Consider the following 115343-nt stretch of genomic DNA (forward strand, 5'->3'; position numbering starts at 1 on the left):
CCGCGAGTTAGCCCGTCTCCCCCTCCCTCGTCCGATTAATCCGATAAGGCCGGGCGGGGCGTCACTGGTTTTGCCCACTTTTGCCGAAACAAAAGGACCTCGGCTGCCGGGCCGAAACCCGGCATCTATCGTTTTTTAGGAGTCGGCAGGAATTTTTTCTAAGACTTTTTGAAAAAGGCGCTCCACCCGCTCACTGGAAAAGACGACTTTATAGGGCCTATACACAGGCAAAGCCGTACCTGCCGAGCGTGAGTATTCAGCAATTCCATCATGGCAAGAGTGAAACGGCACCCGCAGATGCGGATCCGAGAGAAGCCCAATCAGGGTTGAAACGCATTTCGGAATTGGGTACCCGTGACTTGCCAAATTTGTATATGGTGATAATATACAGGAACCCTTGACTCACCATGATTGACTGGACGCCAATAATCGGTTTTGACTGGGATGAGGGCAATGCTCGCAAGAGTGCCGACAAGCATGACGTCAGTCAGCCCGAGGCTGAGCAAGCATTTCTTAACAGGCCTTTACTGGTATCACCTGATACACTGCACAGCCAACAAGAGCCCCGCTATCATGCGCTAGGGACAACCGACAACAAGCGGCGGCTTCACCTGACCTTTACTGTACGATCGAGTACTACCGGTAAGTTAATTCGGATTATTTCAGCGCGTGACATGCACCGCAAAGAGAGGACCAAATATGAACAATCGAAAAAAAATTCCTGAGTTCAAAAGCGAAGCTGAAGAACGTGCGTTCTGGGAAAGTCATGACTCCACGGAGTATATAAACTGGGATAAGGCTCAGACTGCCTCTTTCCCAAATCTGAAGCTGTCAACAAAAACCATTTCGCTTCGGCTTCCCGAGGGACTGCTGGATCGTATAAAAATTGAGGCGAACAAGCGCGATGTGCCGTACCAATCTCTTATCAAAACCTGGCTGTCGGAAGATGTGAAAACCCGCTAACTACGGTCCGCTCGGGTTTTCGATGGGATGAGGTCTCCGGACCGAATCCGCCTCGTGTTCAACACCTACGACACCCTCTGCTGACTTCTGCATGCCCATTTGCCGAAAGAAAATGACTTCGTCTGCCGGAACGAACCCCGGCAACATGGAACATCACGCCGACACCAACTCTGCAACTAGACCGACGAGGTAACAATTGAGATTGCTCCGCTGGTCCGACGCCTGCCGCCCGTCCTAGATCGGACGCTCTTCTAGCTGGCGGGCTTGTCCGAGCCCTGCGAGTTAGCCCGTCTCCCCCTGCTTCGCGTCTGATCAATCCAATTCGGCCGGGCGGGGCGTCACTGGTTTTGCCCACTTTGGCCGAAACAAAAGTGGGTCGGCGGCCTGGCCGAAACCCGGCAACACGGGACATCACCCGACACCAACTCAGCAAATAAAAGGAAGGGTTGAGGTGCGAGATTGCTCCGCTGGTCCGACGCCTGCCGGCTGGCCCACGGGAGGACGCTCTCATGAGTTGGCGGGCCTTGTTTGAGCGGAGCGAGTTGGTCCGCCCTCCTAAGACTGGCGTCCGTCCCCTGCATGAGGCCAGACGGGGCGTCACTGGTTTTGCCCACTTTTGCCGAAACAAAAGTGGGTCGGCCGCCGGGCCGACACCCGGCAAACCTTCCAAAAACTGCAAGGCCGACGAACGAAGAGAAAAATAATTAAAAGACTCTACCTCCCCTAGCCCCGCCTTACAAAGGCGGGGAATCTGCAAAGAAAAGATTGCCCTCTTAAGACCGTAGCTATGACCAAGGGTTGAAGCTTCCGGTTGATTCTTCTTGGCCAACGATGCGGGGATATCCCCGCATCCACTCATTCGTCCCCGCAATCCTCGCAAATCAAGCAACGCCACATCACGCCTAAACCATTGTTTCACAACAACTTTCCTAATCAATCGTCATGGCAAGCCCCTTGCGATAGGACGGTTTCAACAATCGCATTCGCAACCGGAAAGGAGGTGAACATTCACAGGTGCCAAAGGGCGGATATTCAAATGAGTCCGCGAAACAAGATGACCGGACATGCCAACAACGACTAAACGATTACACAAGGAGACAGCCATGAACGTAAAGATTTCTCAATCACCCGCATCACAGCCTCACACGGAGACCCCAGCCCCTGAGCCCCAAGCCAGTCCATCGGACACCAAGGAGATTATTTATCTGGCCTCCGGGTTACTCGTCCTGGTCTTGGGGATAGGCGGCCTCTTAATGTATTCCGAGGAAACGCCCCTACCTGCGACCGCTTCTCAGGGAATGGATAAGACCCAAATAGCGAGTGCATTTAACTCCTCCGACCAGCAACCCGCTTCTGACGAACCCCTGGCATTGAGCCAGGCTCTGGCTGAAGTGCCAGTGACCAATTCGGTCATCCCGATCACCGGAACGGTTGTGAGCCAGCCCATGGAAGAGACGAATGTCTATTTTGCGTTTAACGAATGGACCTTGTCCGATGAGGCAAAGGACCGCCTTAAAACCCGAATGGAGAACAGACCGGAGGGATGGACCGGCACCCTCCGCATCGTAGGACATACCGACGCCCAGGGGCCGGATGCCTACAACCGTGCATTAGGACTCAAGCGGGCCCAGTCCGTTAAAACCTTTTTAATGTCTCTTGGCGTGGCTGAGGGTGACCTCCAGGTGGACACGTTGGGGAAAGACGGATCGATCTGTCAGGAAGAAACCCCGGAATGTTTTGAACAAAACCGGCGGGCCCATGTGGCGTTACTTCCTGCCTCACCATCAGAAGGAGAAGATCTCCAACTGTCGATGACTCCTGCCGACACGGACAGCCCGGCGGGTGAAGAATTGGCCCTGACTACTGACGAATCGCCCATCGTCCCATCGGACACTGAGCTCTCCGTGCAGGAGGACGTTCAAGAGGAATCGGTCTCTTCCGATCCACTCCTCACTGTCGAGTCCCTTCCCTGAAACTCTTACCCCGGGTTGGCTCACCATGCTGTGGGTCGGCCCGGGCCCGCCCTGACTGACAATGTGCGCCAACACCTTTTACGACCATAAAGGAGCCGGTATGAATTTCTGGAAGCAACTTCTTCTGCCTCTTGCCTTTTGGCTCACCGGCAGTGTGGTGGATTGCCTGGGCCTTCCTCCCGTGTCCGCTCAACCATTGGAACCCGACGTCACGGCACCCTCTCAACAGGCCGGACCGGACATATCACATGGCTTGTCGATTCGCCCCATGTCGGGAGGACCCATTCTCCCCGCCCCCACCGTCTCCACCCATGTCACCACGACCATCAGCGGGCTGATCGTCCGCACCACCGTCTCGCAAACCTTTCACAATCCCAGTTCCGAATGGGCCGAGGGCATCTATGTCTTTCCGTTACCCGAGCAGGCGGCCGTCGATCACCTGCGCATGCGGATCGGCGAGCGGGTGATTGAAGGAATCATTCAAGAACGGGCCGAAGCCAGGAAAACATTTGAACAGGCCAAGCGCAAGGGACAACGCGCCAGCCTGCTGGAGCAGGAACGACCCAATGTGTTTACCGCATCCGTCGCGAATCTCGCGCCGGGTGAACCCATCATCGTGGAGATTGAATATCAGGATACGGTCCGGTACGACCAGGGCCGGTTTTCTCTCCGGTTTCCGATGGTGGTCGGGCCACGTTATATCCCGGGCGCGCCCCTTTCTATGGTCGAAGCGCAATCACAGACGACCGGCCTGGGATGGGCCGTCAATACCGATCAGGTTCCCGATGCGTCACGGATCACGCCGCCGGTACAACATCCCGGTGAAGGCCTTCTCAATCCCCTCACCTTGCAGATCGATCTGGCACCCGGTTTTCTGCTTGATCGCGTGGAGTCCCCGACTCACCCCATTCAGGTTGAAACCCATTCCAACGGACGCCTGAACATTACCTTGGCCGACCCTTCCACGTTTGCCGATCGCGACTTCGAATTGGCCTGGACTCCGCACGCTTCGCATGAAGCCCAAACACAACTGTTTCTAGAAGAACAGGACGGAGAAACTTACGGTCTGGTGTTTTTTCTTCCGCCACAACTCATCGAAACCGAACCGGGTGGCCTGAGCCGTGAAGTCATCTTCGTGATCGACACCTCAGGTTCCATGGCCGGTGCGTCGCTCGTGCAAGCCAAAGCCGCACTGAAACTGGCCGTGTCGCGGCTGACTCCCAGGGATCGATTCAACATCATTCAGTTCAATTCCATCACGAAACAATTATTTCCACTGGCCGTGCCGGCTGACACCCGTTCGATTCAACGCGCGGTGTCGTATGTGAACAGCCTTCAAGCTGAGGGCGGGACGGAAATGCTTCCGGCTGTGGTTCAAGCATTGTCTCATCAAAAAGAAGAACAGACTTCTCTCAGGCAGGTGATCTTTATCACCGACGGGCTGATCGGGAATGAAGAGGAATTCTTCTCAACCCTTCACCGCCTCCTCGGGCAGACCCGCTTGTTTACCGTCGGCATCGGCTCCGCTCCCAACGGGCATTTTATGCGCAAGGCCGCTCAACACGGGCGGGGCACCTTTACCTACATCGGCACCGCGCAGGAGGTGCAGGACACGATGCATCGCCTGTTTGTCAAATTGGAACAACCCGCCTTTCTCAATCTCGCGCTGGAAGGTTTCCCCGATGGGGCATGGGATCTCCTTCCGGCTCCACTGCCGGATGTCTATGCGGGAGAACCGCTCATGGCAGCGTTTCGAACGACGACTCCTCCCGCCCATCTGACCATTTCCGGCACGCACGGAACCGTTCCCTGGAAAAGGGTACTGCCGTTTGCGTCAGGAGTTTCCCGGTCTGGCATCACCGTGCATTGGGCCAGGCAAAAAATATCCCAGCTCATGGATCAACAGGCTTCATCAGCCCAAACTGGCCAATCCGAACCGCAAACGGAAATTCGACAGACTGTCATCGACGTGGCCATTCAACATCATCTGGTCAGCCGCTACACCAGTCTGATTGCCGTAGAAACCACCCCTGCTCGTCCTGAACAACACCCGCTCCACTCCCATGCGATGAAAACCAACCTCCCTCATGGCATGCAGTACGAGGCGATATTCGGCTGGCCACAAACCGCCACACCGTCCACCCTCTATCTTCTAATAGGCATGTTCATGGTCTGGATAGGATGGGTATGGACGCGACAACATGCCGCACGAAGGTGACACGTCGCATGGGTCGGATGTTGACCGGCGTGTTGTTGGTTCTGGGAGTCTGGTTAATCGGACAGGGGCTGTGGATTCCCGTGAAGGCCATTGCCGCTCAATGGCTTTTGCAACAGGCCTGGACGCAGACTCTTACGACACAACAGCCCGCCAGGCCTTGGCCGTGGGCAGATACCTGGCCGGTCGGACGCTTGCTCGTTCCACGATACGGCATCGATCAGATTATCCTGGCCGATGCCAGCGGGCGATCATTAGCCTTCGGGCCTGGGCAGTTTTCTGGAAGTCTGCAGGCGGATGAACCCGGTGCCATCATGATAAGCGGACATCGCGATACGCACTTTCAGTTTTTACAACATCTTCAGAAAGAGGATCTCATCCATGTGGAATGGCCGACTGGTCATCGAACGTCCTATACCGTTCAGGAACTTACCGTGGTGGATAGCCGCCACACCCGCCTTGCCAATCATCCGGATTCAGACGCATTGATCTTGACGACCTGTTATCCCTTTGATGCGATCCTCCCTGGCGGGCCACTGAGGTATGTGGTGAGAGCAGAAAAATTCCAGCGGTTATGAATGACAGTCGTGTAGGAAAATGCACAGTTCAGTCTCACAACCCAATAGGAAGCATTGCATGAAAGACATGCAGGAGTGGCAAGCTTAGGGCCTGTGCTTCAGCACATGACGAACGGGAAGAACGGCGCGGAAAATATGTCTTACATGTCTGATCAATGAACTCACAGCCAGCGTCTGACGTGCCTTTTATACTGCACATAGGCCTCGCCAAACTTTTTTTCGAGATACGCCTCTTCGCGTGCAATGACCAAGTGATAGAGCAACAAGGCTGCAGGGATCACGCTGAAAACCATCCACCAACTATGCAAAATCATGCCGATACCGACACACGCCACACACAACGCCAGATAAATCGGATTGCGTGAGACGGCAAAACATCCGGTCGTGATGATCCTGGTGGTTGGCTTCCATGGCTCGATGTGTGTGTTAAAGCGCCGGAATGACCATGAAGAGGTGCCGATGATCAAGAGTGAAATCGCGACCAGAGTATAACCGGCAAACACTAAAGCCGGCGAATGCGCAATCCTTAAGGGGATCAGGTGGTTGAGAGCATAGGCCAGAAGCAGAACGCCGAGAACCATGAGTGGCGGCGGCACCCTGACCGCCGCACCTTTTTTGTCAGGCTCTGGATTCATCTCAGGCGAGAGCCGAGGTCGCACAGGGTGACGGCATGATTGCCTGATGAATTGCGGTGTTGGCTGGAGACGATTTTCGCGTTGGCCTGCGGGAGGATGCCACTTTTGGTTGAGAGTACATCCTTGTCTTTATTGTTTGATGAATATCCGGTGAGGAGGAGCGGACACAGACACAAGGCATGCGGTTGATACATCGGGTCCTCCTCATATGCGCCGGGTGTGGAATATGAAGGCGTCATCCGGTGCCGGTGCACTTCCTGCCAAATAATGCGGGAGGCTATCGTGCCTGGAAGCCCGCTACTGCGTCGGGAGCGTCGCGACAGCCGTTTGCGATCTCGTTCGTCTGTATCGTTTGGTTGAAGACCCACTCGATTTTTCCTGCCCTGGACGCTCAAACCCCATGATTCCTCATAACCACCCCTTCCGCTTAAAATACCAATAGGGAGCGATTCCGGATAACACCATGGCGCACAGGGCCAGAGGATATCCCCACCACCAATGCAATTCCGGCATCACCTCGAAATTCATCCCGTAGATGCTGGCAATCAAGGTCGGGGGCAGAAACACGACAGCGGCAATGGAAAAGATTTTGATAATTTGATTTTGTTCGATATTAATGAGCCCCATGGCGGCATTCATTAAAAAATTGACCTTTTCAAACAGGAAGGCGTTATGCGGCAGAAGGGACTCGATATCACGTAAAATTTCGCGAATCCAATCGCGTACCGTCTCATCTCCCCTTCCCCGCCGAAGGAGGAAGGCTAAGGCGCGTTGGGTATCCATCAAACACAGCCGCACCTTTCCATTCCCATCTTCCTCCCTGGTCAGCGAATCGATCGCTCCCTGCAGATTTCGGCTTTCTTTGGCCAATACCGTTTGACTGATGGTTTCCAAAGCCAGATGCGTAGCTTCCAACTGGTCGGCCAGTTGTTCAATTTTCAGTTCAAACAACGCCAGGAGAACCGACAATGGATCCCGGATCAGATCCAATTCATGTCGGGCTCTTCGCCGCATCAGTCGAAACAATGGAATGGGATGATCGTGCAAGGTAATGATGCAATTGTCTTTGATCGTAAAGGCTACCGCCCTCGTGGTGGCACGATGATCTTCTTCCTGAAAAAAGAATGAATAGATATGGAGGCTATCCTCTCCTTCATTGACACGGGCACTGGCTTCAATTTCCCGGACCTCTTTGCTGGTGGGCAATGGTTGTTCGTACAGAGTCTCAATGACTTGCCGTTCGTCGTCCGTCGGGGCGGTGAGATCGATCCACATGGCCACCTGAAGGGTATTGGAAAGCTCAGAGACGGGCAAAGACTGAAACTTCCCATCATGTAAGGCATACGCGTTGATCAATGGTCGATCCTCTCTTGTTCGCGAGATCGAAAAGAGTATGCCTTCATTGAGATTTTTCCTCCGATCCCCGGCTTGGTACCACCAGGACCCCGCAAAATTATTGCCGGAGTGACCGCCTCATCAGAGCCACATCCGGATTAAATAAGGATCAAAATGCCGGTTTTACATCAACGGGATTCGATGAAGCAAGCGATGCACCCGTGGGTAACCGTCTTGTGTCACGCGGCTAAAACGAGGCGATTTTTTCCCGGTGAAAAAGAGCCAAGGGGACCGGGAGAACAGCCAGCATTTCTCTATTCCGGCAAGAACTAGGAATAGATCAAAGGAGTAGGATAGTTCAAACCCTGCTGACGGGAGCCGGTCTTCTGATCGACCGATGAAGTGTCCCCAGGGCCTTAATGCACCAATCCCGGGATTGGCCCTACCTCAACAAGCGGGGGAGTGGGTTCCTGATAGGAGTTGAGGTACGCATGATGATCATGCATCGTGGCCCCTTCCGGAAGCAGGTCGTATAATGGGCCGAGTTTTCCACGAATTTTTCTCGCATAAAATTTCGGCAATTCCACTGTTTCCCCTTCCAGAAAATTTCGGACCGACACATTCGTATCCAGTAATCCCCGGATCTTCGTGTGGTATTTGATCCGGCCGAACCCTTCACTCGACACCGACCGGATGAAATTAAACCATTTGGGAATCCATCCACGATTCAACATCATCCGCTTGGCAATCATCGGCCAGGAAAACGCATGCCGGGACAAACCCACGACATGATCATAAAATTCCGGCCAGGCATAATGTTTAGGACGCACATTCATCGCATGGTTATTGTCAAGAAAATGAAAAGGAAAGGGCAGCACCCGTCCGTCCCGTTGCAATTCCCGATTAAAAGGAGCTGCCTGGCCAAATGCCGTGAGCAGAGAAAAGGCGGGAAAGGCTCCGGGAGCTAAATCTAAAAATTGCTTGGTGAGGTCAAACGGTTCAGGTCCCTGGTCGGAATCCAGGCCCAACACAAAATTCACCTGAACATAGGGGATATACCGCAGGATCAAATTGATATGATCGGCCACCTGCTTTACTTTTTCTTGCCCTCTGTGACGACCGGTCCGGGACTTGTCCCCCATGTCATACCACGACTCAATCCCCGGCAAAATGGCCTTGAATCCATTCTGCTTTAATCGTTTCAGGTGGGGCTCGGCCAGGAGCGACAGGGTGCTTTCTGCAATGAAGTCAATACTATCGGGTGGAATCGCCGTTTCAATGGCATTCATATATTCCTGAAACCGCACCCCGAAATTCGGGTCGTGCCAGGCCACAATCGGTCGTTTCAACTTCGTCCGCAGAAATTTAAGATCCTCGCTGATCTGATCAAACGACAAGGGCTGATAGTCCACAGTGGCATCCACACAAAACCCGCAGGTATAGGGACACCCCATGCTGCCGATCATCGGCACGACTTTAAATGACGTGGGCGCCTTGGCGATGGTCGGCTCAATAAATTTCCAGCGCTCCTTCGCTCCAGGCAATGCGGTCGGTTGCCGGGCTGCTGCAAGCTGAGCTCCCAGGGGACGATGCTGCGCACAATCCGCCAGAATATCCTGAATGAGGGTCTTGTCGGTAAAGCCCACGACATAGTCGAAATACTTAGCCGCATCCTGCGGATAACTTCGCGCATGAGGCCCGCCCAATACTGTCACGGCCCCGCGAGCGCGAAACATCTGACTGATGGCATAGGCTGTTAACGCCGATCGGGTAAACGCCCCGATGAACACAATATCCGTCTCATCCAATAATTCGTGTTGGAGATCTTCGCGGCCGGTGTAACACACGAAGCGCACCTGATGGCCTAATTCTTCGCACCACACCCCCACGACCTGGGGCATGATGCTCGCCAGATTTTGATTCATCACCCTGGCATAGAGGGAATTCGTGGGACCTTTGGTGACTAGATCCAATATTGTCACCCGACGTGGGCGCATAGACAACCTCCTAAAATGGGATACCCGAAAATTTGGTGGAGGGGAAAAAAGAGGAATCTCCTGAAGCTGCCTCACCGTAGAGGAAAACCTGGATTAGGTCAAGGATAACCAGTTGCATTAGGACCGATCTTCCTGTACGGTTTTGTAAGAATCGACCGTCTCGCAGGATCCAAGCCATTCTCCGGCTGTTCTGGCCGGTGTCGTAGCCTAAACCTCCTCAGACCGGCCTCGATACGCAACCTCAGCATAGAACAATGTCGTTCGTGCTTCGTCTGGTTGTGCCCAACAAAGGAACTGACTGTCATGCCGAATCAAAAACGCCGAAAAGACCTTCGAAATGTCGCCATCATCGCTCATGTCGATCATGGCAAAACAACGTTAGTGGATGCCCTGCTCAGGCAAACCGGCGCGCATGTATTCAAAGAAGGCGAAGCCGTCATTATGGATTCCAATCCATTGGAAAAAGAGCGTGGCATTACCATTTTTTCGAAAAATGCTTCCCTCCTCTATAAAGATACCCGCATCAATCTCGTCGATACGCCGGGCCATGCCGACTTTGGGAGTGAAGTCGAGCGCATTCTACGCATGGTGGACGGAGTGCTCCTGCTTGTGGATGCCTTTGATGGCCCGATGCCCCAAACCAAGTTCGTCCTGAAAAAATCGCTGGAATTGCATTTGAAACCCATCGTCGTAATTAACAAGATCGATCGCCCCAACGCCCGTCCTGAAGAAATCGTGAATCAAACCTTTGATTTGTTTTGTGAACTGAACGCGACCGACGAACAGTTAGATTTCCCCATTGTGTACGCATCCGGAAAAGAGGGAAAGTCCACGCTGGACATGAGTGATCCCCCCGTTGACATGAAGCCCTTATTGGACACGATCATTCACCGGGTCCTGCCGCCCGTGGCTGATCCGGAACAACCCTTTCAAATGCTCGTGACTATGTTGGAATACGACTCCTACATCGGTCGTGTGGCGGTGGGACGGATTGTCCATGGGATGATTGAAGTCGGCAATCAGATCGTCGCCGTGAAACGGGATGGCACCATTTCCCGCGGAAAGGTCACCAAACTGCTCGCGTATCAGGGACTCACCCGGATCGAAACCGATTCCGCTCAAGCCGGAGATATCATTTCCCTGGCCGGCCATCAGGATGTTCGGGTGGGAGAAACTTTAGCTTCTCCTCAAAACCCGACAGCCTTACCGACCGTCAACGTGGATGAACCCACGATTTCCATGAACTTCTCTCATAATACCAGCCCTTTGGCTGGAAAAGACGGGGGGCGTTTTCTCACGTCGCGACACATTCGTGAGCGCCTGGCTCACGAAGCCATGATGAATGTGGGGATTAAAGTGGAGGAGGCCGACGGTGGCGAGCGATTTACGGTCTCAGGACGCGGCGAACTCCATTTATCCATTTTAATCGAAACCATGCGTCGGGAAGGGTTTGAATTAGAAGTCTCCCCGCCCAAAGTCATTTACAAAGAAATGGACGGCGAAATTCTGGAACCTGTCGAACTTGTGGTCATTGAGGTGGACCCGGGTTATCAGGGTGCGGTCATCGAAGCGCTGGGTGCGCGGAAAGCCGAAATGAAGGACCTGCGTATCAGTGCAGTGGGCACCGTCCGCATGGAATTCCACATTGCGTCGCGTGCCCTTTTGGGATTTCGCAGTGAATTATTGAGGATGACCAGAGGCAGCGGGGTCATGTCCCAGATTTTCCATGAATACCAACCCTTTAAAGGAGAGATTCCTCATCGTTCGGCTGGAGTCCTCATTTCTCATGGTCCTGGACAGGCCGTTGCCTATGGCCTCTGGGGACTTCAAGATCGTGGCGAAATTTTCCTTCATCCTGGAGACGATATTTATGAGGGCATGCTGGTTGGGGTCAACAACAAAGGCAATGACCTGGTGGTGAATGCCATCCGCGAGAAAAAACTCACTAATATTCGAGCCTCTGGAACCGACGAAGCCATTCACCTCATTCCCCCGCGGGAAATGACCCTGGAATTCGCATTGGAATTCATCGAAGATGATGAACTGGTCGAAGTGACTCCTAAGAATGTGCGCTTGCGAAAGCGCTACCTCACCGACAACGAGCGCCGATCCGCCCGTAACCTGTCCAAGAAGGCTCAATAACTTTTGCCTCCGTAACTTTTGATCTGCTTTTTGGCCTTGCCATCACTCAACCGTGGCGGCAAGGCCCATGGCCATTCCCTCCAAACCGACCCGCATGCCTTGTGCAAAACATAACCTTCGGCTGGCTCAAGTACCCTTTGCCCAGAGTTGATTGAAGGCATCACCTTCCAGGGCTTTCTCAACAATGCTTAAAGAAATTGCTCACGAAAGGTTGGAGAAAAGTCCGGTTGCCCCTTCTTATTTTTAAATTGACCGGCTCAAGTGTTTATCAGCCAACTCTCTGCCTTATCCGCAATAAGATTTTGACCCCTTAGGCGTTTTCCCCTCTTAAGTACTTTCCTCTTTCATCATTTTTACGTATAATTCAGGCCTACCGTCCAGACGGGAAAAAGCCTTGCAGACAAGGCCTAACACCCGATAGCAGTCCATCCCATTGTGGAGCAGGCATGAACAACAATTTTTTCAAAGGACATGGCTTGGGCAATGACTATATTGCTCTCGACCCAGCCAAAATGTCTTTTAAATTAACACCGCGGACCATCCGGGCTCTCTGCGATCGGCATTGGGGAGTGGGAAGTGACGGCATTCTGGCGCTCGGGCCTTCGAAAAAAGCCGACTTCGGACTGCGCATATACAATCCTGACGGGAGTGAAGCGGAGAAATCCGGCAATGGATTGCGGATTTTCGGATGCTATCTGTACCACACCAAGCATACGAGGAAAAAACACTTTACCGTTGAAACCAAGGGCGGATTGGTTGAGATTCATTTGGAAATTAACGGTCATGGATACGTGAATGGGGCCACTGTCGACATGGGACGAGCCTCGTTTCAACCCATTGCTCTCCCCTGCACCTTACGGGTGCCTGAGTTGATTCAACAGCCCGTAAAGGCCGCAGGCCAGTCTCTCCGGTTTACCGGGGTCAGCGTCGGAAACCCGCATTGCGTAGTGTATAAGAAACAGGAAGAGCAATGGACCCGACAGGACCTTCTTGAAATCGGGCCGGAACTGGAAAACCATATTATTTTCCCGAAACGAACCAATGTCCAACTGGCCGTTCCGACCGGGCCTCGGACCATTTCTATTCTGATTTGGGAACGGGGTGCGGGAGAAACACAGGCCTCGGGCTCCTCCGCCTGTGCGGCGGCATGTGCCGGAGTACGGTTAGGATTGGTTAAAAGCCCGGTAAGCGTGAAGGCCCCTGGAGGAACATTAGATATTACCGTTGATCCTCAGTACAACATCACGATGAAAGGGCCCGTCACCGAGGTCGCCAGAGGGGAAATCAGCCAAGCCTTCATAGACGGCCTGCGGTAGATTCGATATTCATTTCCTACTCCCCGACTTGCCCTCGGACTTGCCCATCCAGCCCGTTGGGATTATCTGTGGGATTCTCCCAGATATGCCATGACATTCCGTAGATACCGCTAGAATCACTCTCACTTCCAGAAGGGCATGGAGGTCCCAGATTTTCCATCTCGAACCCTCCTTAACAATTCGTCTTTCGACTTTTTCGGTACTGTCTCCCAGGCGGGTTCAGCGGGCCAAGGTGAGAGACTATCAGACTATCCGCCATCGAACCATCTCCCAGACCTTTCGCACCATTGCCATTCAGATAATAGCCCAAGGACCGATACACGCTTTTGCCCTCCTCTGCGTAACCTTTGGAATCATCCCCTCAACACGATTTCTCCCGATAATCTAATACAAATCTTCAAGATTCAACCGGAAAACGAACATTTCCCTACTCTGCTGAGTTAAGCAGGCCTACTCTGGTAACTTTGGAAACTCAAACGGAATTGGTTCGCCGGTCAATGCTTTCAGAAAGGCAACAAGATCGGCTTTCTCTTGCGGCGCCAAGCCCAGTGGTTTCATCAACGGACTTAACTGAGGATTCGGATTCCCGCCTTTATCGAAAAAGTCGATCACCTCTTCTAATGTTTTAAAAGCGCCATCATGCATATATGGGGCGGTTTCCGTAATGCTTCGAAGCGTGGGAGTTTTGAATGCTCCTTTATCGTGTTCTCGAAGCGTCACATAATACCGCCCCAAATCCTCTTCCATCGGTCCCACTTGCGGCACACCGAGGTTGTGGAAACGATTATCCGTAAAATTAGAATCATTGTGACACAGGATGCACCGGCCTTTTCCTTTAAAGAGGGCCATCCCCCGTTGAGCATCTTCTCCCATGGCTTGTTGATCACCTAAGACAAACTTATCGAAGGCCGAATTGGTGGAGATGATGGTCCGTTCATAGGCAGCGATCGCTTCCGCGATTCCCTGCAAACTCACTCCGGTTCCAAATACTTTCTGGAACTCTTCCTTATAACCGTTTATCTTGGCAATTTTGGGAACGACAGTTTCATGAGTCTCCGCCATTTCAACGGGATTATGAATAGGACCAATGGCCTGTTCTTCCAAAGAGCCGGCTCGACCATCCCAAAATTGAAAGGGGTTAAAGGCGGTGTTATACACTGTAGGCGACTGCCGCCCTCCACGCTTCCCGCCCACGCCGACGGAGGTTTGGTTGGGATCGGCAAAGCCCGCAACAGGGTTATGACAAAACGCACAAGAGATCGCGTTGTTCTTGGATAAGCGTCCATCAAAATACAGCTGTTTACCCAGGGACAGTTTGGCGGCATAATTCAAATTGGTGGACGGCACAGGAACCGCCGTCGGGAGTGGACCAATGTCGGGAACGGTATGACCATCAATCGTGATCATTCCCACTGTTGAATCAGATCTCGCTTCACTTCCTATTCCAGTGGAAGTCAGGCTCAATCCTACCAGAATTGTGCAAAATACTGTGGTCAGTACCCTTTTGATGGCTGCCTTCATTCCGTCTTTCCCTCCTGATCAGTTTGATGACGTTCCCGATGAATAGAACTACTTATCCGATACTTTAGTGTACCCCGAATGTCTATAAAATAAAAAGACAATTGCTGCCTCAATACTTAAGAGAGAGATGCATCCCCTGGTCTTTTCGGATAAGTTCCAATTCAACAATGCAGCATTCTTGAGAACCTCTGATTTACCATTTAACCTCCAATTAATTTTGCATGAAGACCCACACCTATCCTATTGATGCCATAATTCCCCAGCTGCAACAGACACTCAGGCGACACCCAATCGTCCTTCTCACCGCTCAGCCGGGTGCCGGAAAAACCACACAGATTCCGCTGGCCCTTCTCAAAGAGGCGTGGCTGACAAAAACCATCATCATGCTGGAGCCCAGACGGCTAGCCGCGCGTGCCGCCGCGCGCCGGATGTCCGATCTCCTGGGAGAAACCGTTGGCACCACCGTTGGATATCGGACACGGTTGGATACCAAAATCAGCCCGAACACAAAACTGGAAGTGGTCACCGAAGGCATTCTCACAAGATTGCTTCAACACGATCCATCATTACAGAACTATGGCCTGGTCATCTTTGATGAATTCCATGAACGCAGCCTGCAAGCCGACCTGGGTTTGGCCTTATGCCTGGAATCCCGGAAGGTATTTCGAGAGGACCTCAGGCTGCTGATCATGTCGGCCACACTCGACAGTGCGACCATTTCGAAAAAATTGAGACAGGCTCCAGTGCTCACCTGCGAAGGCAAGATGTTTCCCGTCGAAACCCGCTACGTCGGGAGGCCGGAGGGAAAGAGTTTCGCCATGCAGGTGGCCCATACCATTCATCGTCTGCTGAAAACCGAACAGGGCAACCTCCTGGTGTTTCTTCCGGGAGCGGGAGAAATCCGTCAAGTGGAACGACTCCTGGCAGACCTGCCTCTTGGCCCACAGACGCGCATCGCTCCGCTCTATGGGGATCTATCGCCCCTGGCCCAGGACCAGGCTATTCTTCCACCGCCTGCCGGATGGCGCAAAGTGGTCCTATCCACGAATATTGCCGAATCCAGTCTCACCATCGAAGGCATTCGTCTCGTCATCGATACCGGGCTCATGCGTGTACCACGGTTTGATTCACGCAGCGGTATGAGCCGGCTTGCCACCCTTACCGTCTCCCAACAATCGGCAGAACAACGTCGCGGACGGGCGGGACGCCTGGAACCCGGTCTCTGTATACGGTTCTGGACTGAGACCGAGCAGCGGACCCTCATCCCCCGAACCACACCGGAAATTCTTGATGCCGACCTCACCTCGCTCGTGCTGGAGTTGTCTCAGTGGGGAAACCACGATCCACAGGAATTACTCTGGCTCGATCCTCCTCCTTCCGGAGCCATCGCTCAGGCACGACAGCTCCTTCACTCCCTTGGCGCATGTGATATTCAAGGCCATATCACCGATCATGGCCGGGCGATGGCCGATCTCACCATGCACCCGCGACTCGCGCATATGGTCCTGAAGGGAAAGACGCTGGGAGTGGGAGCCTTAGCATGCGATCTCGCCGCAGTCTTAAGCGAACGAAACTTGTTCAAAGGATCATTCGCACAAGAGCATGCCGATCTGCGCACCCGATTTGACATGCTCTATGGTCGTACCCCTATTCAAAGAAACACCGGGGCTCTGGAAAGGGGAATCATTCAACGCATTCGCCAGGCTTCTCTGTCATGGCAACGGACACTGCAGATCACCACTCCTCACCATGTCCCCAAACAACAGATTGATCAGGTAGGGGTACTCCTGGCGCTGGCCTACCCCGACCGGATTGCGCAACGACAAGCAGATGGAGACAGACGATACCGCCTGGCCAACGGGCGGAGCGCAAAATTTCCCCACCCGGTTACGCTGGAACATGAAGAGTGGCTCGTGATCGCAGAGCTTAACGGTGCCCCGGCAACGGCAGTTATCTCTATGGCTGCCCCGATTTCACGTGAAGATTTAATTTCCCACTGCGGGGATCTCATACAGTCAACGGATTCTGTAATGTGGGATGGCTCAACGAAAGCGGTCAGATCCATCCGGCAACGACGACTCGGAGAACTCATTCTTGATGAGGGCCGCCTTTCCGATCCCGATCCTGATCTGGTCTTGACCGCGCTTCTCGACGGCCTTCGAAGCACAGGTCTCTCCTGTTTACCCTGGAACCCCACACTCAGAAACTGGCAGGCGCGGGTCCAGTTTCTGCGTCGCGCCACGGAACCGGCATCCGCTTGGCCGGATGTCTCGGACGACACACTCCTTCAGACATTGAATCAGTGGCTGGGGCCTTTTCTCAGCAATCTCTCCAGCCTCAATCAGCTGAACCGGATCGACCTTTCCTGGCCACTTCAGGCACTCCTTTCTCCGGAACAACGGCGCACGCTCGACACTCTGGCGCCCACCCATGTCACTGTGCCATCAGGATCGCACATTCCCTTGGATTATCTGTCAGGCGAAATTCCCGTTCTGGCTGTCCGTCTTCAGGAATTATTCGGACAATGCGACACGCCCCGTCTGGTCAACGGGAGAGTCCCTGTCCTCATTCATCTGCTCTCTCCGGCCAGACGCCCCGTTCAGGTCACCCAGGACCTCATCAGTTTTTGGCAAACCGGTTACACGGAAGTCAAAAAAGAATTGAAGGGCCGCTACCCCAAACACTTCTGGCCCGATGACCCCCTCCAGGCCCCGCCTACTCGCGGCATCAAAAAACGATAATTCATTTTGAGAGGTTGCACCCATGAATGTGGCAGGCCAATCCGATCAAGAAATATTAGCCATCGCCACCATGAACAATATCATGGAAGGATCAACCGCAATTGACCATGCTACACATACGAAAGATTTTTCAGAACGGCTAAAGTAAACCGTCACCAAAAAACATTTGGATGTGCTTTACAGGCTTTACCAAGCTGAATCGGAAAATTTTCCAAGAAGGGAAGGGATTGCAAACGTTCGTGGTCCTTCTTGGGGCACCATCCTTCGAAAAAGATTTTTCATTCATAGATTTGAAGGCTAGGGTCATGTCCCTGCACAAGGCTTGGCCGCAGACCTACCTTCAAGGTTACTCGAACTCATTGAGATTCCAAGTGGATTTCAGGTAACTCAATCTGAATGTATCCCTTTTCAAAAACTCAGGAACCCGTTTAGGGACATACCTGATTACCAACGGACGCTCTCCTCCTTTGGGTTCAAAATTCTCACCAAGCCTTTTCCCTTTCAACATTTAAGGGGGAACGTCCTGACTCTCTTGCTATTCTTATGGAGAATTTTTAAGGTAAGCTTGAAGAATGATTTCTTCTATAGGCTTTTTTATTTTCGACCTAAGGAGCCGGCCTCATGCTATCAAAATTCGCTTCTCCTCATATCCTGGTGACGGCGGGTTGGGTCCTGGGGAGCTTTTTTCTGGGATGCTCCAGCGTGGAACTCACCAAGATCCCCAAAAAACCCCTGCCTTTCCATCCGCCTCCACTGATTGAATTACCATTGGAATTACCACCGGAAGGCGGTCCACGACGCCCTGTCGATGCCATGTCCCCCACGACCTTATCCGGGCCGGGACCGGAGATTATCATTGTCGAATCCAACCAGCCTGCCTTACGTGCCATAGCAGAACGCGATCCGGCCGTGAAGACCGAATTGGGCGAGCGTTTTACCTTTATTAATTCCGAGGAAGTCCCTGCCGACCAATGCTCGGTCACGCTGCAGCAAGACGCCGCGGGCAACTCTCGAACGACAGAACGGGGATCGGCTTCCGATGTCTCCGCATATCGGCTAACCTATTACAGTTACACCCACAATGTGGCCGTGCACGTCTGCATGGAAAATGACCGAATGTCTTCTGTCCAGCGCGATCCGCGTAAAGGTTACCAGCCCGAAGAAGCTGAAGAAGAAATCGCCACGGCCATTGAGCTGGCCAGAGTAGATCAACGAATTGCCCAGGAAGTTCAACATCTGCACGGACATGCCATTCTGACTTCCCCTGAAGAATACCGGTATTTCTGGGTGAGCGATGAAGCGGGGTTCGGGGACCGGGTGTTTTGGGTCACATTTTCTGAAACGCCGGAGAGCTTGGCCCTCTACTTTGCCCGAGTTGACCTCACTTCTCAGACCGTCTTAGAGGCAGGCAAGGAGGCAGGACCCCAATGACTATAGCCAAACAAGGAGTGCGTCGCATGGCATCATTTCGATATTTTCTCGCCAGTGTCGCATTGATCAGTGCTCTGCTAGTCAGCCCCGCCTTGGCCGATTGGGAATCCAAACCGTTTACCTGGGGCCCGTGGGACTTATACCTGGAGATGAAAGATGCGGCTGGCCTCGGGCTACGCAATGTGTCCTATCAAGGCAACCAAATTTTAGGTAAAGCCGATCTGCCGGTGATCCGGGTCAAGTATGTTCGAGAGTGGCCGGCCTGGCATCCCTTCAGTTGGTTTGGCCTGGGGCGATCCAGTGGCCGATGCGGACCATTCGAGGACCGGATCAGCCCTCCGCGCCTCAAAAAAAACCCTAACTGCGATGGGAAAAAGCTCTGTCAGGTCGAGCATACCATCCAAGGCGTCAAGTGGTTGGAATTAGGTGTGTATGCCAAAATCGGTCAATACCATCTGTATCAGGCCTGGTATTTGAGCGAAGACGGTCGCCTGTATCCAAGCGTTCAGAGCTGGAATCTCTCCTGTAATACCGACCATGAACACCATGCCTACTGGCGACTGGACTTCGATATTGGTGGATCCGATCAGGATCAGGTCTTTGTCCTGGACCGGAATTCTGTGAAAGACAAGGGTTGGGGACCGGGGTGGGAAAAATATTTGGTGGAGGAGGATGACAAGAAGCCTGATACCAACAGCCAGGATCGCGTCTGGTTTGTGCGCGATTACCCAACCGGGCAGGGTGTCTGGGTTATTCCAGGTCCCTTTGATGGGGAATCGAATAAGTTTTCAGATCGCGATGTCTCGATTCGAAAATTTTACCGGGATGAAGATGCCGGCTGGCCATTCGGCGCACGTGGAGATTTGGAATTTAAAAGTGATGAAAGCGTTCAAGAGACCAATGTGGTCTTTTGGTATGTAGCCCATCTTCCTCATAAGGCAGCGGAAGGGGACCGACCAATGCGTTACTGGATGGGGCCACTTCTTCAGGTCCATCAGGCAACTCCATAACACAACTTGAGACAGTCTTCAGTAAAAACTCTGCCGGCAATGAAAAAGCGTAATTCCCTTCGCCTAAGGCTTTACCGATAATAGATTTCTAAGGAGATCATGACCAATACTTGCTCAGCCCCCATACGCTGATCCGATATGAGCATTCGGAATATCGCATGGAGGAAGGGCATGAGAAGTATCAAACCCTAGACAAGGGGCATTCCCTCCACCGTCATTTGAGAGAACCTATCCAAGAAGGCCCCAACGCTCCAAATGAATTCGATCCCCGCCACATGACCATAGGGATTTCACAGCCTCCTCAACTATTTTCTATTTGAGTGCCCAAAATCCTGGTACGATTGGAATTGTTAGTTTTCCTTCCGTGCAGCATCGCCTTTTTCAGGAAAGGTTTGCTATGGTGACCCACTCATGCAGAACAACCGGCATCAACTGGATAGTTCTTTTTGCTTCATTTCTCTAGCTTTACGAGTAAGGAACCTCATGTTATGAAATTATTTTCCGGCATCCTAAGCAGACGAACCTTTGCTCTCCTCACCTGGGCTTCAATTGTCCTATCGGGTGGGCTGGGATTGGCAGAGCCCGGAATTGATGGCTTCCGGGAATTAAAATTTGGCATGACGGAGCAAGAAGTATCCGCCTTACCAGCCTGCAGCAACTCAAAGGAATGTCTCTATGAACTTACCGATAAAAATCGATATATTGAACTGACCTATTTGCCCGACGAGGTCTCAGATACGACTGAACCAACCGGAAAACTGGCAAAGATTACCATCGATATGGGGCTATATAGAGATGAATGGTACCAGCAGTTACAAATGATTCTTGGAGCGAGTTATCCCCTCACGCAGGATCTCACTGAAGCGACCAAGCAATCGTTTCTTGCCGGACAAATCAATGAGCTGAATTCAGGGTTTGAAGATGGGCAGGTGGTACTGAAGGTCGTGCGCCGCCCGTTCGGAAACCTGGAGTTAAAGGTCGTGTATCAAAATCCTGCCCTTGCGAAAGCATTTATTCAACAGAGACAAGGCGCGACCACTTCCTCCAAATAATTTTCACTGATAGGCCATATTTGACCTAGCCTTGATGGTTGAGCCATTTACTCCCTTAGCTCACCCTCCCTTTATGGCGAGGGTTAGGACGCTTGTTTGGGTACCGAAGCCATTTTGGCTATCAACAGGCGAGGCCGGAGATTTGCCTCTTGCACAAAGAATGAAGTGGGCAGGGTCACCACTCCCGCCTTCCGTTGCCCATGCATCAACTTCCGCCAACAGCGCCGGCACAGATCATGATCCTTCAACGAGACAGCCCTTCCTAATTTACTGGAATGGGGATTTCGTCTGGGAGAAACAAAGACCTTCACCTCACTCCCACATTTGGCACAACAGGTCGCACCAGCAGCACTGCTCTTTGATGCCCGCTGAGTCACCAGACCAATACTTTCAGCCATATATTTTCGTTTTGGATTCCACGCATGTTCATGTGACGTGACGGATTCGGGAATATCCCATCTCAGCATTCGTCTCATGGCCCCCTCCTTGATAAGAATGGTCGGTCGATCAGTAACTCTTACACTGAGCAAGGGATATGCCTGGTATCACACTTGAAAGCCTGAGAGGAGAAAACCGTATGGAAACAAAAGATAAGAGACTTAAGAACCAGAAGACGAGGCTCAGGAAGATAGGCAGGTTATGCAGTGGACGGGCATATTTTTCCTGTTTGAAGTCACCGGAATTTTGACACCTGTTGCAACCTTTGACAAAGGGAATGAGAGCAGAAATATTCAACACCCATGAGGAGGTCGGTCAATGAACGAGGCCGGCAAAGGCCAAAACATCCCACGGATTCATCCAGGACAAACACTCGCCCCCACTGAGGTGGGAAATCCTTTTTACCTGACCGGATCACACTCTTTCCGGTGCCGCTTCATTTAAAATCAGCCAATAGAGCCCCAGGTTTTGAACCGCTTGAGAAAATTCTTGAAAGTCCACTGGCTTGCGAACATAACTATTGGCTCCAAGTTGATAACTTTTCACGATGTCCTGCTCTTCCTTCGACGACGTGAGCACAACCACCGGAAGAAACTTCGTCCGTTCATCAGCCCGTAACCGTCGAAGCACTTCCAGCCCATCAATCTTGGGAAGCTTGAGATCCAGCAGGATAATTTGAGGCATCTGGGTTAAATCACGACCGGCATGCGCTCCGGTTCCAAATAAATATTCCAACGCTTCCACGCCATCCCGCGCCACCACGACTTCATTTTTTATATTGTTCTTCTTGAGCGCCCGCATCGTCAACTCTTCATCATCAGGATGATCTTCCACTAACAGGATTGCTTTGTTGGTCATCATCTTCTCCTCCTCCGGTTGTCTTACAACGTAAAATGAAAGGTCGCGCCTTTGCCCACCACTCCTTCTGCCCAAATTTGACCGCCATGCCGTTGAATAATTCGATGCACCGTCGCCAACCCCACGCCCACACCCGGAAATTCTGTATAGGCATGAAGCCGTTGAAACGCGCCGAAGAGTTTATGCACATAGGTCATATCAAAACCTGCCCCGTTGTCGGAGACAAAGTAGGCTGCCTGCCCTTTGTATTGTCCATAACCGAACTCGATACGGGGATGGGGTTGTTGCTGGGTAAACTTCCACGCGTTGCCGATTAAATTTTCTAAAACGGCCCGAAGCAATTGCGGGTCGGCGGTGGCGAATACATTATCAGCCACAATACATTCTATCTGCCGGTCAGGGTCCATTTTTTGAAAGTCTTCAAGAACAGCCCGGACGACAGCACTCATATCAAAGCTCTGGGTATGGATTTCAGCCCGTGTCAACCTGGCCAGATTGAGCATGGCATCGATAAGCTTGGACATTCGTTGACTGGCCGTCCGCACCCTCCGCAAATAATTTCGCCCTGACTCATCAAGTTTTTCATCATAATCTTCCAACACAGCCTGGCTAAACCCATCGATCCCCCGCAGCGGCGCGCGTAAATCATGGGAGACCGAATAACTAAACGCCTCAAGTTCTTTATTACTCGCCTCAAGTTGCGCGGAGCGCTGGACCAACTGGGAATTGAGCTTGCGTATATCCTCCTCTGCCCGCTTCCGCTCCGCCACCTCCCGAATGAGTTCGGCATTTGATGCAGCCAACTTCGCCGTTCGCTCCTGGACTCGCTTTTCCAGATTATCTTTCGCCTTCCGAAGAGTATCTTCAGCCAAGAGTCGATCATGAATTTCCAATTCCAGATGTTTGTTGGCACTTTGGAGGGCGCCGGTTCGATCGCGAACCTGCTCTTCCAATTCACTTGCCACCCGCCCAAGCTTTAACACCACTAATCCGAATCCTCCCATCCAAATGACGACTAACATCCCCATCAACCCATAAGTCCCTTGCCAACTCATACCCATGATCGTCTCCAACGAATCCACGGGATACACGACCTCCAGCAAGCCGCCCACTTCTCCGATCTGCCAATCACGCTTGGGACTATCCGGATGTCTGTTATGACACTCCACACATTCCTTCTGCATTCGATCGGCCTTCACGAAACGGAGAGACTCACGCCCATCGACTTGCTCAAACCGATAAAATGGCTCATTCGTATCAGAATGTTGCGTGAAAAATTTCCACGCCTCTTCCTGGAAGCCATCAAGGAGTCCTCCTGGTTTCTTACCGGGGTAAAACGGATAGGGACTCAGTAACTCCAGTCGTTCCCCTTTTCGCCCAGCGACCAATCGATTACCCAGGTCCCGACTGAGAGCCGCAGGGAGAGGAATTTCGCCTTGATGGTCCCGATACTCTATCGAGGCATCGATGCCCTGGTTGTGGAGGCGTTGAACAACTTCGACGGTGTACCATATCCGCATCTCATTCAGCGCTCTGGTATAAATTTCGGATCCCCGAAAGGCCATGGCCGTCACCATTTGGGTTTTCAATTGGGAAATATGCAAATAAATTACGATGAGACAGAGCCCAAAAAGCAGGGTTAATACCAAAATCGTATGCCGATGTAGGAGCTCCATGGCGCCCAGGACCCTGTTCACACAGGAGTCCCATAGTCCCAAGGTCGACAACGGCGATTCTTTACGAGACGTCAACTCAGATACCGACAATGGTCCTTCCTATCCTCAATGGGGGCTTTTCCAATCACTTCTCTCTTCGATGGCGGTCCTCTGACTTACGCTATCGGATCCTTACCGGCAAAATTGAGCATTCCTTCCATAAGAGGGCACCTCATCCCCATGGCCCGGAAGACTTTGGCTTGTGATCGTTCTGGATGGGCGTACGCCTGAATCCGACTCCCAATGTGCTCCCACTATTCAGAAGATGATGGGTACCCATCCGGTCAAATAAATTTGCGGGCCCTCAAGAAGGAAAGGAGGGGGAGCACAGCAGAGACTACCATGAAGGCGTGTATTCCTCGGCAGGAGGGTGGGCTTTGCTCAATACGGACTATTCCTCCAGGCTGGGTTGTACACTCACACAGGAGCTTGATTTTGTAAGGCGACAGCCATCAAGTTTTCTTCCGACTCTGGTACCTTTTCAGTGTCAATGTCATCCGCCATCGTGGGTTCCAATTCCTGATCCTCGTCATACGTTTGCCGCACATCCAGAATTTCAATGTCTAATTGCGCTTCCGGATACAATCGTCGCAAGTCCCATTCCGTAATCCATCCACGAACATACTCGCGCATCCGGGTACTGGATAATTTCTCTACAGCTGAAACGGGTGGCGGTGTCCAACTATAGGCCGATCCATGAAGCGCCCTAAGCCGCTCATATAGCGCATCGACCATTGATTCATAGGGACGAACTAATGGCTCACCTTCCTGTTCAATGAGCCGGATACCCTGGATTGCCTGTAGTGCTTGCATATGAGCTTCATCCGTTGATTCCTCCTGGCACATCTGCTCGATTTTCTGGGAATCCTGTTTTTCTTCCAAGATCACGCTTTGGAAATCATCGGTCAGAGCCACAATGGCCCCAATCGCCGGGCAGGCATCCTCGGCCAACACCCCCATCCACCGTGCCACCTCCCTATAGGACTTGGTCCGTTGTTTAAAGGAATATCGCCCGATGATTTCCGCCTCATCGATAAGCAAGATCCACCCTTTATAGCCAGCCGCGACCATCAATCGTGAGACAAATCGAAACCGTTGTGAGGCCAAATCCTGACTGGAAATTTTAGTGAACACATAAGGGTTTTCCGGCGGACACCCCTGGAGATATTTATTAAGTTGACTATTACTCAACGGATCTCCCGCCCAATAGCGGATCATGCGATGACTCAGCTCAGGATCATTAATCATCCGCTCATAGAGATACAGGCTGGCTGCAAACCGGGAATCGCACACTTGGTCCTTGCGATGCACCCAATCAAATAAATCGGCAAAGTGCGGGCTTTGGAAATTCAGTTCACCGGCTATTTCGGTGAGAGCATCACCATGTTTACCTGGAACAATGGCATTATTGATGGCTGCACGAAAGAGGGGCACGCCATTGTACAAGGGTGTTTCCTTACTGATTACAATGGGACTGCAGACAAAATTCTTCTCCAGCGCTACCTGTTGCAACGCATGAAGAAGATGGGATTTTCCACTCCCAAACCCTCCTTCAATGACGATGCCCTTGGTCGGCGTGTCATTCGGAACGTTGGCCTCCATCTGTTGAAGCAGCCGTCTGAATTTTCCTTCCAGATCCGGTTGGTGACTTCCCAGTACCTGCACGACATCACGATTCGGCACTCCGGATCGCAAAGCCTCCATGGCGCGTTGATGCCCAACATCACCATTGGCCATCGCCGGCCGATCAGTGTATTCCTTCTTTCCGGTATCGTGGGCCTCCCCGGCCTCTTGAGATCCCAGGCGAATCAATGCCCCTAATGGGTTTTGGTATTGGCGGTCACGGACTTCGTCCCAAATGCGTAATTTTAACGCCTCATACCGGTTGAGTCCCCTCCGGTCATCTGTCAAAAATTCTTGCGGCACCTGGACCACTAATAAGAAACTTTCCAATTCATCTGTCCCATCAATAAACTGGCGAAGCATTTCGTAGGCATCTAACGTCGTTGAAACGCCATAATACAAGCCTTCCGGAGAATCCGGTTTCCTACTGAGCAAACATCGACTCAAGTTCAGGGACACGAATAACCCTGTTTTCCCAACTAACCGTAGCCAACGGCATAACGACACAAACATATACCGGGCATTAGTCCGATTAATTTTCTGAAAAATAAGGGCTTCTTTAAGAGCGGAAATCTGACGAATTTCCCCCTTCAGCCATGACTTGACCGGTTCGGTCATAAAGGGAACTTCTGAGCCAGAGTCCAATTGCCCCAAACACAATCGGATCATGGCCATACGAAATTCCTGGCACATCTGCGAATCGCGATAGATGGCCCGCTCTAACCAACTATTTAAATCTCGACGCAGTAACGGTTCCGCCCGTTCATTCATCCGGGCAACTCCCGTCATGCAAAACTCTTCCTGGTTGTCCGGGATCTGGTATCCATTTTCTTGAAGAAGTCGACGAACAAATTGTGAGGCCAGCTCATCCCATGGGATGAGACGAGCAATCTGATGGAACAACTTATCCATCATATGAATTTTGGTGTCTTTAGCATCAACTGAGATGCACGCATACCCTTCCTGCTGGGCTAAGGTAGCCAATTGGTCTTGGATGTCGACTCTATCCGAGTCAGAATCTGTCACCACAAACTTGACCGATGACCCTCCTTGCCCAATAAATCGTTGAAGGTATTCTTGCCGAAGCGTATGAAACCATTCTTGAGGTCGTAACTCCATTGCTCGTATCCTTCACAGGTTAGAAAGTCACATGCATACACAGAAAGGTTTTACAGACTGACGAAAAGACAGAGACCTATGTTAAAAAAGCGTGTTGCCCCGTCTTTGAAAGATTGATTCGAATCTGGTGGTTATTTTGCCAAAATTTTTTGATGACAGCCATTTTGGTCTGGACCCAAACTAGTTCGACTCGGAGAGTGCCGGATGAAGCCGGCCTTCCAGATCCCCTTCTAATTCAGAGTCTTCCGAATAATCTTGTCGAATTTCCATTAATTCAATGTCAACTTTTTGTGTTGGATCGAGACGCGTCAAATCCCATTCGGTAATCCAGCCTTTGACATATTCACGCATCCGGGTGCTGGATAATCGCTCAATCGTTGGGACCTGAGGTGGTTCCCACCCATACGCCGCGCCATGAATGGCACGAATTTTATGGTAGATTTCTTCTACAAGCTGGTCATAGGGACCGACCAAGGGTATGCGTTCGCATTCAATGAGCCGCATTCCCTGTTCTGCTTGGCGGGACAGCACCAAATCGGTTTCCGATCCTGATTCTCGCAGCTTTTCTGGGACTTTTTCCCGATCACCCTTTTCATCCAGAATTGCGCTTTGAAAATCATCCGTGAGCGCCATCACCGCCGCCAGTCCGGATTTATAGCCGAGATCGGCAAAACTGGAGGCTTCCAGTCGGCCCAACCACCTGGCTAATTCCGCATAGGACTGGGCTCGTTGTTTGAAGGAATACCTGCCAATAATTTCCGCCTCGTCGATCAGTAAAATCCAACCAGCATATCCCGCCGCAATCATTAGTCGTGAAACGAATTTAAATCGTTGCAACGCCATTTCCATGGGTGAGATTCGTTCAAATCGATAGGAAACACTCGCATCACAGGATTTGAGTAATCGCTTGATTTCAGCATCGGTCAACGGATCCCCTGCCCAAAATCGAATGATCCGGTGACTTAACTCCGGGTCATTGACCATGCGTTCGTATAGAAACACTGAGGCCGCAAAGCGCCCATCAATTTCTCCGCCCTGACGATGCACCCATTCATAAAAATTCGCGTATTGAGGACTCTTAAAATTTAAATCCGCTGCCACCTCGGTTAAAACATCTCCTCGTTTTTCAGGGATATCAGCAGCTTCAATGGCAGATCGAAACATCATTGCGGGGCTATACAAAGGCGTTTCCTTACTTATTACGACCTTGCTACATACAAATCTGGATTCCAATGCCATACGTCTTAAGGATTCCAGCAAATGTGATTTCCCCGTACCAAAGCCTCCTTCAATCAACATCCCTTTTGTGGTCCAACCCTTATGAATGCTGGCCTGAGCGTCCTGCAACATCTGTTGAAATTTGGATTTGACCATCGGCTGTGGACATCCCAGCGCTTGGACCACTCCTGGGCTGGGGACACCTGCCCTCAAGGATTCAATAACCCGCTGATGCTGCACATCTTCTTTTCGGCTTCCCACTTTGGCCAGAAGACTGCTCTCGGCAAAGACTGTAGTCTGATCGGTCAGCCTGACCATCGGCGCAAAGGGATTTTGACGGGTTTTATCCCGGACATCATCCCAAATGCGAAGCTTGAGGGCCTCATACCGATTCAGACCCAACCGTTGATCCGAGAGAAAGGCTTGGGAGGCAACGACCACGACCAATAGCCCTTCGATTTCATCGCTGCCATCAATGAATTGTCTCAGCATCTCATAAGCATCCATAACGGCAGAGGGGGAATACTTTAGCGAGGTCGCACCGGCTTCTTTGCCGCCTGTAAAGGCTGAAATATCGATGGTCAGGACCATACCGGGTTTCCCCAACAGGCGAGTCCAATGGGCTAAGGAGATGATGAGGTCACGCGCATTACTGCGGGTAACCTTTTCAAAAATCAATATTTTTTTGAGGATAGCCATTTGCTTCAGCTCACCCCGAAGCCAGGCCTTGATTGCTGCCGACTCTTGAGAGGGACTTTCAGGCAATTCCAACTGAGCCACACACAACTGGATCATGGCCAGTCGAAATTCCCGACTCATGTGAAAATCCTGGAACAGGCTCCCTTCCAACCATGCGTTCACTTCTCGGTGCATCGCGGCTTCATCGCAACAGTTGAGAGAGGCCAGAGAAGACCAGCAACATTCCTCCCGCCTTTCAGGGATTTTCCATTGATGCTCTCTAAAGAGTTTTTTGACATACTCGAACGCCAAGGCGTCCCAATCAATTTGTCTGGCCATTTCCTTGTACAAGAGATCAATCAGTTGAACCTTCGTACAATGAGAGTCCGCGTGAATTGTGACAAAGCCCTCCTCCCGTGACAGCGCCCCCACCCCTATGCACACCGTTTTGACATCCTGAGCCTCCTCCACAACGGCAAATTTGACGGCCGATCCTCCACGACGAATAAACTCCTGAAGATAGGCAGATTTGAGAACATTCAACCATTCCTGTGGAGACATAAATTTTCCCTCAATATCCTGTTAATCTCATTCGTCTTCTCGGTTCACCCTAGGGAAACTTAAATACGGTCCTGACCCCTTTATCCCGTCTGGACAAAGGAAATTCCATAATAGGTTTTTTCGCGTCCACCTTGCGCAATCACGGTTAACGTTTTATTAGCATCCCGCACGCCGGTACTAGCATGAAAGTTTGCCCGATGATTGTTTTTGGTGGAAATGGTTCCACTTTTATCTAATAAATAGACATCCCGGCCAAATTCTTGTCTGGTATATTCATTGGCCTGCCACGGAAGGAGGGTCAAGAGTTGATAGAGTTCCAAGAGTGGAATCACCGTTCCTTTGCCAATGAGGTGCTTTCCTCGACCCGCCACCACAATGGAATAGGCCGTAAAGACCATCTCCAAAAATGTTTGCGGCTTAAATCGAAGAGGTTTATTTTGAACTTCCTTTAATCGTTTGACCAAGACCGAAGGACGAAGCCGGTTTTCCCGCATTCGATCAATGGCGACCGCACGTTCTTTATGCAGAATGCGTAATAAGACTGGATAGGAAAATAAATAGCCATCGTGCTCATAGAGATTGACACCCATCTGCTGGGCAGTGGTGAGTAGCTCCTGGCGAAACGCTTTGCCCTCCAAGTATCCAGCTTCATCAAAATTGAGACGTTCCTGGGTTTTCACAAAGTCACACCCCAGACTCAGCGTCACCTCCTTGCCTTCCTCCAGTAATTTTCGCAGATTGACCAAATCACCCACTTTCGCTGCATCTTTAATTTTTTTAAATGACGCCATCACTTGCTTTGTGGTTTTTACTAATCCCCCGGCTTGCTCTTCAATATCAGCCAAGGCCTGCTCCAAATTGATATTCTTCGCGACAGCCTTTGAAGGTGGGGAGGCATCCGGCAACTCAAGCACACCAGTTGCCGAACTCGACCCGCAGGCTTCTAACCTATTATCAATTCCTTCGGCACTCATGTCGGTTATCGAGTCCTCTGGTTTGTGGTGAATTCAGGTAATCGGCGTTCAAAAACCGATTGATCGGCGCATACCTGTTTCATTCGGCACATCCCGAATAATTCTTAATATTTTCGGGCATATTTCATGATCAAGATTCAGTAAAAAACCACAAGGTCTTGTTAGTGCTCAGCGCTTCTTGGTCAGCCCGCAGTTGACCTGTAGGAAGAGAGCCTTTTATGGTTGAACGATTTCTTCAGACTCCATTCATGAAAAATATTGAGCCATTCGCTGTTATTACCGGAGCTTCCCGAGGGATTGGGGCCGAATATGCCAGAGCCTTAGCAGCTCGAGGCTATCACCTTCTGTTGGTCGCCAGGGACCAAAAACGTCTGAAAGAGTTATCCAAGGAGATTCAACAGACCACCTCTGTTCAAGTCTGGACAGAAACGCTGGATTTGGCCAAGCCTAACGCGGCTGCAACTCTTTACCAATTAGCTCAATCATGTCGGCCGCATGTGTCGTTGCTTGTCAATAATGCCGGCTTTGGGCAGTATGGGCTATTTACAGACATGCCACTTTCCACGATCCAGGACATGTTACAGGTCCATATCCATGCGACCACAGAAAGCACGAGACTATTCCTACCTGATATGATGAATCGAGGGGAGGGCGTCATTATCAATGTGGCGTCGGTGGCAGGATTTTTACCTATTCCCTATATGGCGGAATACGCCGCCACCAAAGCCTTTATCATATCCTTCTCCGAGGCGGTGGCGATGGAGGCCAGAGAAAAGGAGGTGACCATCCAGGTATGCTGTCCAGGCTATACAGAAACCGATTTCCATAGAACGGCAGGGCACCGCCCACGCCATATTTCTTCTCCTCACGCTTCCCGCGACGTCGTACAAAAATCATTAAGGGCCCTAAGATCACGGCAATCCTTCGTGACTATTGGGTGGCAGGGACTGGCAACCCAATGGATAACTTCATTTTTTCCTAAAAGGTGGCTCACGCGTCTTTCCAGCCGATTTGTTCGACCAAATTCCCCCTCTCGTTGAACACACACGGCCTTCCATACTAAAGGAGCACAGCATGTCCCATTCCTATTTCCATTCATATCTTGTCCCTCTCAGCATCTCTTGTGTCTGCATCCTCACATTTGGGTGCTCTGGCCCTCGCCCAATCCTCTATCCCAACGACTATCTTCAACACGTTGGTCCCGATCGGGCTGAAGAGGACATTGAAGAATGCCAACAGCTTGCAGAGGATTATGTACCGGAACACGATGCCGCAACGGTGGCCGGGAATACTGCCGTTGGAGGGGGAGCAGGGGGTGCCATCGGTGCAGTCAGTGGGGCCATTCGAGGAGGAGCGGGTATTGGAGCCGCCATCGGTGCGGCAACAGGTGCGACCATTGGCTTTATTCGTGGCTTATTCCAGGCCTCGCAACCAACACCTGCCCACAAGGCCTTCGTTAACCGGTGCCTTGCGGAACGAGGGTACCAATCGATTGGTTGGGAATAGATCAGAAAAAAACAGGGAGAAAATGGGGTGAGAACACCTCGAGACGCTGTTTGTGGTAATTCTCACCTTGAGAAAATCCAGTATCGAAACTTGGCTCACAGGCGAATTAAGGAATGCTTAAAATGAGGAGCTTTCTGCACGACGGAGGGCTCGCATTAAAACTGGATCTTGATAAGCCACCTCACTTAACGCGTCCAATATATGAAGATCTTTTTCCTTGGCGAGAGCCTTAGCTTTACTGAATTGTCGTGAATTAAAGCGAGCCACGGATGGCTGACCATTGATGATCTGACACGCAAGGCCTCCACCATCTTTCAGCGCAAGAGTGCCCCCGTGATCAAACAAGGTACGGGCCTCATCTACCCTGATCCCATGCAGTTCCGCAAAATCATGGAGCCCACTGGTCTCAATCAATCGTCCATCAGGCATGACACATTTTCGCTTAAAATGGGGAGACCAATCTTTTCGGAAATCAATATATTGAATGTCTCCACTACACGAGTTCCCTGAGTCAACTTTTGTCAAATCGATCCCTAAGTTTTTTTGCCGCAACCGATCCTGTAATTCCTGAGGAAGGCCTCGGTAAAAAACCCGCTCCATGCCTTCTTCCAACGTCACACCATAACTCTGACGCATGCGCTCGGCTGCCGCATATTGCTCAAGATCCATGACCCACGTGTGTTTTGGATCTTTGCCAAGAGGATCAACACGACAGACGAATGCGCCTTTTGTGACAAGGACACCCTCATGCGGATAGAGATAGATCCCTCCGCCTTGAAGCAGGCCTGTTATAGCTTCAAGAGGAATATCATAACTTTCAGACAGGACTCGTGCATGCATCTCCAAATTTTCCTGTTCCGTCATTGCGCACACCATTACATTTCCAGGGGGATCATAATCCGTATAGTTCTCCAGAATATTATAGAGAACCGGGGGCTTCTCTTTTTTCAATGGACGTTTTTTTACTTTAAACATTCAATACGCTCCTTCACCCTGAGTTTCCTTTAGGCCTTGGACTTCTCCACCCCTACAGGAGAGGCAAGATTTCCACGACACCGGTGCATACCGATTCCACACAAACAGTCTCATTTTTAACACCATAATTTTTCCGCGTCCTGTTGCAGATCTCGAAGTCGTAATGGTAGAAGGAAATCGCTTATGACTCAACCGTAACACTCTCCTAAACTTCCTATGCCAAAAAATGCCCTTATTCAGGCTTTCCATCAGCTGGAAGCCTTCAAATGGAACCAGCAAGAAGGCTTTCGGCTCGCCTCAGGGAAAAACAGCCCTTATTATGTTGACTGTCGTATTGTATTGGCTCATCCACACTCACGTCACCTTGTGGCTCAATTAGCCTATCACCTGCTGAAATCCTTAGAATTCACACTCATTGGCGGGCTGGAAATCGGAGCAATTCCCCTGGCCACCTGTATTTCAGATTATGGCTATAGGGCCGATCCCCAGCGGGAGTGGCGAACGTTCGTTGTGCGTAAACAACCTAAGGATCATGGATTAGGCAAATTAATTGAAGGCACGATTCATTCCGGCGAAACAGCTTTAGTGGTCGACGACGTGTTAACTACAGGCGGATCATTGATAAAGGCCGCTGAAGCAACTCGCGCCCAGGGCTTAACTGTGACGCATGGGTTAGTGGTTGTGGATCGATCTGAAGATGAAGGAAAAAGCAATCTGGCCCACATGGGCATTCAATTACTCCCTCTACTCACTCTGGAAGATTTAAGACAAACACCTCCCTCCGCCCATTAAGTCCTCGAAATATTCCCGACCAAGGTTTAAAACCTTAGTGGGTTCTTACGGCCCCAAAGGGTGGGCATCCTATTCGTCAAATATCATCCCGTCCTTATTGATCGATGATGACCACTGCAACTTCACAACCTCGGCGGTACGCCCCTCATTTAGATGCCTTACTTGACCGTCTCTTCTGACCAGCCATACAATTTTAAAACAATTGCTCAACGATTGTCTGGTCATTTTCCTTTCCAGAGAGGACAACGCCGTCTACCCTGACTTCCTCAAACAAGAAAGCCATTCCCATTACTACGGAGGATAACCATGAATCGTTTTTCTTTCTCTTTGTCCATCGTTCTTCTTTTTCTAGGATGTTGGCTCCCCTCCATCGTTACTGCTGAGCCCTACCTTTTAACGGTTCAGCAACTCAAAGCAGGACTTGAAAAGGCTTCCCAGTCCAAACAGAAAGGTTTTGTGCTCGTCGACGTTCGGAGCCCAGACGAACACATGAGTGGCTTCATTCCCGGAACGGATTTCAATATTGATTTTCGGGAAATGCAAGGACGCCATCAAGAGCTCAAGGCGAAACTGGATCAGCACATCGTGGTGTACTGCCAATCTGGACATCGCAGCAATATTGCTGCTGAAACCTTAATGGGATTAGGGTATCAGCATGTCTATAATGTGGAAGGAAGCATGAATGCCTGGACCGAAGCGGGGTATCCTATCGAACACCCCAAGTAATGGAGAACAGCTACGGCAACGAATGTTAGATTTCGGCCACAGTGGAATAGATGCCGTTAAAGTCCTGATGCATCTCCCGAAAAACTTCCAAAAGGTGTGGATCAAAATGTGTCGGCTTTGTTCTGTCGTTTCCGTTTAAAATTATGTCGCATGTCTTCTCATGGGTAAACGCTGACTTGTAAGGCCTCCGGCTTCGTAAGGCATCGTAAAGGTCGCAGAGCATCACAATTCGTCCCGTGATGGGAATCTCTGTTCCCTTCAGCCCTCGAGGATATCCACTTCCGTCCCAACGTTCATGGTGAGTCAGCGCGACTTCCTTGGCCATCTGTAGCAAGGGAGACGTCGAGCCATCCAATAAACTCGCTCCCAAAAGAGGATGCTGCCTAATCGATTGCCATTCTTCTTCCGTCAACGGGCCATGCTTTCCAAGGACGGCATCTGGCACCCCGATTTTCCCCACATCATGCATCGGTGCAACGGCGAATAAACAACGAGCGCGTGCCTGATCCCAGCCGATGGCCAAAGCAAGCGATTGCGAGTAATGGCTTAACCGTTCAATATGTGCTCCTGTTTCTTCATCTTTATAGCGTGAGGCACGGGCTAAGCGAATAATAGTGTCGGCATAGGCCTGTTCCAATTCACTATTTTTCTTTTGCTCTGCTTCCAATGAGACCTTAAGGTCCCTGGCATAGGCAAGCATTTGGGCATGAGCTTTTTTAAGCAGTTGAGTTTTCTGACCTTCCTGCTCCAACATCTGCTTGAGATCTTTGGCATAAGCTATGAGTTGCGAGCGGGCTGCCTGAAGTTTCGCTGTGGCAGATACTTGGGAAGCTTCGGCCTCTGAATATGTGCTTAAGGATAAAGGAGTAACCCCATCACTCTTGGGCTTCTCCTTACTCATTAGGCAAGTATCTCCCGAACTTTTTGTATCAACTCTAATGGGCTAAATGGTTTCACCAAATATCCCGCAAGATCAAGAGAAGCTATCTGCTTACGTGCATCAAGCCCATCTTTCGCGGTTAACATGACAATTGGAATTCTCGCCGTGTCGGCATGTAGGCGAAGCTTTCGTACCACCTCATACCCACTTAGACCCGGCATCATCCAATCAAGAATCAATAGATCGGGAATGTTGGTGCAAACGGCATCCATCGCCCCGCAACCGTCGATAGCAGTAAGAATCCGATACGAGGGGTCTTCGAGAGTAACCTGAACCAGCAGCCTAAGATCTTCCTCATCATCGGCAATGAGGATCGTTTTCACGGGACCCACCATGGTGAACATTTCCTACTGGTTGGCCCCCATGGGCTCAGGGAATATCTAATCCATCACCGACATATTCATCCTCCTTGATGACGTGATCGTCTTCTTGAGACGCAGGTTCGATAGCGTGGTATTGCTCAGAATTCCAAATATTATTTTCGACTTTTCTGGCCACGGTAATAAAACCGGAATGAGCAACCATTCGGTGATCGGGTCGAACACTCCGTCCTTTAATATTCCACGTCCGCAACAACGTTTCAAAATTTTGAACCATGGTAAAAACTCGGCTCTGCTCCAAAGCCTGTACCGTTTGCATCACCTGTGGTACCGTCGGGACATAACTCAAATACAGCCCACCGGACCGCAATGCCCGTGCCGCATGCGGAACCACTCGCCAGGGTTCAGGAAGATCCAACACCACTCGATCAAACAGCCAGGAAGACGCCCCTTCCCCAATCTCGATACCTTCGTATGCATTACGAATCTGAAGAAAATGGTTAGGTACCTTTCCCATGAACCGTTCGATGTTTTTCGTGGCCGTAGCTGCAAAATCTTCTCGCATTTCATAGCTCACCACACACCCACGATCCCCCACCGCACGCAAAAGAGCCATTGTTAATGCCCCAGACCCCACCCCGGCCTCAAAGACCCTGGCTCCTGGATAAATATCCGCCCACATTGGAATGACAGCTAAATCTTTAGGATAAATCACCTGAGCTCCTCGAGGCATTTTCAAGGTATACTCAGCTAACGTTGGATGGACGGCTACCATTAACTTTCCATTGGAAAACTGGACCGCTGTTCCATCCGGTTTTCCAATAATGTCGTCATGGCTAATCCGGTCTCCACTATGCTGAAAGATTTCTCCGGCTTTAAGTGTGAGGGCATACGGCCGTTCTTTCTTGTCGATTAAATGAACTCGTTCTCCAGACTGAAATGTTTTCATAAGTCGCACATTCTAGCAAGGCTTTTCATCGCTTTGATACCCACCATAATAGTGGAACCTTCTTAAGTGGACCAACGGGACAATTAAACGACATTTCAATGGGATCATTCTTGACACCCTCCCCATTCAGACGTATGATTAGCTAACTTCAGTCTTTACACACCTCATACCTATCGCCACCAATTTCTCCCATTTTCCAGATTTTTGAAACTTTCAAATGTCACTTGTGCGAATATTCTCAACATACAAAAAACCGAATCCCGACTCTGGAACAAATCAGGAGAGTTTTCGTAACCACAGCACTCTCGGCTCCTCTTAATGAAGGAGTTGTTACATGATGAAAACAGTGGTCGTTGCCTAATCTACCATGAAACGCCTTTTTACAGTTATCGGACTTGGGCGCTTCGGCTATAGCGTGGCACAAGGATTGGTCACCAAAGGATGCGAAGTACTTGCCATCGATAAGGATGAGGAAAAAATCCAGGCGATCAGTGATATTGCGACCTTTGCCGTCCAATGCGATGCGACTGATGAACGCGCGTTAAAAGCAGTCAGCGCTCAAAACGTCGATGTCGCTGTCGTCAGTATCGGTGAAAACATTGAAGCCAGCATTCTTATTGTTCAAACACTCAAGGAAATGGGGGTAAAATCCATTGTGGCGAAAGCCGTGGCCCCAATCCAGGGAAAAATATTAATGAACCTGGGAGTCGATGAGGTTATCTATCCTGAACGAGATGCGGCCATCCGTCTCGCACACAGGCTGGTCTCACCGAGTGTACTTGAATACTTAGAATTGGCCCCAGGCTTTAGTGTGGAAGAAGTGTCCGTTTCAGAGAGCTTGTCCGGATTGAGTCTTGAGGATGTTAAGTTACGCGGAAAGCATAACTTGAATGTGATCGGGATAAAAAAACAAGTAACCAGAATGGTCAAAGGGCGAATGATGAAAGAAGAAATATTTAATTTCACCCCAAAACCCGATGACGTTATTGAAAAAGGTGATGTCCTGGTCATGATCGGCCGAGAAGAGGATTTAGACCGTTTTTGCAATAACGTGTAAAAAATATAACAGTTCCGTCAATTACCTCTGCACTTTTTACTTCCTCTTCTGCTCTCCCCTATAAATTATTGGTTTTTCCCCTTTCGCACTATCCAGGGAATGCGATGGGCTACCGATTTCTTAAATAGGATCCCCAAGGTAGGGTTAGTTATAAGGATGGCAATTTTATCCTTATGTTTCATATTGTTATCCATTTAATGAAATGAGAGATTGATATCAAACCATCATAGAGAAAATCCAGCGTTAAAAAAAAGCGATTAAATTGCTTTCCATTAATGCCTTAACGGGTTGAAACATATTCATTGGCTTGGTTTTTGCTTTTGTAACATTACTTAAGATTCACAATGATGTCGCACTATAACTATAGGTAATCGGAAACCTGAACCCCCAAGGGAAACTGTCATGGAATACCAAACTGTTTTGGATGAGCCAACAGAAACCGAACTCGCTACCATCAAATCTGAAGGGGCCAAACATTTACCAAGAGGATTCGGGCCAGCTCTCGAATCGTTATACTTCCGATCATTTGGCACCCGACCTCTTCTCAATAAAGATTCTGAGATCGAATTAGCCAAGGAGATAGACCAAGCGTCTAGAGCCATCAGGGTCATCATTAAACAGAGTCTTCATCTCACTCATCCAGTAAAGAAGGGACCAGAAAGAGAAAAAACAATTGCTCTTCTCAAGGAAACGTTGGCCTTAAGTGGTTTTTCGACTCCCTCCATTGAAAAATTAAAATCTGTTCTGTTGGATTTAGGCCAAACGTATCCCTCGATGTCCTCATCCATTCAGGATCTCTGCCAACAACTTCAAAAAGCAAAATTTCAACTAGAGAAAGCGAAATCCGAACTCGTTCAGCGAAATCTTCGCCTGGTTGTGGACATAGCGAAACGGTACACGGGGCATGGATTGGCCTTTTTAGACTTAGTCCAAGAGGGAAATATTGGGCTTATGAAGGCGGCAGAACGATTTCAATATCGCAAAGGGTTTAAATTCAGCACTTATGCCACATGGTGGATTCGACAAGGGATTACCCGATCACTCGCCGACCAGTCTAGAACCATTCGTGTCCCTGTCCATTTAAATGAAATCTCCAACAAGATTGCTCGTGCCTCCAAACGGTTGACACAACAAAATGCCCGCCCAGTGCAGTTGGATGACATTGGAGAAGCGCTCAAACTGAGTGTGGAAAAAGTTCATGACACCATTCAGGCCTTTCAGGATCCTATATCGTTAGAAACCCCGGTTGGGGATGGAGAAACCTTTCTCACAGACTTCATTCCAGATACGGGAACTTTGACGCCGGATGGACCTGTCTCACGCCAAGAAACGAACCAACAAGTCGAACGGATCTTGGATTCGCTGACTCCAAGGGAACAAATGGTGATCCGCCTGCGTTTTGGCATTGGCCAAGACGAGCCATGGACCCTTGAAGAAGTCGGACAAAGTATGTCGGTTACCCGTGAACGTGTCCGGCAAATTGAGGCCAAAGCCCTTCAAAAATTAAAGGAGCCTGCTTTGAAGGATATGCTTTCTTCCATTAAGTAGAAATTTGCTGCGTTTATTCCTTCAACACCCCCTTGAATTCAACCATTTCTTCTAGGTGAGCTTGTCTTTTCCAAGCAAGGACTTGTCAAGTAGACAATTCACGCCTTAACATAGGGTTATTGGGCTCCTTTTTCATCCATGAATAAAAAGACCAGCGCACTTGCTGCCTTCAGACCCTATTCATTATAGACTTCGACAAGAATTCAGGGGCCACCTTGAAGAATTCTACACTTATCTGAATCTGGCCCCTCCATACCATAGTATTGAAAAAGCGGTTCAATATTTTTCCAATACACTCAGAACAAGACCTGAGGAATTCTCTCAGGGACTGTTACAGGATGCGTCAAAAAAATGGGCCATGTTTCAGGAAATTTTCTTGGCCTCTGGCCTTCATAAAAAGCATCGAGGAATCATTCAACAATTAGCTCATTCTCATCATATGACTTTAGCTGATGCACCTGAATCGCGGCGCTTCCTTCAAAATTTTTCAACAAACTCCCAAGGATCCACTTCCAAGCAAACAACTCATCCATCACCTCAGGCAGTCCTCCCCCAGTGACCAATCATCAATATCCATTTAGTGAAAAAAGTATACATTTGTTTTGTTTCTGCAACACCTAGAAACAGAAATGCCTTTTTCCAACGACAAACACCGCCTTTCCATGAATCATCGCGTAGTATAAATTTTGCATAATGTAAATTATAAAAATTCCCAGATACTTTATGCGTCACCAACAAACACTCGAAACATCATCATTCTTATCTGGCATTGGTCTCCATTCTGGGAACCCGGCCTCAATTGCCATTCATCCAGCTCCGGTTAACTCCGGGGTGGTCTTCGTAAAGCATGTGGCTGATCAAATCCAGTCATGTCCAGCTAGCATTGCCTATTTAGGCCAAACTGATCATTGCACCACACTTCAAGTTGGTGATTTTGACATACAGACAGTTGAGCATGTGTTAAGTGCGCTGGCTGGTCTAGAAATCGATAACGCCTACGTGGAATTGCTTGGCAGTGAAATCCCTGCAGCAGACGGCAGCGCCATTCCATTTGTTGATATGGTTTACCAAAGTGGCGTTCTCACCCAGGAAGAACCGCGAAAATACCTTAAAATTATTCAACCAATTACCGTAGAAGATGGACACCGATCAATCACCGTTCATCCCTCGGCACTCCCCCAAATTACCTATTTCATTGATTTTCCGCATCCCCTTATACAACAACAAGAATATCATCATTTTTGCACGCCCCAGGATTATGGTAAAAATATTGCTGGAGCCCGTACATTCGCCTTTCGAAAGGAAGTCGAATTTTTATGGTCGCGAGGACTGGGGCTCGGTGGTTCACTACACAATACGGTCGTCTTTGCCGATTCGGGATTGGTCAATGATGATGCCTTACGCTTCCCGGACGAGTGTGTTCGACATAAAGTGCTGGACCTTATTGGCGATCTGTCATTATTAGGCATCCCCGTTATTGGTCATTTCTTCGCAAAATGCGCCGGGCACGCGCTCCATACTCAATTGGTCCAAGCCATCATGCATAATCCTGACAAGTGGATCATGTTAAATGCGGGAGAATCTGGAAAGGATGAAATCTTCAACGGACAATCCTCCTCCAATCCTACGATTCATCTACCTGAACTCCAACCTGCCTTTCACGCATCCTGACTCCTCTCTATCTTTCCCTACCCTGTGCCCTCATCTGTCATTGCGTTTGCTTTCCACCCATCAATAAGTAATTCTTTTCTCCATTGTCTTCACCCTCTACGCGTGGTAGCGTCTGGCATGACCATCAGACTTCAATTATTTGCCCCCCCCTATCGAACAAACTGCCTTACATTATTTTTCTTTATTTGCGTCTGCCTTTTCCCGTGGACGCCCGCCTTAAGCGCTACACCAATAGAAAATGATCCAAAAGGGTTTTACGGTAGCCTCTGGGGCCATTCGCTCCAAGATCGCGCAGATTTAAAAGAAATCGATTCCATAGATTCATTGCATATCTATACGATTAAACGGGGGGCACCACAGCTTGGATCCATTGAGTTGGAATCCGTCAAACTTTATACCTTGGATGGAAAGTACGCTCGGGCCCTCTTTCATTACCAGGGAGAAGCTATCCACAAAGCCATCTTACAGTACCTAAGAAATGAGTTTGGAAAAACAAACAACCCGTATGGATCCATGATCCGGGGATTAAGTCAACAGTACACCTGGCGCGGACCGGAAACCGAAATCACCCTTACCTATCATGGCTTTCGAGAGCGGGGAACTTTAACTGTCGAGGGTCGGATCTATGCTCCTTTGTTTCTTGACACACTTTCTGAGAATTCTTATTAATTAATAGCTGAATTTTTTGCGTGGGCACCAACCATAAACCACCAGAAATCGTGATAACCCTTCGCAGCCCTAGCATAGAGCTAATCTGTTCTTTCGGCTTACCTCTCCGCTCCGTATGACCATGTCAGCAACCTTTTGGCCCCAAACCCCTTATCAAGGAATCGCATAAATATTATTTCACGCCACAAAGGGACAAAAATAATTGATTTCAAGTCGAGAATTGGCTCTCCTTAATCCCTATATCAAGAACAATCGGTCAAAAAGAGCATTACATCACATACGACAAAAATGTCTGTTATCGCTTGCAAATACCACTGCATCTTCAGGAATTGCCTGCTTCATGAAACCAGGCAGTGATCTTTCCAAGCACAAATTTATGCCATACAGCTTGGCTCCAGTTGCGCCAAAAGTATCCATGCCGCCAACTTGCCTTTAATTTCTTGCTCATCGCCACATAATTGAGCCATCATGGCGACCACTTCCAGCTCGGCCAAACAGATCCAATCAGTATATTTATCCCGCACCAAATTCGAGATATGAATTGAGGAAAACAAGAAACCATTAAGAATAGAAATCACACCAGGGAGAAGAGGATTTTCCTATGTCCGGGCTTGCTCCCATACAGGGAACCCTGAAGAATACTAAGCTAATTCCTCGCTGACAGCCCCCTCACCGCTGTCCTTCGCAGCTTATCTTCCAGGCTTAGCCGTGGTAATCCAATTCATCTCTCTCACCGAGAATGGGACATTCACTCTTCATGGAATCCATGATTTCAACGGACTTCAAAATGCTATGCACAAATAAGGAGCCATGGATATGGCCTGCTATCGGCTGAGGAAAGGTCATTCGAATCTGTTTTCATACTTTTCCAAATATAGCTCCCATGCCTCCTGAGTCCTCTTCAGGGTTTGCTGGCCTCGTATGGTAATCCATCCTCTCTCCGGCAAAATTCTATCTCAAGCTCTTGACTCCTCCTGAAACAAGGTTCACTATAGGCCGGTTTTTTAATGTCATCCTAGCCGAGTACCAATAGGGACGCCATGTCCAACTACATTCGCTCGGATCTTCTCGCCCTCAATCCCCACCAAACGGTATCGATTCTGCGCGTTGGACAGGGCCACCATCAGGTCGTGATTGTAGATAACTTCTATCAATACCCTGATGAAATCCTGAAAGTTGCGTTGAGCCTCCCCTATAGCGACCGATTCGAAATCGTGGGGAATTTTCCTGGAGTTCGCGCCCGACTCAATTATGAGCACTGGAAACTTGTGGAATCTCTAAGCGCCCTTTGGGGATGCCCTCTTTTCCCATTTTTTTCTCCCCAACCAGTCGTCTTTCAAGGAATCAAAACTGACAACTACACGCTAAATATTGGGCAACGGCAACCTCACATTGATCAGGATATCACCGCCATGGTCTATTTGAATCCTGCAGATTCCTGTACGGGTGGAACCGGCTTATATCGCCACCGACCCACAGGGCTCGAACGCGTACCACCGGTACCTGACAGGACAATCCGACAACTTGCGAACCAACTGGAACTCAGTGACGAATTTTTCAACAGCCCGGAAGGATACGAAAACTTTCAAAATAGCATGATTTTTAATCCACTCTTCGCTTGTCGAGACAATAGGTATATCAACGACGGAAATGAATATTGGGAATTACTGAAACTTATCGAGATGCGTCCAAACCGATTGATGATGTTTGATGGACGGTGTTTTCATTCTCAGTATATCCAATCCGGCCACTACAACCAGGCTTTTCGGGTGAACCAAATTCTGTACCTCAGTCAAAAGAAAAAAGTGCTCTGATACTTTAAGACCTTGGCCTCCCCACAACGCTTCTTTCGTTTTAATTAGATTTCCTACTCTTCCCAGTCAAAGCCTGAACAACTCTCAGACCATCATAGAGTTCGTTGTCTACATCTGGCTTCCAGAGGAAGAGAGAAGATTCATCTCAACAAACAGTGGAAAAATGCCATGATCCGAAGGTGCATAGATTCAGGCCTTTGATGCTCTCTGGTCAGATCATTCCGGTCCTGCTCCTTGAAAGTGGGCTTCTTCTTCGTACCCTGTCATCACCAGAAGAAACAGGCAGGCAACGAGAAACATGATGCCTGCAAAAAACCAATAGTAGTCGGGGCCGGTCAACGCAACAGTCCCATCCGAATTTTGAATCCAAAAATTTACAAAGGCCGTAAATCCGTTCCCTAAGGACACGGACAGTAAAAACAAGCCCATCAGGAGCGATTTAAGTTTGAGCGGAGCCTGAGTATAGGAAAATTCGAGACAGGTAATAGACACCATGACCTCCGCCGCCGTAATGACTACGAAGGCCAATAACTGCCAGCCAATCGCCGGTTCCAGCCCCGACTCAATTTGTTGCTCAATATAGGCTGAGATCAGAAATGCCCCAACCGCCATAAAAAAGCCCATAGCCATTTTTCGCAAAGATGTGAGGAGTACCAATTTATTTAAAACCGGATAGACCACATAGGTAAACAAAGGAATAAACACCATGATCAAGACCGGATTCACTGCTTGAATTTGCGAAGGCAACCATTCAACACCCATCCAGACCCGATCCATATGTTGAGCTTGAAGGACCCACGCTGAAGAGGTTTGGTCATAGAGGGACCAAAAAAATGCGACAAACACATAAATACCCGCCAGCTTCCCAATCGCACCCCATGTCTGGGGACGGGAAAGCGCTTGTAATACTCCTGCGCGGTCAGGAGGAATATGGGCATAGTGGTTTCGGCCGGACCAAAAAATGATGGTCGCCACAAACATCAGGATGCCAGGCACTCCAAATGCCAGGCCAGGGCCAAAATGCTCTAACAGCCAGGGGGTGAGCATCACAGATCCAAATGCACCCACGTTGATGGCAAAGTAAAACCAGGCAAAGGCCTTGGATAAAAGATGTCCATTAGCCAAACCAAACTGATCCCCCAAATTAGCTGACACGCAGGGTTTAATTCCCCCGGAACCGATCGCAATTAAGGTCAATCCAACAAGCAGGCCGAATCGGGTGTGATCCAAAGCCAAAACGACATGACCACCACAATACACCAGAGAAAGAAGAATAATGGTTTTATATTTTCCCCAAAAAGCATCGGCCAAGATTGCTCCCAAAAAAGGGAAAAAGTAGACCCCCGAGGCAAAAAGATGAAAATAACTTTTCGCCTCTGCCTCGCCCATGGGATCCAAGCTTCCCTCTGCATTCAGCAACATCCCCGTCATAAACACCACCAGAATGGAACGCATCCCGTAGTAACTAAATCGCTCGGCGCCTTCATTGGCAACTAAATACATGACACCCGATGGCATGGAAGCCGTCGTCAATGGCTCGGTTCGAAATTCATGTTTTTTCATGAACAAACTTTCATCTGTAAGAAGTGGACAAGATCTGAAAATTGGTATAAATCCTATCCGGTGGGAATGCCTGTGTCAGTCCGACAAGCAAACTTCCTCCCCACCGGAATGTCATTGTATAATGTCCCCCTCTTTCCCGCCATTCCCAGGCATGATCCTCTTAGCAAGCCTTTCAACTCTACAGGTGTTGCTTCCCATGCTGGTACAGGCCGAGGAGTCCCCGGTTACGACGCTTGATACGATGATTGTCACAGGTTCCGCCCAACCCACCCAACCCCACCAATCAACTCAAAGCATTACAACCCTCAACGCTGAACAGATTGCCCCCCTTCAGCCCAACCGGGTGACCACCATCCTCCAACAAGTCCCAGGACTCCATACCGATGAGATGAGCGGGAGAAGTGGAACCAGCTCAGTGTATCTAAGGGGTGCCGATCCCAATTTCACCTTGATTATGCTGGATGGAGTCCCCATGAATGACTCAACAAACCAGCGAGGGGGATCGGTTGATCTTTCCACTATTCCCATCGATCGGATCGATCGAGTAGAAATTGTTCGGGGTCCTCTCTCGGCATTTTATGGCGCTGAAGCTATGGCAGGCGCAATCAATTTCATTACCAAATCTGCTTCCACGGGTCCCTCTTTTCGCCTCTTGGGCGAAGGCGGTCGATTCGATTATGTCAAAGGGCTTGTCCAAACCGGAGGATCACTTGGACCATTGTCCGCTAATCTCTCACTGTCACATACCCAAAATGGTGAGCAAATCGAGAAAGATTCCTTTTTGATGGACTCGGCTGGATGGAATTTTTCCCTACAGACAGATCCCAGCTTTGACATTCAACTAAACGGGCAATATACAGATTCAACGGTCCGGAGTTTTCCGGAAGGCAGTGGTGGCTCGGAATTGGCTTTGCTCCGGGAAACCGAACGACGAAAGACCCAAGAGTTCCTGACGGGTTTGTCCTCCTCTTTTCACACTCCTTCGGGTTGGCAGCAACAGATATTTCTAAGTGTCACCCGGAGACTTCAAGACGTGTCAAACCCTGGAATTCTTGCGACTCCAACGACCTTTGCCCTGCCTCCGGCGGACTTTGAAACCCTCTATACCAGGTTTCAAGCACGGATGACCACAACATGGACGATCAGCCCCAAATTGAAGGTTTCACTTGGTGAACAGCTGACGCATGAACGAGGAAAACGGAACGGGACGCAAGACTTGAGTTCCTTCGGGGGCTCATCTACCCAGCCGGATGACTTTGCCATCCAGCGAACACTCGGAGGAATCTTTGCCGAACTGACGTCCGTCTGGTGGCAGAAACTGACGCTTAACTCGGGCGTGCGAGCCGATATCTCACAAGGGTTTCAGCCGAAGATGAGCCCCAGAATTGGAGCGAAATATCAACTGGTGTCCTCAATCCAGATTCGTGGTGGCTACGGAAGGGGATTCAAACTACCCAGCTTATCCAGTTTAGGAGACCCTTTGATTGGGAATCCTTCCTTACAACCCGAAACTAGCGTCGGGTGGGATCTGGGCTTAGACTATCACACATTCAATGAGAGATTTACCGCAACGGTAGAATACTTTCACAACCGGTTCAGGAACCTTATTGACCTTGATCCCGACCTCCTCAATCAGGGAATTATTCGCCTAGCCAATCTTGACGAGGCAGAAACCCATGGTTGGAATATTTCCCTGTCCCTCACGCCAATCCCTGCTCTTACGTTCCAGTCGAGTCTCACCCACCTCACCACTCGAGTGACGGAAACGGGAGATCAATTAAGAAACCGCCCCAAATGGCGCGGATGGTTTGGGGTCACGATGACGCTTTCTTCGACCATCAATGTCAAAAGCCAAGTCACATGGGTCAGTTCCAGTTTTGATTTTCAAGTTCCAACCCAAACCACACGGGTAGGAGGATTTGCCAAGGCAGACATCACGGTCAATTACCATCCTTTAACGACATGGAGTTGCTATGCCGCCCTCGAAAATGTCACCAACTCCTCCTATGAACAGTTTGCCGGATTCCCAGCTCCGCCCTTGACCTTTCGTTTAGGGTTGGAATACCGACCGGAATTTTAAATTCAGTAATCATGTCTCATAAGGAGGCATGGATGACATCATCAACCAATTTTTCTCCATGAACCTATCAGAGAAACCTGCTTAAGCCAGGTCGTGTTTTGACCGAAAAAGGAAAGGACGTTGAAATGAGGCAGGCGAAGAGGGGATAAACATCGCCTCTTCCCTTACCTCTCACTAGGAATCTTTCATGCAACTCATACTTCCATTAGATCCGGTTCAGGACGAAGAGCGTCCCACGATTTTTGCGAGAATTAAAAGCTGCAAATCCTTGCCAATTCTGTCTCCACTGGCCTCGACCATTCTTAAAATGTGCCAAAATGAAGAAACACATGCTTCAGAATTGGCCACGCTCATAAGTCAGGACCCAGGAATGGCGGCTCAAATTTTATTTATGGCGAATTCGGGGTATTACGGTGGGTCTCGACACAAGGTGACCAGCATCGGACAGGCCGTGACATTGCTTGGATTTTCAACGATCGCTAATCTGGCTCTATCTTTTTGCTTTTATCGTTTAATTAAAGACATGAAAGAGGTCTCAACTTCCGGGATTGATCATGTAAAGTTTTGGCGGCGATCCATTCTGGCCAGTGTCGCAGCACGTGCCATTGGAACGCACTTCGCCTTTCCTGATGTAGAGCTCATGTTTCTTGGTGCCCTGCTTCAAGACATCGGACTATTGGCATTAAACGAGGTGGCGTCAAAAGAACTTACCTTACTCCAGGATCACAATCAGGACGATCATCCCAACTTACACCAATATGAACTTGAACACTTAGGAGTTGATCATTCACAGGTTGGAGCTTGGCTTGCCCAGCACTGGCAACTTCCTGAGGAGTTTCAGGTAGCCATTCTCTATAGCCATAACCCTGAATTATTTGAGACTCCGCTTGACTTTCAAGCCCTGGTGGATACTGTTGCGCTGTCCGGTATCATCGCCGACATCTGGATCAATCCCGATACCGAAGCGGCCATTGCCTCAGCCCGCAAGAATAGTCAGGGTCGCTTAACTGTGCAATCGGAAGATTGGGAACCGATTCTTGGGCACATGATGACGGGCATTCCACAAATTGCCAGTTTTTTTCACAGCCGGATTGGAAACTTTGAAGACATCACCCGCATTCATCAAGTAGCCTTACAACAGCTGAACTCCACTGACCCCCAATTATTCGCCTAACCAGAGCCAACTCCCGCCACTCTGAATCAGCCTTTCTTCCCTGCTCCGTCATGTTCAGTGGCCAGACACAACTGGTTCCGACCATTATCCTTTGCCCGATATAACGCACGATCTGCACGTTCAAGCCAGGAGAGCGCGGTTTCACCAGGAAGCAACTGCGCCACACCGATCGATGCCGTGACCGGAATGGTGACATCTTGGTAGGAAAATCCCTCTCCTCGAAGGGCATCCAGCAACCGTTCGCCCAGTCGCTGACTCAATTCCCCATCGGCTCCCTGAAGCAAGACACAAAATTCTTCTCCTCCATATCTTGCAATAAAATCAGTTTTTCTGGGGAATGTCGACACCAGACGTTTCGCCACCTGCTGTAGCACCACATCCCCAGCCGGATGGCCATAGGTATCGTTCACATGCTTAAAATGATCGACATCAACTATCAAAAGGCAGGCCGATGTCCCAGAAAAAAAACTCATACTGGCGGTTCGTTCTAATTGAAAATCCAATGCTCCACGGTTATACAGCTGGGTCAGAGCATCCAGGGTCATTTGTTTTCGCGCGCCTCCCAGTTCCTCCTCAACGAGACGCAATTTTTCTCCAAGATGTTCCAATCGTTGCTGCTGACGTTCTTTGCGTTCATCTACAAGGGCGCTGATACCTTCGACCACAGCCAATAAAGCCTGCTTCACATCCTGAAAGGAACCGCCCTCGGTTGCTGTGCGCAATTCAACAAGATGATTGGTCACCTTTTGATCGGTTTCCTGATCTTCCACAAACGCGCGCCCCATGATATTGGTAAATTCGCAAAGAACCGTTCGCATATCTTGAAGATTTCGGTTCACATAAGCTTTTTCCTGCTGCCGATGTCCATTAACAAATTGCGTGAGCGCCCCCCAATCACGGCGTGGGCTGGCCTCGCGTTTTTTGGAATCGCCGGCATCGAGCTGAGCGCCCACCAACACATGCCTCGCCCACCGTTCAAACTCCTTTTCTATATCCTCTTCCGACAGTTGATCGAGTTCAAATGCATGACGGCCGAGACAGCGCAAAACTCTGGCTAGGGATTCTAAGGCCTTGTCGGACTCTCCCGAGATGTCTGTGGCCCGAAATCCATTGGCAACAGGCTCTTTTTGTGTCCCATCCTCATGAGGATGATCTTTTTTTCCAATGGACCAAGATCCTAACATGGCCTTCCTTTTCTTCAATTCACTTCTGCCTCTGTCTGTGCCGATGACCATCCAGCGAATGCATGGGGAGAGTGGGGTAACGGTTTGCTTCCGTTATCGGCATTTCCTCTAGGTCTCTTGAGTCACTTTCTGTTATGCTCTTCACCAATAGCTCCAAAACGCCATGCCTCTATGACTTCCTTGATAGTCCATTCCATCGTTCATGTTCATTTTTTTGAGCCCGCGTGAATCAACGACACACGATCTCCAGCAGACAAAATTCCCATTTCAAACGATGGGTATCGTTACTTGACTCTCATGGGATTAAACGCCATCGCCTCTGCCTCGTTTCCGGGAATAAACTCCGGAGGGAAATCGTGAGGCATGCGAGGGTGACGATCCATGAAATCCTACTTCCGCCCTCCTGGACCTCCAGAGATGATCTCCCTCCTCAGGCCCTCCACTATGAACTGTCCCATTCCCTGTTTCGGGAATTGGACGTGTTTGGAACGAAAGAACCGCTCCTGGTCTGTGGTGTCCCCGAAATGTCACGAAAAGATCTCAGCCTGGCCCCCAACGGCTTGGAAGTCCTGTGCCCGATCGGAGACCCTGGGAACCTTGGAGCCTTACTTCGATGCTGTCGGGCCTTTGACGTGCAAACGGTGGTGTTGCTTCAGGAAGCCGTCCACCCCTTTCACCCGAAGGTCATTCGGGCCAGTAGCGGGGCGGTGTTTGTCCAGTCCTTGGAATGGGCAGGTTCCATCACCGACCTGGATACCCCGGAAACATTGCAATGGATTACCGCATTAGATTTACACGGGACGAATATGTCCACAGTGCAATGGTCTAAACATGTTCGACTCCTTATTGGAGAAGAAGGCGTCGGCATTCCACCCTTTCAATTTTTGGAGCGCCTGTGTATTCCTCAAATCCATCCCTCGATTCCATTAAATGCGACAGTCGCAGGCAGCATCGCCCTCTATGCGTATCGCCAACAGCACTTAGAGGCGTAACCAATTGCGATCCGATCAACGACGAAACACTCCGTAGCCAGTGGTAGCATCACGCAACCGGAACAATACCCACACATTTTATGGACATGCCACAGCCGCCTCAGGATCAGGGTCTCACGATGATTCAACCCGGTAGATATCGTCACTACAAAGGGAAAGAATACCAGGTGATTGGCGTCGCCAAACATTCCGAAACAGAAGAAGATCTCGTGGTTTACCGGGCACTCTATGGCGAATTCGGCCTTTGGGTCAGACCGGCAAAAATGTTTAGGGAAAAAATTGAAATAGAGGGAAAACTCGTCTTCAGATTTGAATGGATTGACGGTGTTAACCCCGAAACAGACCCCACGACCATCAAACCATGAGGAGTGTGCACGGAATTCGTCGAATCTGACAGGCTGCCTTGCCATGTTGATTGCCAGCCCGGCCGGACAGCTCATCGTTGATTCCGCTTCGAAGGCTCCTGAGAATTTCCCCGAACAAAGACCGTGCCTGGCATGCACCTTGTTTCAAAAACTATCTGGAAAATGCTCCATCGACACTCACAACCGTTCTACCAACACAGCACGCGTTTGTTCTTCCCGATAGGCATCCAACCGTTTGGAGAGCGAAGCATCGGCCAGGGCTAAAATCGCAGCAGCCAACAACGCTGCATTCACGGCTCCGGCGCCCCCTATGGCCAAAGTTCCGACAGGAATACCTTTGGGCATTTGCACAATGGACAAGAGGGAATCGAGGCCTTGCAGAGATTTTGATTGCAGGGGGACTCCCAACACCGGCAATTGAGTTTTGGCTGCAATGACCCCGGCTAAATGGGCCGCCCCTCCGGCTCCAACAATAAACACCTGCACTCCACCTGCTTCCGCTTCGCGAATATACTCCCCCAACGCATCTGAGGCCCTGTGCGCAGAAAGGACGTGACTCTCATGGGCTATATCCAGCTTAGTCAGCATCTCGCCGGCTAATCGCATCGTGTCCCAATCCGATTTGCTGCCCATAAGGATTGCGACCCGAAATGATGACTCAGCCATAACCTCTTGTCCTCCTTCTTACGTTATCCATGTGTAGATGGTGAGGGATGGGCGACAAATCCATGGTTCTATTAAACCGGCTTACGATAGCGCATCTTGACCTAAGTTGACCACATATCAGGAACTGTCTTACACTAAACTCCCGCTGTTTTTTGTAAGAATTTTCTTGAGGAGCCAGCTAATTTTCTCGGGGGATTTTATAGACCGGAGAAATATATTATTCACCTCATTCATAATGGGAGAGAAAGATTATGGCAATACGTCTGGGAGATGAAGCACCAAATTTTACAGCCGAAACAACCCAAGGCACTGTGAATTTCCATGAATGGCTCGGTGACGGATGGGGCATCCTCTTTTCACACCCTAAAGATTTCACCCCCGTGTGCACCACGGAATTGGGAACCATGGCGAACATGACGGAAGAGTTTAAAAAACGAAATGTGAAAGTATTGGCTATCAGCGTGGATCCGCTCGACTCCCATAAAGGTTGGATCAAAGACATTAATGAAACTCAACACTGCACGGTGGGTTATCCCATTATTGCCGACCCCGAAAAAAAGGTCGCAACCCTCTATGATATGATTCATCCCAATGCCCTCGATAATATGACCGTTCGCTCGGTGTTCGTGATCGGACCGGATAAAAAGGTCAAATTAACCCTCACCTATCCCGCTTCAACTGGCAGGAATTTCAACGAAATTCTTCGTGTAATTGACTCACTGCAATTAACAGCCAAACATAAAGTTGCCACACCGGCAAACTGGAAAGACGGAGAGGATTGTATTATCACGCCAGCCGTGACGGATGCAGAAATACCCGCATTGTTTCCGAAAGGTCACCGCGCGGTGAAACCCTATCTTCGCTACACCCCCCAACCCAACCGCTAGAGCATCTGCATAAAGTATAGGCAGCGCCGCACATATGTGGCGCTGCCCGTGAGGCATCCAATCGTTGTCTCCGCATTCCCTCGCAGTTACAGATGTATGCAAGTTCTCAGATGGCTTCTATGGCCCTTACCCATTGACCACAATTCATTCACGGATTAAAGGGGATACCTTCACCATCGCAAGTGTTTCCGGAACACACAAAGTCAGACGAACAAGTGCATGCATTCTGCACGCGGGGGAGGCCACTGGCAGACAAATGAATATCCCCAGGACTCCCTTCCGTCCAACCCTTCTGAGAAGACGCTACCAAAAGAAAAACCGCCAACTGTGGGCCATCAAGTGAAAAGTTGAAAAGGGATAAAAACAAATTGCAGGGAAAGATCAGTCAAGATTGATGGGTCTCAAATAGGGCCACATCCAACTCATAAGTACGTTGACAGGATCCACATTTGAATTCTACCAAAGACTGTTCGATATGGACCATGCTGACCCGAACCTCGTGAGGATGACTCTGGACACATCCTTGAAGCAGAAATAGTTCATGATTAGCGGGTTCCGTACTTGCTTCTGTGCACACGGGGACCTGCGGAAGCGTTAAACGATGGCGCATCCGACAATTCGTACAGAGCACCCCGACAATCTGCGGGGGAGAAACAAGCTTAACATTCAGACAGAGCGGATGTACGGCGAAACATTGCTGAAGAAACGCTCCGCTTTTATGCACACTCATACGATTAAACCCATCAGTCGCCTTGTGTAAAAAATCCCATCACCATCGCGAGGATCTCTTGCTGACTTCTGTGAAATGAACCATGCCTAACCGGAAAGTCCACGCTGAAAAGGATCGGGGGGTTTGGGAATTTGGCAGAGGTCCCGCTCCCAATGACGCAAAATCCCTTCTTTGTCAAAGGTCAAAACATACATAAAACAGAAGACTTTTTCACGTGGGCCACCTTGAGGCCCACCCATCAGGCTTCCGGCCTGCTTACCCAAGGCTTTGACTCCGGACGGATCCAATTCACTTTCCGACATGGCAAACCTGTACGTCCAAGTGGTCTTGTCAGAAAGCAATGGATCTTTAACGATATGAGGTTTTCCCAGCTTCCCTTTGATATCCGATTGGGTTAAGACCCCCACGCCATCGTCGAAATAGCTATCACGCCAGTGAGAACAGGCTGTGAGTTCGAGACAGAGCATAAGGACTACCCATGGAATAAATCGGCTCACAACAAGACGATGAGGCATCGCACCACCGGATGAGTCAGTCATCCCCCTTGCCTTGTGAACCCACAAAACAGGCCGTCACTAATGCAAACACTTGTGCGACTAAGCCCGTCGCGATCATCCCTAACGCGGTCGGAAGCATGGGAGAGCCAGGATGTTCCAATCCATGAATACCCAGCATAAATCCTACCGCGACACACAGGATCCCAATGACTCTGGCAATCATGACCGAACGACGTTTCCCCGTCGAGGGGGAAACAAAAGAGGGCCTCTCTGAGGAAGACGGAATATTGACAGGTTCTCTTGGCATCCTTATTCCATCAGGATTTGGTCAGTTTTCTGTAACGTATTTGATGGGGACGTTCTGCGGCCTTCCCCAATCGCTTTTTCCGATTTGCTTCATATTCACTGTAATTACCTTCATACCAACTCACCTGGCTGTTCCCTTCAAAGGCTAATATATGGGTGGCTACGCGATCCAGAAACCATCGGTCATGACTGCTGATCACCGCACAACCTCCAAAATGATTCAATCCCTCCTCTAAAGCCCGCAGAGTATTGACATCCAGATCGTTCGTCGGCTCATCCAGCAATAACAGGTTCGCACCCTCTTTCAGCGTGCGGGCTAAATGCACCCGATTGCGTTCTCCACCTGATAAATCCTTCACCATTTTTTGTTGATCAGATCCTGAAAAATTAAACCGGGACACATACCCGCGCGAATTTACTTCCATCTTTCCTAATGTGACGGTTTCTTTTCCATCAGAAATACATTCCCAAACATTCAAATGACCATCAATCTCGCGATTCTGATCCACATAGCCCAGGACAACGGTCTCCCCCAAAGTTAGAGTCCCGGTATCCGGCTTGACCAACCCGGCAATAATTTTAAACAGGGTGGACTTTCCCGCCCCATTTGGCCCAACCACACCAACGATGCCGCCTTTGGGCAAAGAAAACGAGAGATTATCAAACAGCAGGGAATCCCCATAGCTCTTCGAGAGATTGGTGGCTTCCACCACGACATCACCAAGCCGCGGGCCAGAAGGAATATAAATCTCCAAATCGTCAGTCTGTTGACTCTGCTCCTCACTCACTAATTGTTCATATTTCGTTACACGGGCTTTCCCCTTAGCCTGGCGGCCTTTGGGAGACATACGAATCCATTCCAGTTCCCGTTCCAACGTTTTTTGGCGTTTCGACTCGGATTTTTCTTCCTGCGCCAGTCTCGCCTGCTTCTGCTCCAACCAGGAAGAATAATTGCCCTGGAATGGAATCCCTTGCCCCCGGTCCAACTCCAGGATCCACCCAGCCACATTGTCTAAAAAATACCGGTCATGGGTCACTGCAATCACGGTGCCCTTATATTCCTGAAGGTGTTGCTCCAACCACCCTACCGTTTCGGCATCTAGATGGTTTGTGGGCTCATCAAGCAGCAGGATGTCGGGTTCCTGGATCAGCAACCGGCACAAAGCCACCCTCCGACGTTCGCCTCCGGACAAGTGGTCAACTTTGGTATCCGGTGGAGGACAGCGAAGGGCATCCATGGCGATTTCCAACTGATGCTCCAACTCCCACCCATTGACCGCTTCGATTTGCTCTTGCAGCCTGCCCTGCCGTTCGAGCAACTTCTCCATCTCTTCGGGACTCACATCTCCGGAAAAAGCCTGACTGATCTCTTCGTAATCTCGAAGCAATTTGGCAACCTCCGCCCGCCCTTCTTCAACGACTTCTTTCACCGTTTTCCCAGGTTCCAAATAGGGCTCCTGTTCAAACAGTCCTATGGAATACCCCTTCGAGAAGGTAATGTTCCCGATATAGTTGGTATCCACGCCGGCAATAATTCTGAGAAGGGTACTCTTTCCCGACCCGTTCAATCCCAATACCCCGATTTTTGCCCCGTAAAAAAATGACAGGTAGATATCTTTCAAGACCTGCTTTTTCGGGGGATGGATGCGGCCCACACCCACCAAAGAAAATATAATTTGTCGATCATTCGTACTCATGCCGTTCGCTCCAATCAGTTTTCATACAATTCAAGATTTGTCAGGGTTGCAAGAAGACACATGCAGACGCCAACCTTACCAAAGGAATACGAAGATTCACAATGCAGGGCCGCAAACGGGCCCCTTTCCTTCAAAATGTGACTGGGATATGCTGCCCATATAGAAAAGGATCCATCATGGAAACACACCATTGAATTACAGGCGAGACAGAGTATGATAAAGAAAAGCCCGCACAACCCAGCTTTTTCGGATCGTGAAACACGCTCAAGTCTCTCGCTCAACATCTTGTCCTTCTAAATTCAAATCTACCACCTTGCCTAACAACATCAAATACTGTGCTCAATGTGGAAGCCTAGTTGAAGAAAAAATTCCTTCGGGTGAAACCCTCTTCAGAGCCGTATGTCCATCCTGCCATACCATTCACTATGAAAACCCCAAAATCGTGGCGGGCAGCATTCCCGAATGGGAAGACAAAATTCTCTTATGCCGGCGGGCTATCGAGCCTCGCTTAGGGCTCTGGACCTTTCCAGCTGGATTTATGGAATTAGGCGAGAGCACCGAAGAGGCGGCAACCCGGGAAACTCTGGAAGAAGCACACGCGGAAATCAGGATTCATAGCCTATTTGGGATATTTAGCCTTCCACATGTCTCTCAGGTCTATGTGGTCTACCGGGCCCATCTTCAAAATCTGAACTTTAAACCCGGCCCGGAAAGCCTGGAGGTCCAACTGATCTCCCTAGCCGACATCCCCTGGAAGGATCTGGCCTTCCCTGTCATCCATGAATCCTTAACTCGATACGTCATGGATATCCAAACCTCCACCTCTCAAACCCATTCTTCCGTCGTTCCCACCCAAAAACCTCCGTCCTTTTATTCATCCTAACCGTTGACCGACAATGAAGTGCTCAAGTCAAAATGAATAGTGCAAAACAAAAGGTGGGAATGATGTTGCCTTAGCTGAATGCCATTGAGGTGCACGGCTTTTCGTTCATGCCTGCTTTTGCATTCCTATTTCCAACAATCAATTCGACCACAGAGCGTGCCAAAGGGTTAGCATCAAAACAAATCTCCTGTTCCAGGAGGAAAATGGGGCAGTGGGGACCAGCGAAAATGTGACAGGGGGTCAATGCCTTGACTGTTCCAATGCTAATAGAGCGGTTTTGATGGGCAGTCCCCCGCCATAGCCGACCAGTTTTCCATTAGATCCGATCACCCGATGACACGGCACGATAATAGAGACGGGATTTTGGCCATTGGCGGCTCCCACGGCTCGTGAGGCCTTCGGGCTGCCGACCTGTTGAGCAATTTCCCCATACGACACCGTTCGGCCATAGGGAATACGTTGCAGGGCCTTCCAGACATGACGCTGAAAGGGGGTCCCTTGAAGATTCAATGTGAGCTGAAACCGTGTCCGGGAACCGTCAAAGTATTCCTCCAGTTGCTCAAGCACCGCGCGAAACGGCTGGCGCGAATGTGTCCATGACGGCTGGATGTCCAAAGGGTGGGCTCCATCTTGAAACTGCAGGGCCTGTAACCCATCTGGGTTTCCCACCAGGAGAAGGCGGCCAACCGGGCTGGGACTAATCCAGTAAAAAATCCCGGAATCCTTTGAGGCTTTTGGGGGCGCTGGTGGCTTCATCATTCTGATCCACGCGATTATGGCAGGTGAAATCGCCCAGGGTCTGGCCGAAATTGAAGATGGACAGGCTACGCAACATTTTCCTATGATCGAACCATGTCCATTCAGCAACATTTAAGTCATTGGTGTCAAACCAGAGGACTCTCTCTGGCCGACCTGAGTCACCAAACGGGCGTAGCCCTGACGCAATTACAGGATTTTCAAAAAGGAAACTGGGACCCGCCGTTGTCCACAATGGCGTTAATTGCCCAATCTTTGAATGTGCCTGAGTCCTGGCTCCATCATGATCCCCGGACTCTTCTGCGATTATGGAATGACTCTGACGAAGAGAATCCTGAACTGCCGGACACCTCTTCCCCCGATCCCCTCTTTCAACGCATTATCCAAACCAGCCGTGATTACCAAGACCTCTTCGTCTTGCTCACGAGCCTGCTGCACCACGGTGATCCCAAGTTAATTCGCGCGGCTCAGGTTAACCTCCAAAGCCTTTTCAAGCAGGTGCGCCCCACCACTGTTCCCTGGGGTTCGAGGCCTCCAGGGCACTTCGAACCTCCCAGCGATTAACCACCCGAACACCTCTTACCCAAAGCTTGAGTGGAACCAAAGAAAGAAATGGCTGTTATGAAAATGGTGCGGGGACGGGAGAAGAACTAACGTAACCGACCAAAGCCCTTTGCACAGTTTGGAGAAGCTCATCAACCGTAAAGGGTTTTTGCAGGGTGCAGATCGGCTGAAATATTTGGTGAGGGCCCTTCATCGTTCCACCAGATGCAGGAATATCTCCCGTCAACGTGATCATCGGAACACTGGAAGAAGATTGTTCAGAAACAGGGACAGGCAATACTTCGTCTTCTCGGTCTTCCATCGCCAGGACGTCCATAATAATCAAGGACGCTTGAAAATTTTCATGATTTTGGAGGCCTTCCTGACAGGACCCTGCGGTCATGACCGTATACCCGGCCGTTTCCAAAGAAAGAGAAACGGATTCCCTCACCTGAATATCATCATCAATCAGCAAAATTCGATTCATGAGTTACCCAAAATTTCTTCACAAACAAAAATGAGCGTGACATTGAAAAGGACGTAATCTCCTCCATCATACGAAACGAGCAATTTATGTTCCTTGCCACCTGTTTTGACCTATAAGAATTTTTCATTTTTAAAACAAATACTTACAAAAACCAACAGAAATAATTTAGTGCCGGACATGAAGGAGAAAACCTGCAATATGCAGGGATTTTCATTCACTGGTATCCCCATAATACCCCTAATTAACGAACCTCAAGACCACCGGACTGGTCCTGGAGCCACTCAAACCACTCACGAAAAATTCTTAAAATTTGTGTATATGGGCATCAAGTCTGCGACTGTTCCTCCATAGCCAGAATAGTTGAAAACCTAAGCCGGTAAGCATCGCGGCTAAGCCCACATATAATCCGGTCACTTGCCCATACAGAACGCCGGCCAATAAAAAGATGGAACTTCCTAACAGATACAAACACACGGCTTGAGTAATAACAGAAGTCATCTTACGATGAACGAACTGGCCTTGAAAAAAACTTTCCCATGGACTCAATGCGGGAAAAATGACCATGAGCCAGAGCGCTGTGGAAGCCAGCACGGTCAGCTCAGGAGTCAAAGCCGCGCCCCATTCAAACCAGAGAGCAGAGAGAGGAGTGGCAGCAATCATAAAAAGGATCCCGCTCGTACAGATGGAAACCATCGTCACAAATTTCTTCAATGGAACGAGAAAATGCGGTCGGTCATAGAGGGCGACCACCACCTCCTGCATCGCCAATCCTCCACTCCGAAACACAAACGAGAGCCCGCCTAGCACCGGCCAGACCGCCAGGGACTCTACAGCGTTTGGCATCCGACTGATGGCCGCACTGACAATCGGTAAATTCCCAAGAGAAATGAGTGGCGTAAATGCGAGAGGCCAATAAAAAACACGTAATTGATTCAGTGTGAGAGGCGATGGATGCACAGGACTCATTTTAAGATTGGTAAGAATCGGTCGCACGAAAAACAAAATAAAGCCAGCCTCGACCATTGCCCCGGAAGACATCGCAACCGTCGCCACGACAATCCCCGGCAAACTCTGCAGAACTAATCCGCAAAGTAAGACCGCACTGCTTACGAATAAACGGACCAGGGTTCCCAGCCCAATCAGGCGGGTCTGGCCTGCCCGAATCACCACTCCCTGTAAAAATCTTCTCACCGCAATCGAGAGCGTCCATGGCGTCATGCATTGAAGACCGATTCTGGCCGGTTCCACAATAATATCAGGAACACCTAACATCCCTTGTACGATCATCCCGTACACCGGCGTAAAGGCCACGACGATATGAACGACGGTAAGAAGACTTCCCAAAACGACAATAAAATTTCGAATAAGCCGGTAAGCCAGCCAATCCTTACATAAGGCGGTAGACGCAACCAGAATCATTATCACGGGTGCCTCGATCAACAATGAGAGAGGAAAAACCACTCCCCCATAGGCTGCCAAATGGACCTCAGGGTCGGCCAGGCGGGAAACTGTGGCAGTGACCAGTGGAAACTCCAAACCCATGAGCATCCAACTGGCGGCCAAGGGCCACCACATGCGGAAAATCGTGAGGAACGGAGAAGGAGAGGCAGGTAGGGCCTGCGTGTTAGCAGTCACGAAAGGACAAGCGGATCAAAAGGGACCCATATACACACTGTCCAAAATGGACAGGAAACCTGAGGGGAGGCAAAAGGTCAACAGGTTCATTGGCAAATGGATAGGGCTACATATTCGGGGAAAGTAAAGTACGGCGTCATTCACGAAAGGGAATCGCCCTTTCGTGATGAGCCTACCTTATCATGAACGCGAGGGGTTCCGCCAAAAGGTCAGAACTTGAGTTAGAAAGTAGTTTTAGGACCATTCGGGCCATTCGTGAAGGAGCCGGAGGTGTGTGGAGTCCCGTGGGCAGCAAATTCCTGGTCTTCAGATTTTCCCGCCATGGTCGAATCGGTTTCCACCGCAAAACGCCCCCCATGGCTTCCCTGCTGGCTGCCCTCTTCCGGGTTGGCTTCCTGGGGATCTCCCTGCTCAACACAAGACGGCTTCCATGCCGACACTTCGATTTCACACGCTTCTCCGGGATAGAAACGAAGTGAATCCCAATGTGTCACCCAACTCTTCACATATTTCCGCATACTGGTTCCTGGGATAATTTGGGCCGGATCATTTGCCGCATTTTCCCACATATGCCACCCATGCCCTTTCAGGTGAAGCGATCGAATCGTCTGATAGGATTCTTGAATAATATCGTTCGGTGGCTGTCCAAGAGGAATGCGTTGGGACTCCAATAAGCTCATGCCTTTCTCTGCTTTGTCGGCCAACATCCGTTCGGCCTCCGTATTCTTGGCTCGAAGTTTCTCCAAAAGTTTGACCTTGTCACCCTTTTTCTCTAGAACCTCTTCCCGAAAATCAGTGGTTAATGCCAGCACAGCACCCAATCCGGGCAGAGGAGGACCACCATCCAAATTCATAAGGCGTGCCACTTCAGCATAGGATTTCGCGCGCTGATTCACCGAATATCGGCCAATCAGTTCGGCTTCATCGATCAAGAGTATCCACCCGGCATATCCCGCAGCTTGCATCAGTCGAGCCGCAAAGTGAAAGCGCTGAAGCGCCAATTCTGCGGCCGATATTTTTCCAAACGCATACCGCTCTCCAAATCCGGCTTCTTGCAGGTACTTTTTTAAATCCCCTACCCCGATGGGGTCTCCCGTCCAAAATCGCGTCATCCGGTGGCCCAACTCCATATCAGAGCTTAATCGTTCATACAGCATCAACGTCGCGGCAAACCTGGGATCAATCTGACTTTCCGGATTATTCACCCATGTCACAAGATCCTTATAGCGGGGTGCCCAGACATCACATTGACCCGCAATTTCCGCAAACACTTCCCCTCGTTTGTCGGGGATCACCGCAGCTTCGATCGCAGAATAATACAAACGAACAGGGTGGTACAGAGGCGTCTCCTTACTGATCACAATCCGGCTGCAGATGAAATTGGCATCCAGCGCCAGGTTTTGGAGATACTCCAGGATATGGGATTTTCCACTGCCGAACGCGCCCTCGATCACCATCCCACGGGGGCACGGACCCGTCGTAATGTTTTGCTGTGTGGCTTCCAATAACCGCCGAAAGCGTCCTTCCGCCTCTGGCTGGAGGCATCCAAGCGTTGTCACCACATGCCGGTTCGGCACCCCCGCCCGAAGACCTTCAATGACACGACGGGCTTCTCCATCAGGCACCATTCTCCTCGGCGTGTTGGTGGAAATCGCATGCTCTCCCTCAGAAACCGGCTGATGATGATCTTGAATCCTGACCAAGGATGACAATGGATTCTGACGGTGCTTCGGACGAACGTCATCCCATACTCGCAATTTCAAAGCCTCATACCGATCCACGCCACGGCGGGAATCGGTCAGGAACTCCTGCGGAGCCAGGACTACCATCAGCAAGCCTTCCATCTCATCAGCCGAATCAATAAATTGACGAAGCAATTCATACAAATCTATGGTGGCTGATGGAGAAAATGACAGAGAGCCATCATTCGGCAGGACATCCTTTTTCATAAGATACCGAGAGATGTCAAGTGAGAGAATGAGGCCTCCCTGTCCGGTTAATCGAAGCCAGCGAGTTAAAGAAGACAGCATGTACCGTGCATTATGACGCGAGATTTTTTGGTAAATGAGCGCCTTTTTGACTCCACTCACAAGTCGAAGGTCTCCACATAACCACTCTTTCACCGCTGTGGCCAGGACACGATCGGAATCGCCGGCATCCAACTGAGCCATACACAGCCGGATCATCGCCATGCGAAATTCACGGCACAGGCCCGAATCGCCTTCAATGGCTTTTTCCATCCATGTTTGAATATCCCGGCGTAGCATGGGCTCCTTGCGTTCATTCACTATCGCAACCTGCCGCAACGAGAATTCTTGTCGGTCTGAAGGAATTTGATGTCCATGCTCTTCGAGCAACCTTTGGAGGAACCGATAGGCGAGTTCATCCCAATCTATTTGTTTGGCAATTTTCTGAAATAGTCGCTCGATCATGTGGGCTTTTGTGAATCGCGCATCGACTTTTGCCAGGACATATCCTTCACGTTTGGCCAGTCCCTCTAATTCCTGTTGGCAGACTTTCAATACGTCCTCACCCGGAAACACGGCAAACTTGACCGCTCCACCCCCTTCACGGACAAAACTCCCAAGATATTCATCGTGAAGAATGCCCAGCCATTCGCCGAGAGCCAGATTAAATCGTGGACTCTCCTCGGCGGGAGTATGGTTTCTGGACGAGGGTTTCGTATCCGGCTGACGGTGTTGCACAGATTCCGACTTGTCCCGACGTGAGTCAGTGAGCAAAGAAAGGGAGGAAGGAAGACCTTCTTCTGTTCTCACGGACTGTAAGCGATTTAAGGCCTCAATTAATTTACTCATCGTGCGGTTCCTTCCCCCATGTACATGCCAAAATTTTCAGACTTCTCCCACTCCACACTTGAATCAATGACCATGTCCACACTCTGACGGGCTCCCGTAACCGTGAACCTCTTACACAGGAAAATGCACACTCATTTGACAGGCACGTTTATATAATTGATTGGCTCGCGCTTCACATATGTCATCATCCTGTAGATGAAATAACGTCCGTCCGATTTCATGAAACGGCACGCCGAGATCCACGGCATCCAGCACGCGGAGATACATCGGCCATTCATCACGACATTTACGCCGTTCGAGATTTCGACCGACTTGATGCTTCTGCCATTCCAGAAGATCTGCCTTCACTTTTTCTATTTGGCCCGACAACGGCTTTTTTAGATCAAACACGGCCGCCATTCGCCATTCCGACAAACACAAGGTGACCTCCTCACCTCCCCCCAGCCAATCCGGTCCCTGTCCGAAATAGATCCGGCCGTAATTCGAATCAAATGACAACATCCAGGGTTTGGCAATGGATGGATTTGGAAGGCCATTGAGATGGTATTTTTCTAATGAATTCGGCATTCGAGCTTTAAATGCGGGATGATCCGGAGTAAATACTTTTTTGCGATACCGGGTGGGATATTGAGGATCTTTGGCACAGGACAGATCAAAATCGTAGGTTTGCAGGTAATGTTGTTCCCAATCCTTCCGGTAATCTGCACGCCGACGGAGAAATTCCCACCGCCAAAATGTATCGTTTAAACTCTGGGCGCAGGGATAGGTCTCCTCACGTTGCCAGTTGGGAACGGTCTCTACCACTCGTGGATAGCGGTGTAATTCCTTGGGCGGTCGTTTACTGCTCGACATGTCGCCGGACCTCCTGTTCGGGAGTATTCACTCGTCGATCGCCGGATATGAGTGTGGTGCCGGGTCCGAAGAAAGTCCAGGACAGCCAGTCCCGGCTTACCCGACATTCCAGCAGTCAACCTCAAACCCGCAAGCACTCAGGAATACTGATAACCCGGTCAAAAAAAAGAATGGTGTTGGTTCTTAACTACAAAACGCGAACAAAAGAGGCAGGTGTCGGGAGATGAGCTGAGAGATCTTTACTCATGATGAGGATAACAGGTTTTACGCCTTGACCAAGACACTCCATGGACCCATCCAAACCAGGAAAGCACCGTTACGCAACAAGCGAGAGCAACCATGGCCAAGACAAAACAGATTTTCCCAAACATGTCGAAGACCCCCAGGATAGCGGTTCTTCATTCCTGCCTCTACTCTCTGTATCGGCAGGGTTTTTACAGGTCTTTACTCGATGCCTAAAAAAACATACCCTTTCTTTAAAGAAAATAACTCCAAAATTTCTACAAAACAATATGCAGGACTTTCTTCCCCGAACATTTCATCTTTTTTTATTAAAAAAACAAGGGTTTATAGAAAATTTTCTATTGCGAAATGCCTCCGGCGGCGATTTCAGGTCCGCAACACTCATCAGAGTTCATATGTATGGTCCGGCCAAGGCTTTGAGCAGAACCGTATGCCATTGAAACGGACAGGAATGAAAAACTTATAAAGTACAGAGTCCAATTGCTTGGCCCACCATCGGATCATCTAATGGGATGGGATCAGAGAACCGGCCCCCCCCAATGGAGCCATTTCTCGTAAAGAACCAACCATGATGGCAAAGAGGGAGTCAGAACTTATAAGTGTCGTACGACAAGGACCAACAGATAGCACGGATTCCTCGGCAACTGTCGATTCAACAAAACAAAGAATTATGCCTGACTTTAAGAGATTGGGGGCCGGAGCAGGACCTTCTCCTCCGGCGCGAACCAGCGTCATCCTGTTCCATAAGCCCAAAGGGTATCTGGTGACTCGAAATGATGAGAGGGAGAGAAAGACAGTCTATCATCTCCTACCGCCTTTCTTAATGCAGGAAGGCTGGGTACCAATCGGCCGATTGGACAAAGACTCCCGAGGCCTTTTGCTCTTGACTCAAGATGGACAATTGGTTGACCGGCTCACCGCGCCGGGCGGATGCGAAAAAACCTATGAGGTTGAGATCCGGGGAAGAATTTCAGACGATGACTTATCCCGCGTGTTACAGGGAGTTCCCACTTCCATCGGAATATTAAAAGTGCACAGGGTTATAAAAAAAAGAGAAGTCGGACCTAAAACGCAGCTGGAGGTCGTCTTACAGGAAGGGAAAAACCGGCATCTCCGTCGAATCTTTCATGCCCTGAAAGATCCAAAATTTCACACGCCGCTCAAAGTTCTCGATCTCAAACGCGTACAAATCGGGCCTTTGACCCTGGATATCCCCGCAGGGACATGGAGATTTTCAACACCAGACGAGGAGATGCAATTGTTGGCTATTTCCAACATAGCAAGACATCGGGGTTGAACCCCTTGGTGAAAGAGTTCTCACTTCTTTTCAATTTTCGCCCATGTATCTCGAAGAGGTACCGTCCGGTTAAACACCAAACGATCCTGAGTAGAATCCGGATCAAGACAAAAATATCCCTGCCGCTCAAATTGAAACCGACTACCTGATGGCGCTCCGCTGAGACCGGGTTCGACCTGGCAATCAGACAACACGGTCAAGGAATGTGGATTGAGCAGATGGTGCAGGTCCTGAGGATCACTCCCCGAACCTGGATTCGGTTCAGTCATCAAGGCCTCATACAGTCTTACTTCGGCAGGAAGGGCATGCTGAGCAGAGACCCAGTGGAGAGTCCCTTTCACCTTTCGACTCGATTGGCTCCCGCCACTTTTCGTTTCAGGATCGAAAGTACATCGTAAAGCCGTCACTTTTCCGGTTTCGGGATCTTTCTCGACACCGACACAGCGAATAATATAGGCGTAGCGCAGACGTACTTCCTGTCCTGGAGATAAGCGAAAAAACTTTTTCGGTGGATCTTCGCGGAAATCATCTTGTTCAATAAATAGCTCACGAGAAAAAGGGATTTCCCGTTTGCCTTGAGTGAGATCCTCAGGATTATTGATCGCCTCTAAGACCTCAACCTGCCCATCCGGATAATTCTCAATAATGACTTTCAGCGGATGTAATACCGCCATCACCCGTGGAGCCGACCGGTTCAGATCTTCCCGAATAGCATGCTCCAACAAGGCCATTTCAATCACACTGTCACGTTTCGCCACTCCCACCCGCTCACAAAAATTGCGAATCGCTTCAGGCGTATAACCTCGACGCCGCAGCCCTTTCAAGGTGGGCAACCGGGGATCTCCCCACCCGTTCACATGCTTCTCCTCCACCAACTGGTGAAGCTTGCGTTTACTCATCACCGTATGCCCGAGATTCAAACGGGCAAATTCTATCTGCTGGGGATAACTCGAGACCTCACACACCCGGAGCAACCAATCATATAAGGGACGGTGATCCTCAAACTCCAGGGTACACAACGAATGCGTAATGCCCTCTAACGAATCGGAAAGAGGATGCGCAAAATCATAGGTGGGATAGAGGCACCAGTCATCCCCGGTCCGATAGTGCGAGGCATGTCGGATACGATACAAAGCTGGATCTCGCAGATTAATATTCGGCGAGGCCATATCTATTTTGGCACGCAACACATGGGCCCCGTCCTCAAATTCTCCGGACCGCATTCGGGTAAATAAGGCCAAATTTTCTTCAATGGTGCGATTCCGGAACGGGCTATCCTTCCCTGGCTCAGTCAGCGTCCCTCGAAAAATCCGGATTTCCTCGGCCGTTAAACTATCGACGTAGGCATGGCCGGTTTGAATCAGTCGCACCGCAAATTGATACAGCTGCTCAAAATAGTCCGAGGCAAAAAAGAGGCGATCTTCCCAATCAAAGCCCAACCACCGGACATCTTCCTGAATTGAAGAGACATATTCCATGCTCTCCTTGGTCGGATTCGTATCATCGAAACGAAGATTACACAGACCTCCGAATTCCCGGGCAATGCCAAAATTCAAACAGATGGATTTCGCATGACCAATATGTAAATGCCCGTTAGGTTCAGGGGGAAAACGGGTGTGCACTCGTTTGCCAGTAGTCTGGTTTTCCAGGTCGGCAATAACCTTGGCTCTGATAAAGTCGATGGAAACATGTTGGTCTGGTGACGACATAATGAACAAGCTTTCAAAAATTAACTGCAAAAATTTTCAGCAACTCGCCTTTCCAAAAACAAGGCTCGGACTGTTTGATTCCCGTTTCCAGACAGAGAGATTGTCCGAAAAGGTCCGAGAACGGCCTTCCCCAATAACTTTTCCAAACGACCTGTGGGGTATTCGCCAGGCGTGGAGAGTACAGGTGCCCCCACGCTACCATGAGTCGCGCCAACTCTCAACACGAGCAGGACAATATTCGATCCTTGAGGGTGACCCAAACCCGTCAAACCGGATCCGGACAAAAAAGGCATGAGCGCCGCGACTCTCAAGAATAATGGGGGGGCATGACGCTCAAAGAGAAAACGTGGGTCCCAAGGGGCAAAGGCTATCCGGCTTTAGCAGACAAACTGGCAAACCTCTGCCACAGGGTTGCGTCGATTCATATGGGAATTCGAATGAAGGCCCCTGAATTGGGCCGCGAAAGGGATGCCAGTGAAGAGCGCCTTAACGCCCTTCAGGAGACTCCTTCCCTGTTACCTGTATGGGAGATGAAGTGGATTAAAAAAAGATTAAAAAAACAACCAGCAGCGGAGGAACCGCAATCGGATTTTAGGAGAAGGTTTTGGTATACACAAAATTCTGACGCACGGAGACTCCATCTTTGCCCACTGCACCCGTTTTTCCCTGTGGGGCTGCGCCTTTCTCTTTTGGCCCTTTCGAGCCTTCTTCCTGATTCGCGTTTAATTCAGCAAACTCAGATCCCTTCGCAGCTTTCGATTCCCCACCCTCATCCTGCCCCTTTTTCAATTGCCTGGCCCACAGGTTGGGCTGACAAACAAGGTGAAAGTTGGGAGCAGGGACGGAATCATCAATGCGCCATAACTCAAGTTCAGCGCCATAGAATGTCACTTCATCACGGGAAACGCCATTCAGCCAATCCAAGGTTTGGCGAATCTCCGCAGAAATACTCTGGGCCACACACACCACCGTCTTCGCATCGAGCCCCGCGGCATACATAATCAGTTTACCCAGCGCGTCGGGGTCAATGCCCTCCAAATGACCCAACACAATCACGTAACTTCCGGTCTTTGCATCTTTGGCGAGAACGCCTCCGGCCAAAATACTGAGAGGAATGTCACTTCCAGCCGGCTTGAGAGGGCGCTCGATCGTCTCCCCCAAGATGTCTAAAATTTCATCCTGCTGAAGCCATGAAGCAAACCCGTCAGCCTCATTTCCCCACACTTCACTTAAATTTATTTTTCGAAGCTTTCCAACTGGTTTTGCCATAACAACCTCAAGCGCAAAAAAATTGTTGTTTTCTCCTTACTATTCCCATGAGACGTACTAGTCTTATCGACAGGTATTCGAAAAAGTTAAGACACAAAATACATCAGACATCACCTCCCGATGAACCGTGCCCCTATTCCGTCATAACCACCCGATAAGGTCCCAACCAGATTCCGGAAAAACCTCATCCCAGACGTCCGCGGTCCTGAGCCATTTCTGAGTTTTCCGGTTTTACTCAGGTCAATGGTCAGGCAATACATTCACGTAAAAAAAATTACCTACTTATCATTGATCTTTCTTCAAATTAGAGTACAATAGATTAAGTTCATTCACGCATGGATTGGTCCTCGTACCCCATTCAACCCCTTCTCCAGAATCGATACCCCTCTGGAACGAGGGACCAAAAGGATGGACAGCAAGGTGTTCCCCAACTTTAACAGGAGGTTTCTGCTATGAATCGATTTTCCCTAGTAGGGCTAAGTCTCGCCTGTGCGCTTGGACTGATGGCTTCTCTTTCAGGGTGCGGGGAAACGGAAGGTCCTGCGGAAAAAGCCGGGAAGACCCTCGATCAGGCGGCAGAAAAAACAACCGAATCCGTCAAAGAGGCCATGGAAAGCACTGGGAAAGCCATGGATAACGCGGCCGAAAAAACCGGAGAAGCCCTCAACGAAGCAATGGAAAGCACCGAGAAAATGGCAGAGGATACCGCAAAACATTAAAGAAGTTTTCCTGAACTCACGTCACTGAGAGTCCCCGGCACCCTCCCATCTTTTCCAGCTTCTGCTGGCAACAGCCGGGAGGAGCAGGGGCAAAAGGTCTCATCTTCCTTTTTTCTTGGGCCTTCAGGTGGTCGGTGGCATACCATACGGATCCAGGAAAGAGGGGAGTTGTGAAAACCAGGTTAAGCTGGAACGGCCTGGTCAACACTCATGACCAGGCGATGGTTCAGAAATAAGGAAAAAGCGAGTCCCATCGATCGTACAACCTATTTAACCAAAAGGAAAAGGAGACATGATGGTCGATAAGTGGGTAAAAACGATCATAGCCGTCTTAGCCCTTCTTTTTGCGCTCTCAGTGGGCAGTCCTTTTGTACGTGCGGAAAACAAGTGGGGGGTGGGAACGGATATCGGGTTCCTATCAGATACCACCGACGACACGGTGTTCACACTTAGTTTCCAGGGAGACTATTTTCTCAACTCACAAGTCTCTGTTGGCCCACAGCTCTTGTTTTCTCCCGGTGGAGACCTCACGCAAGTCACCTTGGCCGGAATCGGTCGGTACTACATTCCCATCGGTGCAGTCACCGTCATTCCTTTTGGCGGAATTGGCTTTGTCTATGCGGATTTGGAACAAGGCCGTCGTGATGACAGCGATGTCAGTTATAGCTTTCCTTTTGGGGCTACCGCAGCGTTTAAGATCAATCGGACCGTTGATCTGTCAAGTACACTCATATTGACCTTCCAGGATATTGAACTGAATAATCGGAAAAGTAGCGACAATTTCAACATCGGGATGTTATTCGGCTTTCGGTTCCAACCCTAATCCCCTCACACCACCGTCACGATGGCAGGCGGTCGTATAGATGACCACAACCGGGGTAACGGACCTGCTTAAAGGGATTGGGAGCGCCTACATCAAAATCATAGAAGAATGGACGCATCCCATCTACCTCGTCTGAAGCTACCCGAGGCTTTTTACTCCTTCACGTTTTCTAAATACTCAGCCATTCGATCCAACGCCATCGCATTAAGCCGCTTTCCATACCACCGGGGCATCACCCGGTCGGAATAGCCAGGCACCACGTACGCGCCTGGATTCAAAATCGATTCCACGATATATTCACGAATGGTTGTCGCCGACCCCTGATATTGAGGGTCCGCCAATCGAAGCGGTCCATTCGTCCCCAAGACTAACCGGGGCCCCTCACGTCCCAAAGCAGGAGCAATACCGGGAATGGTATGACACACCGCGCAACCGGATTGCACAAACAACTTTTCCAGCGGCTCGGTGCCCGTGGCCAGTGGTACGTCGGTCAGCTCCACAGACGGGGACTTGGCGGATGGGGATTTTTGTTGCTCCGGACTGGTGGATTCCCCCACGCGGGCTTCGCTAGGATCCGAAGACGATTGATTGAACAGATTCACTGAAATGGTCGCCATAATTCCGCAGGCCACCACAATAAAAATGAGAAAGGCTTCCCGGCTTCCTGAAAATTCTGAAGACTTCGGTTTTTTCATAGACACGTCCACGATCCTACGGTAAAGATTGACGGATTTCAGTCAAACACAATGAGCGAACAACGGATAAAATCCTGAGGTGGTCTACCGAAAGTTCCCGTGCCCTGTCAAATAGCCACTCTCCGGACAAGGTGATCACACCCAACCATTTGGCCACTACCTGCATAATGCCCTTGTCCAGACTTGTCGCACGCACAGGAGTTTTGGTATCCCAAGCATGAGAGACAATCGAAAAGCCCTCATCGTAAGCCTCACCCCGCTATCCCATGATTAAGCATTGTTTGTGGCCGTCCCTACCATTTGTTCCACACCCGTGGTTAGACGGCCCGCACCGCATGACCCTTCTCCCGCGCTGGTGGCCCCGTGAAAGCTTCCCATCCGGAATGCCCACACAGGACCGTATCTTTCAAATCTCTCCCGAGGTGGGCCTCCTCACAAAATGTCATTGGCAACCCTCCCGCTCACAACACCCCACGATTCTGATGATCCACGGCCTCGAAGGGTGCACCGAATCCCATTATATGCGGGGTCTGGCCAGAAAATGTTGGAATGCGGGATGGAATTGCATTCGCATCAATCAACGCAATTGTGGGGGATCCGAACACCTCACACCCACTCTCTATCACAATGGACTCAGCCAGGATTACGGCAGGATTATTCAAGAAATTACCGATGAGGATGGCTGCACCGCAGCCTGGCTCATCGGATATTCCATGGGAGGCAATCTTGCTCTCAAATTAGCTGGCGAGCATGGAACCACTCTCCCCTCCCTTCGTGGAGTCGCAGCCGTCTGTCCCAACATCCAGCCTGCAGCCTGTGTCCGCGCCCTGCAACGCCCCTCCAACTGGATTTATCATCGCTATTTTCTGAAAAGCCTAGCGGAAAAATTACGCAAAAAAGCTTGCCTCTTTCCAGGTCGGTGGGATCTCTCCCACCTTTCTCATATAAAAACTATGTGGGAATTTGACGAAATCTATACGGCTCCAGACGGAGGATATCGAGATGCTGAAGATTATTACGAACAAAGCGCCGCTCGAAATGCGCTGTCTTCAATCACCATCCCGACCCTCGTCATCACAGCCCAAGACGACCCGTTTATCCCCTACCACATGTTTGCCGACCCTGCTCTTGACGCTAATCCCTTCATCCAGCTTGAGGCGCCTACTCATGGGGGCCATTGCGGATTTTTTCAACGGCACCAAAATCATGAGGATCCATTTTGGGCTGAAAACCGTCTATGCGACTGGATTCATGCTCAACTCAACTCAGCATGACCATGATCGGTTCCTGGACTCATTCCCTTCGAACGCCATTCAACCCCCCCTTCACACACTCAATGCCCTTCACACCTAGTCCCCACTTGCCTGAGACCGCCAAGGTGAGGTAGAACTCTGTTCAAATGCGCAGCCAATCCTTTCCTTCACGACTCCCATCAGAAGTTTCCACACGTCCATGAAATTAAAACCCGGATCCCCAGGAAAAGGCATTCTTCGCCAAATGCATAAGGCGCAAGAAAAATATTTGGAAGGCTGGCTGGATGTGCCCGCCCATGTGCATCACACGGCCTATCGTATGGCGAACCCGGCAGCTGAACGCCCTCAAAGTCGAAAGGAGTTTCAACAGCTTTTGGCCTGTCTGGAGATTGATCCCTCCCACGCCGTCATGGAAGACAAAGTTGGATTCGGAGTAAAGGTAGGAACGAATGGGGACAGACTCATTGCCATTTGGGAGGCTCACACTGAATATTACAGCTATCAGGTTTGGCATATCCCCTCTCACGCAACCCAACCATTAGGATTCGGACCGTTGAGATTTCCCGACTATGTGTTTCCTTTTTCTCCGCTGGGCATCCAAGTCAACGCCTTGGATCTTTTGGTCATCCCTGCGCGTGCCTACGACCAGGAGGAATTGGGAACCCTTCTCCCCGGACCACAAATGTATGCCAGCAAAGTTCTGGGAGAGGACATCTGCGTGGCCACCAGCTTTACTCCAGACGAACATGATCGAGAACGATATATCATTTGGGCTTCTGATCCCGTTTTGCTTCGGCAGAAACTCGCCAGGCTCATGACAATTTTGACGACTCTTGAAAATTACACACATCTGATTTTACTGCCCTATCCAGCCTTTTCCCGGTCAGTGGATCAGGTTCAAATCTTCGAACAGCGGCATCTTTATCAACGAACCCTTATCACGAAAGAACTGAACCGAGCCACACATAGCACCCTTCAACAATGGCTGGAAGGATTAACCCATGATTTCCTTGAGGTGGGGCGGTTGACCGCTTCGCTGCGTTATCGCCTCTCGGCTTCGGTTCCCTATGATCGAATTGTGCACAGTAATACCCTGGCACTCCAGGAGCAACCGCTGCCCTACGGTCGAACGCTCATCGATTATTTTCAATGGAAAATTACGGGAGTCGCGGATGGATACCAGCAATTACTCTCCCGGGTTCAGGCCTTAGAACAGGATTTTGAGGGCACCATTGCGGTCTTGCGCACCAAGGTGGAACTCCTCTTACAAGAACAAAATTTGGCGCAACAAGATCAAAATGTGAATCTCCTGGCCAGCCTGGATAAGACCACCAAAAGCCAGGTCGTCCTGCAACATACCGTGGAAGGCCTCTCCGTAATCGTGATTGCCTATTACGTAAGTGGCCTGGCCAACTACCTCTTTAAGGCACTGCACGAACTCGGTTGGCTGGACAGGTATGCGTTAGCCTCCGGGATTTTCGTACCCATGGCTCTGGTCCTCTCATTTGCCATCATCACATGGGGAAGAAACCGCATCCAAAAGAAAATTACAGCAATGCCTCCGTCCGCCACCGATCATACCTGATCTTTCCTCCCACACTTCTCGTTCCTTCACAGGTGTGACCGCAGCCTGATCTGACACGCCAGCGACTCTTGCTATGCCAGTCACAAACAAGCCGTTTCGTGAACCACCCCCGCCCAGTTCCATGGCCCAACAGCCGACCCGGAACAAAAAAAGATTCATTTAAAGTACCCCGGGGAAATATCCGAAAATTATAGGAAACGGTCGACATTGAGGCCATTGAGCACCAGAGCTGCACCAGAAGGGATCACCATGCTAACTGCCGAGGAACTGGTAAAAAATTGCACGAAACTCTTTACCCTGCCGGAGGTCTATCTCCAAGTCAAAAAAGTCATCGATAATCCGGATTCCACCATGGCCGATCTATCCAGGGCCATCAGTATTGATCCTGGCATGACCGTCGCCGTCCTGAAATTAGTGAATAGCGCATTTTACGCCATGCCTCGAAAAGTCGAGACCATTTCGCGGGCTGTGGGAATCCTCGGGATGCAACCCCTCCATGATTTGACGCTCGCCATCTCGGTTACCAAAACCTTCTCAGGCCTCAATCAACACGTGATGAGTATGAGTGTTTATTGGTCCAACAGCTTCTTTAGTGGACTGGTCGCACGGGAATTGGCAAGAAAATGTTTTCTGGTGGATAGTGAACGGATGTTTGTAGAGGGCCTGTTGAGAGATATCGGACATCTCCTCCTCTATGAGCAACTTCCCGAACCGTCTGAACACGTGTTACGAGAGTCGGCCAAGGATGGTTCTCCCGTCTATATTCTGGAACAACAGTTGTTGGGATTTGATTATACCGAAGTGGGGCAGACGCTCATTGAGGAATGGCAACTGCCAAAAAATTTCGGAATCGCTATTCGATACCAGAACAATCCATCCGGGACCAGCGAGCACGGATTTGAAGCAGCACTCCTCAATATGGCCAGTGCACTCACGGAGGGGTTCCAATCACCCAAGGGGCATGCCCAATGGCAAAATCTCGTGGCTCCTGAATCATGGAAATTAACAGGGCTGGATGAGGAAGGCCTCAAGGAGTGCATGATGGAAGCAGGCAAACAGCTCTCCGGCATGTTAACTCTCATGGAAGAAGCACGCCTGCCCGCGGCAGCCTCATAAAGACGAGAGAAACCTGAGTCCCGGCAGGTCACCCAAAAGAAGCCGAACACCGGAATGCTCCCTCAACTCAAAAAAAAGGCCGGATCCTATGACGCACTCGTCCGTCATGTACCAACAGCCTCCATTACTCGATGTCACCTGCCAAGTGACCTTCCCGCAAAATTTACAAATATCTTCCGCTCCGCCGGTCAATTTTCAGAAACGAGTCAAAAATCTTTTTCCAAATTTCTCTCTTGCACGAGATAAAACATCCTATAACTTCCTCAGTGCCGATCAGCGCGAACAATTGGTGTTAAGCCCGGGTTCTCTGGCACTGGTCGCCAGACAATATGAGGGATGGGACGCCTTTTAGACGCATATCCGGTTGGCGACGAAGGCGGTGGAGAACGAATATCCCCAGCCGTATCTCTCCCGTATCGGGTTACGTTTCAGAAATCTCATTCGGAGTTCCGCCCTTGGCCTGACGGACAAAGATTGAAATCAACTACTACAGAACAAATGGACAGGAGATCTCGCATGGTCTGAAGTGGCCGGAGCCATGAATGCCACACATAGTGAAGTGGTGATGGGACTGAATGCTGGAGATGACCTGATGTGTGTACGACACGGACTCGTGCCGATCGCGCAACCGATACAGGAGATGGGCTATCTCATCGATCATGATTTTTTCGTGAATGGACAATTTGCGATGACAGAGATCGCAGGAAAACTGACGGAATATCACCAGGCCGCCCAACGATTCTTCAAATTATGGATCACCGATTTGTTGCATCAGGCCATGAAACCTCAGATCTCCTCAAGCTGGACTCCCATCTCCTGAACACGCTCAAAAAAGCACCCATTGTACGAGCGGCTTTATTTCATTAGCGCGGGAATTCACAGAAGGGTGGGTTCAAAAAAGGCTTGTCCAGCAAGGGCGTAGCCGTTTGGTTGAGCGAAGCATAGGGAGGAGTATATAGGCACCACCAAATTGCAAGAATGCCGATGGCGGCATTTTTCAACACTTCCTCCTTGAAAGACGCCTCCCTCACCGCTACAGCTAGGATACTGAGTGACTCATTAATTTCTCATCCTGAGCCGACCCAGCGACCGCTTCATCAACCGTCCACTGTTTCACCCGATTTCGCCCATTCTCTTTGGCCACATATAAAGCTTTGTCGGCTTGTGCCACCAATTCCAAATAATCAGAAGCTCCTAACGTGGCCGCGGACACTCCAAAACTCATCGTAATTTTCTGCCCGGACGTCGTGCGAATAGCGGTACTGGCCGACAGTTCAATGGTTTCCCGTAACCGTTCGGCCACCAACATGCCCTCGACAGCCGTCTGCCCAGGCAGGAGAATGCAAAATTCCTCTCCCCCATACCGGCCAATAATATCCAAAGGACGCAAAGTGGTTGATAACAATTTTGCCACGAGTTGAATCACTTGATCCCCCACCGCATGGCCAAACCGATCGTTATAGGACTTAAAATGGTCGATATCCGCCATAATACAGACCAAATCACTCCCATCGCGTTGAGCCCTCTCCCACAGTTCTTCAAACGCCTCGAATAACGCTCGTCGGTTGCAACAACCCGTCAAGGGATCCCGGTGAGCCAGTTTCTCCAGTTCGGTTTTTGACAACTCTAATTCCCGGATCGTGCCTTCCAATACCGTCACATCATTGAAAGACACCAAAATACCCCGGACCTGCTTGCGTTGACCCAAGATAGGAGTGCAATTGACTCGAAACTTCTTCACGGTTTTTCCCACCCTCTCCCAAACCAGGGGCACATCCAATTTCAAGCATTTTCCCTGTCGCGCCGTCTTCCACGGGTAGATGCTCGGCGGGTCAACCGTGTCGGAAGACCTCCATTCAAAACTATCCAGTGTTTTCCCGATCAGGTCGTGAGGAGCCACATCGACAATGAGACTAAAGGCGCGATTGGCGAGCACAATACGGTCCTCACCATCCAGGAACACCACACCCTCTGCCAACACATCAAACGCGGCTTGCACCCGCATCGGCACCACAGAACTGGGATCGAGTTGCCGCAACGTACGCTTCATATACAGAAAATAACCCACAAACCCGTACGCGATGACCAGCGCAAGAAATCGCACCCAGGCACTACCAAGGACACGGGTCCAAAAACTAGTTTCCAGTGAATGGAATCGGAGTTGTAAGGTTCCCCAATGCAGGTCCCCGTTGAAAATGGGAATCTGAATGTGTTCAGGCGTAGACCGGTCCCCTGATGGTTGCGTCCAGAGAGCCTGATGGGGCCCGGCCATGGCCATAATCTCACCACTTTCCAAGACCAAAGCCACTGATTGGATATCCCCATTCCGTTCAACCAAGAGATCCAAAGCCTGCTGGAGGCCCTGATTGTCTTCCCTCTGCGCCAGGATGGAATACTGGACAGCCATCGCTTCGCTGAACTTTTGCCGGTAGGTAAGGATTTGGGCAGCTTTGTCCGGAATGAGCCCCACCATCAAATCACTGATTAAGAGAATACTCAGTGTCAGGGATACCAGCCCCAGACTCATCCAAAAGATGGGCGTCAGTCGTTTCATGAGGATCGGGAGGAGAACGTGGAGGAAGGAGGACCCGATTGATCAATATCCTGGTCCAACATCCGATCTAATCCGTGATGCTCCAGGTTCTCCTTCTCTGCGGCTTCCCGCATTTTCTTTGTCAAGATTTCCTGACTCTTTTGATCCATATCCAAAATTGCAATAGGGTCAAAGTTGCGCCAGGCCGGGAGCGTTGCCAACAGGCTCGCCAAAAGGGTGCCACTTCTCACCAGCCACGCGAGAAGAACTCCTGATACGCCCAGCCCCGTGTATTCCATCATCCTGATGAAAAAGGACCGTTCGTCAATGGTTTGTTGGGTGGTCTCTTCCAAATCATCGGCAAAAGAGTTCAACTGCTGAAGAAATTCCTGGCTCAGCTCGATGCTGGAAAGCAGCACTGGGGCCGGAGCATATGCACGAATTTGTTCTGAGGTGGTTCCAAAAGAGCCTGGACGGAGGAACGGGGCAACCTCTAAGACCCTATTCCAGTCAGGGACGGACTGAAGTTCAGGATGACGGGAAAGATCCCGCCCCGCTGTGGATTGACCCCCGAATGAATCCGGAAACCCGATCGGGGGTGTCCCTGAGGGCGAAGTATCAAGCGGCGACTCCGGGGTAGGACGAGGGCTTGGTGCCGGTGTGGGGGTGGGACCAGGTTGCGGCGAGGGAGGCAGGGGGGGAAGTCCCTCCTGCACATTCGTGACAGTGATCTGAATGGCTTGCGTCGCTACACCGCCATTCCCGTCACTCACCTGGACGGTCACCTCGTAGACATTATTGCCGTCGGCATCCGTGGGTATTTCAAAATCGGGGGAGACCGCAAACCTCAACGCTCCGCTTGCAGGATCAAGGACGAAGAGGGCCGCATCGGCCCCGCCGAGAATGCTATAGGTCAATGTGTTGGCCGGCTGATCCACATCCGTCGCTGTAACAGTCGTGACAAACCTTTGATTCTCCGCCACGTTCACTACCGCGGTGGGGCCGCCCCCATTACTCGTGATGGCCGGCACATCATTGTCATCGGTCACCGTCACGGAGATGGCTTGCGTATCCACACCGCCATTACCATCACTCACCTGGACGGTCACCTCATAGACATTATTGCCATCAGCATCTGCTGGTGATTCAAAGTCGTGAGCCGTATTAAAGGCCAAGACCCCCGTACCGCTACTAATGGAAAACAGACTCGCATCCGCTCCGCCAATGATAGTGAAGGTCAGCGTATCTGCCGGTAAATCAACATCAGTGGCCGTAACCGTGGTGACACTCGTTTGATTCTCCACCGCATTCACTGCAGCCGTGGGACCGCCACCATCACTGTTTATCACCGGTGCATCGTTGACCGCCGTCACCGTGATGCTGGCCGTATCCGTCGCGGTCGAGATGGCCGTCGTGCCCCCGTTCGTACTCGCATCCACCTTCGTCCCTTCCGTCCCGCTCGTCTGATCCCACGCCCGGTACGTCACCGTCGCACTGTCCGCATTCTGCCCGTCCGGGACAAACCGCAGACTGTCGGTCGCCCGCAGCAGTAATGCTGACGCATCACTGACCGCCCCCACCGCCGTCCACCCGCTCCCGATGTCATACTCCCACGTACCGTTGCCACTGCTCAGCCCCGTGATCGCGATGCCTTCCACCGCCCCGCTGTCCACATCGGTGATACTCGCCCCCACGATGGCCAACACCACGTCGCCCGCGTTGTGCGTCTCATCTTCGGTGATGGGGGTGAGTGCCGGACTCGCCGACGTCAGCACCGGGGCATCGTTGACCGCTGTCACCGTGATACTGGCCGTATCCGTCGCGGTACTAAACGCGGTGGTGCCGCCATTGGTCGAGGCATCCACCTTCGTCCCTTCCGTCCCGCTGGTTTGATCCCACGCCCGGTACGTCACCGTCGCACTGTCCGCATTCTGCCCGTCCGGCACAAACCGCAGACTATCCGTGCTACGGAGCAAGAGCGCCGAGGCATCACTGACCGCCCCCGCCGCCGTCCAGCCCCCCCCCGATGTCATACTCCCACGTCCCGTTGCCACTCGTGAGGCCCGTGATGGTGATGCCCTCCACCGCCCCCGTGTCCACATCCGTGATACTCGCCCCCACGATCGCCGACACCAGATGGCCGCTATTGCTCGTGTCATCCTCCATGATGGTCGTGAGCGTGGGACTGGCTGGCGTCAGCACCGGGGCATCGTTGACCGCCATCACCGTGATCAAGGCCGTATCCGTCGCGGTACTAAACGCGGTGGTGCCGCCATTGGTCGAGGCATCCACCTTTGTGCCTTCTGTCCCGCTGGTCTGATCCCACGCTCGGTAGGTCACCGTCGCACTGTCCGCATTTAAGCCGTCCGGGACAAACCGCAGACTATCGGTGCTGCGCAAGAGCAAGGCCGTCGCATCACTGACCGCCCCCACCGCCGTCCACCCACCCCCGATGTCATACTCCCACGTGCCGTTGCCACTGGTGAGGCCCGTGATCGCGATGCCTTCGACCGCCCCCGTGTCCACATCGGTAATCGAACTCCCCACGATCGCCGACACCAGGTCACCACTGTTATTGGTCTGATCTTCGGTGATGGACGTGAGCGTGGGACTCGCCGACGTCAGCACCGGCGCATCGTTCACCGCCGTCACCGTGATACTGGCCGTATCCGTCGCGGTCGAGAAGGCCATCGTCCCCCCGTTCGTACTCGCATCCACCTTCGTCCCTTCCGTCCCGCTGGTCTGATCCCACGCCCGGTACGTCACCGTCGCACTGTCCGCATTCTGCCCGTCCGGGACAAACCGGATGCTGTCCGTGCTGCGCAAGAGCAGGGCCGTCAGATCACTGACCGCCCCCACCGCCGTCCAGCCGCTCCCGATGTCGTACTCCCACGTCCCGTTGCCACTCGTCAGGCCGGTAATGGCGATGCCTTCGACCGCCCCCGTGTCCACATCGGCAATCGAACTCCCCACGATCGCCGACACCAAATGGCCGCTATTGCCCGTGTCATCCTCCGTGATGGTCGTGAGCGTGGGACTCGACGGTGTCAGCACCGGCGCATCGTTTTCCGCAACCGCAGTCGTGTTAAGCGAAAATTCCGAGGTTGAACCATAGTTACCGCCTTCCAAATCTTCTGTGGCGGTGGCCGTCACAAACTCACCTGTTGTTACCGAAGCGTTCAGAGTGAGATTAAAACTCCCATTGCCGCTTCCATCCGTCGTAACGCTCGTAAAACCAAGATAGGTTTGGCCTTCTCCGTGACCGGAAGGATCTTCGCCGGTCGCAGTGGTATTCTTGAAAAACTCAACCCGGAACGAGGAACTGGCCGTGCTATTGAAGGTCCCGTCTATAGTTACCTGGGTCGGCGAATCTACATCGGCGGTAGCCAGCACAGAAAAATTCTGCAGATCGTTGGCCCCCGCATCGGCATCACCGGCGTCGTTGGCGGTAACTCCGATACTTCCTAACTCAATGCCCAAACCGGTATTTGAATGAATCTGGTTACCAAGGATACTATTGTTCGCCCCTCCGTTGACGTTCACACCATTATTGGTGTTATGTGCGATCAGATTGCCTTCCCCGGCATTCACACCCCCAACCTGGTTACTCGCGGTGAATATCAGAATGCCATCGCCGACGTTTCCCAAGGCGGCGGTTCCCGCGGCATCGGTACCGATTTTGTTGCCCAGCACACGATTTCCCGTCCCGATAATCCACACTCCCCATTGATTATTGCCGGAGATGAGGTTTCCCTCTCCCGCATTTGAGCCTCCAATCGTGTTGTTACTCCCGTCTACAATGATTCCTCCCCAGTCCCCCACACCGACCTGTCCATTGCCGACGGCAGCAATGCCGGTAATATTGGTGCCGATATAGTTTCCCTGAATGACTGTCCCGGAAATGCCAGGATCAACATCAACACCCTCGTCATTGTTGCCGGAGATAACATTGCGGTCTGCAGCAGCGGCACTGCCAATGGTATTATTATTCGCGGTGATCGTAATACCATCTATGGCGTTCCCCTGGTCAACCGCCCCGGTATTATCCAAACCGATCCAGTTGCCCACCACAACATTGTTGGCACCACTGAGTTGAATACCGCTGAGGCTGAAGCGATTGATAATCAAACCCTTGATCGTACTGCCGGCGCTCCCCGAGCCAAGAGTCAGTCCGTTTGCACTACCCGCACCAGTGCCATTCAGTTCGATTTGCAAGACTCCATCATTTCCAGTCGCAAGCGTATTGGCCGATGAACCAGCCTGCGTGTACCCGTCAATCACCACGACATCGGTAAGGGTGGTTAAAGCTGAGGACGGACTGATCGTATGCGGGCCGGCCCCCGCAATGTTGAAATTGATTTGATCCGCCGAACCATCATTACCCGTGTTGTTGGTGGCAATAATGGCTTCTCGAAGAGAAATAAACCCATCAAACCCCTTATCCGCCAGCAAGGCTGCGATCGAGGAGGTATCCCCATCGGCCGTATCGGAGGTCGTATCGACTGTCAAAGTGCCTACGTTATCGACCACGGTAACGGAGATGGCTTGCGTGTCGAATCCACCGTTCCCGTCACTGACCTGCACGGTCACTTCATACACATTGTCCGTGTTGGCATCCCCGGGCGCCTCGAAGTCCGGAGCGGTATTAAAGACAAGGACGCCAGTGCCACTCCCGATAGAAAACAGAGCCATGTCCGCTCCACCAATGATGCTATATTGCAGCGTGTCTGCCGGTACATCTACATCTGTGGCCGTCACTGTCGTCACAGCAGTAATATTTTCACTCCGGGTAAGGGCGGCAGTGGGCCCCCCTCCGTTAGTGATGATAGCCGGGGCATCGTTGACCGCCGTCACCGTAATCGTCGCCGTATCCGTCGCCGTCGAGAAGGCCGTCGTCCCGCCATTGGTCGAGGCATCCACCTTCGTCCCTTCCGTCCCGCTCGTCTGATCCCACGCCCGGTAGGTCACCGTCGCACTGTCGGCATTCTGCCCGTCCGGCACAAAGCGCAGGCGGTCGGTGCTACGCAGGAGGAGCGCACTGGCATCACTGACCGCCCCCACCGCCGTCCAGCCGCCCCCGATGTCGTACTCCCACGTCCCGTTGCCACTGGTCAGGGCCGTGATGGCGATGCCTTCGGCCGCCCCGCTGTCCACATCGGTGATCGAGCTGCCCACGATCGCCGAAACCAGGTGGCCGCTGTTGTTGGTCTCATCCTCCGTAATGGTCGTCAACGACGGGCTGGACGGCGTCAACACCGGCGCATCATTTTCTGCTACCGCGGTGGTATTCAGCGAAAATTCCGATGTTGAACCATAGTTTCCGCCCCCAAGATCTTCTGTGGCGGTGGCCGTCACGTATTCACCCGCCGTTACCGAGGCGGTCAGAGTGAGGTTAAAACTAACATTGCCACTCCCATCCGTCGTCACTGTGGTGAACCCCAAATAGGCCTCACCTTCCCCGTGACTCGAGGAATCTTCCCCAGTTGCAACGGTATTCTTGAAAAATTCAACTCGAAAGGTTGTACTGGACGTACTGTTGAAAGTCCCGTCAATGGTGACTTGCGTAGGCGAATTCACATCGGCTGTCCACAGCACCGGAAAATTCTGTAGGTTGTTGGCTCCGCTATCCCCATCCCCTGCGTCGTTGGCGGTGACACCGCTGGTTCCCAAATCAATACCCAATCCAGTGTTGGAATGAATCCGGTTCCCGAGTATGGAATTGTTTGTGCCACCGGTGACGCTGACACCCTTACTGGTATTGTAGGCGATCAGGTTTCCCTCTCCCGCAGTCGTTCCTCCAATTTTGTGTGACCCGGAGCCGATCAGAATGCCCTCGCCAACGTTCCCCACTGCGGCGGTTCCCCCGGCGTTGGTACCGATTTGGTTTCCCAACATAGTATTTCCCGTACCATACAGCAACATTCCCCAATGTTGGTTACCGGAAATAAGATTTCCCTCCCCGGCATTTGACCCACCGATGGTGTTGTTGTCCCCGTCAATAAGGACCCCACCCCAGGTTCCTGCTCCGACCTGGCCATTCCCGATCGCCGCCGTCCCGCTGATGTCGGTGCCAATATAGTTATTCTGAATCACAGCACCGCTGATGCCGGGATCCACATCGACCCCCTCATCGTCGTTCCCGGAAATCACATTGCGGTCCGCTACAGCGGACGTTCCGATGATATTGTTATTCGCGCTGATGGTGATCCCGTCCACGGTGTTTCCCTGATCCGCGGTGCCGGTGTTGTTGAGCCCGATCCAGTTACCGACCACGACATTGCCCGTACTGCTCAGCTGAATGCCACTAAGGCTGAATTGATTGATGATCAAACCCTTAATCGTACTGCCGGCGGAGCCGGCACCGACATTGAGTCCGTTCGCACTTCCTGCACTGATGCCACTAAGTTCAATCTGCAACACCGCGTCGTTCCCGGTCGAAAGAGTATTGACCGAAGAACCGGTCTGGGTGTACCCGTCAATCGTGACCACACCGGTAATGGTTGGTAAGGCGGAGGTCGGACTAATCGTATGCACGCCCGCACCGGCGATGTTGAAGTGAATGTTGTCGGTACCGGCATTGGCATTGGCATCCAGGATGGCTTGGCGAAAGGATCCGGCACCCGAATCGTTCGTGTTGGTCACCGTATAGGTGGCCAACACCCCTTCCCAGGCATCCTGGGTCGCCTGGCCAATCACGATCGAAGATTCAATGAAGCCCGTGGAGACCTCTAACTCCCAATTGGCAAATTCGCTGACATGTCCGGTCCGGTCCGTGCTGGCGGCGATATCCGCTCCCGTGAGATCCGCTAAGGCCTGGATAGCGGAAAGGCCGCCTGCTCCACGCCCGAAGTTACAGCCGTAGATCAATAGATCGGCGTCGGCAGACAGACTCTGTCCAATTTGTGTGAAGAGGTTGGAGTAGCGGCCACTGATCGAATTTTGTGTGAGGTAGGTGGCACCGAGATGCATCTCGGCCTCGGTGCCTTCCCCGATGAGATGAATGGCGTCGATATCGCTCCAGTCCTTGAGGGATTCCGCAATTTGTTCGATCCCGTCCCGTCTCGCATCCAGAAGAATCACTTCCGCGGCCGGATCGATCCCGTCCACAAGCATCTGGTAATTTTCAACCCGCGTATCGATGAAGACCATCTCTTTCCGATCGGACGGGGTTGAGAGGGAAAGACCGGAAGACCAGATGGCCTCACTCCTGGAAGCATCGGTGGTGGTGGAATCCGTACCGGTCTCACTTTTGACATCGGGAACACCCGGTTGATCCTGCGTGGTGGTGTCTTGAACGACTTCCGCTCCCGTAGCAAGGGCGGCTCCATCGAATAGGATCCGTGGCTCTAAGGCGAGACAGGTTCCGGTTAATCCGGGGGTGGATTCCTGGGGTGCTCGGGACTTCCGCCTCTTCTGGGCATCAGGTTTCATCGTCCTGGCATTCTTCCCCGCTTCTTGCGTCACGGGCGTGCCATGCAGATGTTTCATGTGACGATCTTCAATCATGCTAGAAACCGGATGACGAATAATCTCTGGTCAGTAATTGTTGAAAAAGGCTTGATACCCCATAGGTCATCGCTTAATCAGAGTGGTCCCCTCAAAAAGGAGGACCTCCTATATCCTTTGTCGGACCTTGGGAAAAGACTCTTGATGCGGATTAAGAACCGTTTTAGGGGGTTATTTTCCGGCTACTAACTGTTGGTGGACGTTCTGTCACGTATCGAAAACATATTGTAAGTTGGGTTACCGGAAATGGCATTGAATACCACGTCATTCCAGTTATCGATCAGTCTCTTCGGAAGGCATAGGGAATTGGCTTGCCTTTGTCTACTTTTCACCTTAAGAGCCTTAACGGTTTTTCCGATACACAGGCACACTCTCACTTCACCGGAGAATAGGTTCAGACAGCTCACCCCAACACCAAGCCACAAGGGACACATGGACCGGGCGACAAACCACAGACATTCCGACACCTAACAGAGAGAGGGAAGAGGGGATGGAGATTCAAAAAACCGTACAAGCGCTTCAGCGATTGAAAGGACAGGAAACTATCCTACACGCGGCCGGCGTCGATACGGCCGATACAAGCAAGGCCCCATCACCCTGCCATGTCATTGGCTTTGCCGGTGCCAAGGGAGGAGTCGGAACGACCACGGTGGCACTCAATGTCGCCATGACCCTTGTTCATGGAGGCCATCGCGTCATTTTTGTCGAGCTGAGCCCCCATTTAGGAACTGCCGCATGGCTCCTTCACATGCCACCCCAATCGCCTTTGCGCCATACATCGACAACGGTAACAGACATGAATGAAGCGGTTGTGAGCCAACTGCTCATGCAACATTCGACAGGACTGCAAGTCCTCTGTGTATCCACCTGGGATCAAGAAGTGGGGGCTCAAATCTCCACGGAATTCCTGACAGTGTTATTCCGGGAACTCAAAGGACTCGCAGACTATCTGATACTTGATTTTCCTTTGGAACTCTCTTTTCCATCCATGTGTTTTCTCGGTCAATGTCAGATCCTTGATCTTGTGATGGAGAGCGATGCCATTGGGATGAATTTAGCGAAAAACCAATTAGCGTTTATCCGAAGCCACTGCGAAGCTCCCGTGTTTGTCACTCTTGTGAATCGCTCGGGTATTCCATTAGCTGACGGGCTGCAGGGTATCCAGAAAGAAGTCGGCTATGACATCCCTGTCGTTATTCCCACGGCCCCGGAGTTATGTTATACCGCCGGCCTGAAAAAATTGCCGATCGTCTGCTTCAACCCCGAAAGCGTCCTTGCCATACAGTTTGCCAAATTGAGCGAACATCTGCTCGGCTACTTTTCCGGAGACGGTCCGGATCCCAAACGAGACCGACGTGGCCGGGACCGCCGGAAAGGCAACCGTCGCGACCGTGGTGTCTGGTAATCTCTCCTCTCGTTTCCAGGGAACGTTCTGAAGAAGATGCCTTCACACATCTGCCACTCCTGCCTCATGTCATCTACAAATTGACGAGTCCCCTCTCTCATATCAAAGACCATCCCGCCTACGTGAGCGCGCCTCTCCAACTCCACGTTACCATCTCACAATCAGGCTCCGCTTTTCCGAATGAGAAAAGAGGCCGCTCGTGCCCGGAGATGCCCCATCACACTTTGCCCATTGCCCTTCACATGGACCACCCCTCGCACCACTTGATTCCAGGAGGGATCCGTGTCCGTCACATTTAGCTCCACCCGATACACGGAATACTCGGGAATCAATCTGCCCCGCGCATCCTGGCGCACGGGCACACTTCCGGAATAGGTGGAGGCTAAATACGGTAACGCCATTTCCGATTCGTCCACATGACGAAGGTCCCGAAGCTGTCCTTGTCGGGCCTGTCGCGTGGGGTCGTCCGGATAAAACCATCCTGTATTCCCCACCGAAAGCCGGGCTTTTCCCTTTTCCGTGGCGAGGGCGGCTCCATCAAACAGGATCCGTGGCTCTAAGAGGGTGTCGGGCATCAGAAGTCTACACACATAAATACAGTTGACAGAAATCCTTACTCTATAGTAAGGATTTAATTTAAATGAAAGGAGGATGCCATGCCCGTTGCCACATTAACCAGCAAAGGACAAATTACCCTTCCTAAGAAAATCCGAGAACAATTAAAACTACAACCCGGAGATCGGGTGGAGTTTCTTGTGGGGACTGATGGGCGGATTACCGTTTGGCCGGTGACCTCGGATGTCACAATTTTAAAAGGTCTGATTCCCAAGCCAAAACAACCGGTCACCCTTGAAGCCATGCGAGCTGCCATCAAGCAGCGAGGGAGCCAACCATGATAGGCCTCGATACGAATGTGCTCGTCCGCTATCTCGTCCAAGACGATCCCGCCCAATCCAAAGCTGCAACGCAACTTATTGAGAAGCAATGCTCTCAGGAAAAACCCGGTTTTTTAAACCACTTGGTGTTGTGTGAAACGCTTTGGGTTCTTGAGGGCTGTTACCGCCAGACAAAAGAGACTCTCGTAAAGACCATCGAACAAGTATTGCGTGTCGCCCAATTACGAGTTGAAGATCCTCAGGTGGTCTGGCAGGCTTTGGACGATTACCGAAAGAGCCGTGCCGATTTTGCCGACCATTTATTGAGCCGAGTTAATGGTGGTCATGATTGCACCACGACCGTGACGTTTGATCGTGAGGCAGGGAAGTCTCCAGGATTTTCCTTGTTGCCGTAGCCGAAGAAAAGGCCGCTCAAGCAGCGCATCCCCCCCACGTTTCCTTCTAAGAATCAGGCTCCGCTTTCCCGAATGAGAATGGAGGCCGCTTCTGCCCAGAGGTGCCCCATCACACTTTGCCCATTGCCCTTCACATGGACCACCCCTCGCACCACTTGATTCCAGGAGGGATCCGTGTCCGTCACATTTAGCTCCACCCGATACACGGAATGCTCGGGAATCAATCTGCCCCGCGCATCCTGGCGCACGGGCACACCTCCGGAATAGGTGGAGGCTAAATACGGTAACGCCATTTCGGATTCGTCCACATGACGAAGGTCCCGAAGCTGTCCTTGTCGGGCCTGTCGCGTGGGGTCGTCCGGATAAAACCATCCTGTATTTCCCACCGAAAGCCGGGCTTTTTCTTTTTCCGTGGCGAGGGCCAGCATCACCGATGGATGTTCCCCAATCACATGGGCCATCGCTACGTCGGTATTCACCCACAAACCTGGATGAAGTGAAGACGCCAGATCCGTGACCACGCCGGAGAACGGAGCACGCAAGATTAATTGCTCCCGGAGCGTAACCAGACCGGCCAACGCCTTTCGCTCGCCCACCAGCGTCTCCCGAATCACCAGATGATCATCGCGATCATCCTGATAGGCGACTTCCCGTTCCGCGCGCAATTCTAATGCCGCAATGCGATGTCCGATAATGTCAATCTGATGTTCCACCTGCGGCGACTGTAAAATTACCAGTGTCTGCCCGGGTTCGACCCGCTCCCCCTCCTCCACCAACACCTCCACCACCATTGCCGGAGCCGGTGGAAACAGAGTCGTGCGTTCCGGAGCTTCTAGAATCGCAGGAATCTCCACTGTCGTATCCAAGGGCATCACGCTCATGAGCAGACACCCCGTCAGTGCGATTCCGATTCCCCGCCCCCGCCAGGATCGGGTCACGGCCGCCCGACGTGTCCACCAGACCTGCAGTTCCTCATAGACCGGCCATGCCAAAAACCAGCCGATTTCCACGAGAAAGAGGATGACGCCCAAAACCTTGAAAAAAAAGTAATACACCAGGACCGCAATGCCGACGAACACAACGGCCCGGTAGACCCACACCGCCCACGCATAGGCGATCAGCACCGATTGCCGTTGCGGGGGCATCTGTTCCGGAGGAACATCTCCCCAGGCAAACAGCCATTCCCGTAATTTCCAACGACCAAACCCGAAGGCCCGTGATTGCAAATTCGGGACACCCAGCCAATCGGAGAGGACGTAGTAGCCGTCAAAACGGAGCAGCGGATTCAAATTGATCAACAGCCCCGTGACCCAACTGGTGGTCGCCAACACAAAGAGCATGCTTTTGACAATGCCCTCAGGGCAGAAATTCCACAAAAAAGTCGCGAGCATCGCCACACTGAGTTCCACCATCATTCCCGCAGCGGCAATGGCCGCGCGTTGCTTCCGGACCGTGAGCCGCCAGGAGTCGGTCGTGTCGGTATAGAGGACAGGCACCATAATGAGGAACCCGAGGCCCATCGTGGGAACCCGGCACCCGTATCGAACGGCGGTATAGGCATGCCCCAGTTCATGCAAGATCTTAATGGCCATCAACCCGATGATATAACCAGTCATCCCTTGAAACGTAAAAAAGTATAAAAAGACATTGGCAAACGATGCCCACTGCCGCACGACTCCCATACACCCAATCACACCCAGGATGATCACGCACCATAAGGCCCAGCGACTAAACAGCGGAGTAACGAACGGAAGCGTTGCTCGTAAGAACCGGTCGGGATTACATAAGGGAATTCTGAAAAATAAATAGTTGTGGAGCACTCTCAGCAGCCAATGTTGTTTTGCCTGTTCAGCCTGCCCGAGGAACCCCTGACTTCCACCGGCTAAGGAATCCCGGGTTAAATTGTTCCGATAGAGAAACTGGATCAACTCCAGCACATTCCCGGTTGAGACCTTGGCCGAGGTGGTTCGGGTCACCAGATCCACCAGTCCCTCGGCGGTTCCCGCCTGCCAATGGGAAAGCAGTTGGAACGCGGCCCATTCAATTTGGAAAAATTGATTTCGAACCGTGTCCACGATCGTCCAGGTGGGGACGCCATCGGGCGTCGGGGTACCGGGCAGAATCTGAAGATCTTCGCGCAAGGGTGGAAGGGGGACGTCTTCTTGAGGCTTTGGCTGACCCATTTAGAAACCTAGGGTTTGTCGAAGAACTCCGAGGGGGCGCCGGAAGAGATGGAAAAAGAGCGTGACCGGTTCCCCATAGATTTTGGCGGTGCCTTGCCAGCCGATTCGAATATCCTCAGGCGGGTCCATGAACTCGGCTTCCACCCGATAGGCCAGGACATTGGTCGGGAGAATACTCGCATGGTAACTCGCATGGATTAATCGGCCAGGAATGGCTCGTAAGGGATTGGCATTCAAAAACACCTCAACCTCGGCCCCTTCCCGTAACACGATCGCGTCTTCCACCGGTAGATCAATTTTCAATTCAAACTCCCGGGGATCGGCCACTTCCATAATACGTTCGCCCACTACCACCGGCTTGCCGATCCATTCGGATTTATCTGTGAAAATCACGATGCCCGCCCGGGGAGCTTTGACCTCTACTTGCTGTAACATGTCCCAGGCGTAATCCCGTTCGGCTTCTTTCAGCCGGACTTCCGAGGCTTGCACGGGCATGCCCGCACCGGTGTCATGGTCGACAAAGGCACCTTGCGACACTTTGCGATACTCCATCCAGGTAACGGACAGATTCTTTTCCGCCACTTCAAATTGATTCCGGAATGTGGTGTCCTCATAGCGAAAAAGTGTTTGCCCCGTCTGAACCAGGGTATTCGGGTGGACAAGGATTTCTCCCACCACTCCATCCAATGGGGCCGTCACCACCGACGGATCCCGCGGCACCACTTCCACAGGAGCCAGTGTGGACAATCGCACGGGCAGCCACATGGCGGCCATCACGACCACCAGCACTCCCCATAGCCAGTTCTTGAACACCTTCCAGTTTTTTACTCTCCGTTTCGTGCCCCCGAGTGCCTGCCAGGCATGAGCCACCGTTTCGGCAAACCGCCGGACCAATTGCACTTCCCCGTCTTGCCAGGGTATCTCCCTGGTCAACCACAGGCCACCAATCACCTGCTGATCCGCGCGGATCAATGGACACCAGAGGACATGCGGAAACGCAAAGGACTTCCAATCACGTTGGAGTTCTGTCGAACAATGCGTGGAGGAGAGAGGACCGAAATCCTTGAGGCTGCCTTGTTCCCATAATTCTGAAATGACGCCTTCAATCCATGTGATCATCGGCGCATTGCGGTCAACCACGGCCACACTGGACACCGCTTCCACCCTGCCCCGCATCCGTCCCTTCGGCGTGATAGAAAAAATACAGGCTTGTCGAAAGTCCACGAGACGCCGGGTCTCATTGGCCAGAAGAAAACAGAGTTCTTTCACCGTTTGGGCCTTGCGAACCTGACTTTCCAGTTGAAGCAGCGCCAGTAAGATACTTGAATCTTTTTCCGTTTTGACCCCGGACGTGATGGAAGGGCCACCGGACAGACCGGAAGAGGGCCTAAAGTCCTTCCCAGTCCCTCGCGAAGGGGACTCTGTCTGAGTTGCTGTGTGCACCATGCTCGTTTCCCTCCTTTGGATCAACAGAGAGGTCGATCCGGAAAGGAGTTAATGTTTGGCAGTCTGTTGACTCTTGGACGTCGGTGAGGCTGCAGGCTTCGTGCTCGGCGAAAATGTTGATTGAGTGGGAAACGTGCCTTCCGGAAATTTTGCGCTTCCACTCATACCGGCTAGGACACCTGTGGGATGTTTGTGAAATCGGCCAAAGACCCGAATGGTTTGACTCACAGGATCAACACGTGGACCAATGACCACCACTTCCGCCGAATAGTCCTTTTGAGTCTCATCGATACTAAACGAAAACGGACTGTTCTTGGCGATCCACCGCAGCGAAGACGACGGAAGAATCAATTCAATATCCAGATCCTGATTACTGACAATACTCACCAGATCATCGTACGGATTCACACTTTCATAGGGGTGCACCAACGCCTTGACCACATGTCCGGCAAAAGGGGCTGGAATCCGGCAACCCTGAACAATCACTTGTGCTCTGGTGAGAACCGCCTGGGCCTTTTTTAATTCGGCCTGGGAGATGTCCACTTCCAACCGGCCAATCCCGTGAAGAGCGGCCAGCTCCTCGTTATTGATGACGGTCTTTTGCCTTGCATCCAAATCCGCTTGGGCGGCTGATAATTCCGCCCGGTATTTGGCACATTCAAATTCAACAAGGATGTCGCCCTTATTAAATGCGTCCCCGTCTCGAAACGGTATCCGCTTCACTAACGCCTGAATTTCACTGGCAAGCACCGCTTCCACGACAGGTTTCACGATGCCCCGAATCGTCTGGAGATCCGAGGAGGGCACACTGCTGCGTGCTCCCCCTTTCGCCAGACTGACGCCGGAAGGCAGCATGATCAGACTCAGCACCAAACACAGAATAGGGATAAGATGTCGATGTATCATGGATTCGCTCTCTCTTGGGGTTGAGTGGTTGTTTTTTGGGATTGCGCGACAGTCTCTTGGGATTGAGGCTCTTCCCCCTGTGGTTGCGCCTCAGTTTCATGGTGTTGAGCCTCAGGTTCTTGAGGTAGCGCGACGGCCTCTTGGGATTGACTGACAGTCTTTTGGGGTTGAGGCTCGGCCCCTTGGGATTGAGTGGTTGGCGATTGAGTTTGAGCGTCAGTTGGATGAACCTGCGCGAAAACCTCGGGGCGTTCAAGCCATTCCCAACGTTCCTGCAAGGCCACGGCCAGTTCTTCGACCCCGTCTCCCGTGATGTCCGTGGGGAAGGGGTCTTCTCCGATCGCTGCTAACACATTGGCATAGGCCATTTCCAATTTGGCCAGTGCCGATTCATACCGTAATTCAGCGACGAGGCCTTGCATTTTTTCCCGGATGACCAGATGCTCACTGAGCCGGTTCAGAGACCAGGCACGCTGGACCTGTTCGGCAATAGCCATTTGGGTCTCGAGGTAGCGCTTCCCCGTGGCCGCATCCTTCATGGCCGCATGATATTGCGCCACCGACACATGGACCTGACTCATCAGAGCCATCGTCAACGCCAGGCTTTGCATGTCCAATACTTTCTCCTGAGCGTCAATGACCTGCAAGCGGACGGGGTGCCGGAAGACATTCAACAGATTCCAGCTGATTTTGGCTCCGTAATTCAGCCAATTATTATGAAACAGAAAGTTGTTGCTATCGTAATTGCCCCCCATATACACATTAAGGTTGGGGAGCAATTCCAGAATGGCGGCTTTGGTTTCTTTGGCGTTTATACGTTTTTGGTAGTCGACCTTTCGCAGTTCGGGACGATTCATGAGTGCCCGGTATTCCAAATCTTCCAGCTTCTCGGAAACCTTCGATACGAGGGGTGGATGTTCCGGCACCGCCAATTCATAGGGCTCACCGGGATCCAGGTTCATGAGTTCGGCAAGGTGAATTCTGGATAGTGATAATTCCTGATACAGCTGTTGAATTTCCCGTTGCGCGCTCAGGAGTTCCCGTTCATATTGTAGTGAAGAGAGTGGATCTGCCAGGGCCCGTTCCCGGATCTGGTGGGCTTCACCCAGCGCTTGCGTCACCCAATCCTGAAGAAACGCCAGGCGACCCAACGCCCGTTCCGCTCCCACGGCCTTCCAAAAAGCTGAACGGACATCCTGAATAACCCGATTGGCAACGCGACGTTTATCTTCTTCCGCAATGAGCACGTCGTTAGCCGCTTGCTCGGCCCGGACATAGGACAGTCCGAAATCCAGCACATCCCAGCTTAAGGCTAAATTGGCCGTATAAATATTCTTATCAGAAGACGTGGAGGACACGAGGGATTGTTGGCCGGTTTCTAACGACTGGCTGCTCGCTCCCGCAAAGTTGCTGCGTCCATTATAGGCCGCATTCGCCACCACATTTGGCAGCATATCGTAATGCGCCAGATCCAGTTGGCGATGCGCGACCATTTCCTTTAATCCCTGCACCCGCGTTTCCAAATTATATTTCAACGCCCGCGCCATCGCTTCATACAGCGTGATGGGGCGAGCCACGGGCTCCTGATAGTGCGTGAGTTGAGCCAGGTCCTCTTGGACCCGCTGTTGAATTTCGTCCTGCGAGAGTGGAGTGGGCATAACGGCACAGCCCGAGTCCAGCAGGGCCAATCCCGTTACCACCACACCGATCAGAAATTTTTGAACGTGTACTGCCATAGTTAAAGAATGCAGGATCCAGTCGATCCAATTTATTTGTGCACGGATCTCATGCCCCCAGGCACTTGCCTGCGGATCGTCACCACCTGAAGGACTGCGCTGATCGGCATGTCGAATCTTCCGCCAATCAAGTCTGTCTATCCTTCCGGGCCCTTGGACCGTTTCTATTCACAATACAAACCGAATGGCTCCATTTGCAGCTTTCCAGTTCTGTTTTTCGGTTTTTCTTATGTCAAAATTAGCTAGGGGGCATTTTTTATTTGTTCCTTTCCTGCCCAGGCATGAAGCAAGACACAACAACTTCTCTCAACTTCCTTCACCATCATATGTTGACCGTCATGGCAACCCCAAAAATATTTTTCACATCCACCTCATTTTTCCCTTAAGTCTTGTCTTCATTATCCTTATGAACCAGATCCACCGGATTTTATTGTCAATGACTAATTTATCGCCCGACCGCCTCTCGTTCCCGAACCCGTTCTCCCCATCAAACTTTTAAAAATCCAGATAGGAAAATTTTTCCGTATTTATTTCTTCCAGTAAACAAAGCTGGTGACCGAATAAGGAGGTAGCTCATACCGTGGGAATGCGTCAAATGAAACAACAAGATGTCAGATGTGCCATGAGAAATTAATGAAGATCATGGCTGCTGGTGAACCACCGAAGAAAGAATCGCGTCATCAAGATAGGTTCGTGAAGTCAGGTGAATCACCCCAATCAGTTGAAATACCTGGAAGAAAAAACGTCTGCGCCACGACTCACTGACACGAGGAATCGCATTGCAATGAAAACTCTGTTAGCACTCGAACCCAGAATCCTCTTTGATGGGGCGGCCCTCGTTACCGGGGCGGAAGTGGCCCAGGACCAGACCTCCCAGGATCAATCTATGCCGGGAACCAATACCGATGCGGCAAATAATTCCGGTGAACCCATGGCCAGTGCCCATGAAGCCGATTGGGCCAACAGTTTGTTACTTGCCGCCCCTACTCCATCCGATCATCGGGAAATGGTCTTCATCGATACGTGGGTTGAGGATTATCAGACCCTCATGAACGGTATCCATCCAAGCGCGGAAGTCATTCTTCTGGATGCGGGGCGGGACGGCATTGAACAAATTGCCGAGGTGCTCAAGGGCCGGAGCGGTATCGACGCCATTCATCTCATCGGGGAAGGCACCGAAGCGGAACTGCATTTGGGCACGGCCTTTCTCACCAACGATTCGATCAGCAATCACTATGCGGCGCTGTTGAGTCAGATCGGACAGAGTTTGTCTGCGGACGCCGATCTGTTGATCTATGGTTGTAGTTTTGGACGCGGTCAGGCCGGTTTCTCGGCGATCCAAACCCTAGCCGAACTGACAGGGGCTGATATTGCCGCGAGCACGGACCGGACCGGGCACGTCAGCGAATATGCCAACTGGAAATTGGAAGTAGCAACCGGGTTCATTGAAACGTCGGTCGCCATTGGCGAAGCCACCCAGGAAGCCTGGGAGGGCGTGTTGGCCACTTTTACCGTGACCAATACCAATGACGCCGGAGCGGGGTCACTCCGACAGGCCATCACCGACGCCAACGCTGCACCCGGAACCGACACCATCATCGTGCCGATCGGCACGTATGTCTTGACCACAGGAAAGCTGGATATTGATGACAGTGTGATCATCACCGGAGCCGGCGCGGATACCACCATCATCGATGGCAACGCGAATGAACGGGTATTTGAAACCAAGGGCAGCATTACGGTCACAATGAGCGGACTGACCATTCAAAATGGACGGGAAAGCGGCAATGGGGCCGGAGTGTTGGTCGATGGCTCCAGCATTTTGAATCTCAGCGATGCCAGGTTAACGAATAACGACGGCACGGGTGGCGACGGCGGCGCTTTTCACGTGCATGGCACGCTGAATCTCAACCGGGTCCTCATTGATAATAATTTGGCCGATAAGGGCGCCGGGATTTATTTTCATGGAGCCGATGGGGGTTCTCTGACCAACGTCACAATCAGTGGCAATACTGCGGTCAACGAAGGAGGCGGGATCTGGACAGAAAATCCGATCACGATCATGAATTCAACCATTGCCTTCAACACAGCACCCATTGGCGGAGGCGTGTATGACAAGGACGGCATGGAGATCACCCTCACCAATTCGATTCTCCATAATCCCGGGTCACCCAACAGTTATGGCACGTTAATCTCGGGTGGGACCAATATCGATAGCGATGGCACGGCGGGATTGGGAGATCCGTTGGACGGCCAGGACCCCATGTTGGGCGGTCTGGCAGACAACGGGGGGCCGACCTGGACCCATGCACTCCTGGCGGGCAGCCCAGCCCTCAACGCGGGCACGACATCCGGCGCACCTGCCGTCGATCAACGGGGATTGACCCGTGATGCCGCACCGGATATCGGCACGTACGAATATAAGTCCTCCGCTTTTGTTTCCAAGAATGAATTCATGGTCAACGCTCCTTCCGGAGACAACGAAATGACGAGCGGCCCGCTGCGCGGGGCCGAGCGGGCGGTGGATATCGCCCCGAACGGTGACTATGTGGTGGTGTGGACGAACGGCACGTCTAACGACAAAGTGTATGCCAAAGTCTTTGACGCCAGCGGCAATCAGAAGGTCGCACAATTTCAAGTCAATATTGGTGGTGGGACCAACAATTGGACAGATGTGGCCGTAGACGACAGCGGGAATTTCGTGATCACCTGGACGCAAGGAAACGATGTGTTCATGCGTCGCTTCCTGGCCAACGGCACCGCCGTCGACGCCGGGGACGTAATGGTCAACACCGGCACTGCTAACACTCAACAAAACCCGTCCGTCAACATGAACGGTAACGGCGAATTCGTAATCGCCTGGGAAGGCGATGGCGGCGGCAACGAGGGGATCTTTGTGCGACAGGGCACCTTTAGCGGTGGGTTGGTCGGCAGCGACATCACCGTCAACACCGCCGCTGCCGCGAAGGACCCGTCTGTGGGGATTGACGATTCGGGAAACTTCGTCGTCGTGTGGGATAACGGGTCGGACGTGTTCTTTCAACTCTACAACAACGCGGGCGTTCCCCAAAACAGCGGTCAGGTTGACGTGATCTTACAGGCCAGCGCCGGCGGGACGGCGGTGGATATGAATGGCGACGGCCGGTTCACGGTAGCCTATCACGCTACCGTTCTGGATGTGGATGTCTACGTCAGGCAATTCGATGCAACGGGCAACTCGCTCTTCCTCCCGAAAACTGTCAACACCACGACACTCTTGAGCACCCAAACCAATCCCTCGATCACCATGGACGATCTCGGTGAATTCATCGTCGTCTGGGAGGGCACCGGCAACCAGCCGGGACAGGGTGACGGTTCGGGGGTCTTCGGTCAAAAGTTCAACGCCGGCGGTCAAAAAATCGGATTCGAATTTTTAATCAATCAAACCACCGCCAACACCCAGGACCGTGCCTCGGTAGCCATGCTGGACCGGGACAACTTCGTGGCCGTGTGGACCGGCAGCGACGGCGCCCAAACCGATATTTTTGCCCGCCAATACGGAAGTACAGCCGCCCCAACGCTGGACCTTGATGTGAATAACAGCAGTGGAGCTTCGGACAATGATTATGCCTTCACCTTTACCGAGGACGACGGCCCCACGGCCATTGCCGACAGCGATACCGATCTGGCGGATGGGGACAGCACAACGTTCGCCTACGTGACCCTGTCCGTCAGCGGCCTGCTGGACGGCAATGCGGAAGTCTTAATCCTCGACGGCGATACCTTTGCCCTGGCTACCGACGCGCCAGGCCAGGACACTACCGGCGGCAACTACCATGTCCGCGTGTCCACGGCCGCCGGTACGGCGATCGTCAGCATCATTAAGCAGGGCGGCGGCACCTTTAGCGAAGCGGAGGTAGAAACGCTCATCAAGTCCATTCAATACCAGCACACGAATACGGACGCTCCCACCGACGGGAACCGGCTGATCGAGATAAGGGTGAACGACGGCACCACGGACAGTGCGGCAGCCCGCACGACCATCAACGTGGATCCTGCCAATGATCAGCCGGTCTTCAGTGGTCTGGACAACACGCCTATCTTTACGGAAGGCGGTGCGCCGGTGGTGCTCGACAGTAATGCCACGATCACCGACGCTGAACTGGATGCCGCCAATGATTACAACGGCGCCACACTCACCTTAGCCCGGAACGGAGGTGCTAACGGCGACGATATGTTCGCCAATACCGGTACTCTCAATGCCTTGACCGAAAGCGGTAGCCTGGTTGTTGGCGGCACGACCATCGGCACCGTCACCACCAACAGCGCCGGCACGCTGGTCTTGACCTTCAACGGCAATGCCACGACCGCACTCGTGAATAGCACGCTGCAACAAATTGCCTATGCCAATAGCAGCAATACGCCGCCCGCCAACGTCCAGATCGACTTCACGATCGACGACGGCAACGCGGGCGGACAAGGCAGCGGTGGCGCGATGACCAATACGGGATCCATCACCGTCACCATCAATGCGGTCAATGACCCACCAACCCTCGATTTGGATGTAAACGACAGTTCCGGGGCCACGGGGAACGACTATACCCTTACATTTACTGAAGGCGGCGGACTGATTGGCATCGCCGACAGCGACACGGATGTGGTCGATCCGGACAATACCACCTTCGCCTATGTGAAACTGGGCGTGAGCGGTCTGCTGGACGGCAATGCCGAGACGCTCGTGCTCGACGGCGACACCTTTACTCTGGCGACCGCCGTGGCCGGACAGGACACCACCGGCGGAAACTATCATGTGATGCTCGCCACCGGGGCCGGAACAGCCACTGTCACCATTACCAAACAAGGAGGCGGGACATTTACCGAGGCCGAGACGGAGACTTTGATCCAGGCGATTCAGTACCAGCACACGGATACGAACGCTCCCACCGATGGAAACCGGTTAATCGACGTCTATGTCAACGACGGCACGGCAGATAGTGCCGCCGCACGAACGACCATCAACGTCGATCCCGTCAATGATCCCCCGGTAGCCGTGGGGGACGGTTTTATCGTCAACGAAGGGTCGACCATCCGGCTGAACCTTTCCAACAATGATAGCGATCCCGATGACGGGTTGGATCTGACCAGCATCACCATTGTCTCTGGCCCCACCAATGGCACCATCACGAGCATCAATCCCGATGGGACGGTGGATTATACTCATAACGGCTCCGAAACCCTCTCTGATAGTTTCACCTATACGATCCGGGATCTTTCCGGGCTCATCTCTAATACGGTCACGGTGGACGTGACCGTGACCCCGGTCAACGATCCCCCCACAGCAATAGCCGACAGCTTCACCGTCAACGAGGGATCCACGAACACGCTGAATCTTTCCAACAATGATACCGACCCGGATGACGCGTTGGATCTGACCAGCATCACGATTGTCTCCGGCCCCGCCAATGGCACCATCACGAGCATTAATCCCGATGGGACGGTGGATTATACTCATAATGGCTCCGAAACCCTCTCTGATAGTTTCACCTATACGATCCGGGATGTCTCCGGCGCCACATCAAATCCCATCAGAGTGGACGTGACCGTGACCCCGGTCAACGATGCCCCCGTCATCACCTCCGATGGAGGAAGTGCCACCGCCAATATTTCCGTGACTACCGGCACTGCGGCGGTGACGGATGTGCATGCCACAGATGCAGAGAACAATCCTCTGACCTACAGCATTGTGGGCGGTGTCGATGCGGCGTTATTCACCATCGATCCTGCGACCGGGGTCCTGACATTCATCACCGCTCCGGATTTCCAGGCACCTGGCGATGTCGGGGCCGATAACATCTATGACGTGATCGTCCAGGTCTCCGATGGCACAGCCGTCGATACGCAGGCCATCGCCGTCACGGTGACCCAAGCCAATGTCCCGCCCCAAATTTTTATTCCCCCGCCACCGGACCCTGCGCCCTCATCCGATCCCCCCCCGAGAGAGGCCGGGGAAGACACTACGGAGGACCAGGCGCCGGGCAATGGGGGCAGTCTTGATCCCGGCTCGCCAGGGAATATCCCTGACGGCGGCCAGGGCTCCACCATCACTGGCGCCAAAAATTCCGTGACGGAGAATTCGCCGGGACGACACGAATTGCCCGCTAAGCAAGAGGATGGAGCACGCACGGGTCTCGTGGGGATAGTGAGTGACATGTGGAGCGTGCTCAGGAAGCCCCTTGATATCACAGGCTTCAAGGATGAAATCCGGTCTTTATTGACGAAGTCGAGATTTCTTCAGGATCTGGATCGCGTCCGCGACAATGTTCAGGAGGTCGCGGACACGGAACAAACCTATTTGGCCTCCAGCATTGCGGTCTCCACCGGATTGTCGATCGGCTATGTCGTCTGGCTCCTGCGTAGCGGGGTGCTATTGACGGCCCTGCTTTCGTCGGTGCCGGCCTGGCAGTTTGTGAATCCCCTGTTGGTGCTGGATGCCGCCGGGAAGAAGAAACGACAACAGGGGCAGAAAGGCGTGGACGGCGATTCGGTGGAGTCCCTGTTTGAGAAACCCGCCGCATCTGCCGAGATGGGTGAGGAGAAGACCGGGGCCGCCGCTAAGGCCCTTCGAGCCCGGTGGTTCCATTGGAATAAGGGATGAACATTCTTTCGACAAAATCTCGTCTGGCTTTCGGCCAGGTCAGTCTCCTTATCAGTGTGTTGCTGGCAGCAAGCTTGTTTGGTCTGATGCCGGACCGAACCGGAGCGGTTCGCCAGGGACGCGCGGCTCTGGCCGAATCCATTGCGGCCAATAGCACGATCCTGATTACCCAGGATGATGTTGACCGCCTGGAGGGGATTTTACAGTTAGTCGTGGACCGTAACCCAGACCTGTTGTCTGCCGGATTGCGAACTGAATCGGGTGATTGGCTTGTCACAATAGGTGACCATAAGAACCATTGGCAGGACCACCATTCGGACTATTCGTCTAATACCCAGGTGACGGTCGCTATCTGGGAAGGGGAAGACAAATGGGGCCAGGTCGAACTACGATTTACACCGTTAATTGACGAAGGCTGGATCGGGTTTATCATGGGCCCACAGCCACAACTCCTGCTATTTGTAGGTCTGATGTGTTTCATCGGATTTTATCTGTATTTGGGAAAAATGTTGAAGCAACTCGATCCCTCACAGGCTGTTCCTGAACGTGTGCGATCCGCTCTGGATACGATGGCAGAAGGGCTCCTAGTGCTCGACAACAAAGGGCAAATCATGCTGGCGAATCGGGCCTTTGCCACGTTGTTAACCAAGATGCCTGAAGCACTCTTGGGACAGGCAGTCGGGGCGTTTCCCTGGTCGGACATCGAAGGCCATCCGTTGGCACCGGGGACACACCCCTGGCATATCGCATTGAATTCGGGAGAGGCGCAAAAGAACGAACGCGTCCGATTGACTCTGCCCGACGGCAGACGGCTGACGTTCATGATTAACTGCTCCCCTATCCTTGGCAGCGGAGCCAAAAATGTCGGGGTCCTGGTCAGCTTTGACGACGTCACCCAATTGGAAGAAGCGGAAATCGAGCTACTGAAGTCCAAAGAGGAGGCCGTGGCGGCCAATCAAGCCAAGAGCGCCTTCCTGGCCAACATGAGTCATGAAATCCGCACGCCGATGAATGCCATCCTGGGTTTCACCGAACTGATTAAACGCGGGTACGGACGTGACTCGGTTGAGACGCGTAAACACCTCGAGATCATCCATTCCAGTGGCAAACATTTGCTTGACCTCATTAACGATATTCTGGATCTCTCGAAGGTCGAGTCGGGGCGCCTGGAGATCGAACGGGTACGATTCAATCCCTACCTTGTGATTATGGATGTCGTCAGGGTTCTGGGTGTGCGGGCTCACGAGAAGGGCATCGAACTCGAGCTCAAGATACCGGATGACGTCCCGGAGACCATTATCGGCGATCCGGGCCGGATTCGCCAGATTATCACCAACCTGGTGGGAAACGCGGTGAAATTTACGGAGCGCGGTGCGGTCACGGTGACTGCATACGCCAAGCGGGTCGCCGAGGACCTGATCCAATTTCATATCGATGTCGCAGACACCGGTATTGGAATGAATGTAGAGGCCACTCAGCGAATTTTTGAAGATTTTGTCCAGGCCGATGCGTCGGTGACCCGAAAATTTGGTGGAACCGGCCTGGGATTAGCTATCAGCCGCAAGTTCGCGCGCGCCCTGGGTGGGGATATTACGGTGGACAGTCAGCCGGGAGTCGGCAGTGTATTCAAGATTACACTGGATGCTGGCAGTGCAAGGGAAGTAGCCTGGGTCACACCCGAGCAGGCCTTAGCGACCAACGAATCGGGCATGATGCAGGAACATACCAACTGGGTCTTTCCATCGGCCAGAATCCTGGTCGTGGACGATGGCCCGGAAAACCGCGAATTCGTGAAGGTGGTCCTGGAGGGTTATGGTCTGAGCATCGACGAAGCGGGGAATGGTCTGATAGGAGTAGAAATGGCTACGGCCGGCGAGTATGACATCATTCTCATGGACATGCAGATGCCCGAGATGGACGGACTTACTGCCACTCGCACGTTACGCAACAGAGGCCTGCAAATCCCCATTCTTGCGCTCACCGCCAACGCCATGAAAGGCTTCGAGCAGGAGTTATTTGATGCCGGATTTTCCGACTATCTCACCAAACCCATCGACATCGACCGGTTCCTGGCTAAATTGGCTCAGTTCCTCCATGGTCAACCGGTCGGTCAATCATCCGCGCAAGCTGTCCTCCCGGAGTCCTCGCACCATCACGCCTCACCGATTGAGGATTCTTCACCCATTGTTTCCAAGTTAGGGTCAAGCAACCCGAAATTCGCCAACGTGATTGCCCGTTTTGTGGGTCGCCTGGGCGAACAACTGCAGGCGATGGATGCTGCCTATTCGAATCGGGATATGGAGGCCCTGGCCAAGTTGGCTCATTGGCTGAAGGGTGCGGGCGGCACAGTAGGGTTTGATGTGTTGAACCTGCCGGCTGCTGAACTGGAAGCCGCAGCCAAGGCTGCCGACCTGGCAGCCATCGAACAGCATCTTCACCACCTACAGCTTCTGGCGACACGAATAGCTCATGGGGCTGGAGGCACCATAGAGCCGGTGGGGGTAGGAGTGTCCTCTGCCTGCAAGTCTACCGGAGAAGGCCCCGGCTGAACTTTCAACGTCGGGTACTGCCCCTGGCTGACCTTCCAGCTCAATCCATGTCATTTGGCCTCATGGTATCCATTCACTGTCGGCCGGCATTTTTACGATTTTTCCGACGGGTAGACTTTATTTTCCCTTTCGAAAGACCGAAAAGTCTGCATAGGCAAAGAACACCCTTGGCCTGACGGCCGAGACACCGGCCTTTTTAAGCGTTGAAGTGATCGCGACATGAAAACTGAACAGGCAGATCAGAGAGCACTCCAATCAAATACCGACGGGCTGCTCTTGGTGAAACCCGTTCTGAATGAATTGGGATGCGATGAAAACTCCCTGACTCAGGCCACGATCATGATGGTCGACGACGAGGAAACGACCATGGAGATCATGCGGGCCTATCTGGAGGATGCCGGGTATCAGCATTTTGTGCTCGTGGAGGATTCCTCTCTGGCCATGGAGCAGATTGAAGAGCATCGACCGGATATCCTGTTACTTGATCTGATGATGCCAAAAGTCCCGGGATTCGAAATCCTGCAGCATGTGAGGAACCATCCCAAACTACAACATCTTCCTGTCATTATCCTGACTTCCTCCTCAGACGCGGAAACCAAACTCCAGGCTCTTGACCGGGGTGCCACAGATTTTCTCGCCAAACCGGTCGATCCCAGTGAATTAAAACTTCGGGTTCGCAATACGCTTGCCGCCCGAGCCTATCAGAACCAACTTGCCTATTATGATGCCTTGACGAAATTGCCGAACCGGAGTTTGTTTCTCGACCGATTGGCTTGGTTTATCCAGCGAGCGGAACGCCATCATGACAACCTGGTTTTGCTCCATATTACCCTCAACCAGTTCAAGCGCCTTTCCACAACCTTCGGGCCGGAAATCTCGGATCTGCTCATCACGCAGATCGCAGAGCGGATGAGTTCCTGCATGCGCCGATCGGATGTCTTTGGGCGGGGAATACCCGATTCGACTGAGCTGGATAGCCTGTTTCGCGTGGATGGGGATGAATTCTCTTTATTGTGCCCGACGATGGCACAGACCGAACATGCAACCAAGTTGGCTTCTCGTATCCTCAAGGTCATGGAATCTCCATTTAATGCCAATGGGACCGAGGTCTACATTTCCCCGAGTATTGGTATTGCAAGTTTTCCTGCGGATGCCACAGACCTGACCGCCCTCATCCAATGCGCCGTTGGTGCGAGCACCCAGGCCAACTTGCATGGAAGAGGAGGTTTCAATTTTTATTCGAGCGAACTGAATGCTCAAAGCCTGGAGCGCCTGCGCATGGAAGCAGACTTGCGCCATGCGATCGAGGGAGAGCAACTGCTGTTGTATTATCAGCCGAAGGTGGAGGTAAAGAGCGGTCACATCATCGGGGTCGAAGCGCTGGTTCGATGGCAGAAACCGGACGGCACGCTTATCTTCCCGGATCAATTCATTCCCTTAGCCGAAGAGACCGGCCTGATCATCTCTCTGGGTGAATGGGTGCTCAAAGAAGCGTGCGCGCAATTAGCCCGCTGGCAGGCTCAGGGCATATGGCTTCAGGTGGCGGTCAATGTGTCGGCAAAACAATTCAATGACGGTTATCTGGTGCATTTGGTGAAGGAGACTTTACAGAGCAAGGGGATCGATGCAAAGTATCTAACACTCGAGCTGACGGAAAGCCTCTTAATGGGAAACGCAGAGCAGGCCGTGGAGACCTTGAACCACCTGATGGCCCTGGGGCCAAAGATTTCAATGGATGATTTTGGAACCGGCTACTCATCTCTCAGCTATTTGAAACGTTTTCCCATTCATGAGTTGAAGATCGACCGCTCCTTTTTGACCGATATTACCCATAACCCTGAAGCCCGGGCCTTGGTCTCTGCCATGATTTATCTGGCGCATGAATTTTCTCTGACGGTTGTCGCCGAAGGGGTAGAGAATCAGGAGCAACTTGATCTTCTCTCCAATCTGAATTGCGACCACTACCAGGGTTATTTCTTCAGCCGACCTATCAGGGTTGAGGCCCTGGCTAGTCTGCTCCATCCGGAATGCCATTCGGTAAAGGCCTAGACTCTTTCGCTGGAGATCTCGCAATCTCGCCTGTTCGCTGGACATCGACCCCGTTCGCTCCAATGCCATCTCCTGTCATCCGGTCGGATCGTCTTTTCCATACACCGAAGCCCCACCCATTCCCCACTCTTGGGGTGCAAAAAAAATCCCTGTACAAAGGCTGATTTTTACGCATCTCACGATCTCCCTACCCGACACGCGTTTGTAAATACTTGAAAAAACTTTCTGAAACGTCAGATGGGTTCAACGAGCGACGCAATCGGGAAGTCCTGGGAAAATCGTGGAGTACGAACATAAAAAAACGGGAATTTCCAGATCCCGCTCAACCTCTGCCGGTTGGGGGTTCTTTTGCAGACTTTAATGCATATGTTTGATTTCTCAATTCTTTCCGGTAAACGACCGACAATAATGAATGGAAACCTCTAACAGCGTGAAAATCTCAGATGAAGATAATCGGTATTATCATAGGCATGCCCCCCGTTTCTAAACACATCAAAGCTCCAAATCTTCGCTTGTAACCATGAATACCGGCATTGCCAGCTATAGAAATATCTTCGTCGGTCGCCAGCCCATTTTAGGTCCGAACCTGAAAACTATCGGCTATGAGGTGCTGTATCGAGACTGTGAATCCAACTCCGCGAACATCCCTGATGAAGCAATGGCCACAGCCCAGGTCCTCTTAAACACCTACCTCGATATTGGCCTGGAGCATGTGGTGGGAACCCACCTGGCTTTTTTGAATATTCCCACACAATTTTTATTAGATAAACATTGTGAGGCGCTCCCGAAACACCGCGTGGTCTTGGAAATATTAGAAACGGTGGAGCCCACCCAAGAAGTCATTGAAGCCATGACCTCCCTCTCTCAGCAGGGCTATACCATTGCCCTGGATGATTTTGTCTTCCATGATCGCTTTCGACCGTTTCTGGAATTGGCCGATATCGTAAAAATCGATGTGTTAGGTAAAAGCTCCGAACAATTACAACACGAGACCCAACAGCTCCGGAATTACCACGCCCGCCTCCTCGCCGAAAAAGTGGAAACACGGGAGGCCTTTGAGACCTGTAAACAACTTGGGGTTTTCTATTTTCAAGGATTCTTCTTTTATCGCCCTGATATTATTCGCGGGCACGAAATCCCAGGCAATCGTGTCGCCCTCCTGGAATTATTAGGAAAAATTCAGGATCCCAATATCTCCTTTGAAGGTCTGGTCGAGTGTATCCGAAACGATTTGTCTTTGAGCTACAAGATTCTTCGATATGTCAATTCGGCTTCTGTCGGACTTCCCAGGCGAGTGGAATCCATTGAGCAAGCTGCCTGTATGGTAGGCCTCGACCGGATACGCACCTGGGCCTCCCTCATTGTAATGGCCATTGGAAAGGACCAGCCGATGGAAATGCTGGTGATTGCCTTGGTGCGAGCGAAAATGTGCGAGAGCTTGGGACAGCAGCTTGGCGCGGATTCTCCAGAGAAGTATTTCACCATGGGCCTTCTGTCAGTCTTAGAAGCCTTGTATGGATCTTCTATGGAAAAACTTGTGGGGAACCTTCCGCTCCCGGACGATATTCTTGAAGCCTTAATACTGGAGAAGGGAACAATGGGAACTGCGTTGCGTAGCGTGAAAGCCTACGAAAAGGGGGAGTGGTTGCAACTTAAAACACTCCAACTCTCCCCTGGCACAATTCGGGATTTCTATGTGCAAGCCATTGATTGGGCCAACCACTTCTCTCCTATGATTGAGGAGCCCGCATGACAGTCTGACAAAACCGCCCAGTTGCTCACATTCGCTTACTTCAGCCCCCATCCCCTTAAGACTCCCCTCGCTCTTGTAATCGCTGCCAGATTTTTTTTGAGAAATTAGGCATCCCTATATCCACATGTTAGAATGATTTAGGGCTATCGGGTAGTTGGTCTGATTGATGCCACCTCAACACACATTCACAAGTCACTATAAAAATTAAAGATATTTATGACATTCATCCCAACTTCGGAAATCACTCCCATCTCTTCATCCGGAAAGACCTCCCGCAGGAGAAACCTTCCTTCCTGGTTCAAAGTCCGTTTTCGGCCGGGCCCCCATTACCAGGAAATCCGTGAACTGATGGATACCCACCGCCTGCATACCATTTGCGAAGAAGCCCGATGTCCGAATATCTGGGAATGTTGGAATAATCGAACCGCCACGTTTCTTATTCTTGGAGATATTTGCACCAGGCGGTGTCATTACTGTTCGGTTACCACCGGACGCCCATCTGCAGTGGACCGAGAAGAGCCTCAGCGGGTGGCAGATGCCGTCAAGCTCCTTAAACTGCGGCACGCGGTGGTGACATCGGTTAATCGAGACGATCTCCCCGATGGAGGGGCTGTATTGTTTGCGGAGACCATTCAACGAATCCGCCATGAAAATCCCGCATGCACCGTCGAAGTATTGATCCCGGACTTCCAAGGACATCAGACTGATCTGGAAATAGTCATGCAGGCCAAGCCGGATATTTTGAATCATAATATTGAGACCATTCCTCGCCTTTTCCCTTCCATTCGTCCACAGGGAAAATACCAACGCTCGCTTCAGGTCCTTGATTGGGCCAAGACCATGGGAGGACGAACCAAATCGGGGCTCATGGCAGGTCTGGGAGAATCAAACGATGAAATCCGTCAGGTGATGCGGGATCTTCGCCGAGTGAATTGCGACATTCTGACCATCGGCCAATACCTTCAACCGACTATCCAGCATGCGCCGGTTTCTCGATACTATAGTCCGGAGGAATTCGAAGAATTCAAACAGGAGGGAACGGCTTTAGGTTTTCAGCACGTAGAGTCCGGCCCCCTCGTCCGCTCGTCTTACCATGCAGAAGAGCAAACACACGGACAGACCCGTGCCTGAATCCCAAGCCATTCGATCTGGTGGGCCGCAGACCCCAGTCAGACCGGTTGGTGAAGATCTAATCGTGAACCAGGCTTGTCGGACTTGGAAAAAGAATAATTCTGCTTCTGGGCGAGGGAATCCAAATACACATGCTCGCAGAGGTTCCGAAGAGTGACAAAATCGAATTGCGTATACTCGTGACAGCAGGTTTCACATTTCATCATTGGCCTTCTCTCCAATAATTTGCAAACGTGCACCGAATACATTAAAATTAGCGGAAGGACGAACACTTCGAACTACGCACCGTATCTCCCCCAAGTGATAAAGTGAATAATTCTGAAATGTCCACCCTTCCCGCATTTGTGACATCGCGGTGTTGTTCTTCTATCTCCTTCCGCGATGCCTTCCTCTCCTAAAATTCTTTCTCACGGCTTTTTCTCATAGAACCAATTTCGGCACTCACTGTTATCGAATGATCAACGCATGTCCGTCCGGGGCCGAGACCAGAGCACTAACGGGTTGCCCGAGTTCTTTTTGCCCATTCGGAAAGGCAGTATCTTTCCCCACCTGGATTTTGATCGGTTGTTCGGCTGACGCCCCTTCAATGATAAAAAGGTCTCCCTGGATAGCCTGAAGCGTCCCTTCCACATTGACATATCGTGCCGTCGAAGTCGGCGAATTGGTCTGAAGTTCCTGCCGAACTTGGGGTGTTTGAGCCATCTGTTCCCCGTCCATGGCAAGCCCCGGAAGAACTCCCTGGAAACAACCCATCACCAACATCAAGATACAAAGTTTGGTCAATGGTTTCATTTCAACCTCCTTCCACGACAAATAAATGCACCTAAAAACCTTATCGTGTTTCATCGCTGACATGAAATAAAACATTGCAAGGCTCATTCCCTACTATGACATCTTTTTTTTCATGAACAACTTCAAGTGGTTAGATGTCATCTGTGGCAAACCGCAACAGGTGACACATAAGGATGTGCAGGCAATCGCCTACAACTTCACCAACAAAGCTGTAGGGAGATAAATGCAGATGGGCAGATACCGGAAAACGAGGGGCCCTTTCTCCGGTTGATGAAGAAGGGGCCCTTGTGAAGGATGATTTATTTGGAACGCGCCATGCGCCCCAACCTCTCAGGTTTAAACAAGAAATCTCCTCAAGAGGAACTTTTCATGATTCAAGATGGCTTTTCTCTATCCCACCATGATGACCATGCTATTTTTTGGGATACTCTCCATGAGGGTTTTTGCTTTCATGTATCTCCCCTCCATGAAAGGCCATCCCTTCCATATGCTCACGAAGCCGGGACCGAAACTGCTCATATTGCGCGGGCGTCAAGACCTCTTTGACTTTGAGATAAACCCCGACACGATACATCATCATGTTTTTTTGTAATAGGCTGATTTCATCGACCTTACTGGCAATGGCGGCCATATCGGGTTGCTTCGCATCCATGAGAGTCCCCATATCGACCATCGCCACCCGCAAATCGGCCCCGTTCTGAATCATGGTTTTCCGATAGTCCAATTCAAGCGGACGGAGCCGGGTCACCTGATCCTCGGAAAGACCCAGCTCCTCTTTCATGTCCAAGGGAGAAAGACCACCATGATGTTCCATCCCTTCATGAGCACTGTTTCCATATCCCATTCCCGCATGCGGCTGTTTCCCATGTGGATCTTGTGCACTCCCGGGGTCCGCTCCTGCCAAGGACCCTGTTCCCCCCACTAATGCCACCAATCCCGCCACGACCATGAAGTGTTTCAAACCCTGCATACTCAAATCCCCTTTCTTGAAAGTAAAATTATTCGCCCTTCCCAAACCAATGACCCATGCCTATTTTATAGTCAACTCCGCACTCCATAAAAATTTCTTAATTAACTATAGCAAATTCATCGGGAAAGTTGGGGGGAAGGTCACGAGCAAGGTATACTGGAGTTATGCGTCATTATTCGGAGATGAAATCTAAGAGAAAGAGAAGGTGAGATGGAAGATTTTTTGCCAGGCCTAGCGGGGGTTCCTGCCGCGAAATCAACAATCAGTTATGTCGATGGAAACCAGGGAATTCTCGAATATCGCGGGATCCCGATCGAGGAACTTGCCACCCGAAGCACCTTTACCGAAACGGCGTTTTTATTATTATTCAACCGGCTTCCAACCCGGGAAGAACTCTCCCGGTTTCAGGAGGATCTTACTCATCATCGGCGGATCAAATATCGTATCACCGATCTCCTGAAATGCCTCCCGGAGCATGGACACCCGATGGATGCCCTGCAAGCGGCAGTCGCCGCCCTCGGCATGTTTTATCCGGTGCCGGATGTCCGTGATGATGCCACCCGGTACTGGACCGCTGTCCGGCTCATCGCCAAACTCCCCACCATCGTTGCCGCCTTTGCCCGCCTGCGTCATGGCGATGAGCAGATACAACCGCGTGACGACCTGTCCTTCGCCGAAAACTTTCTGTACATGCTCACCGAAAAAGTCCCTGCTCCCGATATTGCCAGGATGTTCGATATCTGTTTGATTCTTCATGCCGAACACACCATGAACGCCTCGACATTTAGCGGACTGGTGACAGCCTCCACACTAGCCGATCCGTTTACGGTCATCGCCTCTGCCATTGGCACTCTAGAAGGCCCATTACATGGCGGCGCCAATGAGGCGGTCATTCACATGCTGGAGGAGATAGGAACGGTTGAGGCTATTCCTGCATACCTGGACCAGAAATTTTCATTAAAGCAAAAAATTATGGGGTTCGGGCATCGGATTTATAAAGTCAAAGACCCACGCGCCACCGTGTTACAAGAGTTCGCCCAGGAATTGGATACCCGACCGGATGGCAATTCCTTATTTGCGCTGGCCAGGGCGGTTGAGCAGGAAATGGAAAAACGCGTGGGACCCAAAGGCATACGGCCCAACGTGGATTTTTACTCCGGGATTATTTACCATCGAATGGGCATCGACACTGATTTATTCACCCCGATCTTTGCGATGGCAAGGGTGGCGGGGTGGTTAGCGCACTGCTTTGAACAATATCAGGATAATCATTTATTCCGGCCTGACCAGATTTATGAGGGGCCTCGCCATCGTGCATATCAATCAGTGGAAACGCGTGAAACCCGTTGATCGGGTCACATACCCGACCGACATCATTGCTGTAAGAATCTTTGTGCCACGCATAGGTGCCTGGAAACAATGAACTCTTCCTTTTCTTATGATGTGCTCGTCATTGGGGCCGGCCTGGCCGGCATGCGGGCCGCCATCGCCGCGCATACCCAGGGGGCTTCTGTGGCTATCATGACAAAAGTGCATCCTGTGCGCAGTCATTCCAATGCCGCGCAAGGCGGCATTAACGCCGCCCTGACCGACCGGGGAGACCACTGGGAAGACCATGCCTTCGAAACGGTGAAAGGCAGTGATTATCTCAGCGACCAGGACGCCGTTGAGGTTCTCGCTCAAGAAGCCGGCCAGGATATTATCGCCTTGGAGCATATGGGGGTCATTTTTAACCGAAACGAGGAAGGCCAGCTCGGGACGCGCCGGTTCGGCGGACAGAAACGGGCACGAACGTTTTTTGTGTCCGACTTTACCGGGCAGGCGCTGCTTCACGTGCTGTATGAACAAACGCTGCAGGCAAAAATTCCCGTCTATGAAGAATGGTTTGCGACCTCCCTCGTGAAAGACGATCAGGGCCGGTGTGCCGGAGTGGTGGCCTTTGAAATTCGCACAGGAACGTTCGCACTATTTCGAGCCAAAGCCGTGATCATGGCCACAGGCGGCTTAGGCCGGGTGTACGAACCCAGCACCAACGCCTTGATTTGTACGGGAGATGGCATGGCCGTGGCCTACCGTGCCGGGGCGCCCTTAATGGATATGGAAATGGTGCAGTATCACCCGACGACCCTGAAGGGGAAGGGCCTCCTGATTACAGAAGCCGCCAGAGGAGAAGGGGCTTATCTTCTCAACAGCAAGGGGGAGCGCTTCATGGAACGCTACGCGCCCAATATGCTGGAGCTGGCTTCACGAGATGTCGTCTCCCGTGCGGAACAAATTGAAATCAATGAAGGGCGCGGCATCAAAGGCTGCGTCCTGCTCGACTGCCGGCATTTGGGACGGGCCTTTCTTCAGGATCGTCTCGGACAAATCTATGCCGAAGCCAAAACGTTTGCCAATATCGATTTGGCCGAGGAGCCCTTACCCATCCGCCCAGGGATGCATTACCAGATGGGAGGCATCAAAACCGATACCGAAGGCCGATGTTGGGATGTCAAAGGCCAATGGGCCGGCGTGCCAGGTCTTTTCGCTGCGGGAGAAACCGCGTGCGTGAGCTTGCATGGCGGCAACAGGCTTGGCGCGAACTCTCTCTTGGACACCGTCGTATTTGGACGACGGGCAGGAACATGTGCCGCGGAGTATGCCCATACACTCCCTTCTTCCACCATTCCGGACAGCGCGATGGAGGCAGACACACGTCTGGTGGCGGACATCGTGTCACGGAAAGGACCGGGAGAACGAGCGGCTGCGTTGCGTCTGGAGATGGGCACCACCATGAACCGGCATGTGTCGGTCTTTCGTGAGGAGGAAGGCATGGAGACCGCCCTCCACCATATCACCCAATTGAAAGCACGCTGGCCCGATCTCACCATCCAGGATAAAGGGCAGGTGTTTAATACCGGGCTGATCGCGGCATTGGAACTGGGGTTTATGTTGGACTGTGCCGAAGCCATTATTGTGGGCGCGCTCACCAGACAGGAAAGCCGAGGGGCCCATTTCCGGACGGACTATCTTGATCGGGACGACGAACACTGGCTCAAACATGTGTTGCTGTATCATAGACCCGATGCTCCGCCACACGTCGACTATCTCCCGGTGCGCATCACCCAATGGCAACCGCAAATTCGCGTCTATTAATGCAATTAAATGGCCCATCATGGCTTCTTCGGAACCTGAGAGTTGCGAAGACATCCGGTAACGGCTTGAAGGAGGTATACTGTAAGCATAAGCCGAGGAAACATACCCACTGATGCACACCACTCTTCGCATACGCCGCTTTAATCCGGAGCACGATCATCCCTCCTCGTATTATCAGGAATATGATCTGGAAATTGATCCTTCCGACAGTGTCCTCGATGGACTGATTAAAATTCGAGAAACCATCGATGATTCCTTAACACTGCGTTGTTCCTGTCGCGGAGCTATTTGCGGGTCCTGCGGCATGCGCATTAACGGGCACGCCACACTGGCCTGCAAAACCAAGATGATTTCGGTCGCCTCGGAAGGAGGGACGATTCAGGTTGAACCCATGAACAATATGCCGGTCATCAAGGATCTGGTCACGGATATGGCACCGTTCTGGTCAAAGATTCGACAAATTCAGCCGTGGCTCCAAACGGAAGGGCCGCCTCCAACCGCTGAATACACCGCATCCCCGAAGTCCATGAGCCACCTTTCCGGGGTCATGAGCTGTATCATGTGTGGCGTCTGCGTCTCCGACTGCACGGTCCTGGATATTGACAAGACGTTCGTCGGGCCTGCTGCCCTGGCGAAAGCCTACCGGTTCGTCGCCGACCCGCGGGATGCGGCGGCTTCCCAACGACTGAATTCCCTTAATCAGGCAGGCGGCATGTGGGATTGCACCCGGTGCATGGAATGTATTCAGGTCTGCCCCAAAGGAGTAGGCCCGATGGACCGCATCATGGCGTTGCGGGCAAAAGGTCTGGCAGAAAAAGTTCCGGCCACCTGTGGCTCCCGACATGCCGAGGTATTTTCGGACATTATCAAACACAAAGGAATTCTTGACGAACCGATGCTGGCGATCAGAACCTTCGGCCTGAAAAACATTGGCCGGTTATTCGGTATGATCCCCATGGTTCTTCAATCTGTCCTCAAAGGCAAAGTCCCCCTCTCGGGTCCGCTTCACCGTCCGATTTCCGGAATCCACCATATCCAACGGCTCTTCAAACAGGTCAGGAAAAAACGATGACGTCTGTTAAAACCATGGCTTTTATTTCCGGGTACAACCCTTTTCTTCCTGGTATGGGGAGAAAACAAGAAGGGAGAGAGCAATGAAATATGCCTTCTTTCCGGGTTGCGTCTCCAAGGGAGCCTGCCCCGAATTGTATCAATCCGTCATGCAGGTCTATCCCAAATTGGGAATCGAACTCGCAGAAATGACGACCGCTTCCTGTACCGGTGCGGGGGTCTTGCAGGAAAAAGACCCGCGGTTGGGCGATGCGCTGAATGCCCGCACTTTTGCGCTGGCCGAACAACAGGGTCTTCCCATCATGACTATCTGTAGTACCTGCCAGGGCGTGATGAGCCAAGCCAACCATCGTCTCACCACCCAACCGCACTACCTTCAGGAGATTAACGGCTTGCTCCAAGAGGAAGGATTAACCTATCGGGGAACCACCACGGTCAAACATTTTTTGTGGATCCTCCTGGAAGATGTGGGCGAGGAAACGTTGCGACAACACATCACCCGTCCCTTATCCGGTCTTCGTGCCGCGCCGTTTTATGGGTGCTATATCCAACGGCCGACCAATGCGCTGGAATTCGACCGGCATCCTGATCGGGGAAAGTCGCTTGAACGGATCATCGAAATATTAGGAGCGGAGGTCGTGGACTTTCCAGGGAAAACCCGATGTTGCGGATTTCCCATTTTGACCATTAATGAAAAAAACTCGCTCACGATGGTCGCCACGCATACGCGGGATGCCAAATCACACGGAGCCGATATCATGGTGACCCCCTGCCCGCTTTGCCATCTCAACCTCGACGGCATGCAGACCAAAGCCGCCAGCCAGGAACAGGCTTCCATCGATCTCCCGATTCTCCATCTTCCCCAATTATTAGGCCTTGCCATGGGGTTGGATACCAAGAGCCTCGGATTACAACGAAATCTCATTTCTCCCGAATCCGCTCTGGCTAAAATTGGTGGCGGCGGATAACCATCGTTTTCCTGTTGAAAGTCTGCATTATTAGAGCGGTGCCTCATCCAAGCTTAACGCAATCGCATAGATCCCGAATTGGGGCACCCAATGCCCGTGCTTGCGATAATCATCCCGCCAATACTGTGGCATCTCCATATGCGTCACAATATGGTTCACGTACAGGTCACGAAATGCCGAGTTCCGAGTGGATTGAAAGAGCGTCCAGAATGCCCAAGCTCGGCTAAAGTTGAGTCCTGCGGAATGTGGCGTGAGAGCTGTGGGGATCGGTTCCATAGAAAGGCCGTCTGGACAAAATGACTCAAACCATCGCCAGGATTCTTCTTCGGGAAGAATCGTAAAAATGGTTCTGGTCCGTTGCAGAGAGGCCGCAAAAAACTCATTCGTCACGTTGTCATATGAAGGAGGCAGGGTCTCATCAAGAAGGACAACCCACATTTGTGTAAAGCTAAGAAGTTTTTCAACTAAAACTTGGTCTGCCTTCCATTGACTCCACTTCCACAAATTCAGCAAGGCCCATGACAAATTACCATAGTTCCTCTGTTTCAAATGACCAATAACCTCTCCAGCGGAAAGAGAAAAAATCCATTGTTCTAAATGTGTGGAAATTTCTGCCGCCAACGGGAACAAGTCTGTCTTCCCCCACCCCTGCTCCCGTTCTATGGCCAGTCGCAAAAACCAGGAAAAGCCATAGGGTATTTCATCATTGAGTTCCCCGTTCCTGAGTGAGGCCAATTCTCCCTCCAGACAATCAGGCGAAAATGCCGCATCGACTATTTCAGCCCAGCGAGGGTGTCCGGTCAGCCGCGAAGCCGTTAATAACGCGTAGGCGCCATGAACACTGGAATGCCAATCGATACACCCACAGAAGGTCGGATGAGTCGTATCCCTCCGCAGAAAACTCTGCTCCACCGTCTCAGCCAAGATCCGCACATAGTCCAGCCTGGACCCGCAAAATGCCTCCCACGACGGATAGTGTTGACCGGACTGTGCATGCACCATTAATCCTACTCCCTATTTCATTCGTAACCTACATCACCCCTTCATGGCTCAGCGAGACAATCTGGTTCTTCTAGAGATTTCGTTTCCCTTCGCCAGATTTTGGATACGCAAACTCGTCGGAAATCTGCTACACTCCCTCGACATTCAGTTCACTCATGTTCATAGACGAAGGCGTTTCCCATGAATTTTGATCCAGCTATCGCTGCCCTGCACGCGCTCCAACACGCTGAGGAGCAAGGAGAACTTGGCGATCTCGAATCGGATATTTTAGAAGCCGAGGGGATATTTTCCACCGATCAAGGACCACAAGCCAAGCGCGCATTTGATACCCTTCAGGAATTGGGAACACAGCTTCCACAAGCTCGACACCTCCAGGAGTTCCTCATTTACATTACCTGGCA

General features: G+C 51.5%; 91 protein-coding genes (1 of these 91 running past the window's edge). 48 read left to right on the forward strand and 43 right to left on the reverse strand.

Annotated features, from left to right (window positions below):
* Window positions 1-407: 407 nt before the first annotated feature.
* Together H6750_16565 and H6750_16570 are read left to right on the forward strand one after the other, a co-directional pair.
* The gene (locus tag H6750_16565) at window positions 408-725 is read left to right on the forward strand and encodes a BrnT family toxin (protein ID MCB9775920.1); all 318 of its coding nucleotides are present in this window, start codon (window positions 408-410) and stop codon (window positions 723-725) included.
* Window positions 700-963 (forward strand): BrnA antitoxin family protein, encoded by a 264-nt coding sequence (locus H6750_16570; GenBank protein ID MCB9775921.1) that lies wholly within the window; start codon window positions 700-702, stop codon window positions 961-963. The genes H6750_16565 and H6750_16570 overlap by 26 nt, the downstream gene beginning before the upstream one ends.
* A gap of 58 nt (window positions 964-1021) precedes the next feature.
* Here the strand turns inward: H6750_16570 and H6750_16575 are convergent, their stop codons facing one another.
* Window positions 1022-1882, reverse strand: coding sequence for a hypothetical protein (locus tag H6750_16575; GenBank protein MCB9775922.1), 861 nt, complete (start codon window positions 1880-1882; stop codon window positions 1022-1024).
* Window positions 1883-2066: 184 nt separating this feature from the next.
* Between H6750_16575 and H6750_16580 the strand changes: the two genes are divergently transcribed.
* The 3 genes from H6750_16580 to H6750_16590 all read left to right on the forward strand — a co-directional run bounded on the left by H6750_16580 (window position 2067) and on the right by H6750_16590 (window position 5729).
* The gene (locus H6750_16580; protein MCB9775923.1) at window positions 2067-2936 is read left to right on the forward strand and encodes an OmpA family protein; all 870 of its coding nucleotides are present in this window, start codon (window positions 2067-2069) and stop codon (window positions 2934-2936) included.
* A 100-nt stretch (window positions 2937-3036) separates the two neighbouring features.
* The gene (locus H6750_16585) at window positions 3037-5154 is read left to right on the forward strand and encodes a marine proteobacterial sortase target protein (GenBank protein ID MCB9775924.1); all 2118 of its coding nucleotides are present in this window, start codon (window positions 3037-3039) and stop codon (window positions 5152-5154) included.
* Complete coding sequence (locus H6750_16590; GenBank protein ID MCB9775925.1) at window positions 5124-5729, forward strand: class GN sortase; 606 nt, start codon at window positions 5124-5126, stop codon at window positions 5727-5729. The genes H6750_16585 and H6750_16590 overlap by 31 nt, the downstream gene beginning before the upstream one ends.
* 161 nt (window positions 5730-5890) lie before the next feature.
* Here the strand turns inward: H6750_16590 and H6750_16595 are convergent, their stop codons facing one another.
* The 4 genes from H6750_16595 to H6750_16610 all read right to left on the reverse strand — a co-directional run bounded on the left by H6750_16595 (window position 5891) and on the right by H6750_16610 (window position 9696).
* On the reverse strand, window positions 5891-6310 hold the full coding sequence (locus H6750_16595) for an isoprenylcysteine carboxylmethyltransferase family protein (protein MCB9775926.1): 420 nt from the start codon (window positions 6308-6310) through the stop codon (window positions 5891-5893).
* Window positions 6311-6360: 50 nt separating this feature from the next.
* On the reverse strand, window positions 6361-6732 hold the full coding sequence (locus H6750_16600) for a hypothetical protein (protein MCB9775927.1): 372 nt from the start codon (window positions 6730-6732) through the stop codon (window positions 6361-6363).
* A 40-nt stretch (window positions 6733-6772) separates the two neighbouring features.
* Window positions 6773-7720 (reverse strand): magnesium/cobalt transporter CorA, encoded by a 948-nt coding sequence (corA, locus tag H6750_16605; protein MCB9775928.1) that lies wholly within the window; start codon window positions 7718-7720, stop codon window positions 6773-6775.
* 395 nt (window positions 7721-8115) lie between these two features.
* On the reverse strand, window positions 8116-9696 hold the full coding sequence (locus H6750_16610) for a radical SAM protein (GenBank protein ID MCB9775929.1): 1581 nt from the start codon (window positions 9694-9696) through the stop codon (window positions 8116-8118).
* 303 nt (window positions 9697-9999) lie between these two features.
* On the opposite strand from H6750_16610, the gene typA reads away from it, so the two are divergent.
* Both typA and H6750_16620 read left to right on the forward strand, forming a co-directional pair.
* A complete protein-coding gene (typA, locus tag H6750_16615; GenBank protein ID MCB9775930.1) occupies window positions 10000-11838 on the forward strand; it encodes a translational GTPase TypA in 1839 nt (612 codons plus the stop codon).
* 446 nt (window positions 11839-12284) lie between these two features.
* Window positions 12285-13154 (forward strand): diaminopimelate epimerase, encoded by an 870-nt coding sequence (locus tag H6750_16620; GenBank protein MCB9775931.1) that lies wholly within the window; start codon window positions 12285-12287, stop codon window positions 13152-13154.
* A 450-nt stretch (window positions 13155-13604) separates the two neighbouring features.
* Here H6750_16620 and H6750_16625 read toward each other — a convergent pair whose 3' ends face one another.
* A complete protein-coding gene (locus H6750_16625; GenBank protein MCB9775932.1) occupies window positions 13605-14675 on the reverse strand; it encodes a c-type cytochrome in 1071 nt (356 codons plus the stop codon).
* Between the two features lie 221 nt (window positions 14676-14896).
* Between H6750_16625 and hrpB the strand changes: the two genes are divergently transcribed.
* The 4 genes from hrpB (at window position 14897) to H6750_16645 (ending at window position 20909) form a co-directional block, all read left to right on the forward strand.
* Window positions 14897-17416, forward strand: a complete 2520-nt coding sequence (hrpB, locus tag H6750_16630) for an ATP-dependent helicase HrpB (protein MCB9775933.1) — start codon at window positions 14897-14899, stop codon at window positions 17414-17416.
* A 621-nt stretch (window positions 17417-18037) separates the two neighbouring features.
* Entirely contained in the window at window positions 18038-18847 is an 810-nt protein-coding gene (locus tag H6750_16635; GenBank protein ID MCB9775934.1) for a hypothetical protein, read from the forward strand.
* A 26-nt stretch (window positions 18848-18873) separates the two neighbouring features.
* Entirely contained in the window at window positions 18874-19857 is a 984-nt protein-coding gene (locus H6750_16640; GenBank protein ID MCB9775935.1) for a hypothetical protein, read from the forward strand.
* Window positions 19858-20345: 488 nt separating this feature from the next.
* Window positions 20346-20909 carry a hypothetical protein gene (locus H6750_16645; GenBank protein MCB9775936.1) on the forward strand — a complete coding sequence of 188 codons (564 nt, stop codon included), beginning with the start codon at window positions 20346-20348 and terminating at the stop codon, window positions 20907-20909.
* A gap of 83 nt (window positions 20910-20992) precedes the next feature.
* On the opposite strand, the gene H6750_16650 is transcribed toward H6750_16645, so the two are convergent.
* The 6 genes from H6750_16650 to H6750_16675 all read right to left on the reverse strand — a co-directional run bounded on the left by H6750_16650 (window position 20993) and on the right by H6750_16675 (window position 30093).
* Window positions 20993-21385 carry a hypothetical protein gene (locus H6750_16650; protein ID MCB9775937.1) on the reverse strand — a complete coding sequence of 131 codons (393 nt, stop codon included), beginning with the start codon at window positions 21383-21385 and terminating at the stop codon, window positions 20993-20995.
* Between the two features lie 376 nt (window positions 21386-21761).
* Window positions 21762-22208 carry a response regulator gene (locus tag H6750_16655; protein MCB9775938.1) on the reverse strand — a complete coding sequence of 149 codons (447 nt, stop codon included), beginning with the start codon at window positions 22206-22208 and terminating at the stop codon, window positions 21762-21764.
* Between the two features lie 20 nt (window positions 22209-22228).
* Window positions 22229-23971: a DUF3365 domain-containing protein gene (locus H6750_16660; protein MCB9775939.1), complete on the reverse strand. Its 1743-nt coding sequence runs from the start codon at window positions 23969-23971 to the stop codon at window positions 22229-22231.
* A gap of 366 nt (window positions 23972-24337) precedes the next feature.
* Window positions 24338-26662 carry a DUF2791 family P-loop domain-containing protein gene (locus tag H6750_16665; GenBank protein ID MCB9775940.1) on the reverse strand — a complete coding sequence of 775 codons (2325 nt, stop codon included), beginning with the start codon at window positions 26660-26662 and terminating at the stop codon, window positions 24338-24340.
* A 180-nt stretch (window positions 26663-26842) separates the two neighbouring features.
* Complete coding sequence (locus H6750_16670) at window positions 26843-29119, reverse strand: DUF2791 family P-loop domain-containing protein (protein ID MCB9775941.1); 2277 nt, start codon at window positions 29117-29119, stop codon at window positions 26843-26845.
* Window positions 29120-29199: 80 nt separating this feature from the next.
* Window positions 29200-30093 carry a hypothetical protein gene (locus tag H6750_16675; GenBank protein MCB9775942.1) on the reverse strand — a complete coding sequence of 298 codons (894 nt, stop codon included), beginning with the start codon at window positions 30091-30093 and terminating at the stop codon, window positions 29200-29202.
* Between the two features lie 218 nt (window positions 30094-30311).
* Here H6750_16675 and H6750_16680 point away from each other — a divergent pair, with 218 nt between their 5' ends.
* Both H6750_16680 and H6750_16685 read left to right on the forward strand, forming a co-directional pair.
* The gene (locus H6750_16680; GenBank protein ID MCB9775943.1) at window positions 30312-31133 is read left to right on the forward strand and encodes an SDR family oxidoreductase; all 822 of its coding nucleotides are present in this window, start codon (window positions 30312-30314) and stop codon (window positions 31131-31133) included.
* A 76-nt stretch (window positions 31134-31209) separates the two neighbouring features.
* Window positions 31210-31599, forward strand: coding sequence for a cell envelope biogenesis protein OmpA (locus H6750_16685; GenBank protein ID MCB9775944.1), 390 nt, complete (start codon window positions 31210-31212; stop codon window positions 31597-31599).
* A 117-nt stretch (window positions 31600-31716) separates the two neighbouring features.
* On the opposite strand, the gene H6750_16690 is transcribed toward H6750_16685, so the two are convergent.
* A complete protein-coding gene (locus tag H6750_16690; GenBank protein MCB9775945.1) occupies window positions 31717-32574 on the reverse strand; it encodes a hypothetical protein in 858 nt (285 codons plus the stop codon).
* A gap of 216 nt (window positions 32575-32790) precedes the next feature.
* Between H6750_16690 and pyrE the strand changes: the two genes are divergently transcribed.
* Window positions 32791-33366 carry an orotate phosphoribosyltransferase gene (pyrE, locus tag H6750_16695; GenBank protein MCB9775946.1) on the forward strand — a complete coding sequence of 192 codons (576 nt, stop codon included), beginning with the start codon at window positions 32791-32793 and terminating at the stop codon, window positions 33364-33366.
* Window positions 33367-33672: 306 nt separating this feature from the next.
* On the forward strand, window positions 33673-34092 hold the full coding sequence (locus H6750_16700) for a rhodanese-like domain-containing protein (GenBank protein ID MCB9775947.1): 420 nt from the start codon (window positions 33673-33675) through the stop codon (window positions 34090-34092).
* A gap of 25 nt (window positions 34093-34117) precedes the next feature.
* Here the strand turns inward: H6750_16700 and H6750_16705 are convergent, their stop codons facing one another.
* From H6750_16705 to H6750_16715, 3 genes are read right to left on the reverse strand one after another with little or no spacing between them, the layout of a single operon-like run.
* A complete protein-coding gene (locus H6750_16705; protein ID MCB9775948.1) occupies window positions 34118-34993 on the reverse strand; it encodes an HD domain-containing protein in 876 nt (291 codons plus the stop codon).
* Window positions 34993-35367 (reverse strand): response regulator, encoded by a 375-nt coding sequence (locus H6750_16710; protein ID MCB9775949.1) that lies wholly within the window; start codon window positions 35365-35367, stop codon window positions 34993-34995. The genes H6750_16705 and H6750_16710 overlap by 1 nt, the downstream gene beginning before the upstream one ends.
* Window positions 35368-35401: 34 nt before the next feature.
* Window positions 35402-36301, reverse strand: a complete 900-nt coding sequence (locus H6750_16715) for a tRNA (adenine-N1)-methyltransferase (protein MCB9775950.1) — start codon at window positions 36299-36301, stop codon at window positions 35402-35404.
* A gap of 367 nt (window positions 36302-36668) precedes the next feature.
* On the opposite strand from H6750_16715, the gene H6750_16720 reads away from it, so the two are divergent.
* From H6750_16720 to H6750_16740, 5 genes are all read left to right on the forward strand, one after another.
* The gene (locus H6750_16720; GenBank protein ID MCB9775951.1) at window positions 36669-37358 is read left to right on the forward strand and encodes a TrkA family potassium uptake protein; all 690 of its coding nucleotides are present in this window, start codon (window positions 36669-36671) and stop codon (window positions 37356-37358) included.
* Window positions 37359-37760: 402 nt separating this feature from the next.
* Entirely contained in the window at window positions 37761-38906 is a 1146-nt protein-coding gene (locus H6750_16725) for a sigma-70 family RNA polymerase sigma factor (GenBank protein MCB9775952.1), read from the forward strand.
* A gap of 723 nt (window positions 38907-39629) precedes the next feature.
* The gene (lpxC, locus tag H6750_16730; GenBank protein ID MCB9775953.1) at window positions 39630-40577 is read left to right on the forward strand and encodes a UDP-3-O-[3-hydroxymyristoyl] N-acetylglucosamine deacetylase; all 948 of its coding nucleotides are present in this window, start codon (window positions 39630-39632) and stop codon (window positions 40575-40577) included.
* Between the two features lie 117 nt (window positions 40578-40694).
* Window positions 40695-41246, forward strand: coding sequence for a hypothetical protein (locus tag H6750_16735; GenBank protein ID MCB9775954.1), 552 nt, complete (start codon window positions 40695-40697; stop codon window positions 41244-41246).
* A gap of 1040 nt (window positions 41247-42286) precedes the next feature.
* On the forward strand, window positions 42287-43060 hold the full coding sequence (locus tag H6750_16740; protein MCB9775955.1) for a hypothetical protein: 774 nt from the start codon (window positions 42287-42289) through the stop codon (window positions 43058-43060).
* A gap of 216 nt (window positions 43061-43276) precedes the next feature.
* Here the strand turns inward: H6750_16740 and H6750_16745 are convergent, their stop codons facing one another.
* A complete protein-coding gene (locus H6750_16745) occupies window positions 43277-44623 on the reverse strand; it encodes a POT family MFS transporter (GenBank protein MCB9775956.1) in 1347 nt (448 codons plus the stop codon).
* Window positions 44624-44819: 196 nt separating this feature from the next.
* Here H6750_16745 and H6750_16750 point away from each other — a divergent pair, with 196 nt between their 5' ends.
* Window positions 44820-46703 carry a TonB-dependent receptor gene (locus H6750_16750; GenBank protein ID MCB9775957.1) on the forward strand — a complete coding sequence of 628 codons (1884 nt, stop codon included), beginning with the start codon at window positions 44820-44822 and terminating at the stop codon, window positions 46701-46703.
* 187 nt (window positions 46704-46890) lie between these two features.
* Window positions 46891-47877, forward strand: coding sequence for an HDOD domain-containing protein (locus tag H6750_16755; GenBank protein ID MCB9775958.1), 987 nt, complete (start codon window positions 46891-46893; stop codon window positions 47875-47877).
* 26 nt (window positions 47878-47903) lie between these two features.
* On the opposite strand, the gene H6750_16760 is transcribed toward H6750_16755, so the two are convergent.
* Entirely contained in the window at window positions 47904-49061 is a 1158-nt protein-coding gene (locus H6750_16760) for a GGDEF domain-containing protein (protein ID MCB9775959.1), read from the reverse strand.
* A gap of 356 nt (window positions 49062-49417) precedes the next feature.
* Between H6750_16760 and H6750_16765 the strand changes: the two genes are divergently transcribed.
* Together H6750_16765 and H6750_16770 are read left to right on the forward strand one after the other, a co-directional pair.
* Entirely contained in the window at window positions 49418-50053 is a 636-nt protein-coding gene (locus H6750_16765; protein ID MCB9775960.1) for a TrmH family RNA methyltransferase, read from the forward strand.
* Between the two features lie 86 nt (window positions 50054-50139).
* On the forward strand, window positions 50140-50418 hold the full coding sequence (locus tag H6750_16770) for a DUF1653 domain-containing protein (GenBank protein ID MCB9775961.1): 279 nt from the start codon (window positions 50140-50142) through the stop codon (window positions 50416-50418).
* Window positions 50419-50595: 177 nt separating this feature from the next.
* Here H6750_16770 and purE read toward each other — a convergent pair whose 3' ends face one another.
* A complete protein-coding gene (gene purE / locus H6750_16775; protein ID MCB9775962.1) occupies window positions 50596-51084 on the reverse strand; it encodes a 5-(carboxyamino)imidazole ribonucleotide mutase in 489 nt (162 codons plus the stop codon).
* 251 nt (window positions 51085-51335) lie between these two features.
* Between purE and H6750_16780 the strand changes: the two genes are divergently transcribed.
* Window positions 51336-51971, forward strand: coding sequence for a peroxiredoxin (locus H6750_16780; protein ID MCB9775963.1), 636 nt, complete (start codon window positions 51336-51338; stop codon window positions 51969-51971).
* A gap of 385 nt (window positions 51972-52356) precedes the next feature.
* Here H6750_16780 and H6750_16785 read toward each other — a convergent pair whose 3' ends face one another.
* The 4 genes from H6750_16785 to ettA all read right to left on the reverse strand — a co-directional run bounded on the left by H6750_16785 (window position 52357) and on the right by ettA (window position 55201).
* Window positions 52357-52701, reverse strand: coding sequence for a hypothetical protein (locus tag H6750_16785; protein ID MCB9775964.1), 345 nt, complete (start codon window positions 52699-52701; stop codon window positions 52357-52359).
* An 86-nt stretch (window positions 52702-52787) separates the two neighbouring features.
* Entirely contained in the window at window positions 52788-53240 is a 453-nt protein-coding gene (locus H6750_16790; GenBank protein MCB9775965.1) for a hypothetical protein, read from the reverse strand.
* A complete protein-coding gene (locus tag H6750_16795; protein MCB9775966.1) occupies window positions 53233-53505 on the reverse strand; it encodes a hypothetical protein in 273 nt (90 codons plus the stop codon). Before H6750_16795 ends, H6750_16790 begins: the two co-directional genes overlap by 8 nt.
* 10 nt (window positions 53506-53515) lie before the next feature.
* Entirely contained in the window at window positions 53516-55201 is a 1686-nt protein-coding gene (gene ettA, locus H6750_16800) for an energy-dependent translational throttle protein EttA (protein MCB9775967.1), read from the reverse strand.
* Between the two features lie 325 nt (window positions 55202-55526).
* Between ettA and H6750_16805 the strand changes: the two genes are divergently transcribed.
* The gene (locus tag H6750_16805) at window positions 55527-56084 is read left to right on the forward strand and encodes an NUDIX hydrolase (protein MCB9775968.1); all 558 of its coding nucleotides are present in this window, start codon (window positions 55527-55529) and stop codon (window positions 56082-56084) included.
* Between the two features lie 240 nt (window positions 56085-56324).
* On the opposite strand, the gene H6750_16810 is transcribed toward H6750_16805, so the two are convergent.
* Entirely contained in the window at window positions 56325-56840 is a 516-nt protein-coding gene (locus tag H6750_16810) for a methylated-DNA--[protein]-cysteine S-methyltransferase (GenBank protein MCB9775969.1), read from the reverse strand.
* A 234-nt stretch (window positions 56841-57074) separates the two neighbouring features.
* Between H6750_16810 and H6750_16815 the strand changes: the two genes are divergently transcribed.
* The gene (locus H6750_16815) at window positions 57075-57404 is read left to right on the forward strand and encodes an XRE family transcriptional regulator (GenBank protein ID MCB9775970.1); all 330 of its coding nucleotides are present in this window, start codon (window positions 57075-57077) and stop codon (window positions 57402-57404) included.
* Between the two features lie 55 nt (window positions 57405-57459).
* On the opposite strand, the gene H6750_16820 is transcribed toward H6750_16815, so the two are convergent.
* The 4 genes from H6750_16820 to H6750_16835 form a co-directional block, all read right to left on the reverse strand.
* On the reverse strand, window positions 57460-57870 hold the full coding sequence (locus H6750_16820; GenBank protein MCB9775971.1) for a hypothetical protein: 411 nt from the start codon (window positions 57868-57870) through the stop codon (window positions 57460-57462).
* Between the two features lie 303 nt (window positions 57871-58173).
* Window positions 58174-59505: a hypothetical protein gene (locus tag H6750_16825; GenBank protein ID MCB9775972.1), complete on the reverse strand. Its 1332-nt coding sequence runs from the start codon at window positions 59503-59505 to the stop codon at window positions 58174-58176.
* Between the two features lie 221 nt (window positions 59506-59726).
* On the reverse strand, window positions 59727-62321 hold the full coding sequence (locus H6750_16830) for a DUF2791 family P-loop domain-containing protein (GenBank protein ID MCB9775973.1): 2595 nt from the start codon (window positions 62319-62321) through the stop codon (window positions 59727-59729).
* A gap of 111 nt (window positions 62322-62432) precedes the next feature.
* Window positions 62433-63173, reverse strand: coding sequence for a hypothetical protein (locus H6750_16835; GenBank protein MCB9775974.1), 741 nt, complete (start codon window positions 63171-63173; stop codon window positions 62433-62435).
* A gap of 913 nt (window positions 63174-64086) precedes the next feature.
* Here H6750_16835 and H6750_16840 point away from each other — a divergent pair.
* Window positions 64087-64713, forward strand: a complete 627-nt coding sequence (locus tag H6750_16840) for an rRNA pseudouridine synthase (GenBank protein MCB9775975.1) — start codon at window positions 64087-64089, stop codon at window positions 64711-64713.
* 20 nt (window positions 64714-64733) lie between these two features.
* Here H6750_16840 and H6750_16845 read toward each other — a convergent pair whose 3' ends face one another.
* Both H6750_16845 and H6750_16850 read right to left on the reverse strand, forming a co-directional pair.
* Window positions 64734-66422, reverse strand: coding sequence for a glutamine--tRNA ligase/YqeY domain fusion protein (locus H6750_16845; protein ID MCB9775976.1), 1689 nt, complete (start codon window positions 66420-66422; stop codon window positions 64734-64736).
* 591 nt (window positions 66423-67013) lie between these two features.
* Window positions 67014-67691, reverse strand: coding sequence for a hypothetical protein (locus tag H6750_16850; protein ID MCB9775977.1), 678 nt, complete (start codon window positions 67689-67691; stop codon window positions 67014-67016).
* A gap of 452 nt (window positions 67692-68143) precedes the next feature.
* Here H6750_16850 and H6750_16855 point away from each other — a divergent pair, with 452 nt between their 5' ends.
* Both H6750_16855 and H6750_16860 read left to right on the forward strand, forming a co-directional pair.
* Entirely contained in the window at window positions 68144-68410 is a 267-nt protein-coding gene (locus H6750_16855; protein MCB9775978.1) for a YtxH domain-containing protein, read from the forward strand.
* Window positions 68411-68702: 292 nt separating this feature from the next.
* The gene (locus tag H6750_16860; GenBank protein ID MCB9775979.1) at window positions 68703-69233 is read left to right on the forward strand and encodes an outer membrane beta-barrel protein; all 531 of its coding nucleotides are present in this window, start codon (window positions 68703-68705) and stop codon (window positions 69231-69233) included.
* A 152-nt stretch (window positions 69234-69385) separates the two neighbouring features.
* On the opposite strand, the gene H6750_16865 is transcribed toward H6750_16860, so the two are convergent.
* Entirely contained in the window at window positions 69386-69928 is a 543-nt protein-coding gene (locus H6750_16865) for a hypothetical protein (GenBank protein ID MCB9775980.1), read from the reverse strand.
* A gap of 335 nt (window positions 69929-70263) precedes the next feature.
* Between H6750_16865 and H6750_16870 the strand changes: the two genes are divergently transcribed.
* The 5 genes from H6750_16870 (at window position 70264) to H6750_16890 (ending at window position 74702) form a co-directional block, all read left to right on the forward strand.
* Entirely contained in the window at window positions 70264-71202 is a 939-nt protein-coding gene (locus tag H6750_16870; GenBank protein ID MCB9775981.1) for an alpha/beta fold hydrolase, read from the forward strand.
* Window positions 71203-71380: 178 nt separating this feature from the next.
* Window positions 71381-72766: a DUF3422 family protein gene (locus tag H6750_16875; protein MCB9775982.1), complete on the forward strand. Its 1386-nt coding sequence runs from the start codon at window positions 71381-71383 to the stop codon at window positions 72764-72766.
* Between the two features lie 249 nt (window positions 72767-73015).
* Window positions 73016-73882: an HDOD domain-containing protein gene (locus H6750_16880; protein ID MCB9775983.1), complete on the forward strand. Its 867-nt coding sequence runs from the start codon at window positions 73016-73018 to the stop codon at window positions 73880-73882.
* Between the two features lie 88 nt (window positions 73883-73970).
* On the forward strand, window positions 73971-74234 hold the full coding sequence (locus H6750_16885; protein ID MCB9775984.1) for a TIGR04255 family protein: 264 nt from the start codon (window positions 73971-73973) through the stop codon (window positions 74232-74234).
* A 186-nt stretch (window positions 74235-74420) separates the two neighbouring features.
* Entirely contained in the window at window positions 74421-74702 is a 282-nt protein-coding gene (locus H6750_16890; GenBank protein MCB9775985.1) for a hypothetical protein, read from the forward strand.
* Window positions 74703-74921: 219 nt separating this feature from the next.
* Here H6750_16890 and H6750_16895 read toward each other — a convergent pair whose 3' ends face one another.
* The 3 genes from H6750_16895 to H6750_16905 are packed head-to-tail and all read right to left on the reverse strand — an operon-like array spanning window position 74922 to window position 83903.
* Window positions 74922-76436 (reverse strand): diguanylate cyclase, encoded by a 1515-nt coding sequence (locus H6750_16895; GenBank protein ID MCB9775986.1) that lies wholly within the window; start codon window positions 76434-76436, stop codon window positions 74922-74924.
* Entirely contained in the window at window positions 76433-78448 is a 2016-nt protein-coding gene (locus tag H6750_16900; protein MCB9775987.1) for a cadherin domain-containing protein, read from the reverse strand. Before H6750_16900 ends, H6750_16895 begins: the two co-directional genes overlap by 4 nt.
* The gene (locus H6750_16905) at window positions 78405-83903 is read right to left on the reverse strand and encodes a DUF4347 domain-containing protein (GenBank protein MCB9775988.1); all 5499 of its coding nucleotides are present in this window, start codon (window positions 83901-83903) and stop codon (window positions 78405-78407) included. Before H6750_16905 ends, H6750_16900 begins: the two co-directional genes overlap by 44 nt.
* Before the next feature lie 508 nt (window positions 83904-84411).
* On the opposite strand from H6750_16905, the gene H6750_16910 reads away from it, so the two are divergent.
* Window positions 84412-85326, forward strand: a complete 915-nt coding sequence (locus H6750_16910) for an AAA family ATPase (GenBank protein ID MCB9775989.1) — start codon at window positions 84412-84414, stop codon at window positions 85324-85326.
* A 161-nt stretch (window positions 85327-85487) separates the two neighbouring features.
* Here H6750_16910 and H6750_16915 read toward each other — a convergent pair whose 3' ends face one another.
* A complete protein-coding gene (locus tag H6750_16915; GenBank protein MCB9775990.1) occupies window positions 85488-85901 on the reverse strand; it encodes a hypothetical protein in 414 nt (137 codons plus the stop codon).
* Window positions 85902-85982: 81 nt separating this feature from the next.
* Between H6750_16915 and H6750_16920 the strand changes: the two genes are divergently transcribed.
* Both H6750_16920 and H6750_16925 read left to right on the forward strand, forming a co-directional pair.
* Window positions 85983-86222: an AbrB/MazE/SpoVT family DNA-binding domain-containing protein gene (locus H6750_16920; protein ID MCB9775991.1), complete on the forward strand. Its 240-nt coding sequence runs from the start codon at window positions 85983-85985 to the stop codon at window positions 86220-86222.
* Complete coding sequence (locus H6750_16925; GenBank protein ID MCB9775992.1) at window positions 86219-86617, forward strand: type II toxin-antitoxin system VapC family toxin; 399 nt, start codon at window positions 86219-86221, stop codon at window positions 86615-86617. The genes H6750_16920 and H6750_16925 overlap by 4 nt, the downstream gene beginning before the upstream one ends.
* 53 nt (window positions 86618-86670) lie before the next feature.
* Here H6750_16925 and H6750_16930 read toward each other — a convergent pair whose 3' ends face one another.
* Genes H6750_16930 through H6750_16945 form a run of 4 tightly spaced genes read right to left on the reverse strand, consistent with a single transcriptional unit; the run spans window position 86671 to window position 92888 of the window.
* On the reverse strand, window positions 86671-88800 hold the full coding sequence (locus tag H6750_16930) for a M50 family metallopeptidase (protein ID MCB9775993.1): 2130 nt from the start codon (window positions 88798-88800) through the stop codon (window positions 86671-86673).
* A complete protein-coding gene (locus H6750_16935; GenBank protein MCB9775994.1) occupies window positions 88801-90246 on the reverse strand; it encodes an HlyD family efflux transporter periplasmic adaptor subunit in 1446 nt (481 codons plus the stop codon).
* Window positions 90247-90294: 48 nt separating this feature from the next.
* Window positions 90295-91152: an efflux RND transporter periplasmic adaptor subunit gene (locus H6750_16940; GenBank protein ID MCB9775995.1), complete on the reverse strand. Its 858-nt coding sequence runs from the start codon at window positions 91150-91152 to the stop codon at window positions 90295-90297.
* The gene (locus H6750_16945) at window positions 91149-92888 is read right to left on the reverse strand and encodes a TolC family protein (GenBank protein MCB9775996.1); all 1740 of its coding nucleotides are present in this window, start codon (window positions 92886-92888) and stop codon (window positions 91149-91151) included. The genes H6750_16940 and H6750_16945 overlap by 4 nt, the downstream gene beginning before the upstream one ends.
* A 784-nt stretch (window positions 92889-93672) precedes the next feature.
* Here H6750_16945 and H6750_16950 point away from each other — a divergent pair.
* The 5 genes from H6750_16950 to lipA all read left to right on the forward strand — a co-directional run bounded on the left by H6750_16950 (window position 93673) and on the right by lipA (window position 107004).
* Entirely contained in the window at window positions 93673-99522 is a 5850-nt protein-coding gene (locus H6750_16950; protein ID MCB9775997.1) for a DUF4347 domain-containing protein, read from the forward strand.
* Window positions 99519-102071 (forward strand): response regulator, encoded by a 2553-nt coding sequence (locus tag H6750_16955; GenBank protein ID MCB9775998.1) that lies wholly within the window; start codon window positions 99519-99521, stop codon window positions 102069-102071. The genes H6750_16950 and H6750_16955 overlap by 4 nt, the downstream gene beginning before the upstream one ends.
* Window positions 102072-102290: 219 nt before the next feature.
* Window positions 102291-104120: an EAL domain-containing protein gene (locus H6750_16960; protein ID MCB9775999.1), complete on the forward strand. Its 1830-nt coding sequence runs from the start codon at window positions 102291-102293 to the stop codon at window positions 104118-104120.
* A 520-nt stretch (window positions 104121-104640) separates the two neighbouring features.
* Window positions 104641-105873, forward strand: a complete 1233-nt coding sequence (locus tag H6750_16965; GenBank protein MCB9776000.1) for an HDOD domain-containing protein — start codon at window positions 104641-104643, stop codon at window positions 105871-105873.
* A gap of 216 nt (window positions 105874-106089) precedes the next feature.
* A complete protein-coding gene (lipA, locus tag H6750_16970; protein ID MCB9776001.1) occupies window positions 106090-107004 on the forward strand; it encodes a lipoyl synthase in 915 nt (304 codons plus the stop codon).
* Window positions 107005-107042: 38 nt separating this feature from the next.
* On the opposite strand, the gene H6750_16975 is transcribed toward lipA, so the two are convergent.
* The 3 genes from H6750_16975 to H6750_16985 all read right to left on the reverse strand — a co-directional run bounded on the left by H6750_16975 (window position 107043) and on the right by H6750_16985 (window position 108766).
* On the reverse strand, window positions 107043-107210 hold the full coding sequence (locus tag H6750_16975) for a hypothetical protein (protein MCB9776002.1): 168 nt from the start codon (window positions 107208-107210) through the stop codon (window positions 107043-107045).
* A 241-nt stretch (window positions 107211-107451) separates the two neighbouring features.
* Window positions 107452-107796 (reverse strand): hypothetical protein, encoded by a 345-nt coding sequence (locus tag H6750_16980; protein MCB9776003.1) that lies wholly within the window; start codon window positions 107794-107796, stop codon window positions 107452-107454.
* Window positions 107797-108208: 412 nt separating this feature from the next.
* Window positions 108209-108766, reverse strand: a complete 558-nt coding sequence (locus H6750_16985; protein ID MCB9776004.1) for a Spy/CpxP family protein refolding chaperone — start codon at window positions 108764-108766, stop codon at window positions 108209-108211.
* A 210-nt stretch (window positions 108767-108976) separates the two neighbouring features.
* Between H6750_16985 and H6750_16990 the strand changes: the two genes are divergently transcribed.
* The 4 genes from H6750_16990 (at window position 108977) to H6750_17005 (ending at window position 113940) form a co-directional block, all read left to right on the forward strand.
* Window positions 108977-110116: a citrate synthase gene (locus tag H6750_16990; GenBank protein ID MCB9776005.1), complete on the forward strand. Its 1140-nt coding sequence runs from the start codon at window positions 108977-108979 to the stop codon at window positions 110114-110116.
* Window positions 110117-110185: 69 nt separating this feature from the next.
* A complete protein-coding gene (locus H6750_16995) occupies window positions 110186-111901 on the forward strand; it encodes an FAD-binding protein (protein ID MCB9776006.1) in 1716 nt (571 codons plus the stop codon).
* Between the two features lie 112 nt (window positions 111902-112013).
* Complete coding sequence (gene sdhB, locus H6750_17000) at window positions 112014-112973, forward strand: succinate dehydrogenase iron-sulfur subunit (GenBank protein ID MCB9776007.1); 960 nt, start codon at window positions 112014-112016, stop codon at window positions 112971-112973.
* Window positions 112974-113055: 82 nt separating this feature from the next.
* Complete coding sequence (locus H6750_17005; protein MCB9776008.1) at window positions 113056-113940, forward strand: CoB--CoM heterodisulfide reductase iron-sulfur subunit B family protein; 885 nt, start codon at window positions 113056-113058, stop codon at window positions 113938-113940.
* A 30-nt stretch (window positions 113941-113970) separates the two neighbouring features.
* Here H6750_17005 and H6750_17010 read toward each other — a convergent pair whose 3' ends face one another.
* Window positions 113971-114942 carry a DUF2891 family protein gene (locus tag H6750_17010; GenBank protein MCB9776009.1) on the reverse strand — a complete coding sequence of 324 codons (972 nt, stop codon included), beginning with the start codon at window positions 114940-114942 and terminating at the stop codon, window positions 113971-113973.
* Window positions 114943-115122: 180 nt separating this feature from the next.
* Here H6750_17010 and H6750_17015 point away from each other — a divergent pair, with 180 nt between their 5' ends.
* On the forward strand, window positions 115123-115343 hold the 5' portion of the coding sequence (locus H6750_17015; protein MCB9776010.1) for a hypothetical protein. Its footprint extends 214 nt past the window's final position; only the first 221 of its 435 coding nucleotides appear in the window; the start codon lies at window positions 115123-115125; its stop codon lies beyond the right edge, outside the window.

Source organism: Nitrospiraceae bacterium (genome assembly GCA_020632595.1).
In the GTDB taxonomy this organism is placed as follows: Bacteria; Nitrospirota; Nitrospiria; order Nitrospirales; family UBA8639; genus Nitrospira_E.

What these genes read in the sequence shown, in the direction of transcription:
- H6750_16565 (MCB9775920.1), top strand. Translation starts at nt 408, where the DNA reads ATGATTGACTGGACGCCAATAATCGGTTTTGACTGGGATGAGGGCAAT.
- H6750_16570 (MCB9775921.1), top strand. Translation starts at nt 700, where the DNA reads ATGAACAATCGAAAAAAAATTCCTGAGTTCAAAAGCGAAGCTGAAGAA.
- H6750_16580 (MCB9775923.1), top strand. Translation starts at nt 2,067, where the DNA reads ATGAACGTAAAGATTTCTCAATCACCCGCATCACAGCCTCACACGGAG.
- H6750_16585 (MCB9775924.1), top strand. Translation starts at nt 3,037, where the DNA reads ATGAATTTCTGGAAGCAACTTCTTCTGCCTCTTGCCTTTTGGCTCACC.
- H6750_16590 (MCB9775925.1), top strand. Translation starts at nt 5,124, where the DNA reads ATGGACGCGACAACATGCCGCACGAAGGTGACACGTCGCATGGGTCGG.
- H6750_16595 (MCB9775926.1), bottom strand. Translation starts at nt 6,310, where the DNA reads ATGGTTCTCGGCGTTCTGCTTCTGGCCTATGCTCTCAACCACCTGATC.
- H6750_16610 (MCB9775929.1), bottom strand. Translation starts at nt 9,696, where the DNA reads ATGCGCCCACGTCGGGTGACAATATTGGATCTAGTCACCAAAGGTCCC.
- typA (MCB9775930.1), top strand. Translation starts at nt 10,000, where the DNA reads ATGCCGAATCAAAAACGCCGAAAAGACCTTCGAAATGTCGCCATCATC.
- H6750_16620 (MCB9775931.1), top strand. Translation starts at nt 12,285, where the DNA reads ATGAACAACAATTTTTTCAAAGGACATGGCTTGGGCAATGACTATATT.
- H6750_16625 (MCB9775932.1), bottom strand. Translation starts at nt 14,675, where the DNA reads ATGAAGGCAGCCATCAAAAGGGTACTGACCACAGTATTTTGCACAATT.
- hrpB (MCB9775933.1), top strand. Translation starts at nt 14,897, where the DNA reads ATGAAGACCCACACCTATCCTATTGATGCCATAATTCCCCAGCTGCAA.
- H6750_16635 (MCB9775934.1), top strand. Translation starts at nt 18,038, where the DNA reads ATGCTATCAAAATTCGCTTCTCCTCATATCCTGGTGACGGCGGGTTGG.
- H6750_16640 (MCB9775935.1), top strand. Translation starts at nt 18,874, where the DNA reads ATGGCATCATTTCGATATTTTCTCGCCAGTGTCGCATTGATCAGTGCT.
- H6750_16645 (MCB9775936.1), top strand. Translation starts at nt 20,346, where the DNA reads ATGAAATTATTTTCCGGCATCCTAAGCAGACGAACCTTTGCTCTCCTC.
- H6750_16650 (MCB9775937.1), bottom strand. Translation starts at nt 21,385, where the DNA reads ATGAGACGAATGCTGAGATGGGATATTCCCGAATCCGTCACGTCACAT.
- H6750_16655 (MCB9775938.1), bottom strand. Translation starts at nt 22,208, where the DNA reads ATGATGACCAACAAAGCAATCCTGTTAGTGGAAGATCATCCTGATGAT.
- H6750_16665 (MCB9775940.1), bottom strand. Translation starts at nt 26,662, where the DNA reads ATGGAGTTACGACCTCAAGAATGGTTTCATACGCTTCGGCAAGAATAC.
- H6750_16670 (MCB9775941.1), bottom strand. Translation starts at nt 29,119, where the DNA reads ATGTCTCCACAGGAATGGTTGAATGTTCTCAAATCTGCCTATCTTCAG.
- H6750_16675 (MCB9775942.1), bottom strand. Translation starts at nt 30,093, where the DNA reads ATGAGTGCCGAAGGAATTGATAATAGGTTAGAAGCCTGCGGGTCGAGT.
- H6750_16680 (MCB9775943.1), top strand. Translation starts at nt 30,312, where the DNA reads ATGGTTGAACGATTTCTTCAGACTCCATTCATGAAAAATATTGAGCCA.
- H6750_16690 (MCB9775945.1), bottom strand. Translation starts at nt 32,574, where the DNA reads ATGTTTAAAGTAAAAAAACGTCCATTGAAAAAAGAGAAGCCCCCGGTT.
- pyrE (MCB9775946.1), top strand. Translation starts at nt 32,791, where the DNA reads ATGCCAAAAAATGCCCTTATTCAGGCTTTCCATCAGCTGGAAGCCTTC.
- H6750_16700 (MCB9775947.1), top strand. Translation starts at nt 33,673, where the DNA reads ATGAATCGTTTTTCTTTCTCTTTGTCCATCGTTCTTCTTTTTCTAGGA.
- H6750_16705 (MCB9775948.1), bottom strand. Translation starts at nt 34,993, where the DNA reads ATGAGTAAGGAGAAGCCCAAGAGTGATGGGGTTACTCCTTTATCCTTA.
- H6750_16710 (MCB9775949.1), bottom strand. Translation starts at nt 35,367, where the DNA reads ATGGTGGGTCCCGTGAAAACGATCCTCATTGCCGATGATGAGGAAGAT.
- H6750_16715 (MCB9775950.1), bottom strand. Translation starts at nt 36,301, where the DNA reads ATGAAAACATTTCAGTCTGGAGAACGAGTTCATTTAATCGACAAGAAA.
- H6750_16720 (MCB9775951.1), top strand. Translation starts at nt 36,669, where the DNA reads ATGAAACGCCTTTTTACAGTTATCGGACTTGGGCGCTTCGGCTATAGC.
- H6750_16725 (MCB9775952.1), top strand. Translation starts at nt 37,761, where the DNA reads ATGGAATACCAAACTGTTTTGGATGAGCCAACAGAAACCGAACTCGCT.
- lpxC (MCB9775953.1), top strand. Translation starts at nt 39,630, where the DNA reads ATGCGTCACCAACAAACACTCGAAACATCATCATTCTTATCTGGCATT.
- H6750_16735 (MCB9775954.1), top strand. Translation starts at nt 40,695, where the DNA reads ATGACCATCAGACTTCAATTATTTGCCCCCCCCTATCGAACAAACTGC.
- H6750_16740 (MCB9775955.1), top strand. Translation starts at nt 42,287, where the DNA reads ATGTCCAACTACATTCGCTCGGATCTTCTCGCCCTCAATCCCCACCAA.
- H6750_16745 (MCB9775956.1), bottom strand. Translation starts at nt 44,623, where the DNA reads ATGAAAAAACATGAATTTCGAACCGAGCCATTGACGACGGCTTCCATG.
- H6750_16750 (MCB9775957.1), top strand. Translation starts at nt 44,820, where the DNA reads ATGCTGGTACAGGCCGAGGAGTCCCCGGTTACGACGCTTGATACGATG.
- H6750_16755 (MCB9775958.1), top strand. Translation starts at nt 46,891, where the DNA reads ATGCAACTCATACTTCCATTAGATCCGGTTCAGGACGAAGAGCGTCCC.
- H6750_16760 (MCB9775959.1), bottom strand. Translation starts at nt 49,061, where the DNA reads ATGTTAGGATCTTGGTCCATTGGAAAAAAAGATCATCCTCATGAGGAT.
- H6750_16770 (MCB9775961.1), top strand. Translation starts at nt 50,140, where the DNA reads ATGCCACAGCCGCCTCAGGATCAGGGTCTCACGATGATTCAACCCGGT.
- purE (MCB9775962.1), bottom strand. Translation starts at nt 51,084, where the DNA reads ATGGCTGAGTCATCATTTCGGGTCGCAATCCTTATGGGCAGCAAATCG.
- H6750_16780 (MCB9775963.1), top strand. Translation starts at nt 51,336, where the DNA reads ATGGCAATACGTCTGGGAGATGAAGCACCAAATTTTACAGCCGAAACA.
- H6750_16785 (MCB9775964.1), bottom strand. Translation starts at nt 52,701, where the DNA reads ATGAGTGTGCATAAAAGCGGAGCGTTTCTTCAGCAATGTTTCGCCGTA.
- H6750_16790 (MCB9775965.1), bottom strand. Translation starts at nt 53,240, where the DNA reads ATGACTGACTCATCCGGTGGTGCGATGCCTCATCGTCTTGTTGTGAGC.
- H6750_16795 (MCB9775966.1), bottom strand. Translation starts at nt 53,505, where the DNA reads ATGCCAAGAGAACCTGTCAATATTCCGTCTTCCTCAGAGAGGCCCTCT.
- ettA (MCB9775967.1), bottom strand. Translation starts at nt 55,201, where the DNA reads ATGAGTACGAATGATCGACAAATTATATTTTCTTTGGTGGGTGTGGGC.
- H6750_16810 (MCB9775969.1), bottom strand. Translation starts at nt 56,840, where the DNA reads ATGAAGCCACCAGCGCCCCCAAAAGCCTCAAAGGATTCCGGGATTTTT.
- H6750_16815 (MCB9775970.1), top strand. Translation starts at nt 57,075, where the DNA reads ATGGCGTTAATTGCCCAATCTTTGAATGTGCCTGAGTCCTGGCTCCAT.
- H6750_16820 (MCB9775971.1), bottom strand. Translation starts at nt 57,870, where the DNA reads ATGAATCGAATTTTGCTGATTGATGATGATATTCAGGTGAGGGAATCC.
- H6750_16830 (MCB9775973.1), bottom strand. Translation starts at nt 62,321, where the DNA reads ATGAGTAAATTAATTGAGGCCTTAAATCGCTTACAGTCCGTGAGAACA.
- H6750_16835 (MCB9775974.1), bottom strand. Translation starts at nt 63,173, where the DNA reads ATGTCGAGCAGTAAACGACCGCCCAAGGAATTACACCGCTATCCACGA.
- H6750_16840 (MCB9775975.1), top strand. Translation starts at nt 64,087, where the DNA reads ATGCCTGACTTTAAGAGATTGGGGGCCGGAGCAGGACCTTCTCCTCCG.
- H6750_16845 (MCB9775976.1), bottom strand. Translation starts at nt 66,422, where the DNA reads ATGTCGTCACCAGACCAACATGTTTCCATCGACTTTATCAGAGCCAAG.
- H6750_16850 (MCB9775977.1), bottom strand. Translation starts at nt 67,691, where the DNA reads ATGGCAAAACCAGTTGGAAAGCTTCGAAAAATAAATTTAAGTGAAGTG.
- H6750_16855 (MCB9775978.1), top strand. Translation starts at nt 68,144, where the DNA reads ATGAATCGATTTTCCCTAGTAGGGCTAAGTCTCGCCTGTGCGCTTGGA.
- H6750_16860 (MCB9775979.1), top strand. Translation starts at nt 68,703, where the DNA reads ATGATGGTCGATAAGTGGGTAAAAACGATCATAGCCGTCTTAGCCCTT.
- H6750_16865 (MCB9775980.1), bottom strand. Translation starts at nt 69,928, where the DNA reads ATGAAAAAACCGAAGTCTTCAGAATTTTCAGGAAGCCGGGAAGCCTTT.
- H6750_16870 (MCB9775981.1), top strand. Translation starts at nt 70,264, where the DNA reads ATGACCCTTCTCCCGCGCTGGTGGCCCCGTGAAAGCTTCCCATCCGGA.
- H6750_16875 (MCB9775982.1), top strand. Translation starts at nt 71,381, where the DNA reads ATGAAATTAAAACCCGGATCCCCAGGAAAAGGCATTCTTCGCCAAATG.
- H6750_16880 (MCB9775983.1), top strand. Translation starts at nt 73,016, where the DNA reads ATGCTAACTGCCGAGGAACTGGTAAAAAATTGCACGAAACTCTTTACC.
- H6750_16885 (MCB9775984.1), top strand. Translation starts at nt 73,971, where the DNA reads ATGACGCACTCGTCCGTCATGTACCAACAGCCTCCATTACTCGATGTC.
- H6750_16890 (MCB9775985.1), top strand. Translation starts at nt 74,421, where the DNA reads ATGAATGCCACACATAGTGAAGTGGTGATGGGACTGAATGCTGGAGAT.
- H6750_16895 (MCB9775986.1), bottom strand. Translation starts at nt 76,436, where the DNA reads ATGAAACGACTGACGCCCATCTTTTGGATGAGTCTGGGGCTGGTATCC.
- H6750_16900 (MCB9775987.1), bottom strand. Translation starts at nt 78,448, where the DNA reads ATGACATCGGGGGGGGGCTGGACGGCGGCGGGGGCGGTCAGTGATGCC.
- H6750_16905 (MCB9775988.1), bottom strand. Translation starts at nt 83,903, where the DNA reads ATGAAACATCTGCATGGCACGCCCGTGACGCAAGAAGCGGGGAAGAAT.
- H6750_16910 (MCB9775989.1), top strand. Translation starts at nt 84,412, where the DNA reads ATGGAGATTCAAAAAACCGTACAAGCGCTTCAGCGATTGAAAGGACAG.
- H6750_16915 (MCB9775990.1), bottom strand. Translation starts at nt 85,901, where the DNA reads ATGCCCGACACCCTCTTAGAGCCACGGATCCTGTTTGATGGAGCCGCC.
- H6750_16920 (MCB9775991.1), top strand. Translation starts at nt 85,983, where the DNA reads ATGCCCGTTGCCACATTAACCAGCAAAGGACAAATTACCCTTCCTAAG.
- H6750_16925 (MCB9775992.1), top strand. Translation starts at nt 86,219, where the DNA reads ATGATAGGCCTCGATACGAATGTGCTCGTCCGCTATCTCGTCCAAGAC.
- H6750_16930 (MCB9775993.1), bottom strand. Translation starts at nt 88,800, where the DNA reads ATGGGTCAGCCAAAGCCTCAAGAAGACGTCCCCCTTCCACCCTTGCGC.
- H6750_16935 (MCB9775994.1), bottom strand. Translation starts at nt 90,246, where the DNA reads ATGGTGCACACAGCAACTCAGACAGAGTCCCCTTCGCGAGGGACTGGG.
- H6750_16940 (MCB9775995.1), bottom strand. Translation starts at nt 91,152, where the DNA reads ATGATACATCGACATCTTATCCCTATTCTGTGTTTGGTGCTGAGTCTG.
- H6750_16945 (MCB9775996.1), bottom strand. Translation starts at nt 92,888, where the DNA reads ATGGCAGTACACGTTCAAAAATTTCTGATCGGTGTGGTGGTAACGGGA.
- H6750_16950 (MCB9775997.1), top strand. Translation starts at nt 93,673, where the DNA reads ATGAAAACTCTGTTAGCACTCGAACCCAGAATCCTCTTTGATGGGGCG.
- H6750_16955 (MCB9775998.1), top strand. Translation starts at nt 99,519, where the DNA reads ATGAACATTCTTTCGACAAAATCTCGTCTGGCTTTCGGCCAGGTCAGT.
- H6750_16960 (MCB9775999.1), top strand. Translation starts at nt 102,291, where the DNA reads ATGAAAACTGAACAGGCAGATCAGAGAGCACTCCAATCAAATACCGAC.
- H6750_16965 (MCB9776000.1), top strand. Translation starts at nt 104,641, where the DNA reads ATGAATACCGGCATTGCCAGCTATAGAAATATCTTCGTCGGTCGCCAG.
- lipA (MCB9776001.1), top strand. Translation starts at nt 106,090, where the DNA reads ATGACATTCATCCCAACTTCGGAAATCACTCCCATCTCTTCATCCGGA.
- H6750_16975 (MCB9776002.1), bottom strand. Translation starts at nt 107,210, where the DNA reads ATGATGAAATGTGAAACCTGCTGTCACGAGTATACGCAATTCGATTTT.
- H6750_16980 (MCB9776003.1), bottom strand. Translation starts at nt 107,796, where the DNA reads ATGAAACCATTGACCAAACTTTGTATCTTGATGTTGGTGATGGGTTGT.
- H6750_16985 (MCB9776004.1), bottom strand. Translation starts at nt 108,766, where the DNA reads ATGCAGGGTTTGAAACACTTCATGGTCGTGGCGGGATTGGTGGCATTA.
- H6750_16990 (MCB9776005.1), top strand. Translation starts at nt 108,977, where the DNA reads ATGGAAGATTTTTTGCCAGGCCTAGCGGGGGTTCCTGCCGCGAAATCA.
- H6750_16995 (MCB9776006.1), top strand. Translation starts at nt 110,186, where the DNA reads ATGAACTCTTCCTTTTCTTATGATGTGCTCGTCATTGGGGCCGGCCTG.
- sdhB (MCB9776007.1), top strand. Translation starts at nt 112,014, where the DNA reads ATGCACACCACTCTTCGCATACGCCGCTTTAATCCGGAGCACGATCAT.
- H6750_17005 (MCB9776008.1), top strand. Translation starts at nt 113,056, where the DNA reads ATGAAATATGCCTTCTTTCCGGGTTGCGTCTCCAAGGGAGCCTGCCCC.
- H6750_17010 (MCB9776009.1), bottom strand. Translation starts at nt 114,942, where the DNA reads ATGGTGCATGCACAGTCCGGTCAACACTATCCGTCGTGGGAGGCATTT.